Raw genomic sequence first — 111,212 nt, forward strand, 5'->3', positions numbered from 1 at the left:
TCGCTGCGCTCTCCCGCGAGGTGGAGCGCATCACCGATGGCAGGCAGACGTTCGCGCCCGACCCCTCGTCCAAGAATCGGGCGACGGTCGGCGGCGCGATCGGCAACGACGCGTGCGGGAACCACTCCGTCCGCTACGGCCGCACGTCAGACCACGTGTCCGAGATAGACCTCGTGACGTCGGACGGCGTGCGGCTCACCGCGACGGAGACCGGACTGCGGGCCACGGATCCTTCCGACCACCAGTCAGCCGCTCGCGCTGCAGACCTTTCGGCGTCGCTGCGGCAACTCGCGCAGGAGAACCTCGGTGCTCTCCGCCGCGAGCTGGGCCAGATACCGCGCCAGGTCTCCGGGTACCACCTGGAGAATCTGCTGCCGGAGAAGAGGTTCAACGTCGCCCGCGCCGTCGTCGGCTCGGAGGGGACGTGGGCCGTCGTCGTCGGTGCCCGCATGAAGCTAGTGCCGAAGCCTGCGAGTGCCCTGCTCGTCTGCCTCGGCTACGAGGACGTCGTCGACGCCGCGCGGGACATCCCCACGATCCTCGAATTCTCCCCGGCTGCCGTCGAAGGAACCGACGAGGCCATCGTCGCGACGATGCGCCACCGCCGCGGGCCCGATTCGGTCCTCGGCCTCCCCGAAGGCCGAGCCTGGCTCTTCGTCGACCTCGACGGCGACGACGCGGCGTCCGTCCGCGCGCAGGCGGAACGTCTCGTGGCCCGCCTCCGGGAGAATGGACGCCTTGTCGATGGGCAGCCGGTGCCCGATCCGACCGAACGTGCCTCCCTCTGGAGAGTGCGTGAGGATGGAGCGGGCCTCTCCTCGCGCCTCGCGAGCGGAGGCGAGTCCTGGCCCGGCTGGGAGGATTCGGCCGTGGCCCCCGAGCGTCTCGCCGACTATCTCGCCGATCTGAGAGAGCTCCTCGCGGAGCACGAGCTGACCGGTGTCATGTACGGGCACTTCGGGGCCGGCTGCATGCACATTCGCATCACCTACGATCTGCGCACCGAGGAAGGCCGGGAGGTCTTCAGGAAGTTCACTCGGCGAGCGGCCGAGCTCGTGGTGCGCCACGGGGGTTCGCTCTCTGGTGAGCACGGAGACGGCCGGGCCCGCTCGGAGCTGCTGCCCCTCATGTACTCCCAGGAGGTCATGGCTGCCTTCGCCCGGTGCAGAGGGCTGTGGGATCCTGCCGGCCTCCTGAATCCGGGGTCTATGACCGATCCCGACCCGATCGACTCGCACCTCGCCCTCGAGGGGGTTCCCGAGCGGGAGTGGCGCACGAGCTTCGACCTCCGTCCCGCCGCTTCCACTGCCCAGACGCCATCCCCGCACACCGACCCCTGGGTGCACGCCGTCCAGGGCTGCATCGGAGTCGGGCGCTGCCGCGCGGACGGCGGAGGGGTCATGTGCCCCAGCTACCGGGCTACCCGCGATGAGAAGGACTCCACGCGGGGCCGCGCTCGCGTGCTGCAGGAGATGGTGCGCGGTGCCCGCACTGTCGAGGAGGGCTGGAAGTCGGAGGAAGTCCGGGAGGTGCTGGACCTGTGCCTGGCGTGCAAGGCCTGCTCGACCGACTGCCCCGCAGGGGTCGACATGGCGACGTACAAGTCCGAGTTCTTCGACCACTACTACCGCGGCCGCGTGCGCCCGCTCTCGCACTTCTCCCTCGGCTGGCTGCCCCGCTGGCTCAAGGTCACCGGCCGCCTCCCCGGCCTCGTCAACGCTGTCCTCGCGACACCGCTGGGCAAGGTCGCCGCGGCTGCGGGTGGCCTGACGACGAAGCGCGCGCTTCCGCGGTTCGCAGGTGCTGGGGAGTGGCGGCGCGAGGTCGACGACGCCGGCATCCGTCCCGCGGGCGCGGTCCGTCCCGTGGGCGGCGCCGACGGCGCGGACTCGGTGGTCCTGTTCGTGGACACGTTCACGCGGGGCTTCCGTCCGGAAGTCGCCGGCGCGGCTGCCCGGGTCCTCGCAGGCGCCGGCGAGGCGGTGGAATGCTCCGCCGACGCGTGCTGCGGTCTGACCTGGATCTCCACCGGGCAGCTCGGCACCGCGAAGCGTCTGCTGTCCCAAGCCGCCGAAGAGCTCGACGACGGCACGGACCGGCCGATCGTCGTCGTCGAGCCCAGCTGCGCTGCGGCCCTGCGGAAAGACCTCCCCGAGCTCGTGCCTACGGACCAGGCGAAGCGGGTCGCGGCTCGTGTGCGCAGCTTCGCCGCGCACGTCGCCGACCGGGTGGCCACCGGCTGGGAGCCCGCCCCCGCGAAGCCGGTGCCCGAGCAGGCCGTGCTCCAGACGCACTGCCACGAGTACTCGGTCTTCGGGGCCGCTGCCCAGCGCTCGGCGCTCAAGGCGGCCGGGGTGCGCGAGGTCGTCGACGCGAATGGCTGCTGCGGAGTCGCGGGGAACTTCGGCTTCGAAGCCCAGCACTACGACGTGAGCATGCAGGTCGCCGAGAATGCCCTCGCTCCCGCGCTGCGGGCCACCGGCCGTGACGTCGCCGTCCTGACCGACGGCTTCTCGTGCGCACGGCAGGTCGATCAGCTTGATTCTTCAAGGCCCGGCCTCCATCTGGCCCAGATCCTTGACCCCGGGACTGCGGGGCCGCCGCAGCTACCCACCAGCCAGACCGCCATGTCAGAAAGCCCCACCAAGGAAGCAGAGGAACTCCTATGACCACCAACCTCAGCGACCTCCGCGCCTCAGAGAAGGCACGCGAGGCGATCGCCAAGATCAGCACCGGCATCTTCATCGATGGCAAGTGGACCGAAGCCGCCTCCGGCGCGCGCTTCGACGTCGTGAACCCCGCAACGGAAGAGGTCATCGCGACGGTGGCCGACGGCGGCCCGGAGGACGCGAAGCGCGCCATCGAGACCGCGGGCCGCGTCCAGAAGGAGTGGGCCAAGACGGCCCCCCGCGTCCGCAGCGAGATCCTGCGCCGCGCCTATGACCTCATCATGGAGCGCCAGGACGAGCTCGCCCTGATCATGACGGCAGAAATGGGCAAGCCGCTCGCCGAGGCGAAGGGCGAGGTCGCGTACGCGGCCGAGTTCTTCCGCTGGTTCTCGGAGGAGGCCGTCCGCATTGGCGGCGACCTCACGACGACGGGCGACGGCAAGAACCGAATCCTCGTCTCGCGGGAGCCGGTCGGCCCCTGCGTGCTCGTGACTCCGTGGAACTTCCCGCTCGCGATGGGCACGCGGAAGATCGGCCCCGCGATCGCCGCGGGCTGCACGATGGTCTTCAAGCCCGCGAACCTCACCCCGCTCTCCTCGCTGGCCCTCGTCGACATCCTCGTCGAGGCCGGTCTTCCCGACGGCGTCCTGAACGTCGTGTGCACGACCAAGGCGTCGGATGTGGTCTCACCGTGGATGTCGAGCGGCATCGCCCGCAAGGTCAGCTTCACTGGCTCGACGGCGGTTGGCGTGCGCCTGCTCGAGCAGGCCTCGCAGCACGTGATGCGCTCGTCCATGGAGCTCGGGGGCAACGCCCCGTTCATCGTCTTCGAGGACGCCGACCTGGATCGGGCTGTCGAAGGTGCCGTGGCAGCCAAGATGCGCAACATGGGCGAGGCCTGCACGGCCGCCAACCGGCTGTTCGTGCAGCGCTCGGTCGCGGACGAGTTCGCCCGGAAGCTCGCGGCTCGCCTCGGCGCGCTCTCGGTGGGCGACGGCGCGGAGCCGGGAACCGACGTCGGGCCCCTTGTCGAGGAAAAGGCCCTGCGGAAGGTCCAGGAACTCGTCGACGATGCGGTGGGCAAGGGCGCCGTCGTCGTCTGTGGCGGTAGCCGCCCCGACCGTCGCGGCTACTTCTACTCGCCCACGGTGCTCTCCGACGTCTCGCCCGAGGCGGATCTCATGAACGAGGAGATCTTCGGTCCGGTGGCCCCGGTCGTGCCGTTCGACACCGAGGACGAGGTGCTCCGCCTCGCCAACGACACCCCGTGGGGACTCGTGGGCTACCTCTTCACGCAGGACGTCGACCGCGGATTCCGCGTGGGGGAGGCCCTCGAGGTCGGCATGGTCGGGCTCAACACCGGGATTGTCTCCAACCCGGCAGCCCCCTTCGGCGGCGTCAAGGCCTCCGGCCTGGGTCGCGAGGGCGGCCGCGTGGGCATCGAGGAGTTCCTCGAGTACAAGTACATGGCCGTGCCGCGCGTGTAGGAGCGCTTTCACGGCGAAGGCTCCCGACGGAATCCGTCGGGAGCCTTCGCTTTAGTTGGGAGCCTTCGCCTTAGGCGGTCGATTCTCAGGCTGGTTCCGAGGCTGCTTCCGGGGCCTGCATGAGGCGAGTCACGGCGTCGTCCATGTGGGCAACGAGGAGGCGGTCTGCTTCCTCCATCTTTCCGTCCCTGATGGCGGCAGCGATCTCGTGGTGCTCGTCTGCGCGAACGTAGTGCGAGGCGTAGCGGGTCTCGAGTGCGGTGATGCACATGCGAGTCTCGACCATGAGCGTGTTGTGCATGCGCGAAAGGCGCGGGCTCTTCGCGAGGGCTACGAGAAGCGCGTGGAACTCCACGTCGGTCTCAGTGAGCGCGTCGGCGTCGTCGTCGTTCGCCGCCTTGCGCATTCTCTTGGTCACCTCGAGAAGCTGCTTTCCGGCGTCCTTTGCATCGAGCTGGATGACGCGCGCGGCGGCTGCGCGCTCAACCGCTGCGCGCGCAAGGTACATGTCCCGCACGTCGTCATCGGTCACTTCAATGACGAAGACGCCGCGGTTGCGGATGCTGACGAGGAGACCCTCCTGGGTGAGGCGCTGCATCGCCTCGCGCAGAGGCCCTCGGCTGACGCCGAGGTGGCGGCTCAATTCTGCTTCGTTGAGCTGCTCGCCGGGGGCGAGCTCTCCTTGGCCGATCGCCCTGCGCAACTGGCGGGCAATGAGTGCAGGAGTCGTCTCCTGTACTACCGGCGTGAGCAACTGGGCCATGCCCTCTCCTCAAGTTCGTGAGACCCCCAAATGGGCCGATTGTCAACAATCATAACACGTGAGAGCGTGCTGTGGGGGAGAAGCTTAGTAGATCGGGAGAGTGGCACGGATCACATTCGGAAGGTATTGTTGTCTACAATCCTACAGCTTAGGTTTGGGGCTACCGCCTCCCGAGCAGTCGGCCAGCCCATCACTTACAAGCCCTCTTAAGAGTTAGGAAGATATCCGTGCGCATTACCGGTCTTCGCGCCACCCCCGTTGCTGTCCCTTTCGTCGAGGACGAGATCTGGGCGTTCGGAGGACGCCGCGGAATGGTCAGCATCCTCTTGGAGATGGACACCGATGAAGGCATGGTTGGACTCGGCGAGGCCGCAGCCTATCCGTCCGCGGACATCGTGCTGGCGGTCTTCAAGTCCATCGAGCCACTCGTCATCGGAGAGAGCCCCTTCGATATCGAGCGAATCATGAAGCGCGTGAACATCATCGGCACGTGGCACCATGTGAAGTCGACCAGCACGGCAATCGCCGCCGTTGAAATGGCTTGCTGGGACATCGTGGGCAAGGTCAGCGGCCAGCCGCTCGTCAATCTCTTCGGCGGCCGCGTCCGTGACGAAGTCGAATTCTTCTACTACCTCAGCCACAAGCCCGCCTCAGAGATGGCCGACGACGCCGCGAAGGGTTACGCCGAGGGCTTCCGGACCTTCTATATCAAGGTCGGTTCGATGGAGCCGAGCCAGGACATCGAGCGCGTTGAGGCGATCCGGGCGTCCACTGGTCCAGACGCGAAGATCCGCGTGGACGCCAACGAGGCGTGGTCCGCCGCAGCGGCGATTCGCATTGTCGGCGAGATGGAGCGCTTCGGCCTCGAGCTCGTGGAGCAGCCCATCTCAGGGCGGAACCTCGCCGAGATGGCCTACCTCCGGGGACGCATCAACACCCCCCTCCTCGCCAATGAGGCTTCTTGGACCCGCTACGACCAGCTCGAGCTCATCAAGGCCGGGGCGGCCGACGTCGTTTCGGTCGACAACCAGATGGACGGCGGCCTCCTGAACCTCAAGCGGGGCGCGGGCATGTGCGAGGTGGCCGGCCTCCCGGTGCTCAAGCACAGCTTGGGTGAGCTCGGGGTTGCGGCCTACGCCGCTGTCCACGTCATGGCTTCCACGCCCAACTTCATCTACGCCAACCAGGGCTACGGCTCGTTCCTCGCGGACGACATCATTGCGGATGCAAGCCCTCTTCCGTACAAGAACGGCTGCCTCGCGGTCCCCGAGAAGCCCGGTATCGGGATCGAGCTCGACACCGAACGCGTCGCGAAGTACGCCGAGCTGTACGAGAGCGAGGCCGAGAACTTCTCGTTCCACGAGTCCGAGAAGATCGCGAGCACGCCCCTCATGCCGAAGCGCTGAGAAAGAGAGCAAGCACGAATGACCCCGCCGTCTTCAGCATCCGCGTCCTCGGCCGCCACCATGACTATGGGCATGCCTCCCGCTGTGGCGCCGACCCCCTTTGTCGACCCTGAGGCTCCCTTCTTCAGCCCGGCGGAATTCGAACTGCGCGTGAAGCGCGTCCGGGAGGAGATGCAGCGCCGGGGCTTGGAAGCGCTCCTGCTCGTCAGCCCCGAGAACCTCTACTACCTCACGGGCCTGAACCATCAGGGGTATTTCGCGTTCACCCTTCTGGTTCTCCCGCTCGAAGGCGAGCCGCTCGTCGTCGCCCGCGCGATGGAAGGTGCGACGATCTCGGCGCAGATCCCGCAATGCCGCCACGTCGCCTTCGCCGACTACGAGGACCCGGCCGAGGTGGCCGCCAACGCCGTCGCCTCGGCCGTGCGCCCAGGGTCGAGGATCGGGGTGGAGGAAACTTCGATGTGCTTCCCCCTCAACGTATGGGAGCCGCTGCGGGACCGGCTCGAAGGCCTCGACCTCGTGGACGGTTCGGGCATCGTCGAAGCGTTCCGCCAGGTCAAGAGCGCAGCCGAGATAGAGCATGTGCGGCATGCCGCTCGTGCATCATCGCTTGCCATCGAGGCAGGCTTGGCCACGGTCTCGCCCGGCATCTCCGAGCGCGAGGTGGCTGCCGCCGTCTACCACCGCATGATGCTTTCGGGCAGCGAGTATCCCGGGTTCGCCCCGTTGATCCGCTCGAAGGACCTCCTTCTCCAAGAGCACGTCACGTGGAGGCCCCGCATCATCCAGCCCCAGGACGCGGTCTTCATGGAACTCTCCGCGTCAGTTGCGCGGTACCACGCCCCACTGACACGGATGGCCTACGTCGGGGAAGCGCCTCCGGGCACGGACCGGGCGGCAGAGATTGCTTCTGCGGGCCTCGAGGCGGTCCGCGAGGCACTGCGCCCCGGCAAGGTGAACGGAGAGGTCTACGACGCGTGGCAGCGGGTCATCGATTCCGGGCTCGGCCACAGCGATTACCGCAGGCACCACTGCGGCTATGCGATCGGCATCGGCTTCCCGCCCAGCTGGGTTGGTGGAGCAAGCGTGGCAGGCCTCAGAGCGGGCGGGACCACCGGGATCCGAGAAGGCATGGTCTTCCACGTCCTGTCCTGGATCCTCGACCAGAAGCCGGCCGACTACGTCGTCTCCGACACCATTCTCGTCACGGCGAACGGCGGCGAGATCCTCACAACGACTCGGCGCGACCCCATCGTGGTGGCCTCCTGATGCGCGGGCGGAATGGGCGCGGGGGATCGCCGAGGAGTGTGGGTAACAGAACTGGAGGATGGGTCCTCGAAGAAGAGAGGAAGGCGCAATGAACGATCTGGCCTTGCTGACAGCTACCGAACTGCTCGAGGGATACCGCCAGGGTGAGATCTCGCCCGTCGAGGCGACGAGAGCTGCGCTCGACGCCATCGAGGAGGGGAACGGGGACGTCAATGCCTTCGTCTCGGTCCATGCGGACGAGGCGCTCGCAGAGGCGGCCGAGTCCGAGAAGCGCTGGGCGGACGGCTCACCGCTCGGGCCGGGAGATGGGGTCCCGACCTCCATCAAGGACATCTTCTACACGCGAGGCTGGCCGACCCTTCGGGGAACCGAGCTCATCGACGAGGATCGGCCGTGGAACGAGGACGCGCCGTGCGTAGCGCGTCTGCGCGAGACCGGGGCGGTTCTGCTGGGAAAGACGACGACGCCGGAATTCGCCTGGAAGGGCGTGACCGACTCGCTTCGCCATGGGTCTACGGGCAATCCTTGCGCCCCGGGCCTCACCTCCGGCGGATCGAGCGGCGGCAGTGCCACGGCGGTGGGAATGGGAATGGGCCCTTGGTCCGTGGGCACGGACGGCGGGGGTTCCGTCCGCATCCCTGCCGCCTTCACGGGAACAGTGGCGATCAAGCCCACGTATGGACTTGTTCCGATGTTCCCCGCCAGCCCGTTCGGCACTCTCGCCCATGCCGGCCCGATGACCCGCACCGTGGCTGACAGCGCTCTTCTCCTCGACGTCATCACCGGCTTCGACCCGAGGGACTGGTCCGCCCTCCCGACGCCTCAGGGCTCCTTCACCGAAGGCCTGCACGACGGCGTCGAAGGCCTTCGCATTGCGTTCTCGCCAACGCTTGGGTTCGGACGGAACGACCCGGAGATCGAAGCCCTTGTCCGCGACGCGGCCGAGGCGTTCGAAGGTCTCGGAGCCCACGTGGAGGAAGTGGATCCCGGCATAGAGGACCCCGTCGAGGCCTTCCACGTGCTCTGGTTTGCAGGTGCCGCGAAGGTGCTCGAGCCCTACGGGGCAGCCGCCCTCGAGCGCATAGACCCTGGGCTTCGGCGCAGCATCGAGGAGCAGGGAACGTTCAGCGCCTCAGACTTCCTGGACGCTACTGCCGTCCGCATGGATCTCGGCGTGCGGATGGGCCTCTTCCACCAGTCTTATGACCTTCTCCTGACTCCGACTCTTCCCATCCCGGCATTCCCCCGGGGCCGGGACGTGCCTGAGGGGTGGAGTTCGCAGTACTGGACCAGCTGGACGCCCTACACGTACCCGTTCAACATGACCCAGCAGCCGGCCATGAGCGTTCCGTGCGGCTTCACGCCGTCGGGACTCCCGGCCGGGCTGCAGATCATCGGACCGCGGCACGCTGACCGGCTCGTTCTGCGAGCCGCACAAGCCTACGAGTCGGCGGCGAGTTGGCGAAGCGCCCTTCCCGCGCCTGCCCGGGCAGCGGCCCGCTAGGCACATGAAGGCCCTGTGGAGAGCTCCGTAGCTCTCCACAGGGCCTTCTTGTTGCTGTGAGCTTCAGTAGGATCGTTGACAATCCTACTGTGATCCAACTAACGTTTTTCTATCGCCAATTCCGAAAGCGGGGCCGCGCGTCCTGCAGTTCCATCTGGAGGTACTGATGAATCGGCAGCACCGAGCGGCGAACCCAATGGCGGGTCATCGCCCTGAAGCACCCGCGGGACCTGCGACACCCACAGGACCTGCCGCGTCTGCGCGGCCCGTCCGCATCCAACCGGATGCACGCACTATCCGACGGGCGGTTGCCGCCTCAGCGATCGGCAACGCGACCGAATGGTTCGACTATGGGGTCTACGGCTATTCGGTCACGTACATCACCCACAACTTCTTCCCGGGGCACGCAGGGACGTTGCTCACGCTGAGCACGTTCGCCTTCTCGTTCCTGATCAGGCCGTTGGGCGGCCTGTTCTGGGGTCCGATAGGCGACCGCCTCGGGCGCAAGCGGATCCTCGCACTCACGATCATCCTGATGTCCGCGGCGACGGCACTCATCGGCGTCCTGCCCACGGCTTCCCAAGTCGGCCTGCTGGCGCCCGTGCTGTTGATCGTCCTGCGGGCCATCCAGGGGTTCTCGACGGGAGGCGAGTACGGCGGTGCCGCGACCTTCATGGCAGAGTATGCGCCGGATCACAAGCGCGGCTTCCTCGGAAGCTTCCTCGAATTCGGGACGCTCGCCGGCTTCGCGCTCGGTTCCCTGCTCGGCCTGCTGGGCGAGGTCACGGTCGGAACCCAGGCGATGAACGACTGGGGTTGGCGCGTACTGTTCCTGTGCGCCGTCCCGCTCGGCGCCATCGGCCTCTACCTCCGCACGCGGCTGGCTGAGACCCCGGTCTTCGAAGAGCTCGAGCTTGAGGGGAAGGCCGAGGAAAAGGCAACCTCGAGCCTCAAGGACCTCGTGGCCAAGTACTGGCCGAGCATGCTGACGCTCACCGGCCTCGTGATCGCCCTGAACATCGTCGACTACACCCTGCTGACCTACATGCCGACGTACCTCGAGGGCGAGGCGGGCCTACCGAATCAGACGGTTCTGACGATCATGTTCGTCGCGCAGTTCGTCATGATGCTCGTGATTCCGTTCGCAGGCGCGCTTTCCGACCGGGTGGGCCGGAAGCCGATGTGGTACGCCTCATTGATTGGGCTCTTCGTGCTCTCGGCTCCGATGTTCATGCTCATGGCCCATGGGTTCTGGGCCGCACTGATCGGCTTCGCCGTTCTCGGCCTGCTGTTCATCCCGCAGCTGGCAACGATCTCGGCGACCTTCCCCGCCATGTTCCCGGCCCACGTCCGGTACGCCGGATTCGCGATCACGTACAACATCTCGACGTCGATCTTCGGCGGCACGGCGCCCCTGCTGAACCAGGCCGGCATCGATACAACGCACAATCCGATCTTCCCAGCGTTCTACATGATGCTCGCCTGCGTCATCGGCGTCATCTCGGTGCGGTTCATGAGGGAGACGGTCGGCGCTTCCCTGCGTGGCCGGGAGCTTCCCGAGACAAAGCCTCAGACGGTGGTCGGTTTCAGGGGAGCGCGCGCCCAGTCGCAGCCTGACTAGCCCTGTCGAACCGGCACGAGCACGGCCGAGGGTCTTCGGACCCCCGGCCGTGCTTTTTTGTCGGAACGCGCACGTTCATATTGTTGACAATGCTACATACGCCTCATAGGTTTGTAACGCAAGTCACAAAGTGAGGCGGCCTCTCGCCGCCGTCGGCCAAAGCGGGCCGGCTGAAAGGGAGCTGACATGATCGAGTTGTCGCGAAGAAGCGTCTTGAGAAGTGCAGGAGTGGCTGCTCTCGGAGCCTCGTTGGCTGGGTGGGCCACCGGATGTTCCAGCGTTCCTGCAGCGGGATCGGCAGCGTCGTCGAACGGAAGCCTGCTGGATACTGCCAAGTCGCAGGGGTTTCTGCGCGTCGCCATCGCAAATGAACCGCCCTACACCCAGGTGAACGCGGACGGCACCGTGAGCGGCTGTGAGCCCGACGTGCTGAGGGCGGTGTGCCAGCGGATGGGCATCAAGGACATCCAGGGCGTAGTCACCCCGTACGCTTCGATGATCCCGGGACTCAACGCGAACCGCTGGGACGTCATCGCGGCCGGGCTCTTCATGAAGCAGTCGCGCTGCGGCCAAGTGGACTATTCGGAGCCGGTCATTGTCTCCACCGAGTCCTTCGCCACACCGAAGGGCAATCCGAAGGGAATCACGTCGATCGCCGCAGTGACCTCGAACTCGGGCCTCAAGATCGCAGTGCTCCCGGGCGGCTTCGAAGAGGGAATCCTCAAGACCTCCAAGGTCCCCGATTCTCAGCAGGTCAAGGTCAGCGACGGCCGCAGCGGCATCGAGGCCGTCAAGGCGAACCGCGCAGACGCCTTCCTGCTGCCGACGCTCTCCCTCCGCGCGCTTGCGAAGGACGATGCGGGCTTCGACGTCTCGGCGCCCCTCAAAGATGCCCCTCGCACCGGCTCTGGCGCCGCCTTCAGGAAGTCCGATGCTTCCTTCCACGACGCATACAACAAGGAGCTCGCCGCGTTCAAGCAGACGAGCCAGTTCGCGGACATCCTCAACAAGTGGGGCTTCGACCCGACTGTGGTCCAGGGCGTCACGGCCCAGGAACTATGCCAGACCGCCGGATGACCTCGGGCTGTATCCGTGTGACGGGAGGCTCCGATGTCCGCTGTTGTTGAGTATTGGCCCCTGCTCTGGCAGGGCATGTGGACGACGGTCCTCGTCACGGCCCTGAGTGGGGTCGTGTGTATCCTGGTCGCCTTCGTGGCCGGACTCGGACGCCTCTCGACCCACTGGTTCCTCCGGGTGCCCGCCGCGGTCTTCGTCGAGGTATTCCGCGGGACGTCGCTGCTCGTGCAGATGTTCTGGTTCTTCTTTGCGCTCCCGTTCTTCGGGATCCAGCTCTTCCCGATGACGGCGGCCGTCCTGGCCCTCGGATTCAACGAGGGCGCCTATGCAGCCGAGGTGGTGCGCGGCGCGATAGCGAGCCGCCCCAAGGGGCAGACGGAGGCGTGCACGGCGCTGGGCATGGGCCCAGCGCTCCGCCTCCGCCGGGTGATCATCCCGCAGGCGATCCCTGCGATGCTCCCGCCCTTCGGCAACGTCATGGTCGACCTGCTGAAGAACACTTCGCTCGTCTCGCTCGTCACGGTTGCGGACCTCACGTTCCGCGCCCAGATGATCCGGAATACGACGGGACAGACGACGGCGATCTTCCTCACCATTCTGGTGATGTACTTCGTGCTCTCGTCGGTCCTGACCCTGTTGACCGGCGTCCTCGAGCGGCGCTTCGCCCTTGACCGCAAGGCCAAGGCGGCTTGGCGCGCAGAGCGCAGGTTCATGAAGGCAGGTACAGCATGATTTGGGACAACTCGTTCGCCGTCTCGATCATCCCGCAGCTGCTTCAGGGTCTCGTCGTCACGGTCGAGGTCACGCTCCTGGGAACGCTCATTGCCGCGCTCCTCGGTCTGGCCTTTGCGATTCTGCGTAGGTTGGCCATACCTGTCGTCTCCCAGGTGGTCACCTTCGTCGTCGTCTTCATCCGCGGCACCCCGCTCCTCGTCCAGGCGTATTGTGCGTTCTTCGTGCTGCCTGACTACGGAATCAGCGCCGATGCCTTCACCACCGGGGCAATCGTGATCGGAATCAACTACAGCGCGTACATGGCGGAGGTGTACCGCAGCGGGATCCAAGGCGTGCACGTCGGGCAGTGGGAGGCCTGCACGGCGCTCGGCCTTCCCGCCACGAGGGTCTGGGGGCGCGTCATCCTTCCCCAAGCCCTAAGGACGGTGGTTCCCATGCTGGGCAACTACCTGATCCAGATGTTCAAGGACTCGGCGGTGCTCTCCGCCATCACGGTCGTGGAGCTTCTCGGGACAGCCCAAGCCATCGGCAGCTCGAACTTCCGCTACCTGGAACCGCTCACGATTGCGGCCATCCTGTTCCTGATCATCAGCTACCCATCGTCACGTCTCGTCAACAGATTGGAGCGGCGTTATGCGCCCCAGCACTGAGCCGGTTCCCCTGCAGGGCGGCGCCCTTTCCGAGTCGGAGCTCACGAAGCCAGACCCGATCATCGCCTTCGAGAACGTGAGCAAGAGCTGGGGCTCGAACCACGTGCTGAAGTCGCTCAACTTCGACGTCCAGCCGGGCGAGAAGGTGTCGATCATCGGGCCGTCTGGTTCGGGGAAGACGACGATCCTCCGCATCCTGATGACGTTGGAGAGCCCGAGCGAGGGCCTCGTCAGCGTAGACGGTGATGTGCTGTGGAAGGTGGCGGCGGGCGAGAAGCCGAAGGAGACGCGTCAGCTGAGGCAGACACGTCGGAAGATCGGCATGGTGTTCCAGCAGTTCAATCTCTTCCCACACATGACGGCGCTCGAGAACGTCGTCGAGGCGCCCATCCATGTCCTCGGCATGGACAAGGGGGAGGCGCGGGAGCGGGCGGTGGACCTGCTCAATCTCGTGGGTCTGAGCAAGCACATGAACCACACGCCGCCGCAGCTTTCGGGCGGCCAGCAGCAGCGAGTGGCCATCGCCCGGGCGCTCGCCATGCGGCCGAAGGTGATGCTCTTCGACGAACCCACCTCAGCCCTCGACCCCGAGCTGATCGGCGAGGTCCTCAACGTGATCCGCAACCTGGCGCAGAGCACGGACATGACGATGCTCATGGTCACGCACGAGATGCGGTTCGCCGAGGAGATCTCCGACCGGGTCGTCATGTTCGATCACGGTCGAGCGGTCGAGAGCGGTCCGCCGGAGCAGATCTTCAAGAATCCCCTCGAGGAGAGGACCAAGACGTTCCTCCGGGCGGTGCTCCAGCACTGACCCGGCTACCCCTCCGGCTAGCTACCCTGTCGGAGTCTCACCAGCTTCTGGCCACCCCGGACGGCGTGGCGAAGCAAAACTGCAGCGAGTCGCGGCGCGACCACTCTGGAAACTGGTGAGACTCCGACGGCCAAATCCCCATAGCCGCTGCCCACGGCTGTGGGTCGGCTGCTACCGGACGCGGCCGTGCCGGAGGCACAAGAGCGCGTAGGCCCGTGCCGCCGTCAGGAGCTCGGCGATGCTGACCGATTCGTTGACCTGATGGGCCTGATCGTTGAGGCCCCCGGGACCCATCACGATCGTCGGGACGCCGAAATCGCGGGCGATGAACCCGCCGTCGCACGCCGCCGTCCAGCCGCCGATCCTGCTCTCGAAGCCGCAGTCTGCGAGGGCCGCGACGGCATCTGTGACCAGCGGGTGGTCCTCGTCCGTGCGGAACCCGGGCATTTCCATAGAGACCCAAGTGCTCACCGAGATGCCGTCCCGGGAGATACCCGCATCGAGGATGCGCTGCTGGAGAGACGCCAGGATGGTGCCGGCGTCGTCGTCGGGCATGAGCCGGCGGTCGAGCGAGACGGTGCACTCGCCCGCCACCATGGACGTCCCGCTCCCGCCACGAATGAGGCCGACGTTCCAGCTGCCGCTGCCAAGGAGGGCATCCTGTTGCGACTGGAGCTCGCGGTGATCGTCCCGGACGAGGTCGATGATCCGCGCGGCTGCGTCGATCGCATTGCGGCCATCTGCGGGCCGCCCGGAGTGGGCGGACTTGCCCTGGATCGCGAGTTCAATGTAGCTGTCGCCTCGACACCCGATCACGGTGGCGAGATCGGTCGGCTCTGCGACGATACAGCCCGAGAAGTGGGCGGCACCGGCGTGGGCACGCGTGTACTCACGGATCCCGATGCCGAGATCCTCTTCGTCGACCGTGCAGGCAAGTGTGACGTCGCCGGGCAGCTCGACGCCCGCCTCCTTGAGGGCCTTGAGCGCGACGGCGACGGCGGCGAGGCCGCCCTTCATGTCAGTGGAACCGCGGCCGTACAGCCGCCCGTCACGCTCGTACGGCTCGAACGGGGGCCGCTCCCAGCCGTCGCCTGCCGGGACGACGTCGGAGTGCCCGAGAAACAGGAGGCCGCGATCCGACCCCCCGGGCAGCACGGCCGTGAAGTTGGGGCGTTCCGGCGCGACCGGTTCAGTCGCCGTGACCAGGCCGGCGCCGAGGCAGAACGCCTCGAGCACCTTCACGGTCGCATCCTCAGTTCCGCCCGGGTTCTCGCCGCCGGCCGCGATGAGGGCGGTGGTGAGCGAGACGAGGTCGGCTTCGGTGATCAGCTCGAGGACCTCGTCCTCGAGCGAAGCGTTCACGCGCACGTGGCGCCCTCCAGCCCGGCCAGCTCGATGTCCATGGCCCGGCGAAGCCGTTGAATTCCCTCGTCCGTGCGTTCGGGCGTGCTCGTGGCGAAGCAGAGCCGCAGGGCGTCGTCGAACCTTCCCTCTGCCGAGAGCGCGGGTCCCGGGATGAACGCGACACCTTCGGCGAGCCCGGTCTCGAAGAGGCGTCGGGTCGAAATCCCGGCGTCGGCCCCTTGGAGCGTGAGCCACAGGAAGAAGCCGCCCTCCGGGTTCGTCGTCGTGACCCGGTCGCCCAAGTGGCGGCGGATGCTGGACTGCATGGCGTCCCGCCGCCGTCGGTATTCGGCGCGGAGATCGGCGAGGTGGCTGTCGAGCCGTCCCCGGCGGATGAACTCGGCGACGATGTGCTGCGCCGGGACGTTGGTGCACGTGTCCATCGCCTGCTTCGCGTTGATCACGAGCTGCCGCAGCGCGGGGTGGGTGTCGACCCATCCCACCCGGAGGCCCGGCGCGAGGATCTTGGAGAAGGTGCGCACTGAGAAGAGCAGGGGGTCGCCGGGGCTGAGCGCCTGGAGGCTCGGGAGGTCCTCGCCTTCGAACCGGAGGAGGCCATAGGGGTCATCGTCGATGATGACGGCGTTCCACTGGTGTGCGAGCTCAAGCAGCAGTTCGCGGCGCTCGAGGGAGAGGGTGGTGCCGGACGGGTTCTGGAAGTTGGGGATCGTGTAGATGGCCTTGGGCGTCCGTCCGGTGGCAGCAACCAGTTCCGGGAGGGCTTCGACGACGAGGCCGTTCTCGTCGAGTGGTGCCTCGAGGAGCTGGGCTCCGTAGCTCAGCGCCGTGGCGCTTCCGTTGGTGTACGTCGGGCTCTCGACGATGACCAGGTCGCCCGGGTTGAGGAAGATCTTGCAGGCGAGGTCGAGTCCCTGCATGCCGCCCGCGGTGATCGTCACGCGGTCTTCGTCGGTGGGGTCGCTCGTCGTCGAGAGGTACTCGACAAGCGCGCTGAGGAGTCTGGGCTCCCCCTCTGTCGCGCCGTACGTGAAGGTGTCGTGGCCCATCACCGTGCTCGCGATCTCACGGAACTCCTCGAGCGGGACCGCCTCGTTGGCGGGGGAGCCCATCGCGAAGCGGACAATGTCGTGCTTCATCGAGGCGAGGAGGGAGGTGCTCGAGTCGATGACGGAGCCCACGAGGCTTCCGGCGCGCTCGGCGAGCGGGAGGCCTTCGCGGGAGAGGAGTGCGAGGTTCTCGGTGGACATCGCTCACTGTCCTTTCTGGATGAGTTCGCGCGGGAAGCTCGTGAGGACTTCCGCGCCCGTGGGTGCGACCCGGATGGACTCCGAGAGCTCGTAGCCGTAGTGGTCCATCCACATCCCGCCGATGAGGTGGAAGGTCATGTTCTCGGCGAGGACGGTCTCGTCCTCGGTGCGGATCGAGATCGTGCGCTCGCCCCAGTCCGGCGGATAGCCGACGCCGATCGAGTATCCGATGCGGGAGGGCTTCTCGAGGCCGTACTGCGCGAGGGTCTTGTTCCAAGCCAGCGCGAGGTCGCGGACCGGCGCACCTGGGCGGACGGAGGCGATGACGGCGTCGAGGCCCTCGGCCACAGCGCCGGCGAGCGAGGACAGCCGCTCAGGGGCCTTGCCGAGCGAGATGGTCCGTGCGAGCGGGGCGTGGTACCGCTGGTGTGCGCCGGCGAGTTCGACGACGACGGCCTGCCCCGCTTCGAAGCGATCCTCGCTCCACGTCAGGTGCGGGGTGTCGGCTGCCTCTCCCGTGGGCAGCATGGGGACAATCGCGGGGTAGTCGCCGCCCACGCCGTCACTTCCGGAAATCTGCGCGTGGCTGATGGCGGCCGCTGCGTCGCACTGGCGCACGCCGACGTCGATCGTCTCGACCGCTGCCCGCATGGCAGCGCCGCAGACGCTCGCCGCCTTCCGCATGAGATCCACCTCGGCGGGGGACTTCACGGAACGGACCCAGTTGACGAGTTCGAAGCTGTCCACGAAGGTCCATTCCGGGAGCGCGTGGACGAGGGCTCGGTAGGCCTTGGGGGAGAAGAAGTGCGAGTCCATCTCGAGCCCCACGCAGCCTCCCGAGGCCCCCGCGACGAGGCCCCGCTCCCGAAGGGAAAACGCGACCCAGTCAAACGGGTGAACCGTGGGGCGGTGGACGTACTGTTCCGGGTACCCGACGATGCACTCCTGTGGCAGCCACGCCGTTCGGAAGGCTCCGCCCGCATCCATTGCGCGCGCGAAGAGCATCATCGGACCCTCGGCTGGAACGAAGACGAGCTGGGGCGTGTAGAAGGACCACGCGTTGTAGCCGGTCAGGTAGTAGAGGTTGGCGGGGTCGGTTACCAACAGGGCCGACAGTCCTTGGCGCGCCATGCGCTCACGCACTTTTGAGAGCCGGGACCGATACTCCTCGTCAGCAAACAGCACGATTCCTCCGATAGACGTCTTTTCGTTCCTTTGTTGACAATCTACCGGCGTGGCGCGGCTCACACAAATCTCTCGCGCGGGGGTCTTACCGCCCCCTCAAGGGCACTACGCACCGGGGAGCCGTCCGGCCTTGGCCCGGGCCCGGCTCAGGGGAGGATCGAGACCTTGACGGAGCCGCCGGCAGGGTTCCCGACGAGGTTGATCGCGTCGAGGAACCCCTCCAGGAAGAACTGATGGCTGCAGATCTCGTCCATCGGCAGGGCGCCTGATTCGAGGAGCTTGAGGGCTGCCGGCCAGCAATGGGGGCCGAGGTGGGCACCGAGGACGTTGAGCTCCTTGTCGTCCCCGATGATGGACCAGTCAACGGTGGCTTCGGACCGGAAGACGGAATACTCGACATAGGTGCCGAGCTTGCGGAGGATGTTCAGGCCCTGTGGCACGGCAGACGGATGACCGGTGGCCTCGAGGTAGACGTCGGCTCCGTAGCCCTCGGTCAGGTCCTTGACGATCTGGATCGCGTCCTCGTTCGAGACGTTGATCGTCACATCGGCGCCGCACTTCTTCGCGAGGGCGAGCTTCTCGTCGGCCATATCCAAGGCCACGACCGTAGCCGCATTCTTGGAGCGGGCTCCGGCGATCATCCCCAGACCGATGGGGCCGCATCCGGCGACGACGACGACGTCCTCGAACTTGATGTCGGCACGCTCCACCGCATGAAGGGCGCAGGAGAGAGGCTCGGCGAAGGCCGCGTGGTGTGCAGGAAGGCTCGATGGTGCGACGTGGACGCGGGCCCGAGCCGGGACGAGCAGGTATTCCGCCACCGCACCGTTGAATCCGCGGAAGCCGAACATGTCGTGCGGGGCGCACATCCAATACTGCCCACGTCGGCAGTACCTGCATTCCTCGCAAGGGACGATCTGCTCGCACACGATGCGTGCGCCGAGGGAAAGGCGGCGTCGTGAGAGCTCTTCCTCGCCTCCCGCCACGACGATGCCGACAAATTCGTGCCCCGGAATGACACCCGTCTGGGCCCACGCGGGCCGGTTCTCGTCCCCCCAGAACTTCGCGGCCCCGTGGTAGCACTTGACGTCGCTCGCGCACACGCCGACGGCCTCGACCCGGATAAGGAGCTCGTCACGGCCAGGGCGCGGAACGGGAACCTGTTCAAGCGTGTAGTTCTCAGGTCCATTGCAGACGACGGCGCGCATCGTCGCCGGCAGGGCTCCGCTGGTTTCGATGCCTTCAGCGAGACTTGTCATGCTGGTTCAATTCCTTTCGTCAGCCTTTGGCTCGTGCCTGCGGCATTCATTGCCTGTGATTTCGGCGGGCAACCAGAACGTGGATGCCCTTGTCGCGCAGTCGTGCAATGTGCTCCCTGTCCGTCCCGGCGTCGACGATGATGGCGTCGAAACGCTCGAGAGAGAGCATCGCGTGCAGGGCGCGCTTCTCGAATTTGGTGTGGTCCGCCAACAGAATGCGCTTGGCCGCGGCGTCGAACATCGCCCTTTTGATGTCAACGGTTTCCTGGGTCTGGTGGAAGGCAATGTCGTCGGTGATCGCGGAGGTCGACATGAGGAGGATGTCCGCTCGGAGCGAGGAGATGGCCTCGATCGTCATGCGTCCCATGAAGGCACTGCACCAGTTGTAGTACTGCCCGCCGAGGGCGAGCAGGGAGATCCCCTTGGTCCCGCGGAGATCGTTGACGATGGTCAGGGTGTTGGTGATCACCGTCAGAGGAGCTCGGTCCTTGAGATGCGGCACAACATGCAGCGTTGTCGTCGAGTCGTCGAGCATGATCGCCTGACCGGGCTCGATGAATTCGAGCGCGGCGTGGGCGATGGCTTCCTTCTCGCTGAGCTGCCTGCTCGAGCGGTAGACATCGCTCGACTCGACCAATGCGGTCGAGAGGGCGGTTGCCACACCCCGGTTCTTCCGGATGAGCCCCCGATTCTCAAGTTCGTCGAGGTCGCGATGGACGGTCATCACGCTGATCCCGAAGCGCTCTGCCAGCTGCTCGATGCGGATCGCACCCTCCGCCATGACCGCGTCGCTGATCGCCCGCTGTCGTTGCAATTGCCGGCTCTGACGTACGGCGGTCGCTGACTCGTCCGCTTTCAGCGTCATCTTCTCTCCCTCACCCGGTTCTCAGCTGAGGATCACGTAGCGCCAGGGCCTCGTCAAGAACGAGTCCGAAGCGGCGAGGATCGTGTGCGAAGCGCCCGAGGAAAAGCCCGTCGGCGGTCTCCCTCAGGGCCGAAAGGGTTCCGGGCTGGGCGCTGCCGCCGTAGAGGATCGACGAGGATCCGATCCGTTCATCGCTTTCGAGCACTTGTCTCAGCCCCGCAATGACCGTGCCCGCATAATCGGGGTCCGCTGCCTCCGCTTGCCCGATCGCCCAGCGAGGCTCGTAGGCGACGATGAGGTCGTGGCCGCCGTCGGACGCTGGCAGGTCTCTCGTCACGGCTTCGAGCTCAGCCGCCGTTTCCCGAGCCGCCGTCTGGGGGTCCGACTTCACGGTCTCGCCGACGCAGAGGACCGGGGTCAAGCCGTTCCTCAAGGCGGCAACGAGCTTCCGCCCGAGGATCACATCGTCTTCCCCGAACAACGCACGCCGTTCTGCGTGGCCGATCTCCGCATAACTGCACCCGACAGTGCGCAGGTCGGCACCGCTGACCGCTCCCGTGAACGCGCCGCGGTCCTCCCAGAAGAGGTCCTGGGCACCCACGCCCACCCCGGTGCCCTGCAGGGCGTCGACGACGCCGGGTATCGCGGGCAAGGAAGGCAGCACGAAGAGCCGCACTCTTCCGCCCTTGACAGCCGGATGGTCGCGGACGGCCTCTGCGACCGTCTTCGCCCATTCCACAGTGCTGTCTACATCCAGATAGAGCTTGAAGCTCACACCGAGGACGATCGGTCGCGCACCGCCCCCAGCCGCCGGAGCGGGAGGAGCAGACTCAGTCACAGGAGCCCGTGCTCTCATATCCGTCGATGACCGCGACCTTCTTGGCAGAGGCGGAATTCTCGTCGAACTCGTACCCGAGCCACTCTCTTGCGAGGCGCCGCGCGAGCTCGAGTCCGACGACGCGCTGGCCGAACGTCAGGACCTGGGCGTTGTTGCTCAGGACGCTGCGCTCGACGCTGTAGCTGTCATGCGCGGTGACCGCCCGGATCCCGGGGACCTTGTTCGCGGCGATGGCCACGCCGAGGCCTGTGCCGCAGACCAGGAGTGCGCGGTCCGCCTCGTTGTCGCGGACCTTCTCGGCGGCGGCGATGGCGATGGAGGGGTAGGCGGTATCGTCCTCTGCATCGACCCCCACATCGATGACCTCGGATACCCGTGGGTCCTTCTCCAGGTCAGCTTTGAGGGTCTCCTTGTAGTCATAGCCGGCGCCATCGGATCCGACGACGACTCGCCACGTGCGGCTCATATCAGTTCTCCTTCAGGTCGTATGCATCCAGGACAGCGCCCACCGCGGTCACGGCGAGGGCGAACGAGACGGCGCCGGGGTCCGGGGTGCCCAGGCTCTTCTCCATGTGGGGCCGTGCCCGGCCCAGCCGCGGGAGGAGGTCAGCTGTGCCGGCTGCAGCGGCCGTTGCCGTCTGAGCGGCTTCGGTCCATGCCTGCGCCAGTCCACGGCCCTCGGACGTGAGTGCCGTGAGCCGCTCGGCGAAGGGGACGAGCGCGTCCACGAGGGTCTTGTCGCCGATCTCGGCCTTGCCCGTGCGCTGCACGGCTTCGCGGGCCGCGGTCACGGCTTGGGCCACCGTCGCGGGCGCGGGGGCGTCGTCGTCGCCGATCTGCTGGCCCATCGTGCGCAGGGCGAGGCCCCACAGGGCCCCGGAGGTGCCGCCTGCCTTGTCAGCCCAGGCGTCTCCGGCCAGGACGAGGACTGTCCCAGCGCCAGCGCCCGCGGCGCTTGCGGCCGCGGCTGCCTGGGCGGCCGCTCTTGCGCCGCGCTGCATGCCAATCCCGTGGTCGCCGTCGCCGGCGATCGCGTCGAGGCGGCCTAGTTCGTCGGCCTCGCGGTCGATCACGTTTTTGATCGCATCGATGGCTTTGAGGACTTGTGCGCCTGCCGCGGCGGCTTCCTCGGACGACGCCGCCATCGCTGCCACCTCCGAGGCTGTTTCGTCGGGGGCGACGGCGGGGGCGGTTGCGCTGATGTCGACTGCTCCCTTGCGGTAGGCGGGGGTATAAGCGGGGGAACGCCATGCCTGCTCGAGTTCGTCGTCGAGCCAGACGACGGTGAGGGACAGACCGGCCATTTCGAAGCTGGTGGCGTATTCGCCGACCTCCGGGTCGACGATCGTGAGTCCCGCCTTCTCCATGAGCGGCACGATGGCTCCGTAGAGCAGGAAGAGTTCCTCCGACTTGACGGAGCCGAGGCCGTTCACGATCACTCCGATCCTGCCCGCCCCGTCTGCGGTCTCGGGACGTTCGGCGAGGAGGCGGTCGGTGAGGAGTCCTGCGAGCCCGCTGGCCGTGGCCATCGAGACCGTCTCGATCCCGGGTTCCCCATGGATCCCCATTCCCACGGCCATCATCCCGGGAGGCACGGTGAAGAGCGGCTCGGCCGTGCCGGGGAGGGTGCAGCCGGAGAAGGCGACCCCGATCGAGCGGGTGCGCTCGTTCGCGCGGGCCGCGAGGGCCGTCACGGACTCGAGGTCGAAGCCTTGCTCAGCGGCCCATCCCGCTGCCCGGAATACCACGAGGTCCCCGGCGATGCCCCTGCGCTTCTCCTGCTCGGCAGGCGGCGCGCTGCAGATATCGTCCGTGACACGCACGGTCTGGCAGGGTATGCCCTCGGCGCGCAGCTGGTCCTGGGCTTGGTCGAAGTTGAGCGCATCCCCGGCGTAGTTGCCGTAGGCCAAGAGCACGCCCGCGTCGGAGGCTGCCGCGCGGGCCACGGAGACGACCTGCTGCGCGCTGGGGGAGGCGAACACGTTCCCCATCGCTGCGCCGTGGGCGATCCCCGGTCCGACGAGTCCGGCGAAGGCCGGGTAGTGGCCGGAACCGCCGCCGATCACGACCGCGACCTGCCCGGGGGCGGTCGCGCCGGCGCGGGCGACGCCGCCGCGCACGCGGCGGACGAGATTGCGGTGTGCGGCGACGAACCCATCGGCGGAATCGTCGGCGAAGGAGGCCGCGTCGTTCAGTACGTAGCTCATGGTCCCTCTCAGTGGGCTGGGCGGGGGCGGATGCCTGAGGCATCCGCCCCCGTGTGGCCGCTCGGAAGCGGGCGGCCGGTCGTTCTGCTCTGATCAGCCGGAGTAGGTGAACGGCGCGGTCATCTTGTCGACGTTGGCCTTGGTGATCAGGATGCAGTCGAACGACTGCTTCTCCTGCGAGGGCTTGGTCCCGTTCTTGATGTACGCGTCGAGCTCGTCGACGGCCTTCTTCGTGAAGGTCGCCACGGGCTGCAGGACGGTGTAGGCGAGCGAGCCGTCCTTGACCGCGCTGACCGCATCCGGGGAACCGTCGAAGCCGCCGACGATGACGTTGGTCTTGCCGGCCTGCTTCAAGGCGGCGATCGCACCGAGTGCCATCTCGTCGTTGCCCGAGATCACGGCGTTGATGTTAGGGGTCGCCTGCAGGATGGACTGCATCTTCTGCTGGCCGAGGGCACGGTCCCAGTTCGCCGTCTGCTTCGCGACTTCCTTCCATCCCGGATACTGGGAGATGACGGTCTTGTAGCCGTTGGAACGCGTCGCTGCGTTGTTGTCCGACGGAAGCCCGAACAGTTCCGCGTAGCTGCCCTGGGTGCCGGCCGCCTTGATCCACCGCTGGGCTCCGATGGCAGCGCCCTGGGCGTTGTTGGAAACGAGCTGGCCGAGTGCCACCCCGGTCTGGTTGATCTCGGCATTGACCAGGAACACAGGGATCTTCGCATTCATCGCGCGCTTGATGTTCCCGATCGAGCCGTCCGCGTTCGCCGGGTCGAGGATGATGCCGGCGGAGTGGTTGGCGATGGCTGTGTCGATGATGGTGGACTCGGTGTTCACGTCGCCCTTCGACGCTGCCACCGTTGCCTGATAGCCGAGGTGCTCGGCTTCGGCCTTCGCGACGTTTCCTTCAGTGAGCCAGTAGGGGTTCGAGGGGTCGTTGACCACGATCGTGATCAGGCCGCCTGCCTTGCCCCCCGAGGCCGCCGAGGAGCCGGACCCGGAGCTGCTTCCACCCGAACAGCCGGTCATTGCGACGGCCGCTGTGACGCCGAGCGCCAGTGCTGCGCCAATAGCTTTGCGGAACATATGGATTCCTTCGCTCTCTTTCTTTTGCTTCCGGCTGAGGGGCTCAGACGGCCTTGTTCTTGACAGCTGATGGGACTGTGTCGCCGTTCTGGCTGCCCACCGTGGACGGCGGCAACGGGGGTGATCCTGCTCCCTCGCGCCCGGCGCGACGGCGTCGCCTGACCTGGATGCCGTTGAGGAGGACGGCGAGCACGATCACCGCGCCGGTGAAGACCGTCTGCACGTAGGCCGAGATGCCGACGATGGTCAGCCCGGCGGCGAGGAAGCCGATGACGAAGGCGCCGAGGAGGGTGCCGCGCACGGTGCCCTTGCCGCCCATCAGGGAGGCGCCGCCGATGACGACGGCCGCGATCGCTGTCAGCTCATAGGACGTGCCCTGAGTAGGACCGGCCGAGGTGAGCTCACTGGTGAGGATCACGCCTGCGATGGCCGCGCACACACCGGAGATGACGTACGCGCGGACGCGCACCTTGCGAACCGGGACGCCGGAGAGTTCGGCGGCGCGGGCATTGCCGCCTGACGCATAGAGCCATCGCCCGTAGACGGTGCGGTTCAGCAGGAGGCTCGCGACGATGGCGACGACCACGAGGATCCACACGCCGACAGGGATCCCGAGGAGGGAGTTGAAGCCAAGCCATTCGAAGCCGGTGTTGCCCAGATCGGCTCGGCCTCCGAGGTTGTTGACGGTCAGGCCGTTGGTGGTCAGCGACGCCAGGCCGCGCATCACGTACATCGTGCCGAGCGTTGCGACGAATGGTGCGACGTTCAGACGCGCGACCAGCACGCCGTTGATGAGTCCGATCACGGCCCCAGTCGCCACCGCGATGACGACGACGACCCACACCGGCGGGTACAGGACCACGCCGCCGAGCGGGAAGCCCTGGAGAGCAAGGCCCGCCACCATGCCGGAGAGGCCCAGAGTCGAGCCGACCGACAGGTCGATGCCGCCGTCCAGGATCACGACGAGCATGCCGACTGCGAGGATTGCGTACACCGAGACCTGCTGGCACATCACGATGATGTTCGAGAGGGTGGGGAACGCATTCGGGGCCAGGAGCGAGAAGACGATGAAGATCACCACGAGCGCGAGGAACGCGCGTGCTTCGAGGAGGACCGCGCCGATCGTGAGCCCCTCGAAGGGATTGCGCCGGCGCGACACCGATGCTTCAGCCATGCTGGATTTCCTTTGAATTAGTCACTGTTTCCTACGCCAGCACTGCTTCGCCCGAGCTGGCCATGATCTCTTCCTTGCTGGCGGACGGGCCGAATTCGGCCGCGATCTTCCCGCGTCGCATCACGATGATGCGGTGGGCGATGCTCAGGCATTCCCCCACCTCGCTCGTGGAGTAGACGACGGCGAGACCCTCACGCGCGCGCTCGGCGATCAGTCTGAAGACCTCCGCCTTGGCCCCGACGTCGATGCCCCGGCTCGGCTCGTCGAGCAGCAATACCTTCGGGCCGGTCGAGACGATCTTGCCGATGACGACCTTCTGCTGGTTGCCGCCGGAGAGCGAGCCGATCAGCGCGCCTCCGCCTGCCGTCTTGACCCGCACGTCCCGGATGGCGTCCTGGGTGTGCGATCTCTCGAGGTCCCGAGAGACGAACAGTCCCCTGACGAACGTGCCGAGGCTGGCCAAGGAGATGTTCTGACCGACGGTCATGGTCTGCACGAGCCCGTCGCGTTGCCGATCCTCGGGTACGAGGCCCAAGCCTGATGCCAGACGGTCCCTGAGGCTCAGCTTCGAGATCTCGTCCTCGCGCATCCGCACAGTGCCGCCCGCCATCGGGATCCTCCCGGCCACAGCCTCGAGCAGCTCGGTGCGACCCGCGCCCATGAGGCCGTAGATGCACACGATCTCCCCTTCGCGGACCTGCAGGGACATGTGGTCGACGAGCAGCCGTGCCGGCTCCTTCGGATCGGCCACGCTGATCTCGTCGATGTCCAGCGCTACGGGCCCGAACTCGTAGCCCGTGGGCGGAGAACCGAGGTCGAAGTTCTCGCCGACCATGTTCCGCACGATCCACTCGAGGTCGATGTCCTTCGCGAGACCGTTCGCCGTGATCGACCCGTCTCGCAGGACGACGGCGTAGTCGGTCACTTGGAGGGCTTCCTCGAGGTGGTGGGAGATGTAGACGATCGACACCCCACGTGAGGTGAGATCGTCGATGACTCCGAAGAGGATCTCGACTTCAGTGGCGGAGAGCGCCGAAGTGGGCTCGTCCATGATCAGGATGCGGGAGTCGGCCAACAGGGCGCGCGCAATTTCGACGAGCTGCTGCTGGCCGAGCCGCAGCTCGGAGACCGTGGTCAGGGGATTGATGTCGAGGCCGAGCTCGGCCAAGACCTTCCGGCTGCGACGCTCTTCCTCCTTGTAGTCGACGCCGAGCCCAGTGCGGAGCTCAGAGCCCATGAAGAGGTTGTCGCGGACGGAGAGGTTGGGTGCGAGGCTCAGCTCCTGATGGATGATCGAGATGCCGTGGTCCCGGGCATCGTTGGTGTCGGCGAACGTCACCTCTTCCCCGTCCAGGATGATCGTGCCCGAGGTGGGCTGCTCGACGCCGGACAGGATCTTCATGAGAGTGGACTTGCCCGCCCCGTTCTCGCCGAACAGGGTGGTCACCGTGCCCCGGTGGACATCGAAGTTCACGCCCTTGAGGGCCCGGGTCGCGCCGTACGTCTTGACCACGTCCCGTGCCGAGAGCACCGGTGCGCCTTCATGCTGCCGCGTGGTGCGGCTCTGCTCTGACACGGCTACTTCTCCACGTTGATGCGGGACGGAGTGACGTTCCACTGCTGGGGGTTGATCAGCGTGAAGGCACCATAGACCTGGATTGTCTTTCCGGTGAGCGACTGCGCGTTGACGCTGTTGAGCTCTGCCTTCAGCTGGTCGTTGATCGCCGCCCCGGCGTCCTGCAGCTGGATTTGGTTCTGGAAGTTGTTCAACGTGATGTCACCCGTGACGTCACGAAGATCAGTTCCGTTGATCGCCGGGCCGAGCTGGACGCCTACCTTGATTCCCGGGGGGAGCCCGGGGACGGTGATCGGAGTGTAGCCGTCGGGCGGGATCTTGCCGACGACGCCCGTGAACTTCACCGGGATCACGTAGGTCGCGCCGTCGGACGTCTTGCCGTACTTCTGTTCGGCCGCCGTCGGGTCCTTCTCGGCCGCTGCGGCGAGGGTCGCCGCATCCACGGCGTTCTTGTCGATGAAGGCCTGCTGCTTCGGGAACTGCTTCTTGCCGTAGTCAGCGGCATTGAACGCGGCGGGTCCTTGGGCTGCGCCCGAGCCGGCGGGGACGATCTTCGTGCTGAAGAACATCGCCAGCAGGAGCACGATTGCCAGGCCGATCCAGATCCAGCGCTTCGTGGCAGGGCTGAGTCCCTTCCGCTTGGCCGCGATCCGCGTTGTCGTTGTTGCGGTGCTCATCCGATCAGCACCCGCGATTCGGTGTCGTTCGGGCGGATCTGCAGCTTGCGACCCGTGCCCTTGCGGAACATGTCCAGCGCCTCCGAATAGTCGTCGAGAGTGAACGAATGGCTGATCATTGCCTTGGCGTTGATGGCACCTGCCTCGAACAGCTCCACGGCCCGCCCAAACGAGTTCAGGACCGCCATGGTCCCGACAATCGAGATCTCGTCGCGATACACGCGGAAGGGCGAGAACTGGGCAGTGCGGTCGGCGGGTGCTACGCCGAAGTCTTGGAAGAAGCCTGCCGGCTTCACTCGGGTCAGTGCGTCTTCGATCGCCCGGATATTGCCGGTGCAGTCGATGACGACGTCCCACTTCTCCCGGTCCGCGTCGTCGGGCGTGGTGTAACGGAACTCGATTCCGCACTCTTCCGCAGTCTTGAGCCGATCCTCGTTGAGGTCGACGATCGTCACCGTTGCCGCGCCTGCCTTACTGGCCAGCTGCGCCATGAGAAGGCCCATCGTGCCCGAGCCGTACACGAGGACGTGGTCGCCGAGGCGTCGCGGGAGAACATCCCACCCTCGGATCGCGCAAGCGAGCGGCTCGATGAGCGCCGCCTCGTAGAGATCCGTTTCCGGCTTGAGCTTGTAGACGTTGCTGGCGGGCGCGGTGAAGTATTGCTGCGACGCGCCGTCGGAAGCTACAACCCCGAGCCCATTCCAGAACCGGCACAGGTTCTGATGCCCGTTGAGGCAGAATTCGCATTCGCCGCACGTCGTGCTCGGATTCACTGCGACGTGGTCTCCGACCTTGAAGTCGAACACTCCGTCATTGACGCCCTCGCCCAGCTCCACGATGGTGCCCGTGGCCTCATGGCCCGGAACCAGAGGGAAGACGGTTCCCTCGAACTCTCCGTCGAACACATGGGTGTCGGTCCCACAGATGCCCACCGCGGCGGTCTCGATCAGGATCTCCTTGTACCCAGGGGTGGGCTTCGGCCTCTCCTCGAGTGCCAAGTTGCCCTCGGACTTGAATACAACTGCGCGCATCATTGCTCCGTTCTCGCCTCCGTCGGCGGATGTCTGTGGCGGCCTGACTCCAGTGCTTGAGCTGGTTCTCAAGATGGGCGCTTTGGTGCGGACGCCCCCGTGAACCGCGGGTACGAGCCGAGTCGAGGCCCGTTCCTCATGTTAAGTTCATGTGATCTTGCTCGCATGCTCGTGTTAGATACACCATAGATAGCGGTGCAGAACGTGTCAACGGTCGATCTAAGGGAGGCCCTTAGAGGGTTGTTATCGTGCTCGTTCGCAGTGTGATAAAAATCAGCCCAGCTCGCCGGAGGTGGGAGGGCTGCAGACAGCGGGACCGAATTGAGACCAGACGAGGACGGTTGATGGAACACGAGACAGAGCTGGCGCACGGGGCGGTCGAGGTTTCCCGCGGTGGGCTTGTCACGGTGGTCGGTTCGATCAACGCGGACATCGTCCTTCGAGTCGCCGCTCATCCCTTGCCGGGCGAGACGGTCATCGGGAAGTCCATCGCGGTCCATCCGGGCGGGAAGGGCGCAAATCAGGCCGTGGCCGCCGCGCGGCTCGGGGCTCGCGTCGCCTTCGTCGGCGCGGTGGGAGACGATGCCTATGCGGAGACCGCCACGAGCGGACTCCGGGAAGCCGGAGTGGACGCAACGGGCATCGTCACGGTTCCCGGACCCACCGGTCAAGCCTTCGTCACCGTAGACGAGCGGACTGCAGAGAACTCCATCGTCGTCATTCCGGGTGCGAACGCCCATGTCGACAGGGCATTGATCGAAGCGCAATCGGGCCTGCTCGAGAAGTCGGCCATCCTGGTGCTCCAAGGCGAGGTCCCCGCTGGGGCCGCGGTTGCCGCCGCGGCGGAGAGCCCGGCTCGGCTCGTCCTCAACCTGGCCCCCGTCATCCCTCTGGAAAGGCAGCTCATCCTTCGGGCCGATCCGCTCGTCGTGAATCAGCACGAAGGACGGCTCGCACTCGAGATGCTCGGCCGGGAAACCGCTGGTTTGACCTCGGAGGAAGGTGTCTTGGAAGCACTGTTGGAAGAGGGTATAGGTTCGGTTGTCATCACTCTCGGCGCCGTCGGAGCAGTCTTCTCGGACGGAGACTCCACAGTCAGGGTCCCTGCCCCTCGGGTGGAACCAGTGGATACCACGGGGGCCGGTGATGCGTTCGTGGGCGCCCTGAGCGCGAGGCTCGCTGTCGGCGCCTCCCTCAGCGAGGCGGTCACCTTTGCTGTGCGGGTGGGTTCGTACGCTGTCTGCCGCGCCGGCGCTCAACCCTCGTATCCTTGGCGCGGGGATCGCCTTCCAGAAGGGACAGCATGAAGAAGCGCGGAATTCTGAACGGTCCGCTGAGTGCGGCGATCGCTACCCTCGGCCACGGCGATCTGGTCGTCGTCGCGGACTGCGGCCTGCCTCTTCCGCTCAACGGTCCAATAGTCGACCTTGCACTCGTCCCGGGTGTGCCGAGCTTCACACAGGTCCTCGACGCGCTTTTGGACGAGTTGGTCATCGAGTCAGCTGTCGTCGCGGAGGAGGGCAGAGGAAGCCTCGTCGAAGGATGGGTGCAAAGCCGTCTCGTGGGGGTCTCATCGATTTCCCACGAACAGTTCAAACGCCTCGCCTCCGAAGCGAAGGTTCTCGTCCGAACCGGGGAGGCCACGCCTTACGCCAACGTGGCCTTGCGCTGCGGCGTGCCGTTCTAGCCCCTGCCCCAACCTCCTAGGAGCTGCCCCAACCTCCTAGGAACCGTGCTGGGGCGCCAGTAGGCTGAGCCGGTGGGGAACATTCGCACCGCTTCTCTTGTCCTTTCCGCTGTCCTGCTCGGGGCCGTTCTGACGTCGTGCGACGACGGGTCGAAGGCCGCGGCCGAAGCGGCGGCGAAGGAGCTCAGCAGCGGACTCTCGTCCCTCGACGTCTCGCACGCAGCGCTCATCGGAACTGATCCGGGGGCTGCCCAAAGCCAGCTCAAGTCGATCGTCGCAGGGCTCGGCGGCCTCAAGCCGTCGGTGACGGCGGGCCAGCCGACGACGGCGAACGGCACCACGACCGTGCCGTTCGACTTCAGCTGGGACCTTTCGGGGCGTGAATGGAAGTACACGACGACGGCGGAGGTCGCCCAGTCGAATGGCCACTGGGGCGTCAAGTGGGTCCCCGGACTCGTCGCGCCCGGGCTTCAAGCGGGCGAGGTCCTCAAGCTCCGCACGACGGCGCCGGCCCGAGGAGACATCCTCGGTGCGAACGATGCCCAGCTCGTGACGGAGCGGCCAGTCAAGCGCGTGGGCATCGACAAGGCGAAGGCTCCCGCGGCGCAACTCGACTCCTCGGCCCGTGCCCTCGCGTCCCTCGTTGGCGTGGACCCCGCCGACTACGCGAAGCAGGTCGCGGCCTCCGGCCCTCAGGCCTTCGTGCAGGCCATCGTTCTGCGAGACACGCCGGACCGGACTCCGACCGACGAGCAGATCGCCGCCATCCCCGGGGCCTTCGCCCTCGGCGACACGTTGCCGCTTGCGTCGACGCGCGAGTTCGCGCGGGCCGTGCTCGGAACCGTCGGCGACGCGACGGCGGAGCAGATCCAGAAGTCGAACGGCGAGCTGAGCGCAGGCGATCAGACCGGGCAGGGCGGGCTCGAGGCACAGTACGACGACCAACTTCGCGGCAAGGACGGCGTGACCGTGCTCGCTGGCCACCCCGACGGAGGGTCGGCGGCCTCGGGCACTCAGCCGGACCAGTCGCGGACACTGTTCACGGCCCCTGCCCAGACGGGGACACCGCTCCGCACCACACTCGACCCGAAGCTCCAGCAGCTCGCCGATGACACGCTCGCCTCGGTCGGGCCGGCGTCGGCCATCGTGGCGATCCGCCCCTCGGACGGCTCCGTGCTCGCCGCCGCGAGCGGCCCGGGAAGCAACGGCTACAACACTGCGATGCTCGGCCAGTACGCGCCCGGCTCGATCTTCAAGACTGTCGATTCGCTCGCCCTCTTCCGCCAGGGCGCGACTCCAGATCTCAAAGTGCAGTGCACTCCTACCCTCACTGTCGACGGGAAGACGTTCCAGAACGCGACGGGCTACCCGGAAGACCATCTCGGCACCATCACGCTCGAGGACGCCTACGCGCACTCGTGCAACACAGCGTTCATCTCTCAGCGCGACAAGGTCTCTCAGGCGCAGCTCCAATCCGCGGCGACATCGCTCGGCCTCGCCATCGATGCCCCACAGCTCGGCACGGACGCGTTCATGGGCTCCGTTCCCGCGACCGCGGGGACGACGGAGCACGCCGCCTCGATGATCGGCCAGGGGCAGATTCTCATGTCGCCGCTCTCGGCCGCCGTCATGGCCGCGTCCGTTCAGAAGGGGGGCCTCGTCTCGCCGCGGCTCGTCCTGAACACGGGCGAAAGCAAGCCGGCCACTCCGAGCGCATCGGCCACCCCGAGCGCCTCACCGAGCCCCGCGCAGGCGAACGATAAACCCATCACGGCAGCCGAGGCGGCCCCTCTGCAGGCGATGATGCGAGCCGTGGTGACGAGCGGCCACGCAGGCTTCCTGCTTTCTGTCCCTGGAGCCCCCGTCGGAGCAAAGACCGGCACCGCCGAGTTCGGAAGCGACAACCCACCCAAGACCCACGCGTGGATCATCGGGGTCCATGGAGATCTGTCGGTCGCCGTATTCGTGGACGAGGGCGGCCTTGGCGCAACCATCTCGGGCCCGCTTCTGACCAACTTCCTCACCAAGGCGAGCCAATGACCCGCGAAGGTGAGCAGAACTTGGCCGTCGGTTCCGAGGTGCCGGTGGACCGGCCCGCGGTGCGGCGGGCGGCAATCGCAACGTTCATCATCTTCGCCACCAACGGCTTCATCTTCGCGAGCTGGGCAGCGCGAATCCCCGCGGTCACCCAGACCCTCAGGCTCTCAACCGGCGAGATGGGCCTCGTCCTGCTCGTCGGGGCCATCGGCTCGCTGTGCTCGATGCCTCTCGTCGGCCCCATTTCAAACCGAGTCGGAATCGTCCGGACCGTGCGCCTCGGAGGGCTCTTGGCCGTCCTCGCGGGCGGCCTGCTCGCACTCGGCCTGCTGATCGTGTCCGTGCTGGTCGTCGCCATCGGCCTTGCCCTGTTCGGGATCGGAATCGCCCTCTGGGACGTCGGCCAGAACATCGAGGGGGCGGACGTCGAGCACCGGCTCGGTCGGACCATCATGCCGCAGTTCCATGCGGGCTTCAGCGGCGGAGCGTTCCTGGGCGCCATCGTCGGGGCGGCCCTCAGCGCACTGGGTGTGCCGCTCCCGCTGCACCTCGCGGCGATCATGGTCGCCGTCGTCATCATCATGATCTTGGTCCCCCGGCACTTCCTGCCGCTCACCGCGCATGCCGCGACGGAGGCTTCCGCGGACGACGGCGCACTGTCGGCTACCGAAGGCAAGGAACCTCGCGGGGCACGTGCCGCCTGGACGGACACGCGCACGCTGCTGATCGGCGTCGTCGTCCTCGGGGCAACGCTCACGGAAGGCGCAGGCAACGACTGGATCGCGAAGGGTTCGGTCGACGGCCTCGGCACGAGCCAGTCTGGGGGCGCGGCGCTCTTCGCGCTCTTCGTCGGCGCCATGACCCTCGCTCGCTGGTTCGGCGGCCGCGTCATCGACAAGCTGGGCCGCGTCGTCGCCCTGCGCCTGAGCATGGTCTCGGCACTCATCGGCCTCGCGGTCTACTCGCTCGCGGGCTCCTACTGGTTTGCCGCCGTCGGCGCTCTCCTCTGGGGCCTGGGCGCGGCGCTCGCGTTCCCGATGGGAATGTCCGCCGCGTCGGACGATCCACGGCACGCAGCCGCCCGCGTCTCAGTGGTGGCGACGATCGGGTATATCGCGTTCCTCGCAGGCCCACCGTTCCTGGGCTTCCTCGGCGACCACGTCGGCCTCCGGCACGCCCTCCTCGCGATCCTCGTGCCCATCGCGGTCTCGCTCGTGCTCGCGGGGGCCACGCGCAGGCGCGATTGAGCGCGTCCCGGTCAGAAGCCCGCCACGCCGTCAGGCGTTCCGAGGCCCGTCGGCCCGTCCCACCCGGTGCGCGCGGTGCACCACTGCGACGGCGAGCACGTGCCGTTGCTGCCGGCGCTGACGTCGAACAGGCTGCCGGCATGTGCGTAGGGCACTGAGTTCGCGTACGTACCCGTAGCCTTCGAGCCCGTGTTCCCGCTCAAGGCGTACACCGAGGCGATGATCGGCGAGGCCTCACTCGTGCCGCCGAACTGGCCCCAGGTCGAATTCGCGCTCGAGGTCGGGTAGTAGACCGCGAGGCCGCCGTAGTTGGGGTCTGAAACCGCGGCGACGTCGTTCATCGCACGCCCGCCGCAGCCCGTGTTGTCAGCCGAGGCCGCCTGCAGCGTGGTGTTGAGGCTCGAGCAGCCGGAGCCCGTGCCGCTCCACACCGACTCGCTCCAGCCCCGCGGGTTGGACGCAGCGACGAGCGAGGTGCCGCCCACAGCGGTCACGTAGCTCGACGAGGCGGGGTAGGAAGCGCCCTGATAACCGTTGTCGCCCGCGCTCGCAGTCACCGCGATCCCCGGGAAGTTGTAGTACTTCCCGTAGGTCGAATCAGCTGCATCGGATCCGCCGTAGCTGTTCGAGATGGCGACGACGCCCGGCAGCTTTGCGGCCGTCTGGACGGCCGTGCCGAGATCGCTGAACGAGGCGGTGTTGGCCTGCAGCACTACGATCTTGCAGTCCGGACACGCCGCGGAGACGGCGTCGACGTCGAGTGACTGCTCTTGGGCCCAGCCGAGGTTGAACCGGGGAAGCCTCGTGCCACCGGTCTCATTGACGACGCGGAGGCAGCCGTCGGACGTGGTGCAAGCGGGGAGGCCGAACTGCGAGCGGTACGTCGCGAGGTCGCGCGCGAGGTTCGGGTAGCCGTACGCGTCGACGATTGCGACCGTTCGTCCACCAGAGGCCGTCCCCGCCAGGTGGTATGCGCTCTGGAGCTGGGAGGGCCTGAGGCCGGTCGACGGCGGAGCGCTCGCATTCGAGATGACGTGCCCCGAGGGATCCACTGCCTGCCGGGCGGTGCAGGCCGCATCGCCCGCCCGCGGCGTCGCACACACCTGGATGGAGCGATCACCGCGGGCAGGCGCGCCGGGCGCCGCCCATGCTGGTGCCGAGCTCACGGCGAGACCCGCAACCAACAGCAGGGCCGACCCTGCGGCTGACAAGATTCTTCTCTTCACCGACGTCCCCTTTGTCCAGTGACCGCTGAATCTATGACAGCAGAGGTCAACACGGTCTGCTGGACTGTCGCAGACCGGAATGCGGATCACAAGACGCGGAGGACTATTCCCAGCCGATTCCCAGCTTCTATTCCTGCGCGGCTCGGGCGAGGGATCGGCGCACGAACCAAGCAAGGGCCGCGATCACGAGGACCACGACCACGCCGACGGGGATCGTCCAGACGGGGAAGCCGCCCGAAGAATCCGAGGCCGCCGCCGACGACGGCGTTGCAGCCGACGACGGCGTTGCAGGCGCCGTCGCATTGTTGCCGTTCGTCGCTTCCGTGCTCGAGGTTCCGCCGCCTGCTGCCTTCGCCGTGAACGTGAAGGTCCCCTCGATCGGATGGGAATCCGAGGAGACCACCCGCCACACGACCGTGTACTTCCCTGCGGGCGCTCCTGGCTTGATCGCCTGGGTGACGTTGTTGTCGACGACTGTCGCCGCGCCGTCGGCCTGATTCGTCCCGCTCGCGTCCTTGACCTGGATCTCGGTGCCGATCGCGATGGGCGTGTGGTCGTAGGTCAGGACCACGGAATGGGGCACGGCTGTGACCGTCGAGCCGTCGGCCGGGTTCGTTGTCTCGAGCACGTCGTGCGCCTGAGCGGCTGCGGCGGGCAGGGCGAGGCCGGCGGCCATCCCCAGGACGGCGACGGCCCGCAGGAGGACGCGGATGGGGCTTCTCATTTGGCTTCCTTCCGTCGGCCGCTGAGGACGAGGCCGAGTGCGGCTGCTCCGAGGATCACGCCGATCGCGCCGAGGATGAGTCCCCAGGTGCCAGCCGCATCGCTCGTCTGGGAAGCCGGGGTCGCAGTGCCTGCGCCCTGGGCCACGGGAGTCGCGCTCGGTGCCGGGCTCGCGTCGTCGGCCGGCGTCGTCGTGAACGAGGGGGCGGGGTGATCCGGCTCGGGCTGGCCGGCCTGCTGGATCTGGTTCCAGTTGACCACGCGGCCGTCCGTGTAGGTCTGGATGGCGGGCAGGACGATCTTGGTCCCCGCCGCGGGAAGGATGCCGACGGAGAGCGAGAAGGACTGGTACTCGTTCGGGCCGATCTCGTGCGACGCATCGTTCGCCGTCCACACGACCGAGGTCGGGGCCTTCGTGACCGTCGAACCGTCGATCGTCACCGGCTTCGGCAGCGTCGTCGTCGTGACCTGCGCCGTCCAGCCCTCGATGGGCTTGACCGAGACCGAGGTGAAGGGCGTGTCGGTCGGCAGCTTGACCTCGAGCTTGTTGGTCTTCGCTGTAGCGGACTCGTTCGGCATGTTGAACGTGAGGTGGGTGAAGCCGTTGGCGGCCGGATCGTCGGGGTCCACGCTGACGTGGGCGGAGGCGGCAGCAGCGCCGGTCGCGATGAGCGCTGCGGTGGCGACGGCGGTGCCGAACGCCTTCAGTCCGCGGCGAATGGTCTTGTTCATGATGATGGTTGGCCTTCAGTCTCACCGGGCACGGGTGCGCCCGGGCGAACGGATGGGGAACCCGCCACGAGCGGCGGGCGGTTGGGCCCGTCTCAGGAGACGGTGAAGGCCGACGGCGGTCCGCGCCGTGCGGGCAGGCGCAGACTGCGCCACGCCCGGGGGAGTGCCGCCTCGGTGAAGGCCGGGACGGAGGGCCTGGCGAGCGGGGTGATCGCGACGAGAAGCCGAACGAGCGGACGGAACCAGCCCAGGAGGGCCCACACCGCCGACTCGCCGCGGGCAAGGAGCAGTGCAGTCAGGACCGTCGCGATCGCATGCGCGAGCAGCATCGCGGTGCTGTCGCTGTGGGTGTGCCCGCCCGCGGCCGATTCCCCGAGCACACCGAGCACGTGGACGTGTCCCGCGTTCGGCCCGAGGGCGGCCGTGGTCGAGGCCGAGACGGAGAGGGCATTGAACGCATCGTGCAGCCCGAACTGCCCCGCGCCGAGCACGGCGAGCATGATCGGAGCCGAGATCCTGCGCCCCGCGAGGGCTATGACCGGAAGGGTGACGAGGGCGAGGACGCCTGTGACGATGAGCGGATCCGGCAGACTCCCGCCGCCCGCAGTGTGGGCGCCCGCGGCGAGCAGCACTGTCGTGAGGGCGACGACGACGGCGCGCGAGAGCCTGAACAGCGCACGCATGCTCGCACCACCTCTCGCCAGAACCTCGGGGACGACTCCTACTGTACGGAGGCGAGCGGTGCGACGCGGAATTCAGCGTTGGGATCGCGCGACGCGGCGACTACCACGGCAGGATGCCTGCGTCCTCGTGGAAGGTGCCGGTGGGCCCGTCCGGGCCGATCGTGGCGAGCTTTGCCACAATCTCCGCGCTCTCCGCTGCAGGGCGGCCGGGATGGCTGCCCGCCCCGCCGCCGCCGAGTTCGGTCGCGGTGATGCCGGGCTCGACGGCGTTGAATTTCACCTCCGGCACGGCGCGCGAGTACTGCACAGTGATCATCGAGACGGCCGCCTTGCTCGACCCGTACACGATCGAGGGGAAGCGGGAGGCCGGGCGGGACGGCTCGTGCACGGCCCAGAACGAGCCCAAGGCGCTCGAGACGTTGACGACGACGGGATTCGGCGACTTCCGCAGCAGCGGCAGGGCGGCCTCGGTGACCCGGATGATGCCGACGGCGTTCGCGTCGAACACCTCGAGGGCGCTGGGGCCGTCGAGGGCCTCCGCGCGGCCGCTCTGGGAGCGCTTGGCGATGCCGGCGTTGTTGACGAGGACATCAAGGCCGCCGTCTGCCTCGATCTGGGCAAGGGCTGCTGCGACGGAGGCGTCGTCGGTGACGTCGAGCTGGACGAACCTGGCACCGAACTCTTCGGCGGTGGCTTCTCCGCGTGCTTTGTCCCGAGCGCCAACGTAGACGGTGTGTCCTGCGGCGACGAGCAGACGGGCGGTTTCCTTGCCGAGGCCCTTGTTCGCCCCGGTGACAAGCGTTGTGGTCATGAATTCACCTTCCGCCTCACAGGCGGAGTTAGGCAGTCGTCTGGTTTTCGTAGGAACGGCAGGGCTAGGAAAAGGCCGCAAGCCGGATGGCAGACTGGGTGGGTGGAGCGCGAGGAGTTCGGGCAGACCGTGCGCCGGTGGCGCGACCGGGTGTCCCCTGACGTCGTCGGGCTGCCGCTAGGCGGCCGACGGCGCGCCGTCGGCCTGCGCCGCGAGGAGCTCGCCGCACTGGCTGGCATCTCGGTCGACTACCTCACCCGCCTCGAGCAGGGCCGAGCCACCAAGCCCTCGGGCCAAGTCGTCGAGGCGCTCGCTCGCGCGCTGCGCCTCTCAGACCCCGAGCGCGTGCTGCTCTTCCGGCTCAGCGGCCAGCAGGCTCCCGGCCGCGGGTCCGTCTCCCAACGGATCCCGCCCAGCGTCCAGCGGCTCCTCGACCGGCTCTCGGGCAATCCCATAGTCGTCTACGACGCGGTCTGGAACCTGATCGCCACCAACTCCGCCTACGAGGCGCTTACCGGTGCCTCGGCTTGGCGGGGCATCGAACGAAACGGGGTCTGGCGCAACGTCGTCGGCCCCGGCCCGGTCGCCGTACTAACCCCGGACGAGCTCGCCGAGCAGCAGGAAGCGCTCGTGGGCGACCTTCGCATGACCGCGGCCAGATACCCGGATGATCAGAGCGTCCGCCGCCTCGTCGCCGAGCTTCGCAGGCAGAGCCCGCGTTTCGCCGAGCTGTGGGATTCGGCCGCCCTTCCCTCGCGCCAGGACACATCACGGAAGAAGTTCATCGACCACCCGGAAGTCGGTCGCATCGGGCTCGACTGCGACACCCTCGTCGTCGCTGGCGATGACCTGCGGATCATGGTCTATTCCGCTGAACCGGGCAGCGAGGACGCAGATCGCCTTGCCCTCGCGATCGTGCTCGGCACGCAGTCACTCATGGGCTAGACCCGGCCCTCCGGGGGCGGGCAGACCGGCCAGAAGCCTCAGCCCTCCGAGCCCGTATCCCGGTGGTTCGACTCGCGGCGCGACCAGTCCTCGGGAATTGCGGCCTCGAGGGCATCGTCCACGGTGATGACGCCGATGATCCGGTGGTCCTCGGAGAGGACGGGCATGGCGAGGAGGTTGAAGTCGGCCATGCGGGTGGTCACGTCGACGACGTCGTCGGTCGCCTTGGCGACCACCACGTCGTCGTCCGCAACCTCGGCGAGCACGCTCGCGGCGTCGGCCTGCACCGCTTGGACGAGGCTGAGCGCACCTGCCAGCGTGCCGTCCGTGGCGAGGGTGTAGATCATCGTGAGCGCCTGAGGCTGGAGCAGGTGGGCTCCACGGACGGCCGTGAGGGCGTCGGCGACTGTCGCAGTGGCCGGAAGCGCGAGGAATTCCGTTCCCATGAGGCCGCCGGCTGTGAGGTCGTGGTAGCCGAGGAGCCGGTGGATCACGCTGCGCTGCGGCTCGGGTAGGAGGTCGAGGACGGGGAGGCGCCGTTCCTGGGGGAGGTCCATGAGGGCGTCGGCGGCGTCGTCGGCCTGCATGCGGGACAGGACCTCGGCGACCTCGTCGTCGGAGCGGTCCCGGAAGAGCTCGGATTGGCGGTCCTCGTCGAGTTCTTCGAAGACGTCGGCCTCGAGCTCGGGATCCTCGTGGACCTGGGCGAGGAGCTCGTTCTGCTCGTGCTCGGTGGCCTCTTCGATGATGTCGGCGATCTGGGCTGGCTTCAACTCAGGGATGCGGCCGGTGGCCATACGGATCTGGGCGGATTCGGCATGGCCGATGAGCGGTTCGAAGTCCTTCCAGTCCCGCGGCGCGTGTGCGGAGTGGCGCGGCCCGAGGCTGAGCCATCGCCGGCGGTGGACGTCGAGGCCGGTGGCGGCCCAGCCGTCGAGGACGGGGGAGAGCTGCACGTCGTACGCCTTGACGAATGCGACGCGGGAGACGTCGATGAGTCGGTGTCCCAAGACGTCCTCCGAGAGGAGCACCTCGCCTTCGCGGCGGCGGAACTCGCGTAGGTCTACCGTGCTCACTCCGAGCTGGACCTTCCCGGGGGCGAGGGCCGCAAGGTCGGCGGCGGAGACGAAGACATGGGCGCCTCCCACAGCGACGACGAGGCCGGTCACCAGCGGATAGCCGTCATGGCGCAGCCGGACGATAAGGTCCGAAAGGGTGCCCATTCGATGCCCGTCAGAGTCCGTCACTGGTTGGCGCAGGAGCACCGAGAGCGAGATGGAGGCGGTCTGGGCGGCGGTGGTCATCGGGTGCCTTTCAGTGCACAGTGCTGGTGCGTCTCGAGGCGACTGTACGTCACTCCGGGGTGGGCTGGGAGGAGGCCTCTCAGGCTGCGCCGAGGGCGAGCTGGACCACGCGTACTACGACAAGGACCATCGCCACGATCAGGTAGACCCACAGCACTCCCAGGCCGAGGCGTCGAGTGAGAGAGAGCTGCGGACGCTCGAGGAGGGCCAGCGGCGGCATCCGCCAAGTGAGTCGCTGGGAGCGGTCGACGGCGGGCCCCACCGCGATCTGGCCCCTCGCCCGGGCACGGATCCTGAGGGCGCCGAATGCTGCAGCGGCGAGGACGGCCACCACCACGCCGCCGATGAGGATCTCGATGATGGCGCTGCCGTCGATCGCCGGGAACAGCGTCGCGGCGGTCAGGACCACGGAGAGGATCACGAGGATCGCGATGACGATCGAGGTGAAGACGTTCATCGCCTTGCCGTTGACCCATGGGCCCATGACGGCCTTGTCATTGCAGAGCAGCAGGAGGAACAGGGTCGCGGAGGGCAGCAGGACGCCCGCCAGGACTTGGACGCCGACCGTGAGGAGCCCGAGAGGGCTGCCCGGGATGATGACGACGATCGCCGAGACGAGGATGATGCCCGCGAAGGCGGCGTAGAAGCCCTTGGCCTCACTCACCTTGCGGTGCAGTGAGTGCTTGAGGCCGAGGACATCGCCGAGCGCGTAGGAGGTCGAGAGGCCCACGGCGGCGGCCCCGATGATCGAGGCGTCGATGAGCGCGAGGGCGAACAGGATGCCCGCGAGGTGACCGACGTACTTCCCGAGGCCTTCAGCGACGCCTCCCGCGTCGGTGAACTGCCCGAACTCAGGGCGGCCGGCGAAGGTGAAGGCAGTGAACGAGATGATCGCGCCCGCCGCGATCACCACGATGACGATCCCGATCCACAGATCGGCCTTCTCGTACTTCATGTAGCGCGGGGTGATGCGCTTGTCGATGACGTAGGACTGTTGGAAGAACAGCTGCCAGGGGGCGATGGTCGTGCCGACGATCGCAATGATCAGGAGGGTCACGTCCGAGATGCTCGATCCAGCGGGCACGCCCGGGACGAGGAAGCCGTGGGCGATCTGGCCGTAGTCGGGTCCGGACATGAAGAAGATCGGCACGAGCAGGAGCGAACCGAACACCAGGACCATGCAGACGCGCTCGAAGCGCTGGAACGAGCCAGTGCTCGTGGCCCCGACCACCACGAGGGCGGCGACGATCACACCTGGGATCTTGGGGACCCCGAGGTAGGTCAGTCCGATGCTGATGCCGATGAACTCGGTCACGATGGTGAGCGCGTTGAGGATGAACAGGTCAATCACGCTGAACGCGCCCCAGAACTTGCCGAAGCGCTCCACGATGAGCCGCGCGTGGCCCACGCCGGTCACAGCTCCGAGCCGGAGCACCATCTCCTGGTTCACGTACAGCACCGGAACGAGGAGCAGGAGAGTCCACAGGAGGCCCGTGCCATAGTTCTGCCCGGCCTGCGTGTATGTGCCGAACGCCCCGGCATCGTTGTCGCCGACCATGACGATGAGGCCCGGCCCAATGATGGCCAGGAGGGTCTTGAGGCGCACCTTCCAGCTCGACTGGGCCGAGGACTCGTCGAGACGGATCGTGCCGAAGGCACCCTTGATGTCACCGACGTGCGCGGCATCGAGCACGGCTGAAGTGCTCGAGGTCTGGTTGCTGTGTTGGCTCGGCTGCGGCGTCCGCGCCTTGGCGGCGGGACGACGGGCACGGTTCAAAGAGGTCTTGGTCATCAGGACCGGCTTCCTCCCAGCGGTGGCCGGGGATCGTGAAGCGGGCACGCCGAGGGGCCCAGTCGGGGGCCGTCATCGGCGTGCGGGTGGGGGAAGACGTGCAGCTGGAGGATGAATCCAGTCAGAATGCGCGCAGGGAGGTACTACTGTCGCCGCTTGACAAGGCGAACCACCTCCTGCGCATCGTCTTCACGTGCCTGGGGAGGCCCCGGGCAGACTGCCCGGGGTGCCCTTCCTCGTAAGACCTTTGGCACTTCGCGTCGTGACCCTCTCTGGGAGGGAGCCAATCGGGGTTGCCCCTTAGCCCGGGGCAGCCTGTCCTGACCGGTGGCGTCTCTCGACGTTTAGGGTCGCTGGCTTGTATCCGCGAAGGAGCCTCAGCTAACGAACGGCACCTTGCGTGGACATGATACATGCCGGACCTCGGAGCGCAATTCAGAAAGGCTGCTTTCCCTTAGTCCTCGAGGAGGATGCTGGCCACACAGGTTCATCCCACGGAGCGTCGCGCGGCGGCCCCGCCGGTCCTAGCGTGGAATCGTCAGCTATCTCAGGAGGGGACATGATCCAGGCGACCGACCTGGCGAAGGTCTACGGTGCCAAGACTGCGGTCGATGGCGTCACGTTCACGGTTCAGCCCGGCCGAGTGACTGGGTTCCTCGGGCCGAACGGTGCCGGCAAGTCCACGACAATGCGGATGATCATGGGCCTCGACGCCCCTACACGCGGCACAGTTACGGTCAACGGGTCGCCGTACCCGAAGCACCGGGCCCCACTGCGTGAGATCGGCGCGCTGCTCGAGGCTCGCGCTGTACACCCCGGCCGCACCGCCTACAGCCACCTTTCGGCACTGGCGGCGACCCACGGCATCCCCTCGCAGCGGGTCAACGAGGTCATCGAGATGACCGGACTCGGTGCCGTCGCCAAGAAGAAGGTCAAAGGCTTCTCGCTGGGCATGGGGCAGCGCCTTGGCATCGCGGCTGCCCTCCTGGGCGACCCACAGGTCGTGGTCCTCGACGAACCGGTCAACGGCCTCGACCCCGAGGGGGTCGTGTGGGTGCGAAATCTCGTGAAGTACCTCGCAAGCGAGGGCCGCACGGTGTTCCTCTCGAGCCACCTCATGAGCGAGATGGCGCAGACCGCGGACCACCTCATCGTGATCGGACGGGGCCGCATCCTCGCCGATGCGCCGATTGACGACGTCATTTCGAGCCAAGGCAAGGCCCGGACTCGGCTCCGTACCGATCGCCCCGAAGAGTTCTCACGCCTTCTCGCACGCTCGGGAGTGACCATCCAGGCTCCTGAGCACGAGGTCCTCGAAGTGGGCGGCCTCGATCCTCGGACCATCGCCCAGACCGCGCTCGACCACCAGATCCTCGTCTACGAGCTGACCCCGCTCCAAGCCTCGCTCGAGGAGGCCTACATGCAGCTCACGAAGGACGACGTGGAATACCGCTCGCATGACGCGAGCCACCACGAGGAACCGCCGGCATCCAGCCCCAGTGGGGCGCTCGGGACAAAGGCTGCCCATGAGACACAGGAGGCAACGCGATGAGCACGGCAGTCGAAACCAACCGCCGCTCGGCTGCTCCCGAGGAGGGACTCGCGGGACCGAACTTCTTGCGTGTCCTCAATTCGGAGCGGATCAAGTTCCTCTCGCTCCTTTCGACGCGCATCCTGCTGCTGTGCGGCGTCGTCCTCCTCGTCGGCTTCGCCGCGCTCCAGGCGTGGGGCATCGGACAAGTCACGTCCGCTGCCCACAACGGTGGCCCCGGGGGTCCGCGAGCGGAGGCCTTGGATACGACGTCGGCCGTCCTGCACCTCCCAGCCGGCGGCGTCTCGTTCGCACAGCTCATCGTCGGCGCGCTCGCAGTCCTCATGATCAGCTCGGAGTTCACCACGGGCATGTCGCGCGCGACCTTCGCAGCCGTTCCAACACGCTGGCCCGTCCTCGCAGCGAAAGGCGTGTACGCCGTCGTCGTCGGCTTTGTGCTCACGTACGTCGGCGCCTACATCGGCGGGCTTGTCGCACAGCCAATCCTCGCGAACTACAACCTCCACCTCGACATGGCGAGTGGGGAAGTGCAGCGGTTCATGCTCCTCAATGCGGCCTACGTCGCGGCCGTGGCCCTCATGGGTCTGGCCCTCGGGGCGCTCCTGCGGAACTCGGCCGGAGCGATCGTGACCCTTGTGGCGCTTCTGTTCGTGCTGCCGATCATCTTCCAGCTCATCCCCGGCGACTTCTTCACCGAGGCCCGCAAGTACCTGCCGACCAACGCCGCGGACGCGATGTTCGAGGCAGGCTCCAGCAGTGCCCTCAATACCGCCTACCTCGAGCCTTGGCAGGGCACGCTCGTCCTCGTGGCGTACGTCGTCGCCCTGCTCGGCGCCGGGTTCGTCACACTCCGGCAGCGGGACGTGTGACGAACGGACCACAATGGACATCATGTCCCGCGTGATCAAGACGGGAGGTGCGCAGCCTGCGGGCGGCGCACCTCCCGCAGGCGTTCCTGGCGCTGCGTCTCGGCCTGCAGGGACTTCGCCCGCGCCACAGGGCATGGCCGGCCCCACCACAGCCCTGCCAGCCAGACGCGGCCGCCTTCGCCAGTTCCTGTATGAGCACCCGCTCGCAATGGACGGGCTCGTCGTGTTCTCGAGCGCCGTGCTCTCCCTCAGCGCCCTCATCGAAGAGGGACGGGGCGGGTTCTGGTGGCAATTCGCCGTCGTGCTCCTCTCGCAGGCAGCGCTCATGTTGCGCCGCCGGGCGCCGTGGCCACTCCTGGGCGGCATCGTCGCGGCGGACGCGATCGTCCTGTTCGCCACTCCTGAGCTCGGCAGCATGGGCGCAGCCGTCTGGTTCGCGCTGTACGTCGTCGCGCTCCGCCTTCGCACCGTCTGGGCGCTCGTCGTCGCAGTAGCCTCGAGCCTTCCCGCCGGCGCGTACTTTGCGTTTGTCTACCGGCCGGGGGAGGAGTTCCTCGCCCAGCACGGACCCTTCATCGGCCTCGTGGCATCCGTTTCGGTGATCCTCTCGAACCTCGTCGCGACGGGCGTCGGCATTGTGGTCCGCGGGAACCGCATCCACCAGGCCGAGGTGCGCGCGTGGGCGATTCGGCGGGCCCAACTCGCTTCTGTGCAGGAACGCAACCGGATCGCCCGCGAGATGCACGACGTCGTCGCCCACTCACTCACCGTCATGGTGGCTCTGAGCGATGGGGCCGCGCGCGCTCTCGATCGTGATCCCGACAGGGCGCGCTCCGTGCTCGGTGAACTCTCAAGCACCGGCCGGGCGGCGCTAGCGGACATGCGCCGCGTCCTGGGAGTCCTTCGCGCAGACGGCGGCGCGGTCGGCCGGGAACCCACGCCCGGCGGACTGCAGGCCCTGGTCGACGGCTTTCGGACGGCTGGCCTGCCGGTTGTCCTGACGCAGGAGGGGGAGAGCCTTCCCGACGACGCCGCGTTTGAGCTCGCCGTCTTCCGCATCGTCCAGGAATCGCTCACCAACGTCCTCCGGTACGCGAGGGGCGTGGGGCGCGTGGACGTCCTCGTTGCCCGGGACGCGAATGCCGTACGCGTGCGGGTCGACAACGACGGCGGCACTGCGCCTGACGGCGTCGACCCGGCCCTTGGAACCGGCGGCGGCCTTGCCGGGATGCGGGAGCGCGCCGCGATCTTCGGCGGTTCGCTGACGGCTGGGCCGCGCCCGGGCGGAGGCTGGCGCGTGGAAGCGGAGTTGCACTGGACGGAAGGGGACCGATGACAACGGATCCGGAAGGCCTCTCGGCTCCGGATGAGCGGACTCTCCGCCTCCTGCTCGTCGACGATCAGCCTCTCCTGCGCGTCGGGTTCCGCTTGGTCCTCGAGTCCGAGGAAGGCATCGAGGTGGTCGGCGAGGCCGGGGACGGTGCCGAGGCGGTGCGGCTCACGCGGGAGCTCGCGCCCGACGTCGTGCTCATGGACGTCCGCATGCCCAGGATGGACGGGATCGAGGCCACCCGCCTCATCGCGGCGGCTCAGTCCCCGGCACGGGTCATCATTCTCACGACGTTCGATCTCGACGAATACGCCTTCGCCGGCCTCCAGGCGGGCGCGTCTGCGTTTCTCCTCAAGGATGTCGCCCCGGCCGACCTCGTGCAGGCAGTCCGTCTCGTGGCCAGCGGGGACGCGGTTGTCAGCCCGCGCGTGACCCAGCGGCTCCTCGAGACTTACGTCAGGGCGACCGCGAACGGAGGAAGTCGCGCCACCGAAGCGCAGCCCGACCCGCTCCTCCGAGAGCTCACTCCCCGCGAACTCGAGGTGCTGCGCGCCATCTGCGAGGGACTCAGCAACGCCGAGGTCGCCCACCGGCTGTACCTCTCCGAGGCTACGGTCAAGAGCCACGTGCGGCGCATCCTCTCGAAGCTGCACCTGCGTGATCGAGTCCAGGCTGTCGTGTACGGGTACGAGACGGGGCTCGTTGTCCCGAGCAACCCGGACTACTGAGGTTTGCCGGGACGCTGAGCGGGTAGTAGGTAGGGCGTGATCGGCAAGAAGAGCCAAGTCGGCCCGTTCCTTCTCCGGGTCGTAGCCAACGCTGTGGCGCTGTGGATCGCCACCCTGATTCTTCCCGGTCTCAAGATCAGCGGGTCCGTGCCGGGTCAGGTTGCGGGCGCGGCGGGCCCGGGGGCCAGTGGCCCCGTTGCGTTCGTTCTGGGCTACCTCTTAATCGGCGCGCTCTTCGGGCTGGTGAACGCGTTGATCCGCCCCCTTGTCGGGCGCCTCGCGTTGCCCGTGACCCTCCTGACCTTGGGCCTCTTCGCCCTCGTGCTCAACGCCGCGATGCTCGAGCTGACCGCCTGGATCAGCAGGTACACGCCCGTGCATCTCATCGTCGACTCGTTCTTCTGGACTGCCGTTCTGGGCGCGATCATCATCTCGATCGTCTCGTCCCTCGTCGGTGCGCCTCTCGGGGCGGGCCGGAAGCGCCCGAAGCTGAAGTTCTGACCCCTTGTCCGCTTTGCCCCGCGCTCCCGCCCGGTTGTGGTTTCCCAATCAGTCGGAATCGCGGCGTGTCACGCCCAATCCACGTGTCGGCGGCCCAGACGTGGGCTGGAAGGGCGCCTCGAACCAGAGCCTCGGCCGCGAGCCGACTTCCCCGCAGCCAGCCGCAGCAGCAGAATGTCCGCATGCGCCCGTTCCTGCTCCTCGCCTCGCGCGACCACGATGTCGTCGCTGACGACGAGTACCGCGCGTTCTGCGAATACGGGGGCCTCGCCCCTGAGGAACTGCGGCGCGTGCGCGCCGAGGCGGGTCCGCTCCCGGACATCGAACTGGATGACTTCTCGGGCGTGATCCTGGGCGGCAGCCCCTTCACGGCGTCCGATCCTGTGGAGGAGAAGAGCCCCGAGCAGCTGCGCGTAGAGGCAGAGATCGGCAAGCTCCTCGACCGCATTGTCGACGAGGACTTCCCGTTCTTCGGCGCCTGCTACGGTGTCGGGCTGCTGGGCCAGCACGAGGGTGCTGTGGTGGACCGTCGTTTCGGCGAGCCGGTGGGCCCGGTCCGGGTGAAGCTGAGCCCGGCTGGCCTCGTGGATCCACTCTGCGCGGGGCTGCAGCCCGCGTTCGATGCGTTCGTGGGCCACAAGGAAGCCGTGCGAACCCTGCCGTCGAACGCCGCGCTCCTTGCGGGCTCGGCGAGCTGCCCCGTCCAGATGTTCCGCTTCAAACGCAACCTCTACGCCACCCAGTTCCACCCGGAGCTCGATCTTCCCGGACTCGAACGCCGCATCGATGCCTACCGGCATTCGGGCTACTTCCCGCCCGACGAGGCTGACGCGGTCAAGCAGCGCGCGCGGGCGGCCCACGTGTACGAGCCGCAGCGGATCCTGCGGAACTTCGTGGAGCGGTATGCGCGCTGACCCGCTGGCTAAACTCAGCTCATGCCTACCGCCGCGCACCGTCATGCCCAGGATCTCGGCCGTTTCGTTGTAGCCTCGCCGTCGAGCTTCCACGCGGCGCACGAGGGCGCGCGTCGCCTTGCGGACGTCGGGTTCCGGGTGCTGTCCGAGGCCGAGGAATGGCCGGCGACCCCGGGCGGCTACGCCGTGGTGCGTGATGGAGCGCTCATCGCCTGGATTGTGCCCGACGGCGCTGGCCCCCTCACGTCGTTCCGAATCCTCGGCGCGCACACGGACTCGCCCTCGTTCAAGCTCAAGCCCAAGCCGACCACGGGGGCGTTCGGTTGGCTTCAGGCGGGGGTCGAGGTCTACGGCGGCCCGATGCTCAATTCGTGGCTGGATCGGGAGCTGCGACTCGCCGGGCGCCTCGTGACGGTGGACGGCGCCGAGCACCTCGTGGCGACGGGTCCCCTTCTGCGCTTCCCGCAGCTCGCGATCCACCTCGACCGCTCGGTGAATGACGGTCTCAAGCTGGACAGGCAACGGCACATGAACCCGGTCTGGGGCCTCGGCGATCCGGGCGGAGCGGACCTGCTCGGCCTTCTGGCGGGTGAGGCGGGGGTCGATCCGGGGCAGGTGGGAGGGTACGACCTCGTGGTCGCGGACGCGCAGGAGCCCGCAGTCTTCGGTGCCGAGGGTGAATTTCTGGCGTCCGGTCGGCTCGACAACCTTTCGTCGGTCCACGCGGGACTCGCGGCGCTCGCCCGGGTGTTCGAGCAGACAGGGGAATGGTCCGGCGACCCGGTCATCCCGGTCCTCGCAGCCTTTGACCATGAGGAGGTCGGATCGTCAACGCGCTCCGGGGCTTGCGGGCCCTTCCTCGAGGACGTTCTCGCCCGCGTCGGTGACGGGCTCGCCGCAACGGCGACCGAGCGCCGTCGTGCGTTCGCCGCCTCCTGGCACGTCTCCGCGGATGCGGGGCACGCGATCCACCCGAACTACCCTGAAAAGCACGATCCGGTGAACCATCCCGTTCTCAACGGCGGCCCGCTGCTCAAGATCAACGCCCAGCAGCGGTATGCGACTGATGCGGCCGGCGCTGCCCTGTGGGCACGGTTGTGCGCGGAGGCCGAGGTGCCCTACCAGGAGTTCGTCTCGAACAACGACGTCCCGTGCGGCTCCACCATCGGGCCACTCACGGCGACGCGTCGGGGGATCCGCACAGTTGACGTCGGGGTCCCGCTCCTCTCGATGCATTCGGCCCGTGAGCTCGCGGGGGTTCAGGATCCGTGGCGGCTCGCGCTCGTTGCGGAGCGGTTCTTTGTGAGCTGAGCGCTGTCAGCCGCTCTGCGTGGCAAGCCCGATGACGAGGTTGATCGTGGCAGCGAGGATGACGGTCGAGAAGACGTAGCCGAGGATGCCCTGCTTGAGTGCTTCGGTGCGGATCTGAGTCCTCGTCAGGTTTGTGTCCGAAACCTGGAATGTCATCCCTAGGGTGAACCCAAGGTACGCGAAGTCGCTGTACTTGGGCGGATCGTCTTGGTTGAACTCGACGCCTCCAGGATGTGTCGAGCTGTAGTACAGCTCCGCGTAGCGGAGGATGAAGATCGTGTGCAGCAGGAGCCAGGACGCGGCGACGACGAGGATTGCGAGAAGGGCGAGGGTTACCTTCCCCGCGCCCTTGGTCTGGTTGCCTGAGACCATGACCATGATGACCGCGACGATTGCGGCAACGTTCGCGGACAGGATGAGGAAGTCTCGCACCGTCCGGCGAGGATCCTCCTCGCGGGCATGGTTCTTGGTCTGTTCGGCGTTCATCGGAAGGATCCTGGACAGGACCCAGATGTCGTAGAGAAGGGCCGCCGCGCCCCAGCCTGCGGCAGCTGCGTGCCACCAGGACGAGAAGAATCCGGTGAGGACGGCGGCGACTACGCCCACGCCGAGCATCGCCCACATGCGGCGGCTGGCGGAAACGGCGCGAGTCGAGCGGGTGGAGGCGGGCTGCGATGTCATGGGGCGATCCTCGCACTGCTACCTTCGGGAGCCCTGATTGTCCCCGCACAGGGGTGGCTGACGGCGTGTCGTCCACAAACCTTGAGAGGAGAACGGACGACGGCGTCGATCGGCCCTAGTGTTGAAGTCACCGAAGGGGGGCGCGGGCCGGGGCTCCAGGCAGTGATGGGGCGCATGGGCTGGGATCCGGTAGTATAGGGAAGTCTGTGCTGCCGCAGGTCGCAAACCTGTTTGGAGCACCGGCAAACGCAAATGAACCTCCTGTTGCGGAGAGACCGCAACCGCTTAGCCCAAAGGAGGTGGGTTCACACATGCGTGCTTACGAACTGATGGTCCTTATCGATCCCGAGATCGACGAGCGCACCGTTCAGCCGTCGCTGGACAAGTTCCTGAGTGTGATCACCACCGACGGTGGAACCGTCGACAAGGTGGACATCTGGGGTCGTCGTCGTCTGGCCTACGAGATCAAGAAGAAGAGCGAAGCGATCTACGCGGTCGTCAACTTCACTGCTGAGCCCGCTACGGCTCAGGAGCTTGATCGTCAGCTGAACCTCAACGAGACGATCATGCGCACCAAGATCATCCGCCCCGAAGACCAGAAGGTTTCCGCCAAGTAGTCTTGGCGTGAATCTCTTCGCTCATTCCGTAAGAACGTCCAAGGCTCGGACCAGGAGGCAGCATGGCAGGCGAAACCACGATTACGGTCATCGGCAATCTGACCAACGATCCGGAACTCCGGTTCACGCCGTCGGGTTCTGCCGTGGCCAACTTCACGGTGGCTTCCACGCCGCGCACCTTCGATCGCCAGTCGAATGAGTGGAAGGACGGGGAGACCCTGTTCCTCCGCGCGTCTATCTGGCGTGAGGCCGCCGAGAACGTCGCAGAGTCCCTCACCAAGGGCATGCGCGTGATCGTCAGCGGCCGGCTCAAGAGCCGTTCTTACGAGACCAAGGAAGGCGAGAAGCGCACCGTCATCGAGCTCGAGGTCGACGAGATCGGGCCGAGCCTGCGTTACGCCTCTGCCAAGGTGAACCGCACCCAGCGCTCCGGCGGTCAGGGCGGGAACTTCGGCGGCGGCGGCAACTTCGGTGGCGGCAATGCCGGGGGGAACTTCGGTGGCGGCGGCAACTCTGGCGGCTTCGGAGGCAACCAAGGTTCCCAGAACCAAGGTGGCTCCGGCGGCTGGAGCGGCGGCGGCGCGCAGAACGACGATCCGTGGGCAACCCCGGGCGTTAGCAACTCGGGTGGTTGGGGTTCTGGCCCTGACTCCGAGCCGCCCTTCTGATCACTTACATCAACCATCCCGTGGCGTGACCACGGGCTCCGCGAGACAAAAGGAGCTCCACGATGGCCAAGGCTGAAATCCGTAAGCCGAAACCAAAGTCCAACCCCTTGAAGGCCGCTGACATCACCGTCATCGACTACAAGGACGTCGCCCTGCTGCGCAAGTTCATCTCGGACCGCGGCAAGATCCGCGCCCGCCGAGTGACCGGCGTGACTGTGCAGGAGCAGCGGAAGATCGCCCAGGCGATCAAGAACGCCCGCGAGGTTGCCCTGCTCCCCTACTCCGGCGCTGGCCGCGGCTGAGAAGGGAAGCTGAAGAACCATGGCAAAGATCATCCTCACCCAGGAAGTGACCGGACTCGGCACGCCTGGTGACGTTGTCGAGGTCAAGGACGGCTACGCCCGCAACTACCTCCTCCCGCGTGGCTTTGCGCTGCGCTGGACGCGTGGTGGCGAGGCTCACGTCGAGGCGCTGAACGCCGCGCGTGCCGCCAAGGCCCACAAGACGCTCGAGGCCGCGCAGGAGCAGGCTGCTGCTCTCGCGAAGACCCCGGTGCGCCTTGAGGTGAAGGCAGGCAAGGAAGGTCGCCTGTTTGGCACCGTCCGCACCGAGGCCGTTGCCTCCGCCGTCGAGGCCGCTGGCCTCGGCTCGGTCGACAAGCGCAAGGTCGTCCTCCCGGGTCACATCAAGACCACCGGTAACTATGACGTCAGCGTGCGCCTGCACGACGAGGTCACCGCCACGATCAACCTTCAGGTTGTCGCCGCGAAGTAGTTCCGAACCAGTCTGGTGACTGTTGGACACAGAGAGGGCCCCCGCCGCAACGTCGGCGGGGGCCCTCTCGTTTCGGGTACGCCAACTCCCCTCCGACACGGTTTCGGGTACGCCAACTCACCTCCCACACTGTTTCGGGTACGCTAACTCCCCTCCCAAGAGATCTCGGGTACAGAAGTTCCGACACGGCAACTGGGCATGACGTGGTGCGGCGGATCAGGAGTTTGAAAGCGACGTTGTTCTGTAGCGCGATGCCATCCGACGGCAGTAGTCCGAGAACTTTCCATCTTGGAGATCAGGATTATCCGTACCCGAGATGGCGTGGGAGGGAAGTATCCGTACCCGAGATGGCGTGGGAGGGGAGTATCCGTACCCGAGATGGCGTGGGAGGGGAGTATCCGTACCCGAGATGGCGTGGGAGGGGAGTATCCGTACCCGAGATGGGGTGGGAGGGGAGTATCCGTACCCGAGACGGGGTGGGGCGGTGGCGAGAGGGTCTGGCGCACAGGGCGCGGGAATGCACAGGGCGCGGGAATGCACAGGGCGCGGGAACTGGACCGGGAATAGGCTCAAGGCTCCTCTGGTTGAGGAGGTAGATGCAAATGCATTTACCTTCGAAAGGAAGATCGGACACCATGGGTGCGAAGAAGATCGTGGTCATCTCGGCGGGTCTGGGGACGCCCTCGTCGAGCCGCCTCCTCGCAGACCAGCTTGCTGATGCGAGCGTGCGTCGTGCGGCAGAACTCGGGATCGAGACGCAGGTGGTCGTCTACGAGCTGCGTGATCTCGCGGTCGACATCGCCAACAACTTCGTGACTGGCTACGCTGCGCCGAAGCTCGCCGACGCGATCGAGGCCGTCGAGCAGGCCGACGCGCTGATCGCGGTCTCGCCGGTGTTCAGCGCCTCGTACAGCGGCCTCTTCAAGTCGTTCTTCGACCTGCTCGACAACAAGGCGCTCGACAGCAAGCCCGTCCTGCTCGGCGTGACCGGCGGCTCCGAGCGGCACAGCATGGTGATCGACTTCGCGATGCGCCCGCTCTTCAGCTACCTCCGCGCGCGGATCATGCCGACGGCCGTCTTCGCTGCTCCGATGGACTGGGGACGCGGTGCAGAGGGTGAGGCCGCTCTCGCGGGCAGCCTGACGTCCCGCATCGAGCGCGCGGCCGCTGAGCTCGCTTCTGAGCTCACCGAGGCACCCGCGGAGGCGAGTGCGCCGAAGATCGCGACCCGTCCGGAGGAGAAGAGCTTCGAGGAGCTCCTCTTCGGGCTCACGGGCCGGAACTGAGGACCGTCGTACGATGACGGGGTGCATTCCGAGCGCGCCTACGCCCCCGTCCTCGACGGACACAATGACCTTCCCTGGGCCCTGCGCCAGGATTTCGGGTACGACGTCGGAGCCGCGGCTCTCGACCTTGGCCAGCCCAGGCTTCACACAGACATACCCAGACTGCGGCGGGGCGGCGTAGGCGCCCAGTTCTGGTCGGTGTTCGTCCCCTCGACGCTGGCGCCCGAGCAGGCGGTCGTCGCCACGCTCGAGCAGATCGATTGCGTACATCGGATCGTCGCGGCCTACCCCGAGACATTCGAACTGACCCGGACTGCCGCCGAGGTCCGGTCCGCAATCGACCACGGTCGCATCGCGTCCCTCATGGGCATGGAGGGTGGCCATAGCATCGCCGGTTCACTCGGCGTTCTGCGCGCAATGGCCGAGCTCGGCGTGCGCTACATGACCCTCACGCACAACGACAGCCTCCCCTGGGCTTCCTCCGCCACAGGTGAGGGCGAGGATCAAGGGCTCAGCGAGTTCGGCCAGGCCGTCGTAGTGGAGATGAACCGGCTGGGGATGATTGTGGATCTCTCCCACGTCTCCGAGCGCACCATGCGGGACGCCCTCAACACCTCGAGTGCCCCCGTTATGTTCTCCCATTCCTCGTGCCGGTCCGTGTGCGGCCACCCTCGGAACGTCCCCGATTCAATCCTCGAACGACTCCCTGACAATGGCGGTCTGCTCATGGTCACGTTCGTGCCCAAGTTCATTTCCGAGGCCTGCCGCGACCACGCACGGGCCGTCCAGACGAAGCGACTCGAGCTGGGTCTTCCGGTCGGCTTCCACGATGTCGCCCCCGAGGAGGATCCGGCGGCGGCGGAGGCGTTTTCTGCCTGGCTGCGCACGCACCCCGCGCCCAAGGCGACCCTCGACGACGTCGTCCGTCACCTCGAGCACGCACGCGACGTCGTCGGGCCCCGCCATCTGGGCCTCGGGGGCGACTTCGATGGTACGCCGGAGCTTCCCGAAGGTATGGACGGCGTGGCTGGCTATAGGCCGCTGCTCGATGCTCTCGCGGAGCGCGGCTGGTCGCGCAATGAACTCGACGCTCTGTGCTCGGGGAACGCTCTTCGGGTGCTTGAGGCCACGGAGGAGGCGGCCTCAGAAGCGGTGTGAGGCGCGTCAGAGGAGCTCGACGAAGGCCCTCGCCTCTTCGATGCTGATATCAGAATGGCGCCACAGCATCTGCGCTGCGTCTTCGGCGTCGCCGATCTGCGCGAGGGCCTTGATCTCCCCGTAAATCTCGTCGTTGAGCAGGTTGCTCGCGACCTCGAGCGTCTGCCGGCCATTGCTGACAATCGCGCGATAGCGGTAGGGGTAGCGCGTCGAAGACCGCTCGCCGAACGTCGCGGGCACCTTGGGCTGCTGTGCGGACGACGGCGGAGCCTCCTCGCGCTGTTGCGGCACCACGGGCGTTGACGGCGTGATCTCTGGCTCAGTTCTCTCGGAGGGTTCCTTGGCGGGCTCCGTCGTCGTGCTTTCGCCAGGTCCGCCGCCGGGTCGCGTGAGGGAACCCGTGGAGGGCTGGCCAGTTTCGGCGTCCGACACCGGCTCTGCTTGTGCGGCCGCAGGGGAGCTGAACGACTGGGGGTATCGGTCCATCAGGAGGACTGCGTTGCGAGCCTCGATCAGGCGTGCTCCCGTGGCCTGGCGGTAGGCGGCGATGGCCTGCACGGTGAGTCCCTGTGCGATGAGGGAATACACCATCCGGTGCTGGTCCTCGCTGAGCCGAGAGGAGGCCGCCGCCGCGGCCTCGGGGCCGCCGGCAAGGGCACCTTCTGGCGAAGACTTGGACCTCCGCGCACCCCTGCGCAGCATCAGGACCACAATCACAACGACGCACAGCAGGATGATGACAGGCGGCAGAAGGTTTTCCATCGGGGCTTCCGGATCGGTGCGGAGGATGTGAACGCGGCCCCAGCCGGGGGCACTTTCCAGCGTAGTACGAGGCGCGGTACGGGGCATCCGGTGGCGAAGTCTGAGGTCCAGACACTGTATGCCTCAAAGAGAATGAGACCCTGCCCTTGATATGTGGGAGAAGTCACATATGTCCCCTCGGTTCTATGAAAACACAAACACTTGCTCAAAAAAGTGCATTCGGTCTGTGGATTTCGGATGTGGACAAAAAATATTAGTCCACATGCTGTAGGGCGAGTCTTCCCACGTCAGCGGCCGGTTCTCAAGGCTTCAGCGGTGATATCCACAGTTGTCCACAGGGATCTCAACATCTGGGAAGGAGTTATCAACAGCGATATCCCCAAGGGGTGTTCACTCCCAAGTTCTCGACTGTCGGAGGGCATGGGTACCGTCTTGGAGCATCCAGCATTCTGTGCCGGAGCTTGGTCTCTCTTCCTTGCGAGGTGCTTCTGATGTCCGCTACCCACACCGAGTCGGCTCCTTCCTACAGAGATTCGGACACTGGCCGAACGCCACCTCAGGACATCGTTGCCGAGCAGTCGGTGCTCGGCGGCATGATGCTTTCCAAAGACGCGATCGCGGACGTCGTCGAGGTTCTCCGTGCCCCCGACTTCTACCGGCCGGCACACGAGACCATCTTCGAGGCGATCACGGACCTCTACAGCCGCGGGGAGCCCGCGGACGCCGTCACCGTTTCGGACGAGCTCACCAAGCGTGGCGAGATCAACCGGGTAGGCGGTCCGGCGTACCTCCACGAACTCATCCAATCGGTCCCTACCGCCGCCAACGCCGGCTACTACGCGGAGATCGTCGCCGAGCGGGCCGTCCTGCGCCGGCTCGTGAGCGCAGGAACGAAGATCGTTCAGCTCGGGTACGGGCAGGACGGCGAGGTTGAGGACCTCGTCAATGCGGCTCAGGCAGAGGTGTTCGCGGTCGCGGAGCGTCGCCAGGGCGAGGACTATGTCGCCCTCTCCGAGGTCATGGAGTCCGCGATGGACGAGATCGAGGCGGCTGGGCATCGCGGTGAGGGCATCACCGGCGTCCCGACAGGCTTCTATGAGCTCGACGAGCTCACCCACGGCCTGCACGGAGGCCAGATGATCGTTATCGCGGCGCGTCCGGCCGTCGGAAAATCAACCTTCGCGCTCGACTTCGCCCGCTCAGCCGCGATCAAGCACAAGCTCCCGACCGTCTTCTTCTCGCTCGAAATGAGCCGCAACGAGATTGCGATGCGCCTCATGAGCGCCGAGGCCACGATCCAGCTCCAGGACCTCCGCCGAGGCACCCTCCGCGACGAGCAGTGGGCCAAGATCGCCAAGGTCATGGGACCGCTCAACGAGTCGCCGCTCTTTATCGACGACTCGCCGAACATGTCGCTGATGGAGATCCGTGCGAAGTGCCGCCGGCTCAAGCAGCAGCACGGACTCCGCCTCGTGGTTCTCGACTACCTGCAGCTCATGAGCTCCGGCAAGAAGGTCGAGAGCCGCCAGCAGGAGGTTTCCGAGTTCTCCCGTGCGCTCAAGCTCCTCGCCAAGGAGCTCGATGTCCCAGTCATTGCCCTTTCGCAGCTCAACCGTGGCTCGGAGCAGCGCCAGGACAAGCGACCGATGGTTTCGGATCTCCGCGAATCGGGCTGCTTGACCGCTGATACGCGAGTGCTGCGCTCGGACACGGGGGCAGAAACGACCATGGGAGAGCTCTTTGCGACTGGTGCCAAGGATGTCCCAGTATGGGCGCTGGATGAGAGTCTTCGTTATGTCGAACGGCATCTGACGCACGTGTTCTCGACCGGCATCAAACCCGTCTACCGAATGACACTCGCCTCGGGCCGCGCTATCAGGGCGACAGGTAATCATCCGTTCTTCACTTATGCGGGCTGGCGCGCTCTTGAAACGCTGACCGAAGGCGACCGCGTCGGTGTTCCTCGCCATGTCAACGGTCCAAGCTTGAGAGTTGACTGGGACGATCGCCAAGTGAAGATGCTGGCGCACCTCCTTGGAGATGGATCTTTCGTGCGACGGCAGCCCATTCGTTATGCGACGAAGGATGAGAAGAATGTGGCAACCGTCGCCGACGCTGCGACCTACTTCGGCGTGACTGCGGTACGGGATGACTATGAGGCAGCCCGTTGCGTAACAGTGCGGCTCCCCGCGCCCTACCGTTTGACTCACGGCAGGCGAAATCCAATCGCGGCGTGGTTGGACGGCCTAGGTCTATTCGGCGCACGAAGCCACGAGAAATTCGTCCCGGAAGCTGTCTTTGCTCTGCCGAAACGACAGATTGCCTTGTTCCTTCGTCATCTCTGGGCAACCGACGGCTCCGTTACGGTGAACAAGGCGGAAACAGGTGGGCGCATCCACTACGCCTCGACCTCCCGGCGGCTTCTCGACGGTATCGCGGTGCTCCTGCTCAGGTTCGGTATCACGGCGCGTATCAAGAAGGCGACGCCAAAGGGCGCTTACCACCCGGGCTACACCCTTGATGTCTCTGGCGCGGACGATCAGCGCCGTTTCCTTCAGGAGATCGGAGTCGACGGGGAGCGTTCCATCAACTGTGAGCGTCTTCTTCGAATCGTCAGAGAGGTCACCACCAACACCAACGTGGACACGGTCCCCCGCGAGGTGTGGGACGACGTACGGTCGATCCTGGCCGAAAAAGACGTTCGGCATCGTGATTTCCAGGCTGCTCTCGGGACCCAGTACTGTGGATCGGCCCTGTTCAAGAGTTCGCCGTCCCGCCAACGGCTCGCCCAAGTTGCAGAAGTCCTGAATTCGGCCGAGCTAGAAATTCATGCCCTCAACGACGTCTTCTGGGACGCGATTGTCAGCATCGAACCCGATGGTGTCGAGGAGGTCTTCGATGCGACAGTGCTCGGAACTCACAATTTCATTGCGAACGGTATAGCAGTTCATAATTCGATCGAACAGGATGCCGACATGGTGATCCTGCTCCATCGCGAGGACGTCTACAACAAGGAGTCTCCACGCGCGGGTGAGGCCGATATCCTCGTTGCGAAGCACCGCAATGGCCCGACCAAGGACATCGTCGTCGCGTTCCAAGGCCATTACTCCCGCTTCGCCAACATGGCTGTCGATTCGGGCGACGGCGAGGGCGGCGGCTTCTAGGAGTCGGCGAGCGAGACCTCGAGCCCTCGGAGTCGCGCCGGGTCGGCGACGACGTCGACGGACCCGATCCGGCCGCCGTCGACCGTGAACGCGAGCACGAGCCGAAGGTGCCCCCGCGGCGCAACGACGAGCCCGGGAGTGCCGTCGAGCAGGGCCACTCGGGCGAATGGCGCGCGGAGGGCCGAGGCAACCGCGGCGCGTGCCACCTCTTGGGAGCCGCGAAGCATGACGGCGATGTGCGCCGGCGTCGCAGCGGCGTCCGCAGTCAGTACGACGTCGGGGGCCAGCAGGCTGACGAGCGCCTCGAAGTCGCCGGAGCGTACCGCCGCCAGATAGGCCTCCACAGCCTGCCGCTGCCGGACCGCGTCGGGGGTGGGCGAGGCGGACCCCTTGACCCGACGGCGCGCCCGGCTCGCGAGTTGCCGCGTCGCCTCGGTCGACTTGCCGAGAATTGGCGCGATGCTGTCGAACGGGACGTCGAACATGTCGTGGAGCACGAAGGCGAGGCGTTCGGCCGGCTGGAGCGAGTCCAGGACGACGAGCAGCGCGAGGCCCACAGCGTCCGCCATCACGGCCTCCTCCTCGGGGTCGCTCCCAGACCGCAGGTCCGCTAGTTCGGGGATCGCGTCATCGAGGGGCGCCTCCCTGTGCGCTTCCCGGGTCCGCAGCACATTGAGGCAGATCCGGGCGACGACGGTCGTGAGCCAAGCGCCGAGGTTCTCGATGGCTTCGACGTCCGTGGTCGAGGTGCGCACCCAGGCGTCCTGCACGGCGTCGTCGGCCTCGGAGAGTGAGCCGAGCATGCGGTAAGCCATGGCACGGAGGCGGCCGCGCTCCGCTTCGAATCGACGGGCCAGGAGATCAGAGGCATCCACGGATGTCACATTTCAGCACCTTAGCGTGTCATGCAAGCACAGGAGGCGATCCAGCGGAGGGAGCAGAACCATGGCACAACCAGTTCTCGTGACGGGCGGGACGGGCACGCTTGGGCGGCAGGTCGTCGCCCGACTCAGGGAAGTGGGTCAGCCCGTCCGGGTGTTGAGCCGCCGCGCAGGCGGCGCGGATGACGGCGACGAGCACGTGAGCGGGGACCTCGCCACGGGAGTGGGGATCGAGGCGGCGGTCGACGGCGTTCACGCAGTTGTGCATTGCGCGGGAACCCAGAAGGGCGACGGTGACAAGGCACGGCGCCTCGTGCGGGCGGCCTCGGCAGCCGGAGTCGCGCATCTTGTCTTCATCTCGGTCGTGGGCGCGGACGCCATTCCGGTGGTCAGCCGGATAGACCGGGCCGCCTTCGCCTACTTCGCGTCCAAACGCGACGCCGAACGCGTCGTCGAGAACTCGGGAATTCCGTGGACCACGCTTCGCGCCACCCAGTTCTACGACCTCACGCTCCTCACCGTGCGGGCGATGGCGAAGCTGCCGGTCATCCCGGTGCCGCGCGGCTTCCGCTTCCAGCCGGTCGACTCGGCCGAGGTCGCAGATCGGCTCGTCGAGTTGGCGCTCGGTTCCCCGGCGGGTCTCGTGCCGGACCTCGCGGGGCCGGCGGTCTATTCCATGCAGGATCTGATCGGCTCCTATCTCGAGGCGACGGGGCAGCGCCGGGCGCTCCTCCCGTTCCCGATGCCAGGCGGTGCGGCACGGGCCATCCGAGCGGGGGCAAATCTTGCTCCGAGCCACGGGACCGGGCAGCGGACGTGGGAAGACTTCCTCGCCTCGGCTGTCGGTGGCACGACCTACAGTGGGTCGCATGGACCACGCCGGAGCCGAGGAGGCAGATCCTAAAGCGCGTGCGACCGCGGACGGCGGGGGAGCGCGGTCGGTCGCCCGCGAGATCCTGCGGCTCGCCCTGCCTGCGTTCGGCTCGCTCATTGCGGAACCGCTCTTCCTGCTCGCCGACTCCGCCATCGTGGGTCACCTCGGCGTCGACGAGCTCGCTGGACTGGGACTCGCGACGACGGTCCTCCAGACCGTCGTCGGGCTCATGGTGTTCCTCGCCTACGGAACTGGCCCGGCGGTCGCCCGCTTCCTCGGAGCAGGCCAGGCTGGGCGCGCGATGGCGGCGGCGCGCGACGGCGTCTGGCTCGCTCTGCTGCTGGGCGCACTGCTCGCCCTGGTCGGCTGGGCGGCAGCTCCCGCCGTCGTGCGCGCGATAGGTGCGGCGCCAGCGATTCAGACGTACGCCGTCGACTATCTCGTCTGGTCGATGCCGGGCCTCGTTGGAATGCTGCTCGTATACGCCGGAACGGGAGTGCTGCGCGGTCTCCAGGACACCCGGACTCCGCTCGTCGTCGCCACCGTCGGCTTCGCGGCGAACGCGATGCTCAACTTCCTATTCGTCTACGGGTTCCGCTGGGGCATCGCGGGATCTGCTATCGGAACGAGCGTCGCCCAACTCGGCATGGCGAGCGTGTACCTCGCGATCGTCGTCCCCCGGATGCGCCGCGAAGGGATCGCCCTCGGCCCCCACTGGCACGGGATCCTCTCCGCAGCACACGTCGGCTCGTGGCTCATGCTGCGCACGGCCACGCTCCGCGCCGCGATCTTCGCGACGGTCGTGGTCGCGACCGCGCAAGGTGCGGGGAACCTCGCGGCGCACCAGCTCGCCATGACGATGTTCAACTTCCTCGCGTTCGCCCTGGACGCGCTCGCGATCGCAGCACAGGCGCTCATCGGCAAAGAGCTCGGCGCCTCAAATGCGGCTCGCGCGCGCGAGCTCACGGGAACCATGGTCCGCTGGTCCCTCGGTTTCGGCGTGGTGACTGGAGCCGTGCTCGCAGTTGCCGCGCCATGGATTGGATGGATCTTCACGTCAGATCCGACGGTGCATGCGGCCCTGACTCCCGCGTTGCTCGTGCTCGCCGCGAGCCAGCCTCTGTGCGGATTCGTCTTCGTGCTCGACGGCGTGCTCATAGGGGCTGGCGATGCCCGTTACCTTGCGCTGGCCGGCGTGCTCAACCTTGTGGTCTACGGCCCGCTTCTCGCCTGGGTGAGCGTCTCTGCCCTGACGGGCCCGTCCGGGCTCGCGTGGCTCTGGGGCGCCTTCGCGGGCGGCTACATGCTCGCCCGGGCCCTCACGCTCGGTCTGCGGGCGCGAGGGAGCAGGTGGCTCGTGCTCGGCGCCCACTAGACTTGGCGCATGCCTGCCGACTCTCCGTCGCCCGATCGTGCCCACCTCTGGCTGCCCGTTCTGGGCCGCGCGCTCGCCGCGCTCGCCTTCGGAGCGGTCACGGTCTTCTGGGGGCAGCCGACGACGGCGGGAGCTGCTTGGGTGGTGGCGGGGTACCTGTGGCTCCTGCTCGCCGCGCAAGCCTGGCTCCTGCGCGCGGAGCGTCCCGCCCCGAACCGGGCCTCGGCGCTGACTGCCCTCATCCCCTACGCCTTGGCGGCCTGCTGCGGCATCGCAATCGTCACGGTACCGTCCGTGGGCCTGCTCGCTGCCGGCGGGGCAGCGGCTCTCATCCTCGTGGGCGTCTCGGATATCGCCCGAGCGGTGCTCGCCCGCCGAGGGCCCGTATCGGGCGTGAGCCCTCTCGCGAGAGATCTCCCCATCACGGGCGTTGTGAGCCTCGGAGCGGGAATCCTGCTTCCGTTCTTCGCCGGGCTCGGCCCGCACGCTATCCTCGGCGTCGCCGGGGGAGGAGCGATCATCACCGGCGTTCTGCTCGCGATCGCAGCCCTGACCCTTCGGCACGATTCCACAGCCGCGGCGCGAGTGGCCTAGAATTGAATGGTTCTGCTTTCTACTTGGCGTAGAAGTCCCACCTAGGCACACAACTAGGCACGTAACGGCAGAGCCTCAGATTCACCGCCGCACCCACAGCAGCGCTGGCAGCGCAAGGAGGGCCCATGACCGAAGAATCCCCACGCGGACCGCGCGTTGGCATCAAGGGACCCCTCATGTTCTCCGCCTTCTTCGGAGTCGTCTCGTTCGTCGCGGTCCTGTTCTTCGCATCCGGTGGCACTGGCCACGGGATGCGGTTCGACCTTGCCTTCGCGGCCGGCGGGATCGCGTTCATCGCGTGCCTTGTCATCGCCGCGATGCTCTCGATGACCTACAAGGAGAACCCCGAGCATCTCAGTCAGGGCTCAGGGGTCAACCTCCGCTCTGAGGACCGCCTCAAGCGGCCGAAGCCCAAGGGCGATGCCTCGGGTGAAGGTGCTGGCACGTCCGAGGGCGGGCCGACCAGTGAGGGCACCACGGAGGGCGAGGGCCGCGCCTGACCCGGCACCTGACCGTGCCTTGACGGACTGGCCCCGCTCTGGGCGTACACCTTGGGCCTGTTCGCGCCCGTGAGCAGGCCAGACGACGACGCCTATCGCAGACTTCTCTTTCGACATGTACATTGAGAAGACCCGACTTCTCCGGCTCGCCCGGCGTGGTTCGGAAAAGACCGACCCGAGACCTTGTGAGCCGAAGCGCATGATGTACCTCCCCGCGGCCCCGAGCCAGGAAGCCGGACTCGCTCCGGCGATCCGACTTTCGCCGCGCCGCCGTGCCGTGGCTGGCCTCCTCGGCATCTACCTCGGCGCCTTCGGCGCCCATCGCTTCTATCTCGGCTACACAGCCATGGGCATCGTCCAGATCATGGCGGCAATCCTGTTCGCCAGGGAGACCTACGGGGCAATCTTCCTCTGGGGCATCGTCGAGGGGACCCTCATTGTCCTCGGAGCCCAGCCGTTCCGAACGGACGCCCAGGGGCGCCTTCTCCGCTGACCGCTCAGCTCCAGACGGGGCTTTGGTCAGTCCAGCCGACCGGCACGCCGAGCCGCTCGACCGTTCCTGGGGTCGAGGTCTCCCCGCTGCCCGTCACTGCGAGCGCGTGAACCACGAGGCGTGTCTGCACGGCCGCGACCCAGGAAGCTGTGTCCGCGTGCTTGTGCCGCGCATCCACGACGAGCCAGACCTGGTCGGCCCGCAGGCGCTCGGCCGCCGCCGCGTTCGACGCCGTCCAGGCAGGCCTTCCCAATCCGAAGGCGACGACCACTGGCTTCCCGAGCGCAGCTCCCTGTTCCCGTGCCGCGACCGCTTCACGCCGGCCCTCTAGCGAAGGCCTTCCATACGCCTCGAGCAACCCGGACGTGTACAGCTGCCCGCCAACCGCCTCGGCGAGTGCCATCGCGGGGCCGAGTGCGCCGTCGTGCGGGGCCGCGACGACGATGAGGCTCCCTGGCGCCCGCAGCGGCCCCCCGCTGGCCTGCCCGTCGACCATGAGGGGCGCGCCGAGTTCGTGGAGCATCGCCGAGACGTTCTCGCTCGGAGCGATGGGCCCGAGATCGGGAAGGGTCTCGCGACCAGAGCCCGGAGCGGCAAGCTCGAAATCGGCCTCGTCGACATCCGGCACGACGGCCAGGCCCTCGAAGCGGAGTCCGCGCACTCGGCGGAGTCCCGAGGGCCGGACGGCCTCGGCGCTGATGAGACGCGCACCGGGTCCGAGGGCGGCGGCCTTGGCCTTGAGCTCGTCGAGCGTGCGCGCCCTCAGCAGCGTCGTGGGCACGTGCGGGCCACCCCCTGGATGTAGGCGTCGGAGACGGCTGGGGCCGGACGTCCGACGGAGACGGAAGGGCCCGGACCCCCGCCGTCGCACGGATCGGGGCAGGCCCTTTCCGAAGGGTACCAAGCGCCTCCCGGATCCCGGCTTAGCTCGCGGCCTTGCGTTCCCGATACGCGCGCACGTGGGCGCGGTTCGCGCAGTTGCCGGTGTCGCAGTAGCGCTTCGAGCGGTTCTTCGAGAGGTCGATGAGCACGGCTTCGCAGTCGTCGGCGGCGCAGACGCGCAGGCGGTCGAGTTCCTTCCCGCGGATGACGTCGACGAACGCCATCGCGGCTTCGGTCGCCATGCGCTGGGCGAGGGGGGCATCGGCGGTCGTGGCGTGGAGGTGCCAGTCCCAGTGGTCGTGCTTGACGAGCTGGGGGAGGGCCTGTGATTCCCGGAGGACCTCGTTGACGAGTGCAACAGCCTCGTCTTCCGACGCGTCCCACAGGCTTCGCAGGCGCGCCCGCAGCCCGCGTACCGAGGCGAGCTCGTCGTCGTCGTGCGTCCTCGAGCCCGTGAACCCTTCCTCCTCGAGGAAGCGGTCCAAATCGTCGGGCGTCTCGAGATGCTCGGCGCCGTCGGAATCGAGCGTGTTGACGAGGTTCACGACACTGCGCAGGGCAACTTCGGTGTCATTGGCGAACAGCACTTTGACTCCTGACTCTCCGGGGTCTAGTGTCACTAGCATACACTCGCTTTGGTCCTGACTAGCGATACTCACTAGGCGACATCCCCTAGACCACATTCGCTGGAAGCGCAGGATCCCGACCCCTCTGGAGGTGTCCCCGATGTCTGCCAACCGCTCAGGATCCGGCCTCGTCTTCGCGTTGCTCTCAGCCGGCACCTTCGGCGTGAGCGGGCCCCTCGGGAAGTCCCTCCTGGAGGCAGGCTGGAGCCCCGGTGCAACGGTCGGCACGCGCATCGGGCTCGCGGCCGCCGTCATGCTCGTCCCGACGCTCCTCATGATGCGCGGCCGTTGGTCCCAGGTGCGCAGCGGGCTCGGGATCATGGCGACGTACGGCGTGATCGCCATCGCCCTCTGCCAGTTCTGCTACTTCAACGCGGTGGCCCGCATGAGCCCGCCGGTCGCACTCATGCTCGAATACCTTGCGCCGATCATCCTCGTGGGCTGGCTATGGCTGCGGACCCGGCGCGGCCCGGGCATGCTGACGGTCACCGGAACAGCCGTTGCGATGGTGGGCCTCGTGCTCGTCCTCAACCTCTTCAGCGCCACTCGGGTTGATCCGGTCGGGGTCCTCTGGGGCCTCGGTGCGGCCGTGTGCCTCGCCGTGTACTTCGTGATCTCGGCGAAGTCCGACGGCGTTCTGCCGCCCTTTGCGATGGTGGGCGGGGGCATGGTCTTCGGCGCCGTCGGTATCGCAGTCCTGGCGGTCGTCGGTGTCCTGCCCCTCGCGGCTACGTTCGGAACGGTGCAGCTCTGGGGCACGCAGACGAGCTGGCTTGTGCCGATCCTCGGCATCACGCTCGTCGCCGCTGTGACGGCCTACTCCCTCGGCATCGTCGCGGCACAGCGTCTCGGTGCGAAGGTCGCAAGCTTCGTCTCCCTCACCGAGGTTCTGTTCTCGGTGTTGGCCTCGTGGCTCTTCATCGGCGACGTCCCAGCCCCGGTGCAGGCGCTCGGCGGGGCGCTCATCGTCGCCGGGGTCGTGCTCGTCCGGGTCGATGAGCTGCGAGCTCCTGTGGCGGAGCCGCTGCTCGAGGAGGCCGTGCCGGAACCCCTGCCGGCCCCGTCGAGCTAGCGGCCGAAGCGCGTGAGCCGGAGCGAGTTCGCGACAACCAGCACAGAGCTCGCCGCCATGGCCGCGCCGCCGATCATCGGATTCAGCAGTCCGAGTGCGGCCACCGGAATTCCGATGGTGTTGTAGGCGAAGGCCCAGAACAGGTTTGTCTTGATGACGCGCAGGGTGGACCGGGAGAGTTCGATCGCGAGGGCGACCTGGCCGAGATCGTCCGCCATGACGGTGAGGTCCGCGGCCTCGCGCGCGACATCCGTACCCGAACCCATGGCGATTCCAAGATCGGCTTGAGCGAGCGCCGCGGCGTCGTTGACGCCGTCGCCCGCCATCGCGACCCGGCTCCCTTGCGACTGAAGCCGCCGCACGGCGTCGACCTTTCCTTCCGGGCTCACCCCGGCGAAGACGTCCGACGGCGCGATCCCCACCTCGGCGGCGACCCGCGCCGCCACCGCGGGGTTGTCCCCCGTCAGCAGGACGGGCCGCAAGCCGAGTGCCTTGAGGCGTCCGACGGCGGCGGCGGACCCAGGCTTGAGCGTGTCCCGAAGGCTCACAAAGCCGGCGACGTGGCCGTCGACGGCGACCCATACGGCGGTTGCGCCGGCTTCCTCGCGGGCGGCGAACAGTTCGCGCAACGAATCGGGGGCGGCAACTCCGTTCTCGCGCAGCCACGAGGACCGGCCGACAACAACCGTCCTCTGGCCGACGATTCCCACCACGCCCCCGCCCGGTGCCGAGCGAAAGTGCTCCACCCGGGGCAGGGTCGAGACCGATCCGGCCGCGCTGCGCGCAGAAGCGGCGATCGCTTGGGCGATGGGATGCTCGCTCGCCGACTCGACCGCGCCGGCCAGCGTCAGCACCTCGTTCGCATTCCAGCCCGCGGCGGGGTCGACGGCGTCGACGGCGAGGCGACCGGTCGTGACCGTGCCCGTCTTGTCGAGCACGAGCGTGTTGACGGCGCGGGTGTCCTCCAGGACCTGCGGACCGCGGATGAGGATGCCAAGCTGGGCCCCCCTGCCGCTACCAGCGAGCAGGCCGACGGGGGTCGCGAGGCCTAGAGCGCAGGGGCACGCGATCACCAGCACTGAGACGGCGGCTGTGATTGCGGCGGCGAGGCCTCCGCCCACGAGGAGCCAGACCACGAAGGTGACCACCGCGATCGCGAGGACCACGGGAACGAACACACCGCTGATGCGGTCCGCGAGCCTCGCGATGGGTGCCTTCGAGGCCTGCGCCTCCGAGACGAGGCGGCCCATGGCAGCGAGCGTTGTCTCGGACCCAACGCGAGTCGCTTCGACCACGAGCCGTCCAGAGGCATTCACAGTGGCACCCGTGACGCGATCCCCTGGCCCGACCTCGGCGGGCACGGACTCGCCCGTGAGCAAGGAGACGTCGACGGCGGAGCTTCCTTCGCGCACGATTCCGTCGGCGGCGATCTTCTCGCCGGGCCGGACCGCGAAGACGTCGCCAGGAATCAGCTCGCCGGCCGGAATTCGATATTCGATGCCGTCCTTCAGGAGCACCGCGTATTTCGCGCCGAGGTCCAGCAGGGCTTTCAGAGCGCTTCCGGCCCGTGCCTTCGCTCGCGCCTCGAGAAACCGGCCAAGGAGAAGAAAGGTCACCACGACCGCGGCAACCTCGAAGTAGAGAGACCCGCTCTCCATCGAGTGCCCTGCGGTCAGGGCAGGATTCACGAGGAGCTGTCCAAGAGAGAAGGCGTAGGCCGCGACGACGCCCAGGGACACGAGGGTGTCCATAGTCGATGAGCCGTGGCGCGCAGCTATCGCAGCCGCCCGGTGGAACGGCCAGGACGCCCATGTGACCACGGGCAGCGAGAGAGCAGCAGCCCACCAGCCCCAGTTGGGGAACTCGAGACCGGGCACCATCGAGAAGGCGAAAACCGGAACGGTGAGGACTGCGGCGACGACGAGCCGCGGCAGCAGCTGAACTCCCGGATCATCGTGTTCCTCATGGCCCTCGGCCGGCTCATGGAGGCGCGCGGTGTAGCCGGCTGCCGCGACCCGTTCGATGAGCTGCTGGTCGTCGACGCCAGCGGGGGCGAAAACGCGCGCCGATTCAAGGGGCAGGTTGACGCTCGCCTGGACGCCCTGGATGGCTCCGAGCTTGTGCTCGACACGGCGCACGCACGAGGCGCACGTCATCCCTTGGATGTCGAGTTCAACGACCCGGGCGGTGTCGTGGAAAGACATACTTCCGATCCCCTTGCTTGCCTTGGTGCGATTGAGCCTTCAGCTACGCCTGGTTGTCGACGACGAGGTAGCCCGCTTCTGCGACGGCCTCGCTGATGGCCTCGTGCTTCAGCTTGCGATCGGAGTCGATGGTCACTTCGGAGATCCCTCCGGCATTGAGGTCCACGGAGACCTCTTCGACTCCCTCGATCGCTTCGAGTTCCTCGGAAACAGCGGCGATACAGTGGCCGCAGGTCATGCCGTCAACGTGAACGGTCGTCTTGAAATGCGTCATCTCGGTTCCTTCGGTTGGGGTGGTCTGGCCGACTGCGTCGGGGTTATCGGAGGAGGCGCCCGATTGCATCAGCGGCCTCCTTCACCTTCAGGTCGATCGCCTCAAAGCGGCGGTCGGGGTCCGGCTCGCTCGCCGCCCCCACGACGCAATGGCCGATGTGCTCCTCCAGAAGGCCGAGGCTCACTGCGTGGAGAGCCTTCGTGGCCGCCGAGACCTGGGTGAGGATGTCGATGCAGTACTTGTCGTCCTCCACCATGCGGGCGATCCCTCGGACTTGGCCCTCGATCCGCTTGAGGCGGAGCAGGTACGCCGCCTTGTTTGAGGTGTAGCCGTGGACCGGCGCCGTTTGCCCTTCCGCGCTGGATTCCGTTTCCATGCCTCGAAGCTATACCCGCCCGGGGTATCGGTCAACTACCCCTAGGGGGTATAGGACGACGCCGAGGCTCACCGGGGTCCTCACTGTGTCCGAGCACACAGCTTCTGGATTTGCCGCACCTCCGGGTGCCCGGTAATGTATTCCAAGTCGCCGACGGAGCGCGGAGCACCGCGAAGGCCTCGGCGGCCGAACCCCTTATCCCAAAGCCGGAACGGCAGCAGTGCCGCATGCCCGGTGGGATAAGGCAGACAATTGCATCGCCTCGAAAGGCCGAAAGGGAATTTGAGGGAAATGCGAGAGTCTGGTAAGTTAGAGAAGTTGCTTCGGAGCGAGCCAGGGGTTCTGGTGGGGTTCCGGAGGGGCCTGTTGTTTGAGAACTCAATAGTGTGCCATGTTCGATTGACGCCATTTTTTTGATGGCTGTATTGCCTGGCCTGCGCGCCCCTGTGTGCGGGCTGGGTTTTTGGCTTGGATCTGGTGGTCGGGGTGTCCTTTTCCGGGGCGTGCCGGCTGCCTGTGCTTTTTTGTTTTTTGACGGAGAGTTTGATCCTGGCTCAGGATGAACGCTGGCGGCGTGCTTAACACATGCAAGTCGGACGATGATGCCCCTTCGGGGGTGGATTAGTGGCGAACGGGTGAGTAACACGTGAGCAACCTGCCCTTGACTCTGGGATAAGCCTGGGAAACTGGGTCTAATACCGGATGTCCGCTTCCTGCCGCATGGTGGGGGGTGGAAAGCCTTGTGCGGTCTTGGATGGGCTCGCGGCCTATCAGCTTGTTGGTGGGGTGATGGCCTACCAAGGCGACGACGGGTAGCCGGCCTGAGAGGGTGACCGGCCACACTGGGACTGAGACACGGCCCAGACTCCTACGGGAGGCAGCAGTGGGGAATATTGCACAATGGGCGCAAGCCTGATGCAGCGACGCCGCGTGGGGGATGACGGCCTTCGGGTTGTAAACCCCTTTCGGCGGGGAACAAGCCGCTTCGGTGGTGAGGGTACCCGCGGAAGAAGCGCCGGCTAACTACGTGCCAGCAGCCGCGGTAATACGTAGGGCGCGAGCGTTATCCGGAATTATTGGGCGTAAAGAGCTCGTAGGCGGTTTGTCGCGTCTGCTGTGAAAGCCCGGGGCTCAACCCCGGGTCTGCAGTGGGTACGGGCAGGCTGGAGTGCAGTAGGGGAGACTGGAATTCCTGGTGTAGCGGTGAAATGCGCAGATATCAGGAGGAACACCGATGGCGAAGGCAGGTCTCTGGGCTGTAACTGACGCTGAGGAGCGAAAGCGTGGGGAGCGAACAGGATTAGATACCCTGGTAGTCCACGCCGTAAACGTTGGGCACTAGGTGTGGGGGGCATTCCACGTCCTCCGCGCCGCAGCTAACGCATTAAGTGCCCCGCCTGGGGAGTACGGCCGCAAGGCTAAAACTCAAAGGAATTGACGGGGGCCCGCACAAGCGGCGGAGCATGCGGATTAATTCGATGCAACGCGAAGAACCTTACCAAGGCTTGACATGGGCCGGACAGGGCTGGAGACAGTCCCTCCCTTCGGGGCCGGTCCACAGGTGGTGCATGGTTGTCGTCAGCTCGTGTCGTGAGATGTTGGGTTAAGTCCCGCAACGAGCGCAACCCTCGTTCCATGTTGCCAGCACTTGAAGGTGGGGACTCATGGGAGACTGCCGGGGTCAACTCGGAGGAAGGTGGGGACGACGTCAAATCATCATGCCCCTTATGCCTTGGGCTTCACGCATGCTACAATGGCCGGTACAAAGGGTTGCGATGCTGTGAGGCTGAGCCAATCCCAGAAAGCCGGTCTCAGTTCGGATTGGGGTCTGCAACTCGACCCCATGAAGTCGGAGTCGCTAGTAATCGCAGATCAGCAACGCTGCGGTGAATACGTTCCCGGGCCTTGTACACACCGCCCGTCAAGTCACGAAAGTCGGTAACACCCGAAGCCGGTGGCCCAACCCCCCTGTGGGGAGGGAGCCGTCGAAGGTGGGACTGGCGATTGGGACTAAGTCGTAACAAGGTAGCCGTACCGGAAGGTGCGGCTGGATCACCTCCTTTCTAAGGAGCCCCTCCCCGTTGCGGGTGCCGGCGCGCTGCGCCGGTGTGCCCGTGGGGCAGGTGGGAGCCCGTTGCGCAGGCGGATGCCCTGCGGCGGGTGCTCGTGGGTGGAACGTCATATCGGATGGCCTGGCGCCCTGTGGGGTGCCGTGGTGCGAGTACGTCCCGTGCCCTCCCTGTTCCCGTCTCTGTGCGGGTGCGGGGGGTGTGCTGGGGCTGGAAAGCGGCTGCGGTGCCCGGTGGGGCCGGGCCGGCGCGTGCGCCTTCCCTTGGTGGGGGGTGTGCGGGTGGTGGCACGCTGTTGGGTCCTGGGGCAGCAGTCCCGGATCTGTTCCCTTCCGGGTCCTCCCCGTTGTCCCCTTGTGGGGTGCGGGGGGCCGGTGGGGGTTGTTGTTTGAGAACTGTATAGTGGACGCGAGCATCTTGCGGTGCCATGGGCCCGGGTGCCTCCCTTTCTGTGGGGGGTGCGGGGGTCGTGTGGTGCCGTGTGCAATTTCTTCTTTTTGTTTCTTGGTCCTGCGCCCTGCTGCTTTCGGGTGGTGGGGTTGCGGGCCTTGTTCCTTGGAAGTGTTTTTTTGTGCCCGTGTGGGTGCGAGGTTTTCAAGGGCGTACGGTGGATGCCTTGGCATCGGGAGCCGATGAAGGACGTGGGAATCTGCGATAAGCCTGGGGGAGTCGATAACCGGACGGTGATCCCAGGGTGTCCGAATGGGGAAACCCCGCCGCATGTCATGTGCGGTGACCTGCCGCTGAACGCATAGGCGGTGTGGGGGGAACGCGGGGAAGTGAAACATCTCAGTACCCGCAGGAAGAGAAAACAACAGTGATTCCGTCAGTAGTGGCGAGCGAACGCGGACGAGGGCCAAACTGTGCGCGTGCGATACCCGGCAGGGGTTGCGCGCATGGGGTTGTGGGGTCCTGCTTGGTGCGTCTGCCGGCGTGCCGGGGCGTGGTGGGGTATAGGCGAACGGTCTTGAACGGCCGGCCGGAGTGGGTGTGAGTCCCGTAGCCGTGAATGCCCTGCTTTTCGTCCTTGCGGGTGTCCCCGAGTAGCACGGGGCCCGAGGAATCCCGTGTGAATCTGTCAGGACCACCTGATAAGCCTGAATACTACCCGATGACCGATAGCGGACCAGTACCGTGAGGGAAAGGTGAAAAGTACCCCGGGAGGGGAGTGAAAGAGTACCTGAAACCGTGCGCCTACAATCCGTCAGAGCCGGCTGTTCCGGTGATGGCGTGCCTTTTGAAGAATGAGCCTGCGAGTTAGTGCCGTGTCGCGAGGTTAACCCGTGTGGGGGAGCCGCAGCGAAAGCGAGTCTGAACAGGGCGTTCAGTGGCGCGGTCTAGACCCGAAGCGGGGTGATCTACCCATGGCCAGGTTGAAGCGACGGTAAGACGTCGTGGAGGACCGAACCCACTTCAGTTGAAAATGGAGGGGATGAGCTGTGGGTAGGGGTGAAAGGCCAATCAAACCCCGTGATAGCTGGTTCTCCCCGAAATGCATTTAGGTGCAGCGTTGCGTGTTCCTTGCCGGAGGTAGAGCTACTGGATGGCCGATGGGCCCGACCAGGTTACTGACGTCAGCCAAACTCCGAATGCCGGCAAGACCAGCGCAGCAGTGAGACCGCGGGGGATAAGCTCCGTGGTCGAGAGGGAAACAGCCCAGACCGCCGGCTAAGGCCCCCAAGCGTGTGCTAAGTGGGAAAGGATGTGGAGTCGCAGAGACAACCAGGAGGTTGGCTTAGAAGCAGCCACCCTTGAAAGAGTGCGTAATAGCTCACTGGTCAAGTGATTCCGCGCCGACAATGTAGCGGGGCTCAAGCACACCGCCGAAGCCGCGGCAGTCCCATGCGTCCCTAGCCTTCGTGGTTCAGGGGTGGGGCTGGGTAGGGGAGCGTCGTGCGGGCGTCTGAAGCCGCCGGGTGACCGAGCGGTGGAGCCCGCACGAGTGAGAATGCAGGCATGAGTAGCGAAAGACGGGTGGGAAACCCGTCCGCCGGATGATCAAGGGTTCCAGGGTCAAGCTAATCTGCCCTGGGTGAGTCGGGACCTAAGGCGAGGCCGACAGGCGTAGTCGATGGACAACGGGCCGATATTCCCGTACCGGCGAAGGACCGCCAGTGCCGGAGGGCCGATGCTAACCGACGGATCCCCGTCGCCCTTCCCGCCCTTCGGGGCGGGGGGTGCGGGGTGAGCGCGGGAACCGAGGCCCCGAGGCAAGCGCATTAACAGGTGTGACGCAGGAAGGCAGCCCGGCCAGGCGATGGTTGACCTGGTCCAAGGATGTAGGGCGGACGGTAGGGAAATCCGCCGTCCATGTGCCTGAGGTCCGACGGGACCCCCGCGAGGGGGGATCGGGTGATCCTATGCTGCCGAGAAAAGCATCGGCGCGAGGTCCTAGCCGCCCGTACCCCAAACCGACACAGGTGATCAGGTAGAGGATACCGAGGCGATCGAGAGAATCGCGGTCAAGGAACTCGGCAAAATGCCCCCGTAACTTCGGGAGAAGGGGGACCCCGACCCTGGAGGCCACGCGCTGGCCCGAGGGGGGAGGGGTCGCAGAGACCAGGGGGAAGCGACTGTTTACTAAAAACACAGGTCCGTGCGAAGTCGCAAGACGATGTATACGGACTGACTCCTGCCCGGTGCTGGAAGGTCAAGAGGACCCGTCAGCCCCCTCCGTGGGGTGAAGCGGAGAATTCAAGCCCCAGTAAACGGCGGTGGTAACTATAACCATCCTAAGGTAGCGAAATTCCTTGTCGGGTAAGTTCCGACCTGCACGAATGGAGTAACGACTTCCCCGCTGTCTCGACCGCGAGCTCGGCGAAATTGCACTACGAGTAAAGATGCTCGTTACGCGCAGCAGGACGGAAAGACCCCGAGACCTTCACTACAGTTTGGTATTGGTGTCCGGAGCGGCTTGTGTAGGATAGGTGGGAGACTGCGAAGCGGGCACGCCAGTGCCGGTGGAGTCGCCGTTGAAATACCACTCTGGTCGCTTTGGGCATCTCAACCTCGGCCCGTGATCCGGGCCAGGGACAGTGCCTGACGGGTAGTTTAACTGGGGCGGTTGCCTCCCAAAGGGTAACGGAGGCGCCCAAAGGTCCCCTCAGCCTGGTCGGCAACCAGGTGGCGAGTGCAAGTGCACAAGGGGGCTTGACTGTGAGAGAGGCATCTCGAGCAGGGACGAAAGTCGGGACTAGTGATCCGGCGGCACCTCGTGGAAGGGCCGTCGCTCAACGGATAAAAGGTACCTCGGGGATAACAGGCTGATCTTGCCCAAGAGTCCATATCGACGGCATGGTTTGGCACCTCGATGTCGGCTCGTCGCATCCTGGGGCTGGAGTAGGTCCCAAGGGTTGGGCTGTTCGCCCATTAAAGCGGTACGCGAGCTGGGTTTAGAACGTCGTGAGACAGTTCGGTCCCTATCCGCTGCGCGCGCAGGAGATCTGAGAAGGGCTGTCCCCAGTACGAGAGGACCGGGACGGACGAACCTCTGGTGTGGCAGTTGTACCGCCAGGTGCACCGCTGCTTGGCTACGTTCGGATGGGATAACCGCTGAAAGCATCTAAGCGGGAAGCCCGCTTCGAGATGAGATCTCCAAGGACGAAAGTCCTGAAGGCCCCCAGCAGACCACTGGGTTGATAGGCCGGACGTGGAAGCAGGGACCAAAGACCTGCGAAGCCGACCGGTACTAATAGGCCGACAGCCTCACACACACACACAACGGCACTGCCCGCGTCCACTCTACGGTCCCCGGACAACAACCCCACGGGACACCCCCCAAAAGGGGAACACCCCCCCAACGGGGGACCAGCACGACCGAACACAGCACAACCGAACACAGCACCGCGCACCAGCGCACCGCGACCGCACGCTTCCCCACCACTCCCGCACAGCCGGGGGCCGGTGCGAGGAGAGAGGGTTACGGCGGCCATAGCGTGGGGGAAACGCCCGGACCCATCCCGAACCCGGAAGCTAAGCCCCACAGCGCCGATGGTACTGCACCCGCCAGGGTGTGGGAGAGTAGGACACCGCCGGACAGCACCACACGCCGAGGGCCCCACAACGACCGTGGGGCCCTCGCCGCACTTAAAAGGACCACCAGGCAAGCCGGCACCCCGCAACACAGCCCGCTTCCCCGTCTCGGGTACAGAAAACCGCCCCCACAGGCATCTCGGGTACAGATCATCTGTACCCGAAACGGATGCTACGCCTGGGCACTGGGGGCGCTGGTGGCACAATTCACTTTGTGGCCAGCCCGCCCTTCCCGAACGACTTTCGCACTCCCCGCGGCCAGGTGCTCGCGGTCCACGTCGATGTCCCGAGGGCAGCATGAACGACAGGCCTGGCTTCGACCATCGGGTCGACGAGTACATTGACCGACTGCCTGAGTGGCAGCAGGCCATCTGCCGCCGGGTGCGCGAGACAGCTCACGCAGCTGATCCCGAGGTGCAGGAGACTATCAAGCGATCCGTACTGCCGTACTTCGTGCTGCAGGGCAACGTCTGCGCACTGCTCGCTGCAAAGGACCACGTCAACGTCTTCATCTACGACCCGATAGCGCCGGACCCGAACGGCATCATCAATCAGGGGCAGGACAACGCCACGGCGCGCAGCGTTCAGATCTACCCCGGCGACGAGACTGACTGGGCGGCCCTGCAGGAGCTCTTCTGCGCAGTCATTGCCGACAACCGTGCCGGCGGCTGGCGCCGTATTAAAGCCGCAAGCGAGGAATGATCGAGGAAGATCTCGGCACGCAGGAAGATCTCGGCACGCTAGAAGAAAAGAAAATGCCCCGGAGCGACGATTGGGGGGTGCGCGCTCCGGGGCGGTATGTGGAGGCCGCGTGGGCCTGCTATCAAGGGTAGACAAGGCCAGTACATTTCGCCACTACTCTCGGTCACAAAGTTGGGAGTCCACTCCCGAGACTGACGCCGGAATTGCGACGAGGAACTGACCACCGACTCCCCATGCGTCTGCCCTTGCCCAGCTCATCCCGGCATGCTCGGATATGCACATGGACAACCCTCGATACCTTTTGGCCATCGGCACGAAGAAGGGCCTGTGGCTGGCGACGAGCAACGACCGGCGCGTGTGGGAGCTTTCCGAACCGCAATTCCTCATGCAGGAGATTCCTGCAATCGGCATCGATACGCGCGGGGGTCGCAATCGGCTGCTCGTCGGCGTCCGCTCGGAACACTTCGGCCCCACTGTGGTCCACTCCGACGATCTCGGAGCGTCCTGGACTGAACCTGAGCGCGCCTCAATTGCGTTCGCCGAAGGCGATGATGCCGCCGTCGAACGTATCTGGCAGATCCTTCCCGACACCGAGGACCGCCCTGACGTTGTCTGGGCGGGCGCCCAACCCATCTCGGTGTGGAAGTCGACCGATGGCGGCGAGACGTTCGAGCTCAACCGCGGTCTGTGGGAGCACCCTGACAAGAATGATTGGGGTGCGGGCTACGGCGGCGCGGCCGCGCACTCCATCGTGCCGGACAGGCATGATCCTCAGTTGGTGCACATCGCGATGAGTACCGGCGGGGTGTATCGCAGCAGGAACGGCGGGGAGAGCTGGGAACGCGCAAGCAAGGGCATCTCGGCGTACTTCCTGCCTGACCCTGAGCCCGATATGGGGCAGTGCGTGCACAAGATCGCAGCTGACGCAGATGGCCGGCTCTATGCCCAGAACCACCGAGGCGTATTCCGGAGCGACAACCAGGGCGAAAGGTGGGTCTCGATCGCGGAGGGCCTTCCCGCAGACTTCGGCTTCGTCATGTTGACGCATCCAAGCCGCAGTGGGACCGCGTGGGTCATTCCTTTGGTTTCGGACTACGAGCGGATTGCTCCTGAGGGGCACCTGGCGGTCCACCGAACGGATGACGCCGGGGCGACGTGGCACAAGTTCGACGGCGGACTGCCTGCGCACGATTTCAACGTGGTGCTGCGCGACGCTGCTGCAGTCGACGGCGGAGACCCGGTCGGTGTCTACTTCGGAACACGCGGCGGCTCGGTCTACGCGAGCGGAGACGAAGGCGAATCCTTCGTCGAGGTGGCCTCGAGGCTGCCGGACGTCCTGTGCGTTCGGGCAGCGGTTCTGGACAGTGCGGGGACGGCGGGCTGAGCCGTGGTCACCCTCGTGCTGCCAACGATCTTGGCGGAGGTGGCAGGCGGCCGCACGGAGTTCGCCCTGAATGGCGTCAACTCCGTGCGGGCCGCCTTGGACGACGTGGCCAGCCGTTACCCGATCCTCGGGCGAAGGCTGCGCGATGAGCGGGGGCCAGCTTCGGCGGTATGTCAACGTGTACGTGGACGGTGATGATGTGCGACGGCGCCAAGGGCTCGATACCGCCGTCGCGGAGGGGCAGGAGATCCTCGTCATCCAGTCGGTTGCTGGAGGCTGATGTCAGGCGACGAGGTCGCCTCCTTTGTAGGTGACCTCGGTCTGTACGTGCCAGAGGGAGAAGTCCTCCTCCTGGATAGCGCGGCGATGGCGGGTATCCTCGTCCCGAATCCAGACAAGGCCGATGCCTGGCGCGGTGTCGTAGACGGTCCCCCGGAGGACAGTGACGCCGCTGCGGGCCTCGATGAGGTCCCCGCGGCGGAGTTCGCTGAGCTTCCGGATGCGGCGGTGGGTCTCACTGGTCATCAGGTGCTCCTTCAAGCGTCAGTGGTGTTCCGACTGCTTCAGTCTCGAATACGGCCGTTTCGGCCCGGTTTCTACCGCGTGAGCGTTCAGTAAGGAGTTGGAGGCGTAAGCGTTTCCGCACGTCAGCGGCGTAATTTAGAACACGGAACCCCCTCCTCGCGAGTCAAGCAGGGCTTCCGCGTGTCCGCCCGCTAAACCAGCGGTCATAATGCGAAAATAAGCTGTGACTGCGCCCAGTACTCGTCAGTAGGGGTATCGCAACCGGACCGCGCACGATAGCGTCTATGACCTGACCCAGCAATGAAGCAGGGTCGAAGTGGGTACTGAATTCGGTACTTGGGTGACAGGCGAAGGGGCGTGCCGTGGCAGCAAGGTTCGAGGTGCTCAAGGATGAGGCAAGGCTTTACCGAGTGCAGTTGAGGTCGGCCGAGGGGGTGGTCGTGGCAGTCGCCCAGGGACTTCAGTCTCTTGATGCGGTCAAGCACGTGATCGCCTCCGTGCGGGAAAGCGCAGCAATCGGGCTAGTGGTGGATATGACGCAGCCCTTCTGACGCCTCCAGCGTCATGACGAGGTGCAACGTTGGTGCAACCTCGTCGGACGCGATGAGAGAGGCCCCCGCGTACACTGTGAGGCACGGCACACATAAGGGAGTGGGTGGACGTGCGGACAGTGCAGCGGGTGCCCGCGGGGCAGGAGGCAGCGCGCGACGTCGTGGAAGACTCGTGGCGCCGTTCCTTCCGGACGCATCCACGTCGCGAAGATGCCGCGGTGGAGAGCGTACTGGGGGAGGACGAGCTTCGAAGCTACCGTGAAGGCCACGCGCTGGCTCCCGTCATGCCGCTTATCTCGGAGCTCTTGGTGCAGCCCGCAACTGACGCAGGGACCGTCGTCGCTGTCGGCGACGAGAGTGGAAGGCTCCTGTGGATCGACGGTGATCGGACGGTCCGTCGGCGCGCCGAGCGGATGGCGTTCCTCGAGGGCGCCGACTGGTCGGAGGGCAGCATCGGCACGAGCGCGCCGGGTACGGCGCTCGCGACGCGCGGTCCGATCCAGATCGCCGGGCCGGAGCATTTCAGCCCTCTCGTCGAGGCTTTCTCGTGCACGGCTGTGCCGATACGCGACCCGCGCTCAGGCGAGCCCATCGGCGTCGTCGACATCACGGGAGGCGAGCAGGCCATCTCCGGCTACGCGATGCCCCTCGTCCGGGCCGCCGTCGCCGCAGCGGAGGAGCGCCTCCGCGCGCTCGCGTCAGCGTCAAGGGGAAGCCGCCGCGCGCCGTCGTCCGCTCCTGCCGTGCTCTCGGTCACCGGGCGCGATCACGGGGTCCTCCGCTCGGGCGAGAGGACTCTGAACCTGTCCGTCCGCCATTCGGAGATCCTTGTGGTCCTGGCAGACAACCCAAGAGGCCTCACCGCGGAAGAGCTTTCCGACCGGCTGTACGAGCAGTCCGTGCCGGCTGTGACGTTGCGCGCGGAACTGGTGCGGCTCCGCAAGGTCATCGAGCGCTTCGACGGCGGTGTCGTGCTGCATTCCCGCCCCTACCGCGTCGAGGGGCTCGAGGTCGACTCAATGCACGCACTGGCCCAGCTCGAGCGGGGATCCCACCGCCTTGCGCTGAATTCCTACGGTGGCCAGATCCTTCCGCGTTCGGAGTCCCCAGCGATCGCGGAGCTCCGCGACGAGCTCTCCGCAACCCTCCGCGAGGCCGTGGTGGGAAGCGCGGGCGCCGATGTCCTGATGGCGTACCTCCAGCTCCCCGAAGCAGCGGACGACACCGAAGCCTGGCAGACCGCGCTCCGCCTCCTTCCGCCGCGCTCGCCCAAGCGGGCAGCCGTTGTGGCCCACCTCGAGCGGCTTCTGGGCGCCTGAGGGATCTGGGGGCGCGGGCCTCCGCTTCTCCCTCTTGATGGGAGGCGAAGAAGGTCGCGGACAGGGTCTGGAATTCTGTCGGTGGGGGAACGTACGCTCCAGATGTCGGAAGCGTCCGGCTCCCGCAGACGACCAAGGAGATCTGTTATGCCCACGATTCTGAACCCATACCTCAGCTTCAAGGACAACGCCCGCGAGGCGATGAACTTCTACCAGTCGGTCCTCGGGGGTGACCTCACGATCTCCACCTTCGACGACTTCCATGCGGCTCAGGACGAGTCCGAAGGTCCGCTCGTGATGCACTCGATGCTGACGACTCCGAGCGGTATCACCCTCATGGCCTCGGACACTCCCGAACGCATGGAATACCGCCCCGGAACCAACTTCTCGATCTCCCTCAGCGGGGATGACGAGGAGGAGCTGCGCGGCTACTGGGACAAACTCACTGACGGCGCGACCATCACGATGCCCCTCGAGAAGGCCATGTGGGGCGACACTTTCGGCATGCTCGTCGACAAGTTCGGCATCTCTTGGCTTGTCAACGTCGCCAGCCAGCCGGAAGGCCAGTCCAGCGAGGAATCAGCAGCTGACGTCACACCGCAGGTGTAGGGGCAGCGCACGCTGCTGCAAACGGGCGTGCGGATAACGGGCGACTGGGCGCTCACGAAGCGGGGCGGTCCTCGCGCTTCTGCTTCGTGAGCGTCTCGTCGATGATGTCGCGGATTTCGAGCAGCAGTTCGGGCGAGAGATCGCTCGTGAGGCTGCGGGCTGCGAAGCTCTTGACCTCGGCCTCCCGCATGGCGCGCAGGAGGTCGAGCTGGGCCGCCACCCGGGCCGGGGTCTCGGCGTCGGCGTTCGTGAGGAACGCTGCCGGAACTCCGAAGAAGTCCGCGAGGGCCTCGAGGAGGTCCGTGTCGGGAGTCATCGGTCCGGTACCGGCGCGCATATAGTGCCACCGCTGGCGGGAGATGTGGAGGCCGCGGTCCTCGACGGCCTTCTTGATGTCCGGGAACGTGTACCGGTGGCCCCCCTCGGCCGCGACGACGTCCAAGAGCGTGTTGAGACGCTCCGCCAGAACCTCCTCGGGCTTCTGAGGTTCGTGCTCAGGCATAGAGGGCTCCCTCCGATTTCTTGACAAGCTTCGATTCGGACTCGCTCAGCAGATTCCCGCCTGCGGCGAGATTGCTGTCGAGGATCTCGACGAGGGTGCGATGCAGCCGCGCGCGTGGATTGCGGCCAAGCACTCCCTTGAGAGGAACGGATACCGAGTCTATGACGACACCGGCGTGAGCGGTGCGCCGCCACACGGGGTGGAGCCGCAGGAGATGGTAGCGCTCGTAGAGCTGCCACTGGGCTACGCGCTCCGAAATCGAGGGCAGCATGAGACCGAACGAGAGCAGGAGCGCTGCAGTGCCCTCGAGGGCCTGGAAGGCGTTCTGCAGAAACGGCTCGTAGTCCAGACCGACGAAGGTCAGGACGATGAGCTGCCGTAGGAATTTCGCGGCGAAGGCCACCACGGTGATCACGCAGCCCAGCGCGACTGAGGTGAATCCGGTGCGGAACATGGCCGAAGCCATCTGGGGGAGGTAGCGCAGGCAGACGATGGTCACTTCGACGGACACCGCGGCAAGGAACGCGCACAAGGTCGCCATGAAGACGAAGACGCCCACATCGCTCTGCGACACTGCGTCGAACGCGGGACGGGAGAGATGCTGGTCCACCGTGACGGCGCCGGCCGTGGACGCGCAGGCAAACGCCACGCAGTAGACGGTCATGGCCGCCGTCGTCTGCAGGAGGCCGCGTCGCAGGACCGGCTCCTGCTCCTCGGGGGCGACCACTGCCTTCACGATTGCCGTTCGGAACAACCCGAACGAGAGCATGATGAGGCAACCGCTCATGAGGCTGGCCATGCCCGGCAGTCCCAGGCTGGAGTCGACCGAGCGGAAGACGGCTGGGTAGCTGATCGTGGTCGCGAGCGCGGCGGGCAGGGCGACGAAGAAGACGAGGTCGCCTCGCTGGCGAATGCACGAGGGGAGTCGCGAGAGTACGAGCAGCCACAGCGCCACGATGGACGCGAGGACGATCACCCGAACACCCCTCTGAAGTTCCCCGGCTCTACTCGCCCGGCGCGACGGGTGCGGGCCAGCGCATCCGCGAAGAGGTCGGCGAGTGACTCGGCGACGATCTCGGGCTCCGTGTGCCGCTGGCAACGGGCGAGGCACTTTGATACAAGGCTCGGACTGAGATCGGGCAGGAGGGTTGCGAGGTGCTCCTCTTCGTCCATGAGCCGCTCGTGGTTGAGGGCCATGTGGGCGAATTCGTGGAGGATGATCTGCTCGCGGTGCAGCGGCGAGGAAGTCTCGGCGTGCAGGATGAGGTCGGTTTCTGGGAGGGAAAACCAGAGCCCGGAAATTTGGTTTCTGGCGAGTTCCTTGACTTCGCGGATCACGATCGACTTGCCGCGATCGTCCTCGAGGAGCTCGCGGAGGTCTTCGAGGGTGACGCGTTCGGGAACGTCGAGGTCGTGAAACGCCGCGGCTGCTTGGCCGCGAAGCTGTTCCATGTCCATAACGCCACCCTTGGTCTCACCTGCGGACTCGCACCAGAATATCAGGGCTTGGACACGTCCATTTATCACGACAAACCAGAAATGTCACAAAAGATACATAACCCTTTCACAAAAGTGATGGACACGTGACCGTTTCGGTCAGTAGAGTCGGTCGCGTGACGGTCGCTCGGCCGGTCGGTTATCCCTTTGTGTTCAAGGCTGGCAAGTGATCAAACGGTTGTGGCAGTTTCCCGCTGTCATCGGCGGAACTGCGCTGCTCACTTTCTGCGGCGTGAGCGCACTTCAAGCCAGCGTGAACGGCCCGCTCCGCGCCTTCGGGGCGAGCGTCGAGGCGGCGCGTGCGAGCGCTTCGGCCAGCGCGGCTGCCCTCGCCGTTGCAGCCGGTGCCCCCGTCCACGCGTCCTCAGGATCGCCGCTCGACGGTGAGCCGACGAGCATCGGGGCCGCGGGCGTCGTCGTCCCCCCGTCGCCTCAGCCCACGCCGGCGGACGACGACGCGCCCTCCATGTCTGAAAGCCGCGCCAATGGTGCAGGTTCTGGGGGCGCGGGTTCAGACGGAGCTTCGGCCAACACGGGAGCGGGCGACGGCGGTCCGGCCGGCGGTGGCGGTAGCGGCCAAGGCTCTGACGCGGGAGACGCCAAGAGCCCGGGCCAAAACGGAAGCGGCCAAGATGGAAGCGGCCAAGACGAAAATAGCCAAGACGAAGCTAGCCAGTACGGCGCCGCCGGCGGCAACGGTCTGCAGGCTGTGGTGGGGCAAGGGGCTACCGGCAGTACAGACGGGATGGAGGGACTGAGCGGGGGCTCAGTTTCAGGACCTGCAGGAGCCGCGTCGGCTCTTCCGGGTGTCGCTCATCCTGGCTCAGGCGCCAGCGCCGCGGGAGGTGTGCACTCGTCGTCGTCCGCCACCGCGGGGGCGAGCGCATCGGCGCGGACCCAGCAGCTCACCCAGGAACTCAGCCGATGGCTCGGACTGACCCCCGGCGGCAATTCTCAGGGGAAGGGCCACGGCTCAGGACTCTTGGGCGGCAACTAGCCAAGGGGCATGCGGAGCGGCCAGCCCTGCCCGTCGAGGATGGTCTGGGTGCTCTGGCCCGTCGCCTCATTCACGATGACGGGAGCCATGAGGTTCACCGTCGTGCCGTTTCCGCCGGGGGTTGCGACCACGAGGACTCGCGCGTCTTCAGGAGAGGCGAGCCCAAGGGTGCGGCAGGGGGCTGAGATCTCGGGAGCGTAGCCCGGAACGTACACCGCGGCGTCGAGCAGGAAGAGGCGGACCTCGGGAGCTGTCTCGGGGCGGAGGCTGAAGAGGCCGGCAGCGCCGTCGACCGCTTCGAGCGTGAAGTCGGTGTGTGGGGCGAGGCCGGGGAGCGGCTCCGCGAAGGTGAGCGCGCTCACTTGAGGAAGTCCATCAGGCTGGGCTGCAGCGTCCGCGCGGTGACCGCGAGGGCGGCCTGGTAGTTCGTCTGCTGGAGCTGCAGGTCGAGGGCCGCCTGGCCGAGGTCGAGGTCCTCGATGCCCGAACGCTTCGCCTCGAGCGCATTCTGCTGTGTCATGTTCTCCGATCCTGCGCGCTGGAGTTGGGCGAGCCGAGTCCCGACATCGGCGCGACCATTGACGACTGCGTTCATCCCGGCGTCGAGTGATTTCAGCTGTGAAGTGGGATCACTGCCGTTCCGTAGGTCGGAGGATATCGCGTCCAACACGTTGAAGACCGAGTTTGATCCCGTGCCGAAGACTGCCGCGCCGTTCGCGTCTACTTGGACGGTCTGATCGGGGCCGATTCGGCGCTGGACGGTGTCGCCCGCTGTCCCGTTGAAAGTGGGCGGCGTGCCGTCGGTGAACGCGCTCGCTGCGTCCGAGGTCCCCGCGAAGATGCTGCGTCCCAGGTATTTCGTGTTGGCAGCGGCGAGCAGGTCGCTGCGGAGGGAATCGATCTGGGCCGCGAGTGCGTTCTTCGCGTCCTGGTTGAGCGAGCCGTTCCCGCCCTGGACGGTGAGGTCGCGGACTTGGCGCAGGTAATCCGTCGCGTTGCTCAGGGTTGAATCGAGGGTCGTGAGCCAGGACGTCCCGTCGTCGATATTCCTCTTGTATTGGCTGTTGGCCGCAATCTGGGCGTGCACGTTCAGGGAATCGGCGCTTCCCACGGGATCGTCCGAGGGGCGGGTGATCCGCTGCCCTGAGCTCGCGGCGTCCTGCGCTGAGGAGAGGCGCGCTTGGCTCGTGCCGAGGCGGCGCTCTGCCGCACGCAGCATGGTCTGGTCGGTCACGCGGAGCATCTCAGAGTCCTACCGTTCCCATGTGGTTGATGAGGGTATCGAGCGTCTGGTCGAGCGCTGTGAGGACCCGCGCCGCCGCCTCGTACGCGTGCTGGCCCGCGAGGAGGTTCACGTTCTCCTCGTCCAGGCTCACCGAGGCGTTGGACGTCTGGGCGGTCTTGGCGTTCGTCGCGGCGCTCTGGGCCGTCGTCGCCTGCTGCTGCGCGGCTTGGGACGCGCTGCCGAGGACTGAGACGAAGGAGGTCCATCGGCTGTCCGGCGAGTTGGTCTGGGTGCTGAGCTGGGAGATGGCATCGGCGTTCGAACCGTCGTTGGCGCCCGAGCTGAGCGCTCCCGTGGCAATCCCGCTCGCGTCGGTGGGGACGACTCCGAGGCCTTGAGCAGGCGGAAGGGAGGGGTCGAGGCTGAAGAAGTCCAGCCCGGTCGTGCCGGCCGGCGTCTTTCCCTGGGCATGCGCGGCGTTGACGGCCTGCGCGAGGGACGTGGCGAACGCGTTGTACCGTGCTGCGGCTTCGGCGATGGGTCCACCCGTCCCTGAGGCGTTCGCGGGAGCGAGGACCGAGAGATCGCCGGCGATGGTCCCGCCGTCGAGCCCGACCGGGACGCTCGGGCGATCCGCCCACACGAGCGAGGGCGCGCCCGACGACGTGTCCGCCATGCTCTGCGGCCCGGTGAGCTGGACGGCGCGCGCCGTGCCGCCCGTGACGAGGGCGTTGCCGCCGAGGAAGACAGTGACCGTGCCGTCGGCCTGCTGTCGAACGGATCCACCCGCGAGCGAGGCGATCGTTTCGGTGAGCTTCGACCGCTGATCGATGAGCTCGTTGGCGTTGCCGCCCGCGGCCAGAGTAGAGCGGATGGTCGTGTTGAGCGAAGCGACCTGGGTGGCGGCGTCGTTGAGCGAGGTGACCATCCCCTGCGCCTCCGACTGGGTCGAGGCCCATTGCCCAGCCAAGGCTGAGTAGCCACTCGAGAGCTTTGCGGCGAGCTGCTTGCCGTTCTGGATGACTGTCGAAGCGGCGGATGCATCGCCCGGCTGGTTCGCAAGGTCCTGCCAGGACGACCAGAAGGACTGAAGCTGAGCCGAAATTCCGTTGGCCCCCGGCTCCTGGAGGGTCCCCTCGATGTCTTGGTACGCCGTCGACCGCTGTGCCGCGTAGCCTGCGGACGACGACGTCGACCTCACCGAGGCGTCGAGCAGCGCGTCGCCGAGCCTCGCGATGCCATCGACCGAGACGCCCTGGCCAACCTGCTGAACCGGGGCGGATCCCATCGTCTGGGCAAGCGGACCCATGGCGGACTGCTCGATGCGTTGGCGCGTGTAGCCGTCGGTCCCGACGTTGTCGATGTTCTGGCCCGCGAGGTCGATCGCCTGCTGTGCGGCGGAAAGGCCGCGGTACGCCGCGTTGAGGGCGCCGAATGTGCTCACAGTCGTCCTTCGGTCAGAGGTCCCGGGCGAAGAGGCGCGATTCAGTCGCAGCCGCGGGGCGCCCCTGGGCGTCGTAGGTCTTCGCCATCGATGTCACGTCCGCGAGGGTCTCCTGAGTGGAGCGCGAGGCGGCGCGGAGGAACTGCGCGTTGGAGTCCCGGAGTTGGCGGATGACGGCGGTCTGTTCCGTCATCGCCTTGAGGTGCGCCGTGAGAATCTCGCCCCACGGCCCTTCCGGAGCGCCCGCAGCGAGCTCCCGCAGGGTCGCTTCCTCGGGCAGGCCCCATTCGGCGGCGACCGCCGCGGCGGTGACGGCCCGCGCGAGCCCGGCGGAAGAGAGCCGTTCGAGGACCTGCTCGACCTCGCGCGTCGCGTGCGAAACCCACCGCGTCTTGCCCGCAGTGAGGAGGAGCTGCTCCTCCTCGAGCTTGAACGTCAGGAGGTCCAGCAGTTCGCGCTCATGCCAGAGCTGAGCCGAGAGGTCGTGGATCGCCATTCCGTGGCCAACTCCTCATCCGTGAGCCTTACAGGACGCGAACGCGGCGGTCGGCGCCCCGTTGGAGGACTCTATCGGCGGGGTGCGGGCCGTGGTAAGCGGAACCTGCAGGGCGTGAGGAGAGCAGGGTCCGGTGACGAGGACATCGCGCTACGAGACGGTGGTCGTCCCGTTGATGACGGTGATCTTGCCGCCTTGGAAGTTCTGGGCCGTGCCGTTGGGCACCGAGTACACCTCGCTGGTTGGATAACCGAGACGACCGCTCTCGAAACCCGTGGACTGCCACGCTGCGCGGATCGGGCCGTACGACTCGTGGGCCCCGGATACCGGGGACCAAATGATGGCACCACCCTGATAGTTCTGGTAGACGCCGCCGCTTCGCAGGCCGCCCACCTCGTCTGTTGTGGGGTAGCCCAGGAGGCCGCCCTCGAAGCCGGTGGCCTGCCACTCGCCTCGGATGGCACCGATCGACTCGTGTGTTCCCGACGCCGGGGAGGAGACGATCGCTCCGCCCTGGTAGTTCTGGTATGAGCCGCCGTTCAGGATGCCCTTGACTACCTCGGTGGTCGGGTACCCCAGGGGGCCGCTCTCGAAGTTGGTGGCCGCCCACTTCGAACGGATGGGGCCATAGGACTCGTGCGTTCCCGAGGCGGGCGACGACACGATGGCCCCGAAGATGAAGCCTTGGTACGAGCCACCATTTCGCAGCCCGGTGACGACCTCGGTGAGCGGCCAACTTAGAGGGCCGTGCTGCAATCCGGTCGCCTGCCACTCCGACCGAATCGGGCCGAAGGTTGCGTGCGCGCCGTTGAGTTCCGGCGAGGACACGATCGTCCCGCCCTGGTAGTTCTGGTACGAGACCTCGTACTCCATCCCGTCCAGCACCTCGCTTGTCGGATATCCGAGAACGCCGTTCTCGAACCCCGTGGCCTGCCACTCCGACCGGATTGGGCCATACGACTCGTGAGCTCCGCTGGCCGGGGACCATATGATGGCGCCCTCCTGATAGTTCTGGTAGACGCCGCCGTTGCGCAGGCCGCCGATCTCGTCGGTTGTGGGATAGGCTAGAAGGCCGTTCTCGAACCCCGTAGCCGCCCACTCACTGCGGATCGCGCCGCGGGAAACGAACAGATTCTCATCGTTTACGGCGATGACGGCGCCGAACTGGTAGTTGCGGTAGTAACCCGCATAGCGGATGCTCGTAACTGCGCTCGTGGCCGCTCCGAGTCCCCAGACGGCGGCCTTCGCATCCATGGCCTGGGCGAGCGTGAACGATGGCTCGGCGGTGAACGGCACGGTGAGGGAAGCCACGCCGGGTGACGTGACGCCCACCCGGTGGGATGCTCCGATCGGATATGTGGGAACCACGGTGTTCACCGTGAAGGTGCCGTCGGCGCCGACGGTCGGCGAACCCACGACCGTGGAGTCGAAGGTTACCGACGCGGTACTTGAGGGGGTGTAGCCGGTACCGGTGATCGTCAATGACGAGCCGGGCGCCCCGGAGGAAGAAGAGAGGGCGACGGCGGGGCAGGTGGCTGGCGGTGGGCCATTGTCAGGGACCTTCAGCGGCATCGGCGAGCCTCCCCAGATCGCTGCGGAGTTGCCCGTGTTCAAGTAGGGGTTGTTGGTGTACTCCGCGATGATCAGATCGCCCGCATTCCGGCACGAATAGTCCACGGACCACGTTGCCACCGTCTGGGTCACCGTCGCCGTGGCGGGGACGAGCGTGCCGCCGGCCGTTGCACAGGTGGTGACGGTCGGATCGGTGGCGGTGCTGGTCTTGCTGGGCCACTGCGAGAGCGGGGGCGAGTAGCGGATCACTGCGTTGGTCCAGGTCAAGTTGCTGAAGGAGACGCTGAGGGTGCCGTCCGGGGCAGTCTGGGTCTGGGTCGCGCACTGAGGGTCGGAGAAGGTCTGCCGGTACAGCGTCTGGGTGCTGAACGTGACCGTCCCTGATCCGCCGACCCTGCCTGGGGTGAGTGTGACGTTGATTGCCCAGGGTGGCGCTGCGGCGTTTGCTGCTCCGGCGCTGGCAACGAGGCTGGCGCCCAAGAGCACGGCTCCCACGAACGCGGCCAACCATGCGTGAATGAGCGCTGACTTCTTTTTCAATGGATCCCCCGGGCGTCAAAGCCGAATCGATGCGAGAACATCGGCTGGGCTCACGCTAGCGGGCGAAGGCTGCGACGACAAGCTTTCTCGATAGTGAATTGGCAGCCACCGAAATGCCAACGGAACAGCAATGATGGGCGTCTATGAAGACGTGCTAGTTTCCCCGTCATGACTTTCGCAAACGCGGGCACCCTTGGCACCGTGCCTGGCAAACGTGACGAGCTGGTAGCGCGTCTCACCATGCGCAGCCCTCTGTTGGAGCAGCTGGGGTGCCTCGCTTATGAAGTCGGGGTCAACGACGATGAACCTGACACAGTATTCGTCGTCGAGATCTGGGAGAGCGCGGAAGCCCACAGATCCTCGCTCGCTGATCCAGAGGTTCAGGCGTCAATCGCCTCGGCACGCCCGCTCTTGTCCGGCGCCTTTGGCGGCTTTCGGTTCGACATCGTGGGATCTCCGCTTCGCGATTGAAGCGCTCGAGCCGCCGCAGGCCGCAGAAACGCTCAACGCCCCGCCGTTGCCGGGCACAACATACCCGAGCATACTGGGGTCCGTCCTGAGGCTCGCCTTTCCGAAGGGTGAGCCCTATCTCGAGAGGCGGCACTTTGGCGGTTCAACGAATGGACAACGTGGCGGTCGTCGTCGATGACCTGGACGCGGCTGTCGCGTTCTTCACTGAACTCGGCATGGTTGTCGAAGGCAAGGCGTCAATCGAAGGCGTCTGGGCGGACCGTACGGTCGGACTCGACGGCATCCGAAGCGACATCGTGGTGATGTCCACTCCGGACGGACACGGAAAGCTCGAGCTGACCAAGTACCACGCGCCTGACCTGTCCGAGGCGAGCCCCGAGAACCCGCCGCCCAACACGCTTGGCCTGCATCGAGTCATGTTCGCCGTCGACGACATCGACGACACCATCAGGCGCCTGCGCGCCCACGGCGCAGAGCTCCTCGGCGAGGTCGCGCAGTACGAGGATATGTTCCGGCTCTGCTACCTCCGCGGCCCGGCGGGCATCATCCTCGCCCTGGCTGAGCAGATCGGCTAGGTCTGGGCGTGCGCAGCGTCACCTACTCGATGAACGTCTCACTCGATGGCTATATCGCGGGGCCGGACGGCGACTTCAACTGGTCGGAACCCGATGAGGAGCTCTTTCGCTTCGTTACCGACGAGATACGAGGGGTCGGCGACTACCTGTTGGGGCGTCGGCTGTACGAGACCATGCTCTACTGGGAGACCGCCGATCAGGGCCGGACGCTCAGTGACTCACAACGCGAGTGGGCCGAGCTCTGGAAGTCGCTCCCCAAGGTGGTGTTCTCCGGCACGCTCTCGTCCGTTCAGGGCAACGCCCGTCTGGCCTCAGGCGATGTGAGGGATGAGATCGAGCGGTTGCGAGCCGAGCCTCGAGAAGGAAACATCGCGATCGGCGGTGCGACCCTCGCTGCCGAAGCGGCCGCACTGGATCTGATCGACGAGTACTTGGTCCGGGTCTGCCCGGTGCTGCTCGGTGGTGGCATTCCGTTCTTTCCCCATCAGGAGCGCCGGGTTCATCTAGACCTCGTGGGGAACCGCGTCTTCAGCTCGGGAGTCGCTTACCTCCGCTACCGAGTGGTGCCCTGAGCGTCCGCGGCGCGTTGAGTGGCCGGTCGTGAAGATTTTTCGCTGCGTCACTTACGCATCTTGCGCGTCAGCCGATTAGTGGCAATGAGGGCCCACGGACGGGCCTGGAGCAGTAAACACAACTCATTCATGGAGGACTCACGATGGCTTTCACCGTCAACACCAACCTCATGGCCCAGCAGGCCTACCTCAACCTCAACAAGACCTCGGCCGACATGGCGAGCTCGATGGCCAAGCTTTCGAGCGGCCTTCGCATCAACACGGCGGCCGACGACGCGGCCGGCCTCTCGATCTCGCAGGGCCTCACCTCGCAGGTCAACGGCTTCAACGTTGCATCCCGCAATGCGCAGGATGGCATCAACGTCGTCCAGACGGCGGATGGCGCACTTGGCGAGGTTCAGTCGATTCTCCAGCGCATGCGCGATCTCGCCGTGCAGGGCGCGAATGACTCGAACAATACCGACTCGAGGGGTGCGATTCAGAAGGAAGCAGACGCCCTCGGCTCGGAGCTTTCCCGAATTTCCGAGTCGACCAACTTCAACGGCATCAACCTTCTGCAGGGCGGTGCAACTCCGGGTCCGAGCCAGCTGAGCTTCCAGGTCGGTGCTGATGGGAACAGCGCATCTCAAGTCAGCGTCACCACGGCAAATCTCAAGAGCGACGTCGCTTCCGTCGTCACCCTGACTGGGGGGACGGTCGTAACCAGCGCTGACAAGTTCGATGTCTCGACGTCTGCTGCCGCGCAGACAACGATTGCCTCCATTGACACCGCAATCAAGGCTGTTTCGTCTGATCGGTCCAACCTTGGGGCGTCCGTAAACCGTCTGACCCACGCGATGAACATCGCGAACACGACGGCGCAGAACCTGAACGCCGCCAATTCGCACATCACCGACACGGACATGGCGTCCGAGATGGTCAACTACACGAAGGACTCGATCCTCTCGCAGGCTGGCACGGCGATGCTCGCGCAGGCCAACCAGTCCGGCCAGGGCATCCTCAAGCTCCTCGGCTAGAAAACGGATCAACGCTGATGGCGGTCAGGGAACCCAAAAAGCTCCTGACCGCCATTGGCGTCTGACTGACGCGAAGGAGTCAGAGCATGACCGGAATTTCCATCAACGGCCTGGGCAGCGGGCTCGACATCACGTCGATCATCAATTCGCTCATGCAGGTCGAAGCCCTGCCACAACAGCAGCTGCAGCAGACCCAGGCCAACGACCAGAGCATGATCAGCGCCCTACAGACCCTGAACGGCAAGGCGTCCTCGCTCGCTACTCTCGCGGACAACATGGCCCTTCCGGGTGCGCTCAACCTCTTCACGGCAAGCTCAAGCAACAGCGCGGTCACGGCCACTGCGGGCACGACGGCGACTGCGGGCACCTTCAGCGTCCAGATCAACCAGGCTGCCCAGACCCAGGTCGACGTCACCGCCGCGATGGCGACCTGGCCCACGGACTCGACGGGGGCGCCGTCGGCCCTCACCCTCGTCGACTCGACGGGCAAGCAGACCCAGATCACCCCGGCGAGCACCTCGATCGACGACGTGGTGAGCGCCATCAACGCGGCCGGTGGCCCGGCGACGGCGATGAAGGTCGCCTCGGGCACGGATGCGAGCGGGAACACGCTCTACCGGCTCCAGCTCAACGCCACGCACTCCGGCGCAGCTGGCGCGTTCCCCGTCTACCAGGGGACGTCCGCCGACGTCACTGCGGGCACGGCCACGGACCTCATGTCCCAGCCGGGTGCGGCCGTCGTCACCACGGCCCAGGACGCTTCGGCCACCCTCTATGCGGGGACAGCCGCCCAGCAGACGGTCACATCGTCGTCGAACACTTTCACCAACCTGCTCCCGGGGGTCGACGTCACCGCGACACCGGCGGCGGTGGGCACGACGGCGACCATCACCGTCGCGAGCGACAACACCGGCATCACAAAGCAGGCAAGCGGCCTCGTCAGTTCCGTCAACGACCTCCTGAGCAACATCTCGGACAACACCAAGGTCACGACGACGATCAACAGCACGGGCGGCTCGACCGCGTCAGGCGGCCTCTTCACGGGCGAATCGACAGTGCGAGGCGTCTCTGATGCGATCACCGACGCGCTCTACCTGCCGACAAGCAACGGGCAGTCGCCGTCCGCCCTCGGAATCAGCATCAACCAGGACGGATCGTTCACGTTCGACCAGAGCAAGCTGACCTCCGCGCTCGCCGCCGATCCCGCAGGAACCGAGGCGTCGCTTCAGGAGATCGCGTCGCGCGTCTCCACGGCGGCGAAGAACGCCTCTGACCCGGTCACAGGCTCCATCACGTCGCTCATCTCGGGCCAGCAAGCCGAGGTCTCAGACCTGACCACGCAGATCAGCGACTGGGACACCCGCTTGGCCGACCGCAAGGCGACGCTCACCGCCCTCTACAACAACATGGACACGATGATGGGCACCCTCAAGTCGCAGCAATCGTGGCTCACGAGCCAGATCGCAGGCCTGCCCACGTACTCCTCGTCATCCAGCAGCTCCAGCTCCAACGGTTAGGAACTCCCATGACCCTCCAGCCAGCCCGCGCCCGGCAGCTGTACAACCGGGACGCCATCCTTTCCGCGAGCCCGGTCCGGCTCCTCACGATGATCTACGACCGGCTCCTGCTGGACCTCCACCGCGCCGAGACGGCGCAGGGGGCCGCGGACTGGCAGACGGCGAGCGATTGCCTCCTGCACGCGCAGGACATCATCGTCGAGCTCGACGCGACCCTCAAATCGGGCGTCTGGGACGGCGCGGAGGGCCTGCGCAGCCTCTATGACTACGTGCGCCGAGCCCTGGTCAACGCGAACGTCAACCGCAGCCCCTCCCTCACGCGCGAGGCGATCACGCTCCTCGAACCGCTGCGGCAGTCGTGGCATCAGGCCGCGGCGTCCCTCCCGGCCGAGCGTCCCGAGGTCGCGACGGCAGCGGGAGGCTATGTTGGCTGACTCGTGGGATGAGGTGCTCGGGCGCCTCGAGGCGGACCTGGATGCCGTCGAGTACCGCCTCCGAGACCCCGCCGCTCCCGTCGTTGAGGCATGGCCCCTGCCGACTGGGCTCGGGCCCATCCCCGAGCGTCTGGTCCGCCGGGCCCTTGCGCTGAGCGATCGGCAGGAGATTCTCGCCGGCCTCCTCGAAGAGGCGAAGGCCAAGACGGGGCGACATCTCGCCGTCGTCCGCTCGGTGCCGCCCAACCGGGCCGTGGGAACCGCAATCTACCTCGACGTCAAAGGCTGAGACCCCAAGGCCCTAGTTCAGGCGGCCGGGTTAGGCGAGGCCGGCCCGATGGGCAGGATAGGCGAGCCGAAGTCGGTGATGGTGTAGCGGCCGCAGTGGATGGTGCTCGACGGCGCGGTGTCGGCGACGGAAGGCAGCACGAGCGGTGTGGGCTCGGAGTCGGTCACTACGAACGAGACCTTGGCGCTCGAGTAGTCCGTCCGGTCCGTGAGCCACGCGTACTTCCCGAAGTGGCTGTCGACCTGGATCAGCTGGCTGGGTTCGGCGAGGAAGGCCTTGGGCGCGCGGATGGCCCAGAACCTTCCGGCCCCGGTCTCGTGGCTTGAGCCGACCCAGGCATCGACGCAGAGAATATCGGGGTCGACGACGGCGGCCGACTTGGCGAGCGCTCCCGTCGCGGCTGCCGAGGCACCCAAGCAGGCCACGATGAGCCCGGCGAAGACCCCCTTGACGGCCTTCCGCGGGAGACGACGGAAGAACGCCGGAGCCTGGGCGAAGAGCCTCGGTGCGAACACGAGGGTGCACACGGGAGCGAAGTACATCGGCTGGAGGTAGCGAATCCAGAATTGGCCGAGGACGATCATTCCGCCGAGCAGCACCAACGGAGCCACCCACGCCATGCCGCTGACGACGGCGGCCCCCGCATCGCGAGTGGCCAGAGACTGGCGGAACACGATCACCGAGACGAGGATCAGCGCGATGACGACTGTCACGGACACGGCGCCCTCGATCGTCGAGGCCCTCTCTGCCAGCATGTGCGGATAGAAGAGGGCGGCCACGCTGGCCAACCCGGGGTTGGCGTAGGCCGGGCCGTCCTTGAGGATGAGGGACCCGAACGGAATCCTTGCCACGAGGCCGATCCCCCCGCCGAGAGCCAGGAGAGCGCCCGCGAGCGTGAAGCGCCGCCAGCTGATGATGCGCTTCCACGCGATGAACGCGAGCACGACGCCGAGCGGCAGCACTTCCCAGGCCAGGAACAGCGGGTTCGTCAGGCTCGAGAGTGCAGCCAGGCCGACGAGCACGAGTTCGAGCCAGTGCCAGCGGCTCGAACCGCGGGTCTTCAAGAGCCGCACGGTGAGCGCCGTCGTGGCGACTGAGGCGAGCACGGTCATGCTGTAGTACGTCGTGGTCGCGAGGAGCGATGCGAGTTGGAAGTCGTTGTAGCCCGAGGAGCTCTCCAGGAGCGCCAAGCCCGTCATCGCGGCGAAGGCGACAAGGGCGCCGGCGACGCGGTGCGCTCGCGACCGCTCGCGCTGCACGGCCCCGCTCAGGAGCCTGAGGCATCCGTAGAACAGGAGGAGATTGACGACGGCGTTGAGCGCGAAGGTGCCCTTGATCCCAAGCCCCAGTGCAGCCAGGACGAGGTACAGCCCCATCTCCGGGATGAACAGGACGGCCGAGAGGCCCCAACTCTGCGACTGCCCCGACAGGATCGATCCGCGGACGAGTGCCGGCAGCACGGAGTCGCCGTCATAATACAGCATCCACGAACGGTCGGTGGCGTCGAGATGCCACACGGTCAGCAGCGCCAGGGTCAGCACGATGACGAGGCCAGCCCATTCGGCGCGGCGCCGCCCTCCGAACCGCGGGAGCGGGCTCCCTAACTGCCGGAGCGGGCGCGCCGGCTTGGTCGCCGAGGCCGCATCGGTCAGCACCACGGAATCAATCACCCTGCGATCGTTGCAAGCGCAGGGGCTCTACGGGCCGGTGCTCGGCAAATTCTTCGGCCTTCCTTGGGAGAAACTTGGACTCGATTCCAAGCGGGTTCGTGTCCTAACGCACGGCTGCACACTGCCGATAGACAACAGCGAGCACGGACTGCTCGTTACGACCTGGCCACGGATCGGCCGGACATCCCCCTACCCAGGCAGGACAGTGTGCTCGATTCCGTGACCTCTGCCGCGCTCACGAGCGCGCTCAACGGACTTTCGCTGCGCCAGCAGGCCATCGCGGACAACATCGCGAACGTCAATACGCCCGGCTACCACGCGAAGCGCGTCCAGTTCGAGAACGCCCTCTCCGCGTCAGTCGCGGCCGGCAACGGCACCGTGCAGGCGACGACGTCGATCTCGGAAGAGCCGACGCAGCTCAACGGGAACAACGTGAACCTGGACACCGAGACGCTTTCGAATGTCGACACGGTGCTCCGCTACCAGTTCGCGTCCCAGGCGCTCAACAACGAGTTCACCGCCGTCCGCACCGCGCTGAAGACGTCCTGAGGGGAGAGCCATGACCTTCGACACGATTGGCATCGCCGGGACCGCCTTGACCGTCAACCGCAAATGGCTCGACGCGATCTCGGATAACCTCGCGAACGTCAACACGGCCACCCCAACGAGCGGTCCCGCCTTTCAGGCCCGCTACGTCGAGGCGCAGGCTGGCCCGGGGAACACCGGCGTGTACGTCGCGGCGACGCCGCAGGGTGACGCAACGGGGCGACTCGTCTACCAGCCGGACAGCCCCATCGCCGACAAGAGCGGCTACGTGCGCTACCCGGACATCGACCTCAGCGAGCAGATGGGCTCGCTCATCATGGCCCAGAGGGGCTATCAGGCCAACACGGAGGTCGTGAACCGGGCGAAGGACATCTACGAGGCCGCGCTGCAGATCGGAAAGTCGTCATGAGCATCTCGGCAATTTCACCCGCCCTTGCCACCCCCATCCAAGGCGTCGCCCCAACCGGCTACCTCGCCTCTGCTGCCCAGCCGACGACGACGGACGGTTCCGGTTTCGCGGCAAGCCTCGCCGGCGCCGTCGACAACCTCCAGCAGCTCCAGTCGACGTCGAACCAGCTCGCCGTTCAGGCCGTCACGGGCAACCTCGACGACATCCACAACGCGACTATCGCGGCGACCCGCGCGCAGGTCACGCTCGAGCTCGCGTCCACGATCCGCAACCAAGGCGTTGACGCCTTCAACGAGATCATGAGGATGCAGGCCTGATGCCGCCGTTCATCTCCGCCGCGTGGCGCCGCCTCTCCGCGACGGTCAAGGGCTTCACGGTCGGCCAGCGGACCGTCGCGATCATCGGCCTCGCCGTGCTCGCACTCGGCGCGTTCGCCCTCGTCTCGTGGCTCACGAAGCCGAGCTACGCGCCGCTCTTCACGGGGCTGCAGAGCTCGGACGCGAGCGCCGTCGTCCAGCAGCTCGGCAAGGACAACGTGCCCTACCAGCTGACCGACGGCGGCTCGACGATCCTCGTTCCCCAGGACAAGGTGTACGACGAGCGGCTCAAGGCGGCTTCCGCCGGCCTGCCTTCGGCCCCGGCAACCGGCTACTCGCTCCTCGACAAGATGGGGGTCACGTCCTCGCAGTTCCAGCAGGACGTGACCTACAAGCGCGCAATCGAGGGCGAGCTGGCGACGACGATCTCCCACCTCGACGGCGTGAAGTCGGCGAGCGTCCAGCTCGCCATCCCCGACAAGACCGTATTCACGTCCCAGCAGACCGACCCGACCGCCTCGGTGTTCGTCCAGACCCAGCCGGGCGTGACCCTGACGAGCGACAAGGTCGACGCGATCGTCCACCTCACGTCGGCATCGATGCCGGGCATGAAGGCGACCGACGTCTCGGTGGTGGACTCGCAGGGCAACGTGCTCTCGGCAGTCGGCACCGGGACGACCGGCAATTCCTCCAAGCTCGCCTCGGACTACCAGCAGCAGACCCAATCGGCCGTCCAGGCCGTCCTCGACCGGGTCCTCGGCCCCGGGAACGCTACGGTCGCCGTCATCCCCGACGTGGACCAGCAGTCTGCCCAGCAGACCTCGGAGACGTTCTCGAGCGCCAACAACACCGCGCCCCTGAGCCAGTCGACGACCACCGAGAAATACACGGGGACTGGCGCCTCGGGGGCATCGGGGGTCCTTGGGCCGGACAACATCGCGGTGCCGTCCGGGACGAGTTCGGGCGGCGCCGGGTCAAATGGGGATGCGGGCGGCAACGGCACGTACGACTCGACGACGGACACCAAGGACAACGCGGTCGACAAGACGACCGAGGACCGCACGATCCCGGCCGGAGCGCTCAAGAAGCAGTCGGTCTCTGTGGCGATCAACCAGTTCGCCGCGCAGGGCCTCAACCTCCAGAACATCAATTCGCTCGTCTCGGCCGCTGCCGGGATCGACGCGAAGCGCGGCGATGTCCTCTCCGTGCAGATTGTCCCGTTCAGCACGGCCGCGGCGGATCAGGCCAAGGCGGCGCTCGCGCAGCAGCAGGCGGACGACGCCGCGAAGGCGCAGCAGGCGATGTGGACGAACATCATGTGGGCAGGCATCGCGCTCCTCGCGCTCATCGGCGTCGCCCTATTCCTGTGGATGCGTGCGCGCCGGGCTGCGGTCCGCGAGCCCCTCGACCTCGGCGGCAGCATCGTCTTCGACGAGCTGCCCGAACCCGCCATCATCGAAGCGTCCACGACCGTCGCGCTGCCGACGATCGCCGAGCCGCTCCCGGCACTGCCTGACCCGGGTGCGGAAGTGCTCGACGCCGAGCGGCGGCGTGCCCAGGTTGATCGCCTCGGCGGCGCGGACCCGCAGAAGACGGCGGAGTTCCTGCGCGGCCTCATGGACGAGTCGAGGGCGGGCGTATGACGCCGGCTCTCGCCCCGGCGCTGACGGGCACCCAGAAGGTCGCGATCGTGCTCATGCAGATGAGCCCCGAGAACGCCTCGAAGGTCATGGCCCACTTCAGCGAGTCCGAGGCCGAAGAGGTGGCCGCGGAGATCGTGCGGCTCAGCCGGGTGGACGCCGGGGTCTCCGAGCAGGTCATCGCCGAGTTCCACGAGATCGCGGTGTCCGGGCGGCGCACGACCCGCGGCGGCCGGGACCTCGCCGTCGGCCTCCTCGAATCCTCGTTCGGCCCGGACAGGGCTGCGGGCGTCATGGACCGGCTGGCCTCGACCATGGCCGGAAAGTCCTTCGAATTCCTCGACAGCGTCGACGCCTCCCAACTCCTAACCCTGCTCGACGGCGAGCTCCCCGAGACAGTCGCGCTCGTCCTCGCGCATCTTCGGCCTGCGAAGGCGTCCGAGGTGATGGCGGGCCTCGGCGAGGCGCAGGCGATCGACGTCGCCCAAGCGCTCGCGACGATGGGCTCGGCGACGCCGGAAGCCGTGACGATCATCGCCGAGAGTCTCAAGGCGCGCACGAGTACCGCTGTACCCTCGGGGCGCAAGCAGGCCGAGGTCATGGGCGGCATCCAGCCGCTCGTCGACATCATCAACCGCTCCGACATCGCGACTGAGCGCACCGTCCTCGACGGCCTGCAGGAGCGCGACCCCGAACTCGCCGAAGAGGTCCGTTCCAAGATGCTCACGTTCGCGGACATCGTGAAGCTCGAACGCCGCGACGTCCAGCAGATCCTCCGCGGCATCGACGCGGGGGTGCTCGCACGCGCGATGAAGGGGGCGGCGGCCCCTGTGCTCGAGGCCATCAACTCCAACGTCTCCGACCGCAACCGCGAGATTCTGCAGTCCGAGATTGCCGCCGTAGGGCCTGTGCGGGCGTCCGAGGTCCAGGAGGCGCGCGCGTCGATCGTCCGGACCATCCGCGAACTCGAGGCCTCTGGTGACATCACTGTCCGCCGCGGCGAGGAGGACGATCTTGTCTACTGAGGCGCACGTCCCGCGGCCCGTCGTGTTCCCGTCGCTCCATGCTTCGGGAGAGGCAGAGGGCTTCACGAAGGGCCACGCCGCTGGGTACGCGGCCGGGTTGCGGAAGGCCGAGGCCGAGGCACGGACGCGACGTGCCGAGTTCGAGGCCGAGCACGCCGCGGCCCTCGAGGAGGGCAGACAACGGGCTGAACGCGGCGTCGCCGTCCTCGAAGCCGCCGCCCGTGCCCTGCACTCGCGGACCGTGCCTGTCCTCGCGGAAGCCGAGGCCGAGGTCGCGGCCTCCGCGATCGCGCTCGCCGAGGCTGTGCTCGGGTGCGAGCTCTCCGACGCCGCGACGGGCGCCAAGGCCGCTCTTGCCCGCGCGCTCTCAGGGACGGATGCTCCCGTCGTCGTCGCCGTCCGCCTCCACCCCGCCGACCTGGCGCTCGTCGGAGAAGCCGCTCCGGCCGGCGTCGTGCTCGTTGCCGACCCCGCGCTCGCGAGGGGCGACGCCGTCGCCGACTATCCGGACGGGGAACTCGATGCCCGCATCTCCACCGCGCTGGCCCGTGCGAGGGCCGCGCTCGCAGGGGAGGGCGCGTGAGGGGCCTGGCCGCCGCGCTCGAGGCGGCCGCGCCGGAGCGGGTCGGCGTCGTGACATCGGTGCTCGGGCTTGGGCTCGAGGTGGCGGGACTCGATTGCGCGGTCGGCGACACGATCGCGGTGGCTACGGACGACGGCGGCACGAGCGAGGCCGAGGTGGTCGCCACCGCGCGGGGAACCCTGCGCTGCATGCCGCTCGGACGTCTCGCCGGGGTCCGCCCGGGCGCCCCCGTCCGGGCGCGGCTTGGCGGCAGCGGCGTACCGACGGGGGAGCAGCTCTTCGGCCGCGTCCTCGACGGCCTCGGCCGCCCCATCGACGGGCGCGGGCCGCTCTCGGGCCACCGTGTCCCGCTCGAGCACGCGACCCCCTCGGCCATGCACCGGGCTCGGATCGATACCCCTCTCCAGACCGGCGTCCGCGTCCTCGACACACTTGCCACCCTCGGGCGCGGGCAGCGCCTTGGCCTCTTCGCTGGTTCGGGGGTCGGAAAGTCCTCGCTCCTGTCGATGATCGCGCGGGGCACCGAGGCGGAGGTGTCCGTGATCGCGCTCGTGGGGGAGCGGGGACGCGAGGTCCGCGAGTTCCTCGACGACGACCTCGGGCCGGAGGGCTTGGCCCGCTCGATCGTGGTCGTGGCCACCTCCGATGAACCCGCGCTCGTGCGGCTCCGCGCCGCGTTCACCGCCACGCGCATCGCCGAATCGTTCCGCGACCGCGGCGCCCATGTCCTGCTCATGATGGACTCCCTCACGCGCGTCGCGATGGCGCAGCGCGAGATCGGGCTCTCCGCCGGTGAGCCTCCCGCTACTCGGGGCTACCCGCCGTCGACCTTCGCGCTCCTCGCGCGCCTTCTCGAGCGCGCCGGAACCGGGGAAACCGGCTCGGTGACCGGCATCTACACCGTGCTCGTCGACGGCGACGACCACAACGAGCCCGTCGCCGACGCGGCGCGGTCGATCCTCGACGGGCACGTCGTACTCGATCGGCCGCTTGCCGTCGGCGGGCACTATCCGCCCATCGACGTCCTCGGCTCGGTGTCCCGGGTCGCGTCGAAGGTGAACGCGCCCGAACGCACGGCGCTCGCCTCAGAGCTGCGCCGCGTCCTCGCAGCCCGCAAAGCAGCGCAGGACCTCATCGACGTCGGTGCGTATCAGCGGGGGAGCAACGCGCTCGTCGATGCCGCCGTCGCCCACGAGGGCGAGATCGACGCCTTCCTGCGCCAGAGCCTCGACGATCAGACGCCGGGACCCGAGGCGTGGGCCCGCCTCGCCCGCCTCACTGCGACCCTCGGAGGTGCACGATGACCCCTCAGTTCCCCCTTGCTGGGCTCCTGCGGCTGCGCCGTCTCGAACAGGACCAGGCCGCGGCCCGTTTCGGGGCCGTCAACGCCCAGCTCCGGGCCGTGGGTGCGCAGCAGGCCTCGGCCCGGGCCGAGGCAGAGGAGATCGCGTCCGACGTCGACAGCTCGGCCGCGCTCCTCGCCGTCGCCGCGGCTCGGGCCGCCTCGGCGAGCCTCCTCACCGAGCTCGACGCGCTCGCCGCGGTGACCGAGGCCGAGCGCGGGCAGGCGCAGCGCGACCTTGCCGTCGCGCGGGGCCGGACCGTTGGGCTCGAGAAGCTCGAGGCCCGGCATGGTGCCCTCGTCGTTGCGGCCGAGCTCGCCGCCGAGCAGAGCGTCCTCGATGACCTCGGTTCGTCCGCGCGCCTTCGGCAGGGTCCCGACGCGCTGAACCGAGGAGGGTCGACGACGTGAGTGTCAGTGCCGCGATCGGACGTGTGCAGGAGATCCAGACGACCCTGACCCACCTCACCGACCCGACCCTCGACACCGCCGCCGGCTCGCCGTCGTCCGCCTCCGCCGCCCCGGCCGAGGCCACCGGCACGCCTTCGGCGAGCCTTGCCTCATTCGGGCAGGCGCTCGCCGGCGCGCTTGGTTCGACGTCGACGGCGCTGCCCTCTGCCGGTGTGGGGCTGGCCTCCGCGGGGGTGGGGCTGGCGGCGACCGGGGCAGTCCCGGCGAGCGGCAACCTCGCGGCGAGCGGCGGCGTCACAGGCGACGAAATCGCCGCCGATGCCCAGAAGTACGTTGGCGTGCCGTATCTGTGGGGCGGCACGGACCCGTCGAAGGGCCTGGACTGCTCGGGCTTCGTGCAGCGCGTGTACCAGGACCTGGGGATCTCGCTCCCGCGCGTCGTGCATGACCAGATGCAGGCTGGGACGCCCGTGGCCTCGCTCGCGGACGCGAAGCCGGGCGACCTGCTGGTCAGCTTCGGCGGGGAGCACGTGGCCATCTATCTCGGAAACGGCAAGGCGATCGACGCTCCCGTGCCCGGGCAGACGATCCAGGTCCGTGACGCGTGGGAGCAGTACGGGAACCTCACGGCGATCCGGCGCATCGTGCCGGAGAGCGCAACTGGTTCTGCGGCCGGCGTCGCTGGCTCTGCTGCCGGCGTGGCGGGGCTCGACCCTTCTCAGCAGCAGTACGCCCAGGACATCGTGAATCGGGTTGCGCAGCTCGGCCTGCCCGCCCAGGCCGCCGTCGACGCAGTCTCGACCGCGCTCCAGGAGTCGTCGCTGCGCATGTACTGGAACCCGAAGGTCGCCGGCTCCCAGGCCCTCGCGCCGGAGCAGTCGGCGGTTGGGACCGACGGATACTCCGTGGGCCTCTTCCAGCAGCAGGTCAACGGGAACGCGTACTCGTGGGGGACGGTCTCGGACGCCATGGATCCCGTGGCCTCTACGGATATGTTCCTCAACAGGCTCACCGCCATACCGGGCTGGCAGAACATGCCCGTCACCGCCGCCGACCAAGCCGTCCAAGGTTCCGCCTACCCCGACGCCTACGCCAAATGGGAAGCGGAAGCGCGCCAGATCGTCTCAGCCCTCTCACCGACGGGAGCCTGATGCCAGCCCTCCTCTCCCCGCTCCCGGGCTCGCTCCCGCCCGCGGTCACTGCCGCGACGCACTCGGCCTCCACTCCGGGCGGGACCGGTCCCGACGCCGGATCGCCCGGCACCGAGGTTCCCGGCCTGTTCGCGGCTTTGCTTGCAGCGGCGTCGCCCGGAGCGGCGGGTGCCGATGTCGGTGGTGTCGATCTGAAGGCAGATACCAAGGACGGCGGCAAGGCGGACGGCAAAAACGACACCAACGACCCCGCCAAGGCCGATCCCACCCTCAACCCCTCGTTGGCCGGCCAGACAATGACGGCCGTCCCGCCGTTCATCGGTTGCCCCCCGACGGTTTCTCCATCTTCCGAGGGCCACCTAGTGCCTCCGCACGGCGCAACCTTCAGTGGTCTGGCGACGGTCGCTCAGACGACGACGGCCGTACCTACCCTCGGGGGCGCAGCCACGGGCGCACCGACCCTGAGGGGCGCCGGCGCACCCGCATTGCCAGCGCCGGACCCGTCAACGTTGGCCTCGCAAGTGCCAGCATCGCCAGCCTCGGCAGCGGCAGCCCCTTCGGCTCCAGGAAGCCCTGCGCTGGGGTCAGGGCTTCCGGTACCCCGCACTTCTGAGACCTCCACGAGCCCCGCCAAGTCCGCGGCCGCGATTTTCCGGGACGCAACTTTCCCGGACCTGCCCCTCCGGGACCCGACCGTCCCGGACGCAACAAGCGCGAAGACGGACGATCCCGCGCTCGCGGGCATCCCGTCGTCGTCCGCTTTCGCTGCGGCGCCGGACGCAGCGCCAGCCGGCGTCCCCGAGACTCCACCGCCGACTGCCGCCCAGCCCTTCTCGGCACAGCTCGCGAGGCCCGTCTTCACGCTTGCGGCCGCGGGCCCGGGGGAGCATGTCATGACGGTCAAGGTCGCCCCAGAGGATCTGGGACCGGTCACCGTACAGGCCCACATCGGGGCAGACGGCGTCAAGGTCCAGCTCTTCGTGCCCACCGACGCGGGACGGGCCGCCGTTCAGGCGGCGCTCCCAGAGCTGCGGCGAGACCTCGCCGCGGCGGGTCTCGGGGCGAACCTCGATCTTTCGGCCCGGAGCGCCCCTCAGCACGGAGCGCCCCAGCACGGGCCACCGCAGCACGGCGCCCTGCAGGATGGCTGGGGATCCGGGGGCCGAGACAGTCCCGGGCGAGGTGCTGGGGGCCGGGGCGGCGGGACGCGGGGGGTCACCGCCGTCGGACTCGACGGCACCTCGCCGTCCCAACTCCCGTTCGGCCGCCTGCCCACCAGCGACAACCGACTCGACATCCTCGCCTAGAGAAAGCAGCCCATGAGCATCAGCCCCGTCAGCAGTCCTGTCGGCACCGCGGCCGCGAGCAGCGCCGTCGGCGGTACGAGCCTGACCTCGTCGACGCCCACCAGCACGCCCCAGCAGACCCTCAATTCGAGCGTCTTCATGGACCTCCTCGTCGCGCAGCTCAAGAACCAGGACCCGAGCTCGCCCATGGACACCAATGCGATGATCCAGCAGACGAGCCAGCTCTCCATGGTGGAGCAGCTCACGCAGCTCGCGACGGACAGCAGCCAGGGCCTGAGCGTTCAGCAGCGCGCTGCCGCCGCCGAACTCATCGGCAAGGCCGTGACGTACCTGGGCGCCGACGGCACCTCCGGCAGCGGCACCGCGAGTTCCGTGTCCTTCAGCGGGACGTCGCCGACCGTCAACATCGGCGGCGCATCGATTCCGCTCGGTTCGATCACCGGCGTCACGGGCACCACCGGCGTCACGGGCGCCACCGGCGCCTAGCCGGCCCCCAACCTCAGACCAGCCCCAGAAAGGAAGCCACCATGCTCCGCTCCCTCTACTCCGGCATCTCGGGCCTGCGCGCCCATCAGACCATGCTCGACGTCACGGGCAACAACATCGCCAACGTGAATACGGTCGGCTTCAAAGGCTCGTCGACCGAGTTCGAGGACACGCTCTCGCAGCTGACCCAGGGTGCCTCGGGCCCTCAGGGGCAGACGGGCGGAACGAATCCGGCTCAGGTCGGCCTCGGCGTGAAGGTCGCGGCCATCACGACCAACTTCAACCAAGGCTCGGCCGAATCGACGGGCAAAGCGACCGACATGATGATCTCGGGTGACGGCTTCTTCATCACAAGCAGTGGCGGGCAGCAGCTCTACACGCGTGCGGGCTCCTTCGACTTCGACGCTTCGGGGCGGCTCGTAACGCCCGACGGCGCCCTCCTCCAAGGCTGGCCGGCGAACGCCGCCGGGGTGGTCAACACCGGATCGCCCATCGGGAACATCACCCTCTCGCCGACGACGACGATTCCGGCCGTCGCGACAAGCCAGGCCACTGTGGACGGGAACCTTCCGTCCGACGCCGCGACGGGAACGTCGCTCGAACGCGACCTTCAGGTCTTCGACGGCAACGGGGTGGCGCGGAACCTCGCGCTCACGTTCACGCGCTCGGCTACCGGCTGGGACGTCTCGGGCGCGGACGCCAACGGGACCACGGGCACCGGCTCGCTCGGCTTCACGAACGGCAAGCTCACTTCCGGGGGCTCGGTGACGGTCGGCGGGATCACGGTGAACCTCAGCACAGTGACGGGTTATGCCGGAATGACGACCATCGCCGCGAGCGGCCAGAACGGCTCCGCCGCCGGGACGCTCGAATCCTTCACGCTCGGCAACGATGGCTCACTCGTCGGGTCCTTCAGCAATGGGCTCAAGCAGGTTGTGGGCCGGGTCGCGTTGGCGAAGTTCACAAACCCGGCTGGCCTCGAGAAGTCCGGCGACTCCTCGTACACGAGCACGGCGAATTCGGGGAGCCCGCAGATCGGTCAAGCCGGTGATCCGGGTTTTGGGACTCTGGCTGGTGGGGCTTTGGAAATGTCGAACGTCGACCTCTCACAGGAATTCACGAATCTCATCGTGGCGCAGCGGGGATTCCAGGCCAACGCACGAATTATCACCACTTCCGACCAGGTGCTGCAGAGCCTGATCGACATCAAGCAATAATTCCTCCGTCTCGGGTACGCCAACTCGCCTCTCTGGGCGTCTCGGGTACGCCAACTCGCCTCCCTGACCGTCTCGGGTACGCCAACTCAGAGTTATCTGTAGCCGAGTTGCTTCTGGTGAGGATTATCTGTACCCGAAACGCCAAAGGCGGTGAGATTGGATTTAGGCGAGGACGACGACGCACCTCTGCCGCGCGTCGTCGTCCTCCGTTTCGGGTACGCCAACTCGCCTCCCTGGCCGTCTCGGGTACGCCAACTCAGAGTTATCTGTACCCGAGTTGGTTCTGGTGAGGATTATCTGTACCCGAAACTTCCCTGGGAGGGAGTTGGTGTACCCGAAACAAAGGGAGAGGGGTGGGTTTGGGTCACAAGTCGAGGCACTCGTTGATTTGGATCGTGCCGCCGAGCGCAATGTAAGGGTGGTTTGAGAGCAGAGTCCGCGCGTCCGCGAGGGAGCGGGCCTCGATGATCGTGTAGCCGTCGATCTCGACGGCGTCGACAGGCTCGCCCGAGGCGATCTGCCCACCCTGGAGCACGGGCGCCCCGAAGTCGACGAGCGCTTGGCCGAGTGACTCCTGGGCCCACTTTCGCAACGCTCCCCGAGTGGCCGCGATGACGTCCGGCTCTGGGTACGGCATGCCGTGGTAGGTGATGAGGAAGCGCGTCATGGCTGTCCTTCCGGCCAGTTGTGCCTAACGCTACAACCGCCCGCGGCCCCTGCGAAGGCCTCGACCACTACCGCGGCCACTCCTTCTAGTTCACCCGCACCAGATATCCCCCGCGCAGAGACGGGTGATCTGCGCTCGGGCCTGCTGTTCGCTCAGACCGACTTCGAGGAGGGAGGGGATGAGCCGCTCCTGCCGCTTCAGCGTTTCGGGGTCGGCCGCTCGTAGGTAGAAATCAGGGTCCATAACGCTCCTCTCGGCACAGTCCACGGCTCAGCTAGATAGCCGGTCGTGAATGGGCGTACCGAGCAGCATGCCCGAGCACGGCCTGGGACACGTAGGGCCTTAAGGCCCTACCTTCCCGCGATCAGGCAGCGACCTTCCGGCGCATCCGGTCGAGGAGCCGCTTGAGAAGCCGCGAGACCTGCATCTGGCTCACGCCCAGAATCTCGGCGATCTCGCTCTGGCTCATCTCCTCGACGAAGCGCAGGTGCAGGAGACGCCGCTCGTCCTCGGTAACCCCTTCGAGGGCCGCCGTCAGGAGCTGATGGGACTCCACTTCCTCGAAACCGGGTTCGACGACGGAGAGCGCCCGGGCCGAGGGGTCCGGCCGGGAATCCTCATCACTCGGCGGCTCGATCGAGAGTCCGACCATTGCTGCGTCGGCGAGTTGTGCCTCGGCGATCTTCTGTTCAGGGACGCCGGCCGCCTCGGCGAGCTCGGCGGGGTTCGGCTCGCGCCCAAGTTCCTGGGCAAGCCGGCGGCGGGTCGAGTTCACTTCGAGCCGAAGTTCTTGGACCGACCGAGGTGGCCGGACTGCCCACGAGTGGTCGCGGATGTAGCGCTTGATCGTTCCCGTGATGGTGGGCACTGCGTAGGGGACGAAGCCCTGCCCCGCGCCCTCGCGGTAGCGGCGGATCGCCACCATGAGTCCCAGTCGTGCCACTTGGCGGAGGTCCTCGGGGTCGTGGCCCGGGTACCGGTGGCGGTTGGCCAGTGCATCGGCCACGCCCAGGTACTTGAGGGCCATCTCCTCCTCATGCTCGCCCGATTCGGGCTGCAGCTCTTCGGCTTCGTCTGCTGCTAGATCGTAGAGATCAGTCATCGCCTTGCCCTTCTCGCGCTAACCCGTCTGTGAGACAGACTGTTCTGTCTGGTCATCGATTAATACAAGTAGACAGACCTGTCTGTCCATCTTTGATGATTACAGATTGGTAACGGAGGATTGGAGATAGACAGAAAGGCCTGTCTACTCGCGCTAGCATCGTTACGTGGACGCCCGAGTTGAAGCTCGCGCGATCGTGGGTCTACGGCACGGTGCGCGCGACAAGATTCTTGATACTTCGTACGAGCTTTTCGCCCGTCGCGGGATTCGCGATGTCGGCGTGGACGAGATCATCTCCCGTTCAGGAGTGGCGAAAGCGACCTTCTACCGACATTTCCCCTCCAAAGACGCTCTCGTCCTCGCGTATCTGGACCGGTGGTTCGTAGCGCGCAGCGCGGCGATCGAAGCAGCCACGGAGGGGATCGAGAGCAGGGATGAGGCCGTGCTGGCCGTGTTCGGCGTCCTGCGCGACTGGTTCGAGCACGGGACGGCTGAGGCCAGCGCGTTCCTGCACGTCATGATCGAGATGGGGCCGGACCATCCTCTGGGCCGTGCGAGCATGGACTACCTCACGCGTACCCGCCAGCAGCTCGCAGAGCTCGCCGAGGCCGCAGATCTCTCCGATCCGGAGGGATTTGCCTGGTCGTGCCACATCCTCATCAAGGGCGCCATGGTGGCCGACTCCGAAGGGGACGCCGAGGCCGCTGCCCGCGCCCTCACGATGGCGCGGCTCCTGGTCGAGGAACATCACCAGAAGAAGCCTTCTGCTTCGGCCCCGCGTCACTTTACGGATTGGAAGGACCCCGAGGGGCTCAATCGGGACGTCGCTACATCCGTGCCCCAGCGCGCGGCTACTCCGCAGCGAGCTCGCCGAGCCGGGACACGGTAGCCCTCAGATCTGCCGCGCTGGCCCTGCCGGGCCGCGTGGTGTAGGCGCTGTCCGCGTTGAGGAAGAGGGCCGCGAACACGAGTGCCACGGCAAGATGCGCCCTCACGGGATCGGCAGTGCGCTGTTCGGCGAGCTGGATGACGTGCTTCCGCAGCCCAGACGTCCACTGATGGAGGGCCGCGAGCAGGTCGGGCTCCAGCCGGATGAGTTCCCGCATGCGCGGCAGGTTGTCCTTGCCGCTCGAGACGCTCGCGATAAGCTCGCACAGCTCGTCGAGCAAAGGCCCTGAGCCTTCGAGGAAGCGCCGCTCGTCCTCCTCTGCGATGGCGGTAGCAGGCAGTCCGAGGGCCGCCGCGGCCTTGGACGGGAAGTAGTTGAAGAAGGTCCGCTCGGAGATCGTGGCGCTCGCGCAGATGTCCGCCACGGTGACGTGCGCGACGCCGCGTTCGCTCACGAGATCGAAGGCGGCGTCATGGATGGCGCGCCAAGTCTTCTGCTTCTTGCGCTCGCGGAGCGAACACTGCTTGTCGACGAGGGGCGAGTTGGTGGTCACGGTAGTTCCTGGGGAGTGCGAAACGGAGCCGGGGCCCCACGAGGGCGTGGGGCCCCGGCCAGAGGTTTACGAGCGGTGGACGCGGATGGTTCCGGTTGCCGGAGCGGCCTGCGCGCCCGTCTCGGCCGCAGCCGCGGCGACGTAGACCTCGAGGTCCTCGGCCGACTGCTGCTGGTCGGCCTGCTCCTGAAGGGCGGAGCGCTGGCGCAGCGGCGGAACCTTGAAGAACCAGCTGAGGATGAACGCGAGCAGAATCACTGCGAGGCCCACCCAGTAGATGCTCACGGCCGCGGCGTTGAAGCCCACCATGAAGGGGCGGGTCAGTCGAGCGTCAGCGCCCTTGAGGAAGGACGTGTCCGACGTGGATGAGGACGAGGACGACTGCGCCTGCTTCGAGTCCTGAATCTGGCTGATCATCGTCGGCACCACCTTGTCGACGACGGCGGTGCGCTGGGTCTGGTTCGAGAAGTCGACCGCAAGGCGACCGTCGACGACGGACACGCCACCCTTCTGGGCAGCCATCGCGAGAGCCTGCTGTTCGGCGGCTGGCTTCGCGGCTGCGACCTGCTGGTCGATGATCGACGGCGCAGCAGCGGCGGGGATCATGCCTGCGGAAACCTGCTGTTGCACGGCCGCAGTGACCTTCTGGGTGACGGCTTGATCGGCAGCCTGCTTGGCCGCCGTCGTGCCCTGATCTAGCCCGCTCTGGATCTGCGACTTCACCGGGGTGACGATCGGGTTCCAGATCTGCTGCATGACGCCAGCGTTCGCGGGGTTGGTTGCGACCGACGGCGTGAGTGCGGCGTCGAGAGCGCTCGTCAGATCAGCCTTGTTCGTCATCGCGGTCATGATGTTCGTCGGCATGAGCGCGAACAGGACCGAGAGCAGGACGGCGGTACCGAGGGTGCCGCCGATCTGGCGGAAGAAGGTCGCCGAGCTCGTTGCCACGCCCATGTCCTGCGGCGGCACCGAGTTCTGGGACGCGAGCGTGAGCGACTGCATGAGCTGGCCTAGGCCGAGGCCGATGAGGAACATGGCGATCATGAGGAACCACAGCGGCTTGTCGATCGACATGAACGTCAGGACGAGGTAGCCGCCCGCCGTGAAGAGCGTGCCCGTGATCGGGAAGATGCGGTACCTGCCGGTGCGGGCCACGATCTGGCCGGAGACGATAGAGGCGATCATGAGGCCGCCGACCATCGGGAGTGTCGCGAAGCCGGATTCCGTGGGGGTCAGGCCGGTCACGAGCTGCAGGTAGAGCGGCAGGGTCAGCATGGCGCCGAACATTGCGAAGCCGACGAGGAAGCCGAGGACCGTGGCCATGGAGAACGTGCCCGAGTGGAACAGGCGCAGCGGGATGATCGCGTTGGTCCCCATGGCGCGCTCGATGTAGATGAACGAGACGAGGCCGACGACGCCGATGACGTAGCACGTGATCGAGGCGGCGGACGTCCAACCCCAGTCGCGGCCCGACTCCGCGACCAGAAGGAGCGGCACGAGAGTTGCGATGACGGCCGTGGCGCCCCACCAGTCAATGCGCGCGGTCGAGCGGTCGTGGAACTTCGGCAGGTGCAGGAACGCGAGCACCATGCCGAGCGCGATGAGGCCGATGGGCACGTTCACCAGGAAGACCCAACGCCAGCCGGAGATGAAGAGGATCTGGCTCGCGCCGGAGAAGACGCCGCCGACGAGCGGGCCGACCACCGAGGAAACAGCGAAGACTGCGAGGAAGTACCCCTGGTACTTGGCGCGTTCGCGCGGCGCGAGGATGTCGCCCATGATTGCGAGCGGCAGCGACATGAGGGCGCCTGCGCCGATGCCCTGGAAGGCCCGGAATCCGGCGAGCATGAGCATTGACGTCGAGAACGAGGACATCATTGAGCCGATGATGAAGACCCCAAGGCCGAAGATGTAGAGCGGGCGGCGGCCGAACAGGTCGGACAGCTTGCCGTAGATCGGCGTCGCAATCGTCGACGTGATGAGGTACGCGGTGGTCACCCACGCCTGCTGGTCGAGGCCGTGCAGATCGTCGCCAATGGTCCGGATCGCGGTGCCGACAATCGTCTGGTCCAGCGACGAGAGGAACATCCCAGCCATGAGGCCATAGATGACTAGAAGGATCTGACGGTGAGTCATCACCGGGTTGGGGTGAGCGGCGCTACCGGTGCGGGATCCGGGGCTGGCTGCTGCGTTGGACATGGAAGACAATCCGAATCTCTCAAAGGGGAAGAATCGAGGGGCCGCGAAGGCGACTCAAACTTGCAGACCCTGCAAGTTTACACACTCTGCAACAAAGACTCCACTTGAGCTTTCATCGTGCATCCACTACCCCGGCTCGTCCGCCGAACGCATCTTCCCCCATGAGCACCCCAGCTGGCCCTGTTAGCCTGTGCCGAATGCGAGCCGTACAGATTTCTTCTCCCGGTGCAGCCTTCGAAACCACTGAGCGCGCCCTCCCCGAGGTTCCGCGTGGCCACGTCCTCGTTCGCGTCGCCGCTTGCGGCATCTGCCACAGCGACGGAATGGCGGCCGCTGGTCTGGCTTCCTCCTACCCCCGTGTGCCCGGCCATGAAGTAGCCGGAACGGTCGAGTCGGTGGGCGAAGGCGTTGTCCAGTGGACGGAGGGCCAGCGGGTGGGGGTCGGCTGGTTCGGAGGAGCCTGCTTCGTCTGCGATTCCTGCAGGCGGGGCGACTTCATCTCATGCCGTTCCCTCAAAGTCACCGGCCTTACGTTCGACGGCGGCTACGCGGACTATGTCCTAGCCCCCGCCGATGCGCTCGCGGCCGTCCCAGACGGGCTCTCGGACGCCGAGGCGGCGCCGCTCATGTGCGCGGGGGTGACCACCTTCAACGGGCTGCGCAACAGCGGCGCCCGCGCCGGCGACGTCGTCGCCGTCCTCGGTCTCGGGGGCCTCGGGCACCTCGGCGTCCAGTTCGCGAGCCGTATGGGCTTCGAGACAGTGGCGATCGCGCGTGGGGCAGAAAAGGAGCAGTTCGCCCGAGAGCTGGGCGCTCACCACTACATCGACAGTACGACGGCGGACGTCGCAGCCGAGCTTCGCGAGCTCGGCGGGGCGAGCGTCGTGCTTGCGACTGTCACCGACGCCCACGCGATGGCTGTGACCGTGCCTGGCCTTACGCCCCGCGGGCGGCTTGTGGTTCTCGGTGTCCCGCATGAGCCGCTCACCGTGAGCGCGGGCGACATCGTGGGTGGCAGCCGCCTCGTTGCGGGCCATGCTTCCGGCAGTGCCAAGGATTCCGAGGACACACTGCGCTTTGCTGCGCTCACGGGCGTGCGCCCCCTCATCGAGACGTATCCGTTGGAAAAGGCGGGCGATGGTTTCGAGCGGATGATGTCGGGCAAGGCACGCTTCCGGGTGGTCCTGACCGTCGACTGACTCAAG

The 111,212-nt window shown here is 66.8% G+C and carries 106 protein-coding genes, 3 rRNA genes, 1 pseudogene and 1 riboswitch (1 of these 111 running past the window's edge); of the genes and pseudogenes, 66 read left to right on the plus strand and 44 right to left on the minus strand.

The features are described from left to right. Both L0M17_RS00260 and L0M17_RS00265 read left to right on the plus strand, forming a co-directional pair. Positions 1–2,669, plus strand: the 3' portion of a protein-coding gene (locus L0M17_RS00260; RefSeq protein WP_241050123.1) for an FAD-binding and (Fe-S)-binding domain-containing protein. 343 nt of this gene lie to the left of the window's left edge; the window shows 2,669 of its 3,012 coding nt (coding positions 344–3,012); the start codon falls outside the window, past its left edge; the stop codon is at positions 2,667–2,669. Continuing rightward, on the plus strand, positions 2,666–4,156 hold the full coding sequence (locus L0M17_RS00265; RefSeq protein ID WP_241050125.1) for an NAD-dependent succinate-semialdehyde dehydrogenase: 1,491 nt from the start codon (positions 2,666–2,668) through the stop codon (positions 4,154–4,156). Before L0M17_RS00260 ends, L0M17_RS00265 begins: the two co-directional genes overlap by 4 nt. Positions 4,157–4,241: 85 nt before the next feature. On the opposite strand, the gene L0M17_RS00270 is transcribed toward L0M17_RS00265, so the two are convergent. After that, positions 4,242–4,919 carry a GntR family transcriptional regulator gene (locus L0M17_RS00270; protein ID WP_241050127.1) on the minus strand — a complete coding sequence of 226 codons (678 nt, stop codon included), beginning with the start codon at positions 4,917–4,919 and terminating at the stop codon, positions 4,242–4,244. A 227-nt stretch (positions 4,920–5,146) separates the two neighbouring features. On the opposite strand from L0M17_RS00270, the gene L0M17_RS22570 reads away from it, so the two are divergent. The 8 genes from L0M17_RS22570 (at position 5,147) to ehuA (ending at position 13,995) form a co-directional block, all read left to right on the plus strand. After that, entirely contained in the window at positions 5,147–6,325 is a 1,179-nt protein-coding gene (locus tag L0M17_RS22570) for a mandelate racemase/muconate lactonizing enzyme family protein (protein ID WP_241050129.1), read from the plus strand. A 72-nt stretch (positions 6,326–6,397) separates the two neighbouring features. Further along, positions 6,398–7,594: a M24 family metallopeptidase gene (locus L0M17_RS00280; protein WP_241050131.1), complete on the plus strand. Its 1,197-nt coding sequence runs from the start codon at positions 6,398–6,400 to the stop codon at positions 7,592–7,594. 88 nt (positions 7,595–7,682) lie between these two features. Then, on the plus strand, positions 7,683–9,098 hold the full coding sequence (locus L0M17_RS00285; protein ID WP_241050133.1) for an amidase: 1,416 nt from the start codon (positions 7,683–7,685) through the stop codon (positions 9,096–9,098). Positions 9,099–9,264: 166 nt separating this feature from the next. Beyond that, positions 9,265–10,719, plus strand: a complete 1,455-nt coding sequence (locus L0M17_RS00290; RefSeq protein ID WP_241050135.1) for an MFS transporter — start codon at positions 9,265–9,267, stop codon at positions 10,717–10,719. Between the two features lie 228 nt (positions 10,720–10,947). Then, positions 10,948–11,796 (plus strand): ectoine/hydroxyectoine ABC transporter substrate-binding protein EhuB, encoded by an 849-nt coding sequence (gene ehuB / locus L0M17_RS00295; protein WP_241050143.1) that lies wholly within the window; start codon positions 10,948–10,950, stop codon positions 11,794–11,796. Between the two features lie 33 nt (positions 11,797–11,829). Continuing rightward, a complete protein-coding gene (gene ehuC, locus L0M17_RS00300; RefSeq protein WP_241050146.1) occupies positions 11,830–12,528 on the plus strand; it encodes an ectoine/hydroxyectoine ABC transporter permease subunit EhuC in 699 nt (232 codons plus the stop codon). Further along, positions 12,525–13,181, plus strand: coding sequence for an ectoine/hydroxyectoine ABC transporter permease subunit EhuD (gene ehuD / locus L0M17_RS00305; protein WP_241050147.1), 657 nt, complete (start codon positions 12,525–12,527; stop codon positions 13,179–13,181). The genes ehuC and ehuD overlap by 4 nt, the downstream gene beginning before the upstream one ends. After that, positions 13,165–13,995 carry an ectoine/hydroxyectoine ABC transporter ATP-binding protein EhuA gene (gene ehuA, locus L0M17_RS00310; RefSeq protein ID WP_255731688.1) on the plus strand — a complete coding sequence of 277 codons (831 nt, stop codon included), beginning with the start codon at positions 13,165–13,167 and terminating at the stop codon, positions 13,993–13,995. Before ehuD ends, ehuA begins: the two co-directional genes overlap by 17 nt. A gap of 171 nt (positions 13,996–14,166) precedes the next feature. On the opposite strand, the gene L0M17_RS00315 is transcribed toward ehuA, so the two are convergent. The 13 genes from L0M17_RS00315 to L0M17_RS00375 all read right to left on the minus strand — a co-directional run bounded on the left by L0M17_RS00315 (position 14,167) and on the right by L0M17_RS00375 (position 28,505). Then, a complete protein-coding gene (locus tag L0M17_RS00315; protein WP_241050149.1) occupies positions 14,167–15,363 on the minus strand; it encodes a M20 family metallopeptidase in 1,197 nt (398 codons plus the stop codon). After that, positions 15,354–16,607, minus strand: coding sequence for an aminotransferase-like domain-containing protein (locus tag L0M17_RS00320; protein WP_241050151.1), 1,254 nt, complete (start codon positions 16,605–16,607; stop codon positions 15,354–15,356). The genes L0M17_RS00315 and L0M17_RS00320 overlap by 10 nt, the downstream gene beginning before the upstream one ends. Before the next feature lie 3 nt (positions 16,608–16,610). After that, on the minus strand, positions 16,611–17,792 hold the full coding sequence (locus L0M17_RS00325; protein WP_241050153.1) for a M24 family metallopeptidase: 1,182 nt from the start codon (positions 17,790–17,792) through the stop codon (positions 16,611–16,613). Between the two features lie 146 nt (positions 17,793–17,938). Next, on the minus strand, positions 17,939–19,051 hold the full coding sequence (locus L0M17_RS00330; RefSeq protein ID WP_241050155.1) for a zinc-binding dehydrogenase: 1,113 nt from the start codon (positions 19,049–19,051) through the stop codon (positions 17,939–17,941). Between the two features lie 46 nt (positions 19,052–19,097). Next, positions 19,098–19,916, minus strand: coding sequence for a DeoR/GlpR family DNA-binding transcription regulator (locus L0M17_RS00335; RefSeq protein WP_241050157.1), 819 nt, complete (start codon positions 19,914–19,916; stop codon positions 19,098–19,100). A 10-nt stretch (positions 19,917–19,926) separates the two neighbouring features. Continuing rightward, a complete protein-coding gene (locus tag L0M17_RS00340; RefSeq protein ID WP_241050160.1) occupies positions 19,927–20,754 on the minus strand; it encodes a triose-phosphate isomerase family protein in 828 nt (275 codons plus the stop codon). Beyond that, complete coding sequence (locus L0M17_RS00345; RefSeq protein ID WP_241050162.1) at positions 20,747–21,220, minus strand: ribose-5-phosphate isomerase; 474 nt, start codon at positions 21,218–21,220, stop codon at positions 20,747–20,749. The genes L0M17_RS00340 and L0M17_RS00345 overlap by 8 nt, the downstream gene beginning before the upstream one ends. 1 nt (position 21,221) lies before the next feature. Next, positions 21,222–22,961 carry a dihydroxyacetone kinase family protein gene (locus L0M17_RS00350; protein WP_241050164.1) on the minus strand — a complete coding sequence of 580 codons (1,740 nt, stop codon included), beginning with the start codon at positions 22,959–22,961 and terminating at the stop codon, positions 21,222–21,224. Between the two features lie 93 nt (positions 22,962–23,054). Further along, complete coding sequence (locus L0M17_RS00355; protein ID WP_241050166.1) at positions 23,055–24,044, minus strand: D-ribose ABC transporter substrate-binding protein; 990 nt, start codon at positions 24,042–24,044, stop codon at positions 23,055–23,057. Positions 24,045–24,087: 43 nt separating this feature from the next. Beyond that, complete coding sequence (locus L0M17_RS00360; protein WP_241050167.1) at positions 24,088–25,218, minus strand: ABC transporter permease; 1,131 nt, start codon at positions 25,216–25,218, stop codon at positions 24,088–24,090. A 31-nt stretch (positions 25,219–25,249) separates the two neighbouring features. Next, a complete protein-coding gene (locus L0M17_RS22575) occupies positions 25,250–26,794 on the minus strand; it encodes a sugar ABC transporter ATP-binding protein (protein WP_241050168.1) in 1,545 nt (514 codons plus the stop codon). A 2-nt stretch (positions 26,795–26,796) separates the two neighbouring features. Next, positions 26,797–27,471: a DUF2291 family protein gene (locus tag L0M17_RS00370; RefSeq protein ID WP_241050170.1), complete on the minus strand. Its 675-nt coding sequence runs from the start codon at positions 27,469–27,471 to the stop codon at positions 26,797–26,799. Continuing rightward, entirely contained in the window at positions 27,468–28,505 is a 1,038-nt protein-coding gene (locus L0M17_RS00375; RefSeq protein WP_241050172.1) for a zinc-dependent alcohol dehydrogenase family protein, read from the minus strand. Before L0M17_RS00375 ends, L0M17_RS00370 begins: the two co-directional genes overlap by 4 nt. A gap of 341 nt (positions 28,506–28,846) precedes the next feature. On the opposite strand from L0M17_RS00375, the gene L0M17_RS00380 reads away from it, so the two are divergent. From L0M17_RS00380 to L0M17_RS00395, 4 genes are all read left to right on the plus strand, one after another. Beyond that, the gene (locus L0M17_RS00380; protein ID WP_241050173.1) at positions 28,847–29,809 is read left to right on the plus strand and encodes a ribokinase; all 963 of its coding nucleotides are present in this window, start codon (positions 28,847–28,849) and stop codon (positions 29,807–29,809) included. Next, a complete protein-coding gene (gene rbsD / locus L0M17_RS00385) occupies positions 29,806–30,189 on the plus strand; it encodes a D-ribose pyranase (protein ID WP_241050175.1) in 384 nt (127 codons plus the stop codon). Before L0M17_RS00380 ends, rbsD begins: the two co-directional genes overlap by 4 nt. A gap of 72 nt (positions 30,190–30,261) precedes the next feature. Continuing rightward, entirely contained in the window at positions 30,262–32,229 is a 1,968-nt protein-coding gene (locus L0M17_RS00390) for a penicillin-binding transpeptidase domain-containing protein (RefSeq protein WP_241050177.1), read from the plus strand. Then, positions 32,226–33,473, plus strand: coding sequence for an MFS transporter (locus tag L0M17_RS00395; protein ID WP_241050179.1), 1,248 nt, complete (start codon positions 32,226–32,228; stop codon positions 33,471–33,473). Before L0M17_RS00390 ends, L0M17_RS00395 begins: the two co-directional genes overlap by 4 nt. 11 nt (positions 33,474–33,484) lie before the next feature. Here the strand turns inward: L0M17_RS00395 and L0M17_RS00400 are convergent, their stop codons facing one another. The 5 genes from L0M17_RS00400 to L0M17_RS00420 all read right to left on the minus strand — a co-directional run bounded on the left by L0M17_RS00400 (position 33,485) and on the right by L0M17_RS00420 (position 37,648). Next, positions 33,485–34,699 (minus strand): S53 family peptidase, encoded by a 1,215-nt coding sequence (locus tag L0M17_RS00400; protein WP_241050181.1) that lies wholly within the window; start codon positions 34,697–34,699, stop codon positions 33,485–33,487. A gap of 127 nt (positions 34,700–34,826) precedes the next feature. Further along, entirely contained in the window at positions 34,827–35,423 is a 597-nt protein-coding gene (locus tag L0M17_RS00405) for a copper resistance CopC family protein (RefSeq protein ID WP_241050183.1), read from the minus strand. Further along, positions 35,420–36,154, minus strand: a complete 735-nt coding sequence (locus tag L0M17_RS00410) for a DUF1775 domain-containing protein (protein ID WP_241050184.1) — start codon at positions 36,152–36,154, stop codon at positions 35,420–35,422. Before L0M17_RS00410 ends, L0M17_RS00405 begins: the two co-directional genes overlap by 4 nt. Before the next feature lie 92 nt (positions 36,155–36,246). Further along, on the minus strand, positions 36,247–36,837 hold the full coding sequence (locus L0M17_RS00415) for a hypothetical protein (RefSeq protein WP_241050187.1): 591 nt from the start codon (positions 36,835–36,837) through the stop codon (positions 36,247–36,249). 100 nt (positions 36,838–36,937) lie between these two features. After that, positions 36,938–37,648, minus strand: coding sequence for an SDR family NAD(P)-dependent oxidoreductase (locus L0M17_RS00420; protein WP_241050189.1), 711 nt, complete (start codon positions 37,646–37,648; stop codon positions 36,938–36,940). Between the two features lie 102 nt (positions 37,649–37,750). On the opposite strand from L0M17_RS00420, the gene L0M17_RS00425 reads away from it, so the two are divergent. Then, entirely contained in the window at positions 37,751–38,593 is an 843-nt protein-coding gene (locus tag L0M17_RS00425; protein ID WP_241050191.1) for a helix-turn-helix transcriptional regulator, read from the plus strand. A gap of 38 nt (positions 38,594–38,631) precedes the next feature. On the opposite strand, the gene L0M17_RS00430 is transcribed toward L0M17_RS00425, so the two are convergent. Both L0M17_RS00430 and L0M17_RS00435 read right to left on the minus strand, forming a co-directional pair. Further along, entirely contained in the window at positions 38,632–39,897 is a 1,266-nt protein-coding gene (locus tag L0M17_RS00430) for a magnesium transporter MgtE N-terminal domain-containing protein (protein ID WP_241050198.1), read from the minus strand. A gap of 79 nt (positions 39,898–39,976) precedes the next feature. Beyond that, complete coding sequence (locus L0M17_RS00435; protein ID WP_241050201.1) at positions 39,977–41,689, minus strand: Nramp family divalent metal transporter; 1,713 nt, start codon at positions 41,687–41,689, stop codon at positions 39,977–39,979. A gap of 225 nt (positions 41,690–41,914) precedes the next feature. After that, positions 41,915–42,085: riboswitch (M-box (ykoK) riboswitch) on the minus strand. 163 nt (positions 42,086–42,248) lie between these two features. Between L0M17_RS00435 and L0M17_RS00440 the strand changes: the two genes are divergently transcribed. From L0M17_RS00440 to L0M17_RS00470, 7 genes are all read left to right on the plus strand, one after another. Next, complete coding sequence (locus L0M17_RS00440; RefSeq protein ID WP_241050202.1) at positions 42,249–43,241, plus strand: ABC transporter ATP-binding protein; 993 nt, start codon at positions 42,249–42,251, stop codon at positions 43,239–43,241. After that, a complete protein-coding gene (locus L0M17_RS00445) occupies positions 43,238–44,110 on the plus strand; it encodes an ABC transporter permease subunit (RefSeq protein ID WP_241050206.1) in 873 nt (290 codons plus the stop codon). The genes L0M17_RS00440 and L0M17_RS00445 overlap by 4 nt, the downstream gene beginning before the upstream one ends. 22 nt (positions 44,111–44,132) lie before the next feature. Continuing rightward, complete coding sequence (locus L0M17_RS00450; protein ID WP_241050208.1) at positions 44,133–45,446, plus strand: sensor histidine kinase; 1,314 nt, start codon at positions 44,133–44,135, stop codon at positions 45,444–45,446. Beyond that, a complete protein-coding gene (locus L0M17_RS00455; RefSeq protein ID WP_241050209.1) occupies positions 45,443–46,168 on the plus strand; it encodes a response regulator in 726 nt (241 codons plus the stop codon). Before L0M17_RS00450 ends, L0M17_RS00455 begins: the two co-directional genes overlap by 4 nt. Positions 46,169–46,204: 36 nt before the next feature. Then, positions 46,205–46,669, plus strand: a complete 465-nt coding sequence (locus L0M17_RS00460; protein ID WP_241050210.1) for a phage holin family protein — start codon at positions 46,205–46,207, stop codon at positions 46,667–46,669. 182 nt (positions 46,670–46,851) lie between these two features. Continuing rightward, positions 46,852–47,583: a glutamine amidotransferase gene (locus L0M17_RS00465; protein ID WP_241050212.1), complete on the plus strand. Its 732-nt coding sequence runs from the start codon at positions 46,852–46,854 to the stop codon at positions 47,581–47,583. A 21-nt stretch (positions 47,584–47,604) separates the two neighbouring features. Then, complete coding sequence (locus L0M17_RS00470) at positions 47,605–48,894, plus strand: M18 family aminopeptidase (protein ID WP_241050214.1); 1,290 nt, start codon at positions 47,605–47,607, stop codon at positions 48,892–48,894. A 6-nt stretch (positions 48,895–48,900) separates the two neighbouring features. Here the strand turns inward: L0M17_RS00470 and L0M17_RS00475 are convergent, their stop codons facing one another. Continuing rightward, positions 48,901–49,575, minus strand: coding sequence for a DUF1345 domain-containing protein (locus L0M17_RS00475; RefSeq protein ID WP_241050216.1), 675 nt, complete (start codon positions 49,573–49,575; stop codon positions 48,901–48,903). 311 nt (positions 49,576–49,886) lie between these two features. On the opposite strand from L0M17_RS00475, the gene rpsF reads away from it, so the two are divergent. The 6 genes from rpsF (at position 49,887) to L0M17_RS00505 (ending at position 54,078) form a co-directional block, all read left to right on the plus strand. Next, positions 49,887–50,192 carry a 30S ribosomal protein S6 gene (gene rpsF, locus L0M17_RS00480; protein WP_241050218.1) on the plus strand — a complete coding sequence of 102 codons (306 nt, stop codon included), beginning with the start codon at positions 49,887–49,889 and terminating at the stop codon, positions 50,190–50,192. Positions 50,193–50,254: 62 nt separating this feature from the next. Continuing rightward, complete coding sequence (locus tag L0M17_RS00485) at positions 50,255–50,860, plus strand: single-stranded DNA-binding protein (RefSeq protein ID WP_241050220.1); 606 nt, start codon at positions 50,255–50,257, stop codon at positions 50,858–50,860. Between the two features lie 62 nt (positions 50,861–50,922). After that, complete coding sequence (rpsR, locus tag L0M17_RS00490; RefSeq protein WP_010144869.1) at positions 50,923–51,162, plus strand: 30S ribosomal protein S18; 240 nt, start codon at positions 50,923–50,925, stop codon at positions 51,160–51,162. A 19-nt stretch (positions 51,163–51,181) separates the two neighbouring features. After that, positions 51,182–51,634, plus strand: a complete 453-nt coding sequence (gene rplI / locus L0M17_RS00495; RefSeq protein ID WP_241050223.1) for a 50S ribosomal protein L9 — start codon at positions 51,182–51,184, stop codon at positions 51,632–51,634. 635 nt (positions 51,635–52,269) lie between these two features. Further along, on the plus strand, positions 52,270–52,920 hold the full coding sequence (locus tag L0M17_RS00500) for an FMN reductase (protein ID WP_241050225.1): 651 nt from the start codon (positions 52,270–52,272) through the stop codon (positions 52,918–52,920). Between the two features lie 21 nt (positions 52,921–52,941). Continuing rightward, positions 52,942–54,078: a dipeptidase gene (locus tag L0M17_RS00505; protein ID WP_241050227.1), complete on the plus strand. Its 1,137-nt coding sequence runs from the start codon at positions 52,942–52,944 to the stop codon at positions 54,076–54,078. A 6-nt stretch (positions 54,079–54,084) separates the two neighbouring features. Here L0M17_RS00505 and L0M17_RS00510 read toward each other — a convergent pair whose 3' ends face one another. Continuing rightward, the gene (locus L0M17_RS00510) at positions 54,085–54,840 is read right to left on the minus strand and encodes a hypothetical protein (RefSeq protein ID WP_241050229.1); all 756 of its coding nucleotides are present in this window, start codon (positions 54,838–54,840) and stop codon (positions 54,085–54,087) included. A 491-nt stretch (positions 54,841–55,331) separates the two neighbouring features. Here L0M17_RS00510 and L0M17_RS00515 point away from each other — a divergent pair, with 491 nt between their 5' ends. Next, positions 55,332–58,004: a replicative DNA helicase gene (locus L0M17_RS00515; RefSeq protein ID WP_241050230.1), complete on the plus strand. Its 2,673-nt coding sequence runs from the start codon at positions 55,332–55,334 to the stop codon at positions 58,002–58,004. Here L0M17_RS00515 and L0M17_RS00520 read toward each other — a convergent pair. Beyond that, positions 58,001–58,888, minus strand: a complete 888-nt coding sequence (locus tag L0M17_RS00520; RefSeq protein WP_241050232.1) for a sigma-70 family RNA polymerase sigma factor — start codon at positions 58,886–58,888, stop codon at positions 58,001–58,003. The genes L0M17_RS00515 and L0M17_RS00520 overlap by 4 nt on opposite strands. A gap of 61 nt (positions 58,889–58,949) precedes the next feature. On the opposite strand from L0M17_RS00520, the gene L0M17_RS00525 reads away from it, so the two are divergent. From L0M17_RS00525 to L0M17_RS00545, 5 genes are all read left to right on the plus strand, one after another. Continuing rightward, complete coding sequence (locus L0M17_RS00525) at positions 58,950–59,789, plus strand: SDR family oxidoreductase (RefSeq protein WP_241050234.1); 840 nt, start codon at positions 58,950–58,952, stop codon at positions 59,787–59,789. Next, positions 59,755–61,134 carry an MATE family efflux transporter gene (locus L0M17_RS00530; RefSeq protein ID WP_241050235.1) on the plus strand — a complete coding sequence of 460 codons (1,380 nt, stop codon included), beginning with the start codon at positions 59,755–59,757 and terminating at the stop codon, positions 61,132–61,134. The genes L0M17_RS00525 and L0M17_RS00530 overlap by 35 nt, the downstream gene beginning before the upstream one ends. 9 nt (positions 61,135–61,143) lie before the next feature. Further along, on the plus strand, positions 61,144–61,728 hold the full coding sequence (locus L0M17_RS00535) for a hypothetical protein (RefSeq protein WP_241050237.1): 585 nt from the start codon (positions 61,144–61,146) through the stop codon (positions 61,726–61,728). 125 nt (positions 61,729–61,853) lie between these two features. Continuing rightward, positions 61,854–62,228, plus strand: coding sequence for a hypothetical protein (locus L0M17_RS00540; RefSeq protein ID WP_241050239.1), 375 nt, complete (start codon positions 61,854–61,856; stop codon positions 62,226–62,228). A gap of 199 nt (positions 62,229–62,427) precedes the next feature. Continuing rightward, a complete protein-coding gene (locus L0M17_RS00545; RefSeq protein WP_241050241.1) occupies positions 62,428–62,721 on the plus strand; it encodes a TM2 domain-containing protein in 294 nt (97 codons plus the stop codon). 4 nt (positions 62,722–62,725) lie between these two features. On the opposite strand, the gene L0M17_RS00550 is transcribed toward L0M17_RS00545, so the two are convergent. Continuing rightward, a complete protein-coding gene (locus tag L0M17_RS00550; protein ID WP_241050243.1) occupies positions 62,726–63,502 on the minus strand; it encodes a hypothetical protein in 777 nt (258 codons plus the stop codon). 142 nt (positions 63,503–63,644) lie between these two features. Further along, the gene (locus tag L0M17_RS00555; protein ID WP_241050244.1) at positions 63,645–64,190 is read right to left on the minus strand and encodes a CGNR zinc finger domain-containing protein; all 546 of its coding nucleotides are present in this window, start codon (positions 64,188–64,190) and stop codon (positions 63,645–63,647) included. Between the two features lie 139 nt (positions 64,191–64,329). On the opposite strand from L0M17_RS00555, the gene L0M17_RS00560 reads away from it, so the two are divergent. Continuing rightward, positions 64,330–65,301, plus strand: a complete 972-nt coding sequence (locus L0M17_RS00560; protein ID WP_241050246.1) for an EamA family transporter — start codon at positions 64,330–64,332, stop codon at positions 65,299–65,301. Here L0M17_RS00560 and L0M17_RS00565 read toward each other — a convergent pair. The 3 genes from L0M17_RS00565 to L0M17_RS00575 are packed head-to-tail and all read right to left on the minus strand — an operon-like array spanning position 65,298 to position 68,155. Further along, positions 65,298–67,505, minus strand: coding sequence for a heavy metal translocating P-type ATPase (locus tag L0M17_RS00565; protein ID WP_241050248.1), 2,208 nt, complete (start codon positions 67,503–67,505; stop codon positions 65,298–65,300). The genes L0M17_RS00560 and L0M17_RS00565 overlap by 4 nt on opposite strands. A 43-nt stretch (positions 67,506–67,548) precedes the next feature. Beyond that, the gene (locus L0M17_RS00570) at positions 67,549–67,779 is read right to left on the minus strand and encodes a heavy-metal-associated domain-containing protein (RefSeq protein ID WP_241050250.1); all 231 of its coding nucleotides are present in this window, start codon (positions 67,777–67,779) and stop codon (positions 67,549–67,551) included. A 43-nt stretch (positions 67,780–67,822) separates the two neighbouring features. Then, a complete protein-coding gene (locus tag L0M17_RS00575) occupies positions 67,823–68,155 on the minus strand; it encodes a metal-sensitive transcriptional regulator (protein WP_241050251.1) in 333 nt (110 codons plus the stop codon). Between the two features lie 531 nt (positions 68,156–68,686). Between L0M17_RS00575 and L0M17_RS00580 the strand changes: the two genes are divergently transcribed. The 6 genes and pseudogenes from L0M17_RS00580 (at position 68,687) to L0M17_RS22840 (ending at position 76,622) form a co-directional block, all read left to right on the plus strand. Next, a 16S ribosomal RNA gene (locus L0M17_RS00580) occupies positions 68,687–70,218 on the plus strand. Between the two features lie 590 nt (positions 70,219–70,808). Beyond that, a 23S ribosomal RNA gene (locus tag L0M17_RS00585) occupies positions 70,809–73,936 on the plus strand. Positions 73,937–74,144: 208 nt separating this feature from the next. Continuing rightward, positions 74,145–74,261: ribosomal RNA gene (rrf, locus tag L0M17_RS00590) — 5S ribosomal RNA — on the plus strand. The 16S, 23S and 5S rRNA genes sit together here, the layout of an rRNA operon. A 292-nt stretch (positions 74,262–74,553) precedes the next feature. Then, positions 74,554–74,958, plus strand: a complete 405-nt coding sequence (locus L0M17_RS00595) for a DUF1801 domain-containing protein (RefSeq protein WP_241050253.1) — start codon at positions 74,554–74,556, stop codon at positions 74,956–74,958. Between the two features lie 280 nt (positions 74,959–75,238). Beyond that, on the plus strand, positions 75,239–76,342 hold the full coding sequence (locus L0M17_RS00600) for a WD40/YVTN/BNR-like repeat-containing protein (RefSeq protein ID WP_241050255.1): 1,104 nt from the start codon (positions 75,239–75,241) through the stop codon (positions 76,340–76,342). A gap of 30 nt (positions 76,343–76,372) precedes the next feature. Continuing rightward, positions 76,373–76,622, plus strand: a pseudogene (locus tag L0M17_RS22840) (MoaD/ThiS family protein). Between the two features lie 2 nt (positions 76,623–76,624). Here L0M17_RS22840 and L0M17_RS00610 read toward each other — a convergent pair. Next, positions 76,625–76,867, minus strand: coding sequence for a hypothetical protein (locus tag L0M17_RS00610; protein ID WP_241050257.1), 243 nt, complete (start codon positions 76,865–76,867; stop codon positions 76,625–76,627). Positions 76,868–77,229: 362 nt separating this feature from the next. Here L0M17_RS00610 and L0M17_RS00615 point away from each other — a divergent pair, with 362 nt between their 5' ends. The 3 genes from L0M17_RS00615 to L0M17_RS00625 all read left to right on the plus strand — a co-directional run bounded on the left by L0M17_RS00615 (position 77,230) and on the right by L0M17_RS00625 (position 79,346). Beyond that, on the plus strand, positions 77,230–77,418 hold the full coding sequence (locus tag L0M17_RS00615; protein ID WP_241050258.1) for a YegP family protein: 189 nt from the start codon (positions 77,230–77,232) through the stop codon (positions 77,416–77,418). Positions 77,419–77,522: 104 nt separating this feature from the next. Beyond that, positions 77,523–78,737, plus strand: a complete 1,215-nt coding sequence (locus tag L0M17_RS00620; protein ID WP_241050261.1) for a sigma-54-dependent transcriptional regulator family protein — start codon at positions 77,523–77,525, stop codon at positions 78,735–78,737. Positions 78,738–78,884: 147 nt separating this feature from the next. Continuing rightward, positions 78,885–79,346 carry a VOC family protein gene (locus L0M17_RS00625; protein ID WP_241050262.1) on the plus strand — a complete coding sequence of 154 codons (462 nt, stop codon included), beginning with the start codon at positions 78,885–78,887 and terminating at the stop codon, positions 79,344–79,346. A 52-nt stretch (positions 79,347–79,398) separates the two neighbouring features. Here the strand turns inward: L0M17_RS00625 and L0M17_RS00630 are convergent, their stop codons facing one another. The 3 genes from L0M17_RS00630 to L0M17_RS00640 are packed head-to-tail and all read right to left on the minus strand — an operon-like array spanning position 79,399 to position 81,306. Beyond that, positions 79,399–79,848 carry a hypothetical protein gene (locus tag L0M17_RS00630; RefSeq protein ID WP_241050264.1) on the minus strand — a complete coding sequence of 150 codons (450 nt, stop codon included), beginning with the start codon at positions 79,846–79,848 and terminating at the stop codon, positions 79,399–79,401. After that, positions 79,841–80,824, minus strand: a complete 984-nt coding sequence (locus L0M17_RS00635; RefSeq protein WP_241050266.1) for a hypothetical protein — start codon at positions 80,822–80,824, stop codon at positions 79,841–79,843. Before L0M17_RS00635 ends, L0M17_RS00630 begins: the two co-directional genes overlap by 8 nt. Next, positions 80,821–81,306, minus strand: a complete 486-nt coding sequence (locus L0M17_RS00640) for a hypothetical protein (RefSeq protein ID WP_241050268.1) — start codon at positions 81,304–81,306, stop codon at positions 80,821–80,823. The genes L0M17_RS00635 and L0M17_RS00640 overlap by 4 nt, the downstream gene beginning before the upstream one ends. A 205-nt stretch (positions 81,307–81,511) precedes the next feature. Between L0M17_RS00640 and L0M17_RS00645 the strand changes: the two genes are divergently transcribed. Next, complete coding sequence (locus L0M17_RS00645) at positions 81,512–82,342, plus strand: hypothetical protein (protein ID WP_241050271.1); 831 nt, start codon at positions 81,512–81,514, stop codon at positions 82,340–82,342. On the opposite strand, the gene L0M17_RS00650 is transcribed toward L0M17_RS00645, so the two are convergent. The 5 genes from L0M17_RS00650 to L0M17_RS00670 form a co-directional block, all read right to left on the minus strand. Beyond that, a complete protein-coding gene (locus tag L0M17_RS00650) occupies positions 82,339–82,704 on the minus strand; it encodes a flagellar assembly protein FliW (RefSeq protein WP_241050272.1) in 366 nt (121 codons plus the stop codon). The two genes, L0M17_RS00645 and L0M17_RS00650, sit on opposite strands and share 4 nt — an antisense overlap. After that, positions 82,701–83,585, minus strand: a complete 885-nt coding sequence (gene flgL / locus L0M17_RS00655) for a flagellar hook-associated protein FlgL (protein WP_241050273.1) — start codon at positions 83,583–83,585, stop codon at positions 82,701–82,703. Before flgL ends, L0M17_RS00650 begins: the two co-directional genes overlap by 4 nt. Position 83,586: 1 nt before the next feature. Continuing rightward, a complete protein-coding gene (flgK, locus tag L0M17_RS00660) occupies positions 83,587–85,011 on the minus strand; it encodes a flagellar hook-associated protein FlgK (protein ID WP_241050274.1) in 1,425 nt (474 codons plus the stop codon). Positions 85,012–85,024: 13 nt separating this feature from the next. Then, the gene (gene flgN, locus L0M17_RS00665) at positions 85,025–85,507 is read right to left on the minus strand and encodes a flagellar export chaperone FlgN (RefSeq protein ID WP_241050276.1); all 483 of its coding nucleotides are present in this window, start codon (positions 85,505–85,507) and stop codon (positions 85,025–85,027) included. Between the two features lie 150 nt (positions 85,508–85,657). Next, the gene (locus L0M17_RS00670) at positions 85,658–87,619 is read right to left on the minus strand and encodes an LGFP repeat-containing protein (protein ID WP_241050278.1); all 1,962 of its coding nucleotides are present in this window, start codon (positions 87,617–87,619) and stop codon (positions 85,658–85,660) included. A 168-nt stretch (positions 87,620–87,787) separates the two neighbouring features. Here L0M17_RS00670 and L0M17_RS00675 point away from each other — a divergent pair, with 168 nt between their 5' ends. The 7 genes from L0M17_RS00675 (at position 87,788) to L0M17_RS00705 (ending at position 92,493) form a co-directional block, all read left to right on the plus strand. After that, the gene (locus L0M17_RS00675) at positions 87,788–88,090 is read left to right on the plus strand and encodes a putative quinol monooxygenase (RefSeq protein WP_241050281.1); all 303 of its coding nucleotides are present in this window, start codon (positions 87,788–87,790) and stop codon (positions 88,088–88,090) included. Between the two features lie 149 nt (positions 88,091–88,239). Next, positions 88,240–88,665, plus strand: coding sequence for a VOC family protein (locus L0M17_RS00680; protein ID WP_241050283.1), 426 nt, complete (start codon positions 88,240–88,242; stop codon positions 88,663–88,665). A gap of 8 nt (positions 88,666–88,673) precedes the next feature. Continuing rightward, positions 88,674–89,237, plus strand: coding sequence for a dihydrofolate reductase family protein (locus tag L0M17_RS00685; RefSeq protein WP_241050285.1), 564 nt, complete (start codon positions 88,674–88,676; stop codon positions 89,235–89,237). Between the two features lie 143 nt (positions 89,238–89,380). After that, positions 89,381–90,253 carry a flagellin N-terminal helical domain-containing protein gene (locus L0M17_RS00690; RefSeq protein ID WP_241050287.1) on the plus strand — a complete coding sequence of 291 codons (873 nt, stop codon included), beginning with the start codon at positions 89,381–89,383 and terminating at the stop codon, positions 90,251–90,253. Positions 90,254–90,339: 86 nt separating this feature from the next. Next, the gene (gene fliD, locus L0M17_RS00695; protein ID WP_241050290.1) at positions 90,340–91,770 is read left to right on the plus strand and encodes a flagellar filament capping protein FliD; all 1,431 of its coding nucleotides are present in this window, start codon (positions 90,340–90,342) and stop codon (positions 91,768–91,770) included. A gap of 8 nt (positions 91,771–91,778) precedes the next feature. Beyond that, positions 91,779–92,204, plus strand: a complete 426-nt coding sequence (fliS, locus tag L0M17_RS00700) for a flagellar export chaperone FliS (RefSeq protein ID WP_241050292.1) — start codon at positions 91,779–91,781, stop codon at positions 92,202–92,204. Then, on the plus strand, positions 92,194–92,493 hold the full coding sequence (locus L0M17_RS00705) for a hypothetical protein (protein WP_241050294.1): 300 nt from the start codon (positions 92,194–92,196) through the stop codon (positions 92,491–92,493). The genes fliS and L0M17_RS00705 overlap by 11 nt, the downstream gene beginning before the upstream one ends. 17 nt (positions 92,494–92,510) lie before the next feature. On the opposite strand, the gene L0M17_RS00710 is transcribed toward L0M17_RS00705, so the two are convergent. Further along, the gene (locus L0M17_RS00710) at positions 92,511–94,163 is read right to left on the minus strand and encodes a hypothetical protein (protein WP_241050296.1); all 1,653 of its coding nucleotides are present in this window, start codon (positions 94,161–94,163) and stop codon (positions 92,511–92,513) included. Between the two features lie 207 nt (positions 94,164–94,370). Here L0M17_RS00710 and L0M17_RS00715 point away from each other — a divergent pair, with 207 nt between their 5' ends. From L0M17_RS00715 to L0M17_RS00770, 12 genes are read left to right on the plus strand one after another with little or no spacing between them, the layout of a single operon-like run. Next, positions 94,371–94,712, plus strand: coding sequence for a flagellar basal body rod protein FlgB (locus tag L0M17_RS00715; protein WP_241050298.1), 342 nt, complete (start codon positions 94,371–94,373; stop codon positions 94,710–94,712). A gap of 10 nt (positions 94,713–94,722) precedes the next feature. After that, entirely contained in the window at positions 94,723–95,118 is a 396-nt protein-coding gene (locus L0M17_RS00720; RefSeq protein WP_241050299.1) for a flagellar basal body rod protein FlgC, read from the plus strand. Beyond that, positions 95,115–95,435: a flagellar hook-basal body complex protein FliE gene (gene fliE / locus L0M17_RS00725; RefSeq protein ID WP_241050301.1), complete on the plus strand. Its 321-nt coding sequence runs from the start codon at positions 95,115–95,117 to the stop codon at positions 95,433–95,435. Before L0M17_RS00720 ends, fliE begins: the two co-directional genes overlap by 4 nt. Continuing rightward, positions 95,435–97,078 carry a flagellar basal-body MS-ring/collar protein FliF gene (fliF, locus tag L0M17_RS00730; protein WP_241050303.1) on the plus strand — a complete coding sequence of 548 codons (1,644 nt, stop codon included), beginning with the start codon at positions 95,435–95,437 and terminating at the stop codon, positions 97,076–97,078. Before fliE ends, fliF begins: the two co-directional genes overlap by 1 nt. Continuing rightward, positions 97,075–98,100, plus strand: coding sequence for a flagellar motor switch protein FliG (gene fliG / locus L0M17_RS00735; protein ID WP_241050305.1), 1,026 nt, complete (start codon positions 97,075–97,077; stop codon positions 98,098–98,100). The genes fliF and fliG overlap by 4 nt, the downstream gene beginning before the upstream one ends. Further along, positions 98,090–98,683, plus strand: a complete 594-nt coding sequence (locus L0M17_RS00740; protein ID WP_241050307.1) for a FliH/SctL family protein — start codon at positions 98,090–98,092, stop codon at positions 98,681–98,683. The genes fliG and L0M17_RS00740 overlap by 11 nt, the downstream gene beginning before the upstream one ends. Further along, positions 98,680–99,987: a FliI/YscN family ATPase gene (locus L0M17_RS00745; protein WP_241050309.1), complete on the plus strand. Its 1,308-nt coding sequence runs from the start codon at positions 98,680–98,682 to the stop codon at positions 99,985–99,987. The genes L0M17_RS00740 and L0M17_RS00745 overlap by 4 nt, the downstream gene beginning before the upstream one ends. Then, on the plus strand, positions 99,984–100,436 hold the full coding sequence (locus tag L0M17_RS00750) for a flagellar export protein FliJ (protein ID WP_241050310.1): 453 nt from the start codon (positions 99,984–99,986) through the stop codon (positions 100,434–100,436). Before L0M17_RS00745 ends, L0M17_RS00750 begins: the two co-directional genes overlap by 4 nt. Then, complete coding sequence (locus tag L0M17_RS00755) at positions 100,433–101,587, plus strand: C40 family peptidase (protein ID WP_241050312.1); 1,155 nt, start codon at positions 100,433–100,435, stop codon at positions 101,585–101,587. Before L0M17_RS00750 ends, L0M17_RS00755 begins: the two co-directional genes overlap by 4 nt. Next, entirely contained in the window at positions 101,587–102,894 is a 1,308-nt protein-coding gene (locus tag L0M17_RS00760) for a flagellar hook-length control protein FliK (protein WP_241050314.1), read from the plus strand. The genes L0M17_RS00755 and L0M17_RS00760 overlap by 1 nt, the downstream gene beginning before the upstream one ends. Before the next feature lie 12 nt (positions 102,895–102,906). After that, the gene (locus tag L0M17_RS00765; RefSeq protein WP_241050316.1) at positions 102,907–103,380 is read left to right on the plus strand and encodes a flagellar hook assembly protein FlgD; all 474 of its coding nucleotides are present in this window, start codon (positions 102,907–102,909) and stop codon (positions 103,378–103,380) included. A gap of 41 nt (positions 103,381–103,421) precedes the next feature. Beyond that, the gene (locus tag L0M17_RS00770) at positions 103,422–104,597 is read left to right on the plus strand and encodes a flagellar hook protein FlgE (RefSeq protein WP_241050318.1); all 1,176 of its coding nucleotides are present in this window, start codon (positions 103,422–103,424) and stop codon (positions 104,595–104,597) included. A gap of 364 nt (positions 104,598–104,961) precedes the next feature. Here L0M17_RS00770 and L0M17_RS00775 read toward each other — a convergent pair whose 3' ends face one another. The 3 genes from L0M17_RS00775 to L0M17_RS00785 all read right to left on the minus strand — a co-directional run bounded on the left by L0M17_RS00775 (position 104,962) and on the right by L0M17_RS00785 (position 106,366). After that, a complete protein-coding gene (locus L0M17_RS00775; protein ID WP_241050320.1) occupies positions 104,962–105,264 on the minus strand; it encodes a YciI family protein in 303 nt (100 codons plus the stop codon). A gap of 90 nt (positions 105,265–105,354) precedes the next feature. After that, positions 105,355–105,507, minus strand: a complete 153-nt coding sequence (locus tag L0M17_RS00780; protein ID WP_241050322.1) for a hypothetical protein — start codon at positions 105,505–105,507, stop codon at positions 105,355–105,357. Between the two features lie 121 nt (positions 105,508–105,628). Then, the gene (locus L0M17_RS00785) at positions 105,629–106,366 is read right to left on the minus strand and encodes a sigma-70 family RNA polymerase sigma factor (RefSeq protein WP_241050324.1); all 738 of its coding nucleotides are present in this window, start codon (positions 106,364–106,366) and stop codon (positions 105,629–105,631) included. A 166-nt stretch (positions 106,367–106,532) separates the two neighbouring features. Between L0M17_RS00785 and L0M17_RS00790 the strand changes: the two genes are divergently transcribed. After that, the gene (locus tag L0M17_RS00790) at positions 106,533–107,255 is read left to right on the plus strand and encodes a TetR/AcrR family transcriptional regulator (RefSeq protein WP_241050326.1); all 723 of its coding nucleotides are present in this window, start codon (positions 106,533–106,535) and stop codon (positions 107,253–107,255) included. Here the strand turns inward: L0M17_RS00790 and L0M17_RS00795 are convergent. Both L0M17_RS00795 and L0M17_RS00800 read right to left on the minus strand, forming a co-directional pair. Continuing rightward, complete coding sequence (locus tag L0M17_RS00795) at positions 107,218–107,808, minus strand: TetR/AcrR family transcriptional regulator (protein ID WP_241050328.1); 591 nt, start codon at positions 107,806–107,808, stop codon at positions 107,218–107,220. The two genes, L0M17_RS00790 and L0M17_RS00795, sit on opposite strands and share 38 nt — an antisense overlap. A gap of 66 nt (positions 107,809–107,874) precedes the next feature. Then, complete coding sequence (locus L0M17_RS00800) at positions 107,875–110,007, minus strand: MDR family MFS transporter (protein ID WP_241050330.1); 2,133 nt, start codon at positions 110,005–110,007, stop codon at positions 107,875–107,877. A gap of 197 nt (positions 110,008–110,204) precedes the next feature. On the opposite strand from L0M17_RS00800, the gene L0M17_RS00805 reads away from it, so the two are divergent. Beyond that, positions 110,205–111,206 carry an alcohol dehydrogenase catalytic domain-containing protein gene (locus L0M17_RS00805; RefSeq protein ID WP_241050332.1) on the plus strand — a complete coding sequence of 334 codons (1,002 nt, stop codon included), beginning with the start codon at positions 110,205–110,207 and terminating at the stop codon, positions 111,204–111,206. Positions 111,207–111,212 lie beyond the last annotated feature (6 nt).

The sequence above is a fragment of the Sinomonas terrae genome (assembly GCF_022539255.1).
Lineage (GTDB): Bacteria > Actinomycetota > Actinomycetes > Actinomycetales > Micrococcaceae > Sinomonas > Sinomonas terrae.

What these genes read in the sequence shown, in the direction of transcription:
- L0M17_RS00450 (WP_241050208.1), top strand. Translation starts at nt 44,133, where the DNA reads ATGTCCCGCGTGATCAAGACGGGAGGTGCGCAGCCTGCGGGCGGCGCA.
- L0M17_RS00370 (WP_241050170.1), bottom strand. Translation starts at nt 27,471, where the DNA reads ATGAGCACCGCAACAACGACAACGCGGATCGCGGCCAAGCGGAAGGGA.
- L0M17_RS00415 (WP_241050187.1), bottom strand. Translation starts at nt 36,837, where the DNA reads ATGCGTGCGCTGTTCAGGCTCTCGCGCGCCGTCGTCGTCGCCCTCACG.
- L0M17_RS00525 (WP_241050234.1), top strand. Translation starts at nt 58,950, where the DNA reads ATGGCACAACCAGTTCTCGTGACGGGCGGGACGGGCACGCTTGGGCGG.
- L0M17_RS00625 (WP_241050262.1), top strand. Translation starts at nt 78,885, where the DNA reads ATGCCCACGATTCTGAACCCATACCTCAGCTTCAAGGACAACGCCCGC.
- L0M17_RS00270 (WP_241050127.1), bottom strand. Translation starts at nt 4,919, where the DNA reads ATGGCCCAGTTGCTCACGCCGGTAGTACAGGAGACGACTCCTGCACTC.
- fliG (WP_241050305.1), top strand. Translation starts at nt 97,075, where the DNA reads ATGACGCCGGCTCTCGCCCCGGCGCTGACGGGCACCCAGAAGGTCGCG.
- L0M17_RS00780 (WP_241050322.1), bottom strand. Translation starts at nt 105,507, where the DNA reads ATGGACCCTGATTTCTACCTACGAGCGGCCGACCCCGAAACGCTGAAG.
- L0M17_RS00360 (WP_241050167.1), bottom strand. Translation starts at nt 25,218, where the DNA reads ATGGCTGAAGCATCGGTGTCGCGCCGGCGCAATCCCTTCGAGGGGCTC.
- L0M17_RS00320 (WP_241050151.1), bottom strand. Translation starts at nt 16,607, where the DNA reads ATGTCCACCGAGAACCTCGCACTCCTCTCCCGCGAAGGCCTCCCGCTC.
- rbsD (WP_241050175.1), top strand. Translation starts at nt 29,806, where the DNA reads ATGAAGAAGCGCGGAATTCTGAACGGTCCGCTGAGTGCGGCGATCGCT.
- L0M17_RS00690 (WP_241050287.1), top strand. Translation starts at nt 89,381, where the DNA reads ATGGCTTTCACCGTCAACACCAACCTCATGGCCCAGCAGGCCTACCTC.
- L0M17_RS00410 (WP_241050184.1), bottom strand. Translation starts at nt 36,154, where the DNA reads ATGAACAAGACCATTCGCCGCGGACTGAAGGCGTTCGGCACCGCCGTC.
- L0M17_RS00405 (WP_241050183.1), bottom strand. Translation starts at nt 35,423, where the DNA reads ATGAGAAGCCCCATCCGCGTCCTCCTGCGGGCCGTCGCCGTCCTGGGG.
- L0M17_RS00530 (WP_241050235.1), top strand. Translation starts at nt 59,755, where the DNA reads ATGGACCACGCCGGAGCCGAGGAGGCAGATCCTAAAGCGCGTGCGACC.
- L0M17_RS00640 (WP_241050268.1), bottom strand. Translation starts at nt 81,306, where the DNA reads ATGGACATGGAACAGCTTCGCGGCCAAGCAGCCGCGGCGTTTCACGAC.
- L0M17_RS00455 (WP_241050209.1), top strand. Translation starts at nt 45,443, where the DNA reads ATGACAACGGATCCGGAAGGCCTCTCGGCTCCGGATGAGCGGACTCTC.
- L0M17_RS00535 (WP_241050237.1), top strand. Translation starts at nt 61,144, where the DNA reads ATGCCTGCCGACTCTCCGTCGCCCGATCGTGCCCACCTCTGGCTGCCC.
- fliE (WP_241050301.1), top strand. Translation starts at nt 95,115, where the DNA reads ATGAGCATCTCGGCAATTTCACCCGCCCTTGCCACCCCCATCCAAGGC.
- L0M17_RS00435 (WP_241050201.1), bottom strand. Translation starts at nt 41,689, where the DNA reads ATGACCAAGACCTCTTTGAACCGTGCCCGTCGTCCCGCCGCCAAGGCG.
- L0M17_RS00285 (WP_241050133.1), top strand. Translation starts at nt 7,683, where the DNA reads ATGAACGATCTGGCCTTGCTGACAGCTACCGAACTGCTCGAGGGATAC.
- L0M17_RS00420 (WP_241050189.1), bottom strand. Translation starts at nt 37,648, where the DNA reads ATGACCACAACGCTTGTCACCGGGGCGAACAAGGGCCTCGGCAAGGAA.
- L0M17_RS00445 (WP_241050206.1), top strand. Translation starts at nt 43,238, where the DNA reads ATGAGCACGGCAGTCGAAACCAACCGCCGCTCGGCTGCTCCCGAGGAG.
- L0M17_RS00510 (WP_241050229.1), bottom strand. Translation starts at nt 54,840, where the DNA reads ATGGAAAACCTTCTGCCGCCTGTCATCATCCTGCTGTGCGTCGTTGTG.
- ehuC (WP_241050146.1), top strand. Translation starts at nt 11,830, where the DNA reads ATGTCCGCTGTTGTTGAGTATTGGCCCCTGCTCTGGCAGGGCATGTGG.
- L0M17_RS00430 (WP_241050198.1), bottom strand. Translation starts at nt 39,897, where the DNA reads ATGACCACCGCCGCCCAGACCGCCTCCATCTCGCTCTCGGTGCTCCTG.
- flgN (WP_241050276.1), bottom strand. Translation starts at nt 85,507, where the DNA reads ATGGCGATCCACGACCTCTCGGCTCAGCTCTGGCATGAGCGCGAACTG.
- fliF (WP_241050303.1), top strand. Translation starts at nt 95,435, where the DNA reads ATGCCGCCGTTCATCTCCGCCGCGTGGCGCCGCCTCTCCGCGACGGTC.
- L0M17_RS00680 (WP_241050283.1), top strand. Translation starts at nt 88,240, where the DNA reads ATGGACAACGTGGCGGTCGTCGTCGATGACCTGGACGCGGCTGTCGCG.
- flgL (WP_241050273.1), bottom strand. Translation starts at nt 83,585, where the DNA reads ATGCTCCGCGTGACCGACCAGACCATGCTGCGTGCGGCAGAGCGCCGC.
- fliS (WP_241050292.1), top strand. Translation starts at nt 91,779, where the DNA reads ATGACCCTCCAGCCAGCCCGCGCCCGGCAGCTGTACAACCGGGACGCC.
- L0M17_RS00465 (WP_241050212.1), top strand. Translation starts at nt 46,852, where the DNA reads ATGCGCCCGTTCCTGCTCCTCGCCTCGCGCGACCACGATGTCGTCGCT.
- L0M17_RS00750 (WP_241050310.1), top strand. Translation starts at nt 99,984, where the DNA reads ATGACCCCTCAGTTCCCCCTTGCTGGGCTCCTGCGGCTGCGCCGTCTC.
- L0M17_RS00800 (WP_241050330.1), bottom strand. Translation starts at nt 110,007, where the DNA reads ATGTCCAACGCAGCAGCCAGCCCCGGATCCCGCACCGGTAGCGCCGCT.
- L0M17_RS00760 (WP_241050314.1), top strand. Translation starts at nt 101,587, where the DNA reads ATGCCAGCCCTCCTCTCCCCGCTCCCGGGCTCGCTCCCGCCCGCGGTC.
- L0M17_RS00720 (WP_241050299.1), top strand. Translation starts at nt 94,723, where the DNA reads ATGACCTTCGACACGATTGGCATCGCCGGGACCGCCTTGACCGTCAAC.
- L0M17_RS00440 (WP_241050202.1), top strand. Translation starts at nt 42,249, where the DNA reads ATGATCCAGGCGACCGACCTGGCGAAGGTCTACGGTGCCAAGACTGCG.
- L0M17_RS00265 (WP_241050125.1), top strand. Translation starts at nt 2,666, where the DNA reads ATGACCACCAACCTCAGCGACCTCCGCGCCTCAGAGAAGGCACGCGAG.
- L0M17_RS00475 (WP_241050216.1), bottom strand. Translation starts at nt 49,575, where the DNA reads ATGACATCGCAGCCCGCCTCCACCCGCTCGACTCGCGCCGTTTCCGCC.
- L0M17_RS00560 (WP_241050246.1), top strand. Translation starts at nt 64,330, where the DNA reads ATGTCTGCCAACCGCTCAGGATCCGGCCTCGTCTTCGCGTTGCTCTCA.
- L0M17_RS00350 (WP_241050164.1), bottom strand. Translation starts at nt 22,961, where the DNA reads ATGAGCTACGTACTGAACGACGCGGCCTCCTTCGCCGACGATTCCGCC.
- L0M17_RS00675 (WP_241050281.1), top strand. Translation starts at nt 87,788, where the DNA reads ATGACTTTCGCAAACGCGGGCACCCTTGGCACCGTGCCTGGCAAACGT.
- L0M17_RS00380 (WP_241050173.1), top strand. Translation starts at nt 28,847, where the DNA reads ATGGAACACGAGACAGAGCTGGCGCACGGGGCGGTCGAGGTTTCCCGC.
- rpsF (WP_241050218.1), top strand. Translation starts at nt 49,887, where the DNA reads ATGCGTGCTTACGAACTGATGGTCCTTATCGATCCCGAGATCGACGAG.
- L0M17_RS00500 (WP_241050225.1), top strand. Translation starts at nt 52,270, where the DNA reads ATGGGTGCGAAGAAGATCGTGGTCATCTCGGCGGGTCTGGGGACGCCC.
- rplI (WP_241050223.1), top strand. Translation starts at nt 51,182, where the DNA reads ATGGCAAAGATCATCCTCACCCAGGAAGTGACCGGACTCGGCACGCCT.
- L0M17_RS00290 (WP_241050135.1), top strand. Translation starts at nt 9,265, where the DNA reads ATGAATCGGCAGCACCGAGCGGCGAACCCAATGGCGGGTCATCGCCCT.
- L0M17_RS00600 (WP_241050255.1), top strand. Translation starts at nt 75,239, where the DNA reads ATGGACAACCCTCGATACCTTTTGGCCATCGGCACGAAGAAGGGCCTG.
- rpsR (WP_010144869.1), top strand. Translation starts at nt 50,923, where the DNA reads ATGGCCAAGGCTGAAATCCGTAAGCCGAAACCAAAGTCCAACCCCTTG.
- L0M17_RS00610 (WP_241050257.1), bottom strand. Translation starts at nt 76,867, where the DNA reads ATGACCAGTGAGACCCACCGCCGCATCCGGAAGCTCAGCGAACTCCGC.
- L0M17_RS00470 (WP_241050214.1), top strand. Translation starts at nt 47,605, where the DNA reads ATGCCTACCGCCGCGCACCGTCATGCCCAGGATCTCGGCCGTTTCGTT.
- L0M17_RS00345 (WP_241050162.1), bottom strand. Translation starts at nt 21,220, where the DNA reads ATGAGCCGCACGTGGCGAGTCGTCGTCGGATCCGATGGCGCCGGCTAT.
- L0M17_RS00545 (WP_241050241.1), top strand. Translation starts at nt 62,428, where the DNA reads ATGATGTACCTCCCCGCGGCCCCGAGCCAGGAAGCCGGACTCGCTCCG.
- L0M17_RS00355 (WP_241050166.1), bottom strand. Translation starts at nt 24,044, where the DNA reads ATGTTCCGCAAAGCTATTGGCGCAGCACTGGCGCTCGGCGTCACAGCG.
- L0M17_RS00280 (WP_241050131.1), top strand. Translation starts at nt 6,398, where the DNA reads ATGCCTCCCGCTGTGGCGCCGACCCCCTTTGTCGACCCTGAGGCTCCC.
- L0M17_RS00630 (WP_241050264.1), bottom strand. Translation starts at nt 79,848, where the DNA reads ATGCCTGAGCACGAACCTCAGAAGCCCGAGGAGGTTCTGGCGGAGCGT.
- L0M17_RS00775 (WP_241050320.1), bottom strand. Translation starts at nt 105,264, where the DNA reads ATGACGCGCTTCCTCATCACCTACCACGGCATGCCGTACCCAGAGCCG.
- L0M17_RS00565 (WP_241050248.1), bottom strand. Translation starts at nt 67,505, where the DNA reads ATGTCTTTCCACGACACCGCCCGGGTCGTTGAACTCGACATCCAAGGG.
- L0M17_RS00375 (WP_241050172.1), bottom strand. Translation starts at nt 28,505, where the DNA reads ATGATGCGCGCAGTTGTATTCAAGTCCGAGGGCAACTTGGCACTCGAG.
- L0M17_RS00330 (WP_241050155.1), bottom strand. Translation starts at nt 19,051, where the DNA reads ATGACAAGTCTCGCTGAAGGCATCGAAACCAGCGGAGCCCTGCCGGCG.
- L0M17_RS00575 (WP_241050251.1), bottom strand. Translation starts at nt 68,155, where the DNA reads ATGGAAACGGAATCCAGCGCGGAAGGGCAAACGGCGCCGGTCCACGGC.
- L0M17_RS00335 (WP_241050157.1), bottom strand. Translation starts at nt 19,916, where the DNA reads ATGACGCTGAAAGCGGACGAGTCAGCGACCGCCGTACGTCAGAGCCGG.
- L0M17_RS00485 (WP_241050220.1), top strand. Translation starts at nt 50,255, where the DNA reads ATGGCAGGCGAAACCACGATTACGGTCATCGGCAATCTGACCAACGAT.
- L0M17_RS00705 (WP_241050294.1), top strand. Translation starts at nt 92,194, where the DNA reads ATGTTGGCTGACTCGTGGGATGAGGTGCTCGGGCGCCTCGAGGCGGAC.
- L0M17_RS00765 (WP_241050316.1), top strand. Translation starts at nt 102,907, where the DNA reads ATGAGCATCAGCCCCGTCAGCAGTCCTGTCGGCACCGCGGCCGCGAGC.
- L0M17_RS00395 (WP_241050179.1), top strand. Translation starts at nt 32,226, where the DNA reads ATGACCCGCGAAGGTGAGCAGAACTTGGCCGTCGGTTCCGAGGTGCCG.
- L0M17_RS00540 (WP_241050239.1), top strand. Translation starts at nt 61,854, where the DNA reads ATGACCGAAGAATCCCCACGCGGACCGCGCGTTGGCATCAAGGGACCC.
- L0M17_RS00595 (WP_241050253.1), top strand. Translation starts at nt 74,554, where the DNA reads ATGAACGACAGGCCTGGCTTCGACCATCGGGTCGACGAGTACATTGAC.
- L0M17_RS00515 (WP_241050230.1), top strand. Translation starts at nt 55,332, where the DNA reads ATGTCCGCTACCCACACCGAGTCGGCTCCTTCCTACAGAGATTCGGAC.
- L0M17_RS00570 (WP_241050250.1), bottom strand. Translation starts at nt 67,779, where the DNA reads ATGACGCATTTCAAGACGACCGTTCACGTTGACGGCATGACCTGCGGC.
- L0M17_RS00770 (WP_241050318.1), top strand. Translation starts at nt 103,422, where the DNA reads ATGCTCCGCTCCCTCTACTCCGGCATCTCGGGCCTGCGCGCCCATCAG.
- ehuD (WP_241050147.1), top strand. Translation starts at nt 12,525, where the DNA reads ATGATTTGGGACAACTCGTTCGCCGTCTCGATCATCCCGCAGCTGCTT.
- L0M17_RS00805 (WP_241050332.1), top strand. Translation starts at nt 110,205, where the DNA reads ATGCGAGCCGTACAGATTTCTTCTCCCGGTGCAGCCTTCGAAACCACT.
- fliD (WP_241050290.1), top strand. Translation starts at nt 90,340, where the DNA reads ATGACCGGAATTTCCATCAACGGCCTGGGCAGCGGGCTCGACATCACG.
- ehuA (WP_255731688.1), top strand. Translation starts at nt 13,165, where the DNA reads ATGCGCCCCAGCACTGAGCCGGTTCCCCTGCAGGGCGGCGCCCTTTCC.
- L0M17_RS00785 (WP_241050324.1), bottom strand. Translation starts at nt 106,366, where the DNA reads ATGACTGATCTCTACGATCTAGCAGCAGACGAAGCCGAAGAGCTGCAG.